A 115,343-nucleotide genomic window follows, 5' to 3' on the forward strand; every position below is an offset into this window, starting at 1 on the left:
CCCTTTGAATTCGTGCATTGGGCCTGGGCCCTGTTTTCTTTTTAACCACTATATATGGGTTGATTCTTTGATGAGTATAACAGGATATAGTGTTCTGTGAATAAGAACGCAACTATTGACAGACGCTTCCAGGCAAAGAAAATCAATCAAAACCGGCTTGAAAAGGGGAAATTTTTTCTAAAACAGCGATTTGGATGAAAAGGTTCAAAACCACTACATGTTGTGGTTAAAAAACCGGTCAGGCCCTAAGCGATTAGAAAAGTCATACAAATTGTGACACCTGCACGTACCCGGTCTGAACGTGTCGCTAAAGTACTGATGTGGTGTCGAAAACTGCAGTGGCCCACAGGATGTGACAAAGACTAAAAACAAGGAAACAAAAATGAAAGGCCTGAAACCTACCTTGCTAGCGCTCTGCGTTGCGGGTGTTCCACCTGCAGCCATGGCCGAGATCCACAGTCTGGATGATTCAGCGATGGGCATGATCACCGGCCAGGCCGGTGTGACCATTGAGCTGGAAACCAAGCTGAACATCGATCGCTTCATCTATACCGATGAAGGGTCGCTGGAGGTCAATAATATCTTCGTGGGAGGTGCCAACCGAACCGACATGTTTTCCGAGATGAATCTGAACCTCAATGGTCAAGCCAATGACCGGCTGGATAACATCCGGATCAACATTGATATTGCCCGGGACGGTGACGCCATCATCAACCTCCTGCCGATCACTTTCAACGCCGTGGATTTTCGGATGAGCACGGGCGCCTGGAATCTGACCGGAACCGGAGGCAGTACGACCATTCTTGATAACTTCAATATGGACATGCTGATTGGCTCCGGCACCATCCGGATCGATACCGCGACGGACAAACTCAACCTGCTCACGGATATCGCGATTGACGACATGGATTTCGACGTGCCGTTTCTCGCAATGGGCATCCGGGATCTTGAGCTCACCGGGGCAGATTATGATCTGTCTGCACCGCAGCCGCTGAGGGTGTTTGCGAACGTGGAGCTGGATATCTACAAGGCCGCCAACGCAGCCGGTACAGAGGTGCTGGCTGTGGATATGGAAACGTTCGAGGCAGACATGAGAATTGGTGGGGTGCTGATTGGTGGCACATCCATCGGCTCGGTCGCGCTGGACAACCTGGCGATATCCAATACCGCCATGCGTATATACGGGCACTGAGTGTTTCCAGCAAAAAACGGGGCCGAACAAGGCCCCGTTTTCCGCTTCCCTGCATGCATCAGTCTAGCCCAATAGCAGGCTGTCGTCGTCCACTTCCAGCCCGCGCTGTTTCTCGAACAGGCCGAGCAGGTCTTTCACCTCAAGGCCTTCGCGGTCTCGTCCTTCGATATCAAACACGACCTGGCCCTGGTGCAGCATCACGGTGCGACTGCCAACTTCCAGTGCCTGTTTCATGCTGTGGGTCACCATCAGGGCGGTGAGTTCCTGTTCCTCGATGATCTTTGTAGTGAGTTCCAGTACGAAAGCAGCGGTTTTCGGATCCAGAGCCGCGGTGTGTTCGTCCAGCAGCAGAATGCTGGAGGGGGTCAGGCTGGCCATCAGCAGGCTCACGGCCTGGCGCTGGCCGCCGGAGAGCAGGCCCATTTTGTCGCCAAGGCGTTTCTCCAGGCCCAGATTGAGGGACGAGAGGCTGTCCCGGAACTGTTCCATGTACTGCTTTTTCACTGCGGTGGTCAGGCCCCGGGGCTGGCCCCGTTTGATGGCGAGGGCCAGATTTTCCTCAATAGTGAGGCCTTCACAGGTGCCGGCCAGTGGGTCCTGAAATACCCGGGCAACGCGGCCAGCCCGTTTATGGGTGGGCAGTTTGGTCACGTCCAGGTTGTCCACGATGATCTGGCCACTGTCGACCAGCACTTCGCCGGCCAGGGCATTCAGAAAGGTGGATTTGCCCGCGCCGTTGCTGCCAATCACGGTTACAAATTCGCCCTGGTTAACCGTCAGGCTCATGCCCCGGAGCGCGGGGTTTTCCAGCGGTGTGCCTTTGCCAAAGGTCAGCCGGAGATCGGTTGCACTGATCATGTTGCCTCCTCAGGCCTTGTCGCGCGTGAATTTGCTAACCACGGAATTGCGCACGCCCGGCAATACGATGGCCAGGGTCACAAGCACGGCGGTAATCAGGTTCAGATCCTGGGCCTGCAGCCCCAGCATGTCGGCGTTCAGTGCGAAGGCGATGGCCAGGCGGTAAATAATGGCACCCGCCACGCAGGCAATCAGCGCCCGAAGCACCGAGGAGGGGGTAATAACCGCTTCGCCACCAATCAGGGAGGCCAGGCCGATTACGATCACGCCCACGCCCATGGTGACGTCCGCTGCGCCCTGGCTCTGGGCGAACAGGGCGCCGGCGAGGCCCACCAGGCCGTTGGAAAGTGCCACGCCGAGGATGATCATGGCACCGGTAGCAATGCCCTGGGCTCTTGCCATGCGCGCGTTGGCGCCGGTGGCGCGCATGGCCAGACCGGTTTCTGATTTCATGAACCGCCACAGCAGCACCAGGGAAATGGCGATCACGATGATAAACAGCACCACCGGTACCTGATGGTAGGCCAGCCCCAGGTCATACCAGGGTGTGAGTACGGTTTCTTCGGTAAGCAGCGCCACGTTCGGGCGGCCCATGATGCGCAGGTTTACGGAGTAAAGCGCGATCATGGTGAGGATGGAGGCCAGCAGGTTCAGGATTTTCAGCTTTACGTTCAGGATGGCGGTTACTGCGCCGGCCGCCATGCCGGCCAATACGGCGGCGCCAGTGGCCAGCCAGGGGTTTACGCCGTCGATTATCAGGATCGCAGCCACTGCGGCGCCCAGCGGAAAGCTGCCGTCCACTGTGAGGTCGGGAAAATCCAGAACTCGGAAGGAAATGTAGACGCCAAAGGCCACGAGGCCGTATATCAGGCCGGTTTCGATGGCGCCGTAAAGGGCAATGTCACTCAGCATGGTCGGGTATCACCATTAATGAAAACGGGCGGCCCCTTGTGAGGGCCGCCCGTGGGGTTCAGGGGTTACTTGGCGCTGTCGATGACTTTTTCGGCTTCAGCAACCAGCGTATCGGACAGGGTGATGCCCATGCGCCTGGCCGCTGTCGGGTTAACGAACAGGTCCAGTTTTTCCATGGTTTCTACCGGCATGCCGCCGGGTTTTTTGCCGTCCAGTACCCGGGCGACCATCATGCCGGTTTGGCGACCGTGATCGTAGTAGTCAAACCCGAGGGCAGCGACAGCTCCGCGCTGAACGGTGGCGGTGTCAGCGGCGAAAACCGGGATGTCCGCCCGTTCGCCGACGGCAATCACGGCTTCTGCCGCGCTGATCACGGTGTTATCGGTAGTCAGGTAAATGGCATCGGCCTTGCCCACCAGGGAGCGGGCGGCGCCCAGCACCTCGGAGGTTTTGGTGGCGGCGGCTCTCTCCAGAGTCAGCCCCCGGGCTTTCAACCGCTCTTCCAGCAGGTTAACCAGAGACACGGCGTTGGCTTCGCCCGGGTTATAGACGGTGCCGATACGTCTGGCATCTGGCATCACACGCAGGAGCATATCCAGGTGTTTGTCGATGGGCAGCATGTCGCTCACGCCGCTGATGTTGGCGCCGGGGGCTTCCAGACTACTGACCAGCTTGGCGCCGACCGGATCGGTAACCGCCGAGAACACCACTGAGGTGTTGCGAGCCGCCGCGGCCACGGTTTGCGCCGAGGGGGTTGCGATGGCAACGATCACATCGGGTTGTTCTCCGATGAACTTGCGGGCAATCTGGGAGGCAATGGCGGCATTGCCCTGAGCGCTCTCGTGCATGATGGTGAGATTTTCACCTTCCTTATAGCCACGCTCTGCGAGTTCGTCTTTCACGCCCTGGTAGACGGCGTCCAGCGCCGGGTGCTCCACAATCTGTGTGATGGCGACAATGCGGGGTTCCTGTGCCTGAACGAGGGTTGCCATTGCCAGCAGGGTGGCACCAAACAGGGTGCGCAGGGTTCTCTTGGCCATATGCCCATCTCCGGGTAGGTTAACTGGTATGTTGCACTTCAAAAAGGAGTGGAAGTTTACCACAGGCACAGGGTTTGAGGGCTACTGAACTTGCGGTAAACCGGCTCCCGGCTTGACGTAAATAGGTGCAGTTGAAAATAATTTCGCTTGTTTCACGTTTTGACGCCGCAGGTTATGTTGAAATACCCTACGAAAGTCTAATAATAAGTCATCAATAACTCGAATAATGAACTACAAGGAAGGTCCATGGACACAACAAACAAGCTTCCCCTGGATATGGTCTGCCACTGGGAAAAATCCAAGACCAACTCGCTGTATATGACGCAGCCCATCGGGAACGGCAAAGTGGTGGAGTATACCTGGGGCCGGGCAGTGGATGAGGCAAGGCGCATGGCGTCTTACCTGAAATCCCTGAACCTCCCGGAGAAGAGCCGCATCGGTCTGATCTCCAAGAACTGCGCCCACTGGATTATGACCGACTGGGCTATCTGGATGGCCGGCCATATTTCGGTGCCGCTGTATCCCACCCTGAACGCAGATACCGTGAACTACATACTGAACCATGCGGAGTGCGACGTTCTTTTTGTCGGCAAGCTGGATGACTGGGACATGATGAAGCCGGGTGTGCCGGAATCCGTGCGCTGCATTTCTTTCCCGCTGAGCCCGCCCAACGATTTTGAAACCTGGGACGACATCGTTGCCAAGTACCCGCCCCTCGAGGAGGGCGTGCACCGCGATGCGGATGAGCTGGCCACTATCGTGTATACCTCCGGAAGCACCGGCAAGCCCAAGGGCGTGATGCTCAGTTTTGGCAACATGGCCTTTGCTGCGGAAGGCGGCATGGAGGTGCTGGGTGTCGGCTCCGAGGAGCGCATGTTGTCTTACCTGCCTCTTGCTCACGTATTCGAACGGACCTTTGTGGAGCTGGCTTCTCTTTATGCCGGCTTCCAGCTCTTTTTTGCCGAGTCGTTGGAGACGTTCGTGCAGGATCTGCGGCGTGCGCAGCCAACGCTCTTCCTGTCTGTGCCGCGGCTGTGGGTAAAGTTCCAGCATGGTGTGCTCCAGAAGCTGCCGAAGAAGAAGCTGGACCGGTTGCTCAAGATTCCGGTGGTGAACAAGCTGATCAAGAAGAAGATCCTGAAGGGCCTTGGCCTGGACAAAGTCAAGTTGGCGGGAAGCGGGTCTGCACCGCTCGCCAGCGATGTGCTGGAATGGTATCGCAATCTGGGCCTGGAACTGCTGGAAGGCTACGGCATGTCTGAGAATTTTGCCTACTCGCACATGAGCAAACCTGGCCGCTCCCGGATCGGTTACGTCGGTGAATCCCTGCCCGGTGTCGAGACCAGGATCAGCCCAGAAGGCGAGATTCAGATCAATAGCCCGGCAACCATGATGGGTTACTACAAGGATGAGGAGAAGACCCGCGAAGCCTTCACTGAGGACGGTTTCCTGAAAACCGGTGACAAGGGTGAGATTGACGAGATGGGCCGCCTGAAGATTACTGGCCGTATCAAGGAAATCTTCAAGACCAGCAAGGGCAAGTATATTGCTCCGGCACCCATCGAGAACCGGCTGATGTCGCACGATGCCATTGAGATGGTGTGTGTCTCCGGCGCCAATCAGACCCAGCCACATGCGCTGGTTATGCTGTCCGAGGAGTCCCGGCCGAAGATGGCTGATGAAGCCTTCCGCAAGGAAATCGAGAAAAGCTTCAGGCAGCTGATCGCCGATGTGAACAAAACGGTGGATCCCCATGAGCAACTGGCTTTCATCACCGTTGTCAGCGAAGAGTGGTCCATCGAAAACAGCTTCCTGACACCGACCATGAAGCTCAAACGTAATGTAGTTGAAGATGCCTACCAGGAAAAAGTGGACAACTGGTATGCGCAGCGCCAGCCCGTTATCTGGCAGTAAACATCTGCGGTTGTTTTTCGGACTGTAATCAGGCCCGGCTTTGCCGGGCCTTTTTCATAGTGGAAAAACCGACGTTAGTCGCATAGGGAAAAGGAATAAGCCGGCCTAAACTGGAACGATATCAGGAGGATGTTATGAGCCAGTTGTCTCTTTTCCAGAAACGTATCCACGACGAGATTCCTCTGTCTCGGGCGCTGGGGATTAAACTGCATTCGTGGGACGGCCATTCTCTGCTGCTTAGCGCGCCTTTGGAACCCAACCGCAACCATCAGGGCACCGGGTTCGGCGGCAGTATCTATTGCGCCGCGGTCACCGCCGCCTGGAGCCTGACAGAACTTGCACTTTGGGATCTGGGGTTGCGAGGGAATGTGGTGGTCCAGAGCGGAAACATTGATTACCTGGAGCCGGTCAGTTCGGATTTTTACGTAATCTGTCGCCTGCCCGGTGATGAGGTGCCCGGGCGTTTCCGAAAAAGCCTGGCGCGGCACGGCAAGGGCCGGCTGGACCTCACGGCCGAGGTGTTCTGTGGCGAACCCAGGGCCATGCCGGAGGTTGAACCCGTGGCGGTCTTCCAGGGACGGTTTGTGGTGCAGGATGTGGAGTCACGGATGAATTCCTGATGCCCTGAACCTTCAGGGCCCGGCTTTCAGGCAATCGAGCGGGTGTTGGAGATTGACCGGCTCATCAGAATAATCGGGATGATGCCCGCCAGAACAATGATCAGGGCGGGCAGGGCGCTGTGGTACAGGCGCTCATCAGAGGCAAACTGGTACACGTAGGTGGCCAGGGTCTCAAAGTTGAACGGCCTGAGAATCAGGGTGGCCGGCAACTCCTTCATACAGTCCACGAAAACCACCAGCGCAGCCGTCAGCAATGTTCCCCTCAGCATGGGCAGGTGAACCTTTACCAGGGTTTTACCGGGGCTGTGGCCCAGTGAGCGGGAAGCCATGTCCATACTGGGTGTGATCTTCTGCAATGCACTTTCCACGCTGCCTGCGGAAACCGCCAGGAACCGCACGGTATAGGCAAACACCAGGGCAAAGGCCGATCCGCTGAGCAACAGCCCGGTGCTGATGCCGAAGAAATCCCGCATCAGGCTATCCAGCCAGTTGTCGAACCCGGCCAGGGGCACAATCACACCCACCGCCAGTACCGCACCGGGCATGGCGTAGCCCAGGCTGGAGAGACGCATCAGTATCTGCATGCCCCGGGTATTGTGCAGGCGGCGGCTGTAGGCAAGGGTAATGCCGATCAGCAGGGTTGTCAGCGCAGCAGTGCCAGACAGAAACAGGCTGTTAAAAGTGTTGCGGATAAAGTCCGGGTTCCAGCTTTCACCAAAGTATTCCCAGGCGTAGAGACCGAGGGTGGCACCGGGAATCACAAACCCGAACAGCACAGGCAACGCGCACACGGCCACGCAGATCATCTGGCGCGGGAGCGACATGGTGAAACGGTGGATCGGTTCCCGGTTGTCCCGGGCGGCGTATTGCTGTTGGCGCCTGCGGGAATAGCGTTCGAGGGTTACCAGAATCACCACGAAGATGAGCATGGTGGTGGCAATCTGGGCGGCGCCGCCGAGGTTGCCGAGATTCATCCAGGTATCGAACAGGCCGGCGGTGAGGGTTTGTACCGCGAAGAAATCGACGGTGCCGAAATCGTTCAGGGTTTCCATGAGTACCAGGGAGAGCCCTACGGCAACTGCCGGGCGAGCTATGGGCAGGACTACCTTGAAGAAGGTGCTCAGGGCCGAGTGGCCAAGGCTGCGGCTGACAGCAAACAGGGAGGGTGACTGCTCCAGGAACGCAGCCCGGGCCAGCAAATACACATAGGGGTAGAGCACCAGGCCAAGCATGAGCGTGGCGCCTTCCAGGCTGCGGATTTCCGGGAACCAGTAATCGGAGGCGTTTTCCCAGCCAAACCAATCCCTCAGGGCACCCTGGATCGGGCCGGCATAATCCAGCAGGCTGGTGTACACATAGGCGATAACATAGGCCGGTACCGCGAAAGGCAGAAGCATGGCCCACTCGAAGAACTTGCGGCCAGGAAACTCGCACATGGTCACGGCCCAGGCGGAGGCCAGGCCAATGGCCAGGGTGATTGCGCCCACGCCTGCCATCAGTTGGATGGTGGTGATCAGATAGCGGGGCAGTGTGGTTTCAATAAGGTGTGGCCAGATATTCTCTTCGGGAGAAAGCGCGAGAAAGATAACCGAGAGGACCGGCAAGGCAACAATGGCGGTGGTCAGCAAGGCGCTGATAAGCCATTTGCGAGAGGTGCGCTTTGCCAGCAGGGGCTGGGATAGCCCGGGGTTAACGCTGGTTGCGGCCTCGCTCATAGCTGTCCTGTGTGTGAATGGGTGTGCTGTCCGTTTGAGGGGTGCAGATTGTAGACACCTGGCCTGATGCCTGCAATGACTGGTGTCATGGTTGGCCCCGGAAAGAATGGGGGAAAGCAGGGCGAGGGTGGCGGAACCACCCCCTCGCCCGCCATAAAGAGGCTTATTCGCCGTCGTAATCGACGCGGTCAACCAGTTTGACTGCGGCTTCGCGGTTTTTGGCGATTTCCTGCAGTGAGAGGCTGTCCGGGTTGCTCTCACCCCACTCGGCCACCAGCCCGGTAGGCTTTACTTTCGGGTTAGCCGGGTATTCGGTGTTGGCCTCTGCATAGATGCGCTGGGCTTCCGGTGACGACAGGAATTCCATCAACTTGATCGCGTTTTCGCGGTTGGGCGCGCTCCTGGTCAGAGAGATGCCACTGATGTTTACGTGGGTACCGCGGCCTTCGGCGTTCGGGAACACCAGGCGCACCTGCTCTGCGATCGGACGCTGATTCTCATCCTGCAGCATGTTGCCGTAGTAATAGCTGTTGCCGATGGAAACATCGCAAACGCCTTCGGCAATGGCCTTGATCTGGTCGCGGTCGCCACCCTGGGGTCTGCGAGCCAGGTTGTCTTTCACGCCAGCGAGCCACTTCTCGGTTTCCGCTTCACCGTGGTGTGCGATCATGGCAGAGATCAGCGCAATGTTGTACGGGTGCTTGCCGCTGCGGGTGCAGATGCGGTTGTCCCATTTGTCGTCTGCCAGTTGTTCGTAGGTAGTGATTTCACCTTCTTTAACCCGCTCTTTGGACACGAAGATCAGGCGGCCGCGGGTAGTCAGGGCGAACCACTTGCCATCCGGATGGCGCAGGTTTTCAGGAATGTTGTCTTCCAGTACCTCGTTGTCGACACTCTGAACCAGATCCCGCTCGACCAGTTCGTTGAGGCGGGAAATATCGACAGTCATTACCACGTCAGCCGGGCTGTTGCGGCCTTCACGCTCAAGGCGCTCGGCCAGGCCCTGTTTGGCAAATACCACATTGCTCTCGATGCCGGTTTCCTTTTCAAACGCACTCAGTAGCGGTTTAAGCAAATAGGCCTGGCGGTATGAATAGATGTTTACTTCGCCGTCAGCAGAGGCGGACATCGGCATGGCAGTGAGGGCGATTGCGGCGGTTGCAGCCAGTTTCATTCGCATAGTCGCATCCTTTTGGGGTGGTGCTGAATGTTCGGCCCATGGCTGAGATCCACAGGTTTTTAAAAACGTCAACCATTCTCATTTGTATTAAGTGTGTAGTCAATATCTCCTTTGGCATATTTTCCTGAAAATGGTGTTATGCTTCGGAAGACTATAAAAACTATGCAAAAAGTAGTGGAAACCGCAGATGGCTGGGAACGATCGAAGAGAGCATATGCGCACTGCCATGAGTGCGAAGGTAAAGCTGGTCCATGGGGAGCTTGGGGGCTTCATATTCTCAACCCGAGATATTTCCGATGGCGGCGTATTTGTCGTCGTCGACACGGAGCCTTTTGCACCGCGGATCGGCGACAAGGTGACCGTGCAGGTGCAGGGCCTGCCTGTGCCGGCTCCGGTGCTGGAGATGGTGGTGGTGCGCAAAACCAATGACGGATACGGCCTTCAGTTTGATCAAAATGGTGACTGATAGGCGGATTTCCGAGGCCCGTTGTGGATAATGAGCGGGCCAACGAATTTGCTGTCAGGGAATGCGCCAGCCAGATGATCTTTTCAGTCTTCTTCAGAGCTTACAAGCCAGTTATCGCAATTCTCATCGCGGCATCCATGCCGGGGTGTGCCAGCTATTATTCGCATTTTGCGATGTTTCCTGCGGAGAATTCCTCCGGCGAATCCAGACAGGTACGGCTGTCCTGGCAGAGTGCTGAGTATCCTGGCTGGTGGTTTGCCCGCAACGAGGCTACGTCGGTAAAGGTTGAGACCCAGTGCAGCGACCGGGTCTGGCGTGTGCGGGATGGCGACGATGCGGATGCCGGTTCCTGCAGCACCGGCATCCGGGCCTGCGGGGAGAGCGGCATGGACCTCGTTGCCAGGACAGGAAAACCTGCCACGGAATCCACCCGGTGCATGGCGATCAAGGCGGAGGATCCCGGTGCCCGTATCCCGGATGTTGGCGGAAAACTGGAATTGCTGGTTTCCTGCACGCCGGCCGTTGTTACTGAAGGTTCTGGTGACGAGTCGCGTAACCTGGATTACATCCGGGCGTCGTCGGTGCCCTACACCGTCTACGTACGCAAGGCGCCCCGTGGCGCCATGCACGCACGGCCGCCAGAGTTCGACGAAATGGCATGTGACGCTGAGTGACACTTTCTGACGTTGATGTGTGACCATCATCACATTGCTACATTTTGTTTCCTCGTGAACATTATCGTTACGCTTTGTCTCATTTGAGTTGCCTGGCGATACGATATTGTAATTGTGTCTTCCCGCGGTTCAGTCAGAATGGTAACCATCGACAAGTTGGTTTGTGAGGTGGGCCGTGGGTGTCCAACAGAAAAAAGTGGCAGTACATGATCTGGAAGTGGGCATGTTCGTGTCTGATCTGGACAGGCCCTGGCACCAGACTCCTTTCCCGATTCAGGGTTTCCATATCCGTTCCCAGGATGATATCCGTGCGCTGGTTTCCCACTGCAAGTGGGTAATGGTGGATATTGCAGAAGCCAGGGAATCCAAAGAAGTCAAACTCGGTAACAAGCCGGTGTTTGGCAAGAGCTCCAATAGGCGTGGTGGTGGGCGTGAACAACTGCAGTTGCCACCGTTGAGCATCCGGGAGCCGGTTACTTACGATACGGACACCAGCCTCAAGAAGGAAATAAAGACATCAAAGCGGCTGCTTGATGATGTTGAAGTTGCGCTGGCCGGCCTGTTTGAGGCACTTCGCTCAGGAGACGTGGCTGATCTGAAGACCATTGCAACCATCACCAGCAAGATGGTGAGCAGTGTGATTCGTCAGCCGGATGCCCTGTTGTGGCTCAGTCGCACCCGCGCACACGACAGTTATCTGTACCGGCATGCTCTGAACGCTGCGGTGTGGGCACTGGTGTGTGGGCGTCACCTGGGGTTGAACGAAGGTCTTCTGAACCATCTTGGTCTGGGCTGTTTGCTGTCCCAGGTTGGCAAAACGGCACTGCCGGCAGACATGCTGGCCCGGGAAGGGCAGTTAAGCGCTGAGGAATATATTACCTTTCGGGGTTACGTGAACCTTGGAGTTCGTATGCTGGATGGCAGCGGGCTGTCCCGGGCCGTTCTGAGTGTTGTTCAGGGCCACCGGGAGCGTCATAACGGGTCAGGTTTCCCTGAAGGCGTTCGGGGTGATCGCATTCCGCTGCTGGCGAAGGTTGCGGGGATTGCGGAGTTTTTTGAATCATTGATTGGGCCAAGAGATCACGCCGAGCCAATGACACCCGCCAAGGCGGTGACTTTGCTGTACGAGATGCGCAACATCGAGTTCCAGGAAGATCTGGTGGAGAGCTTCATCCAGGCTATCGGTATATACCCCACGGGCAGCCTGGTGGAGCTGACAGACGGCCAGCGGGGGATTGTTGTTTCCCATTCTCCCGAGCGCAGGCTCTGGCCTCAGGTGATGGTGATGACCGACAACACCGCCAGGCCCCTTAAAACCGCCAAAATTATCGATCTTGCCCGGTACAACGAAGGAAAAGAGGCGGCAGAAACGATCCGGGTCCGGGGTTGCCTACCCCATGGCACCGAAGGGCTGGACCCCTCGCGCTACGACGTGACGGGAGTGGAATCCCGCTGGAATCTCTCCAGGCTGATCAGCGGATAATCACTCGCAGCTGCTTGCGAACCCACCGATAAGTGTTCTCCGGGCGGAAACTCAGCAGCAGTTCTGACTCTCCGCCCGTGGGGCCCGCCACAAAGTACTCCACCTCGGCGCTCTGCCAGTCTGTTGAATGCACCTGAATATCCTGAGGGCGGGTGCTTATCGCTTCCAGCTCAGCCAGTGCCAGGCCCCCGCCAATCCGGCGCACAGCCACCTGTTTGATGGCGGTATCGCTGGCCGGATAGCTGGCAACATCGTCATCCAGGTAGTAACGCTTGGCAACGGCCGTGCTGATGCCCTTCAGTTCCCGCGTGAGGTAAGTCTGGGCGTCTTCGGTACTGGTGTCCTCCATCGAGCGTACCGAATTGTCGATTCGCTCTTTCTTGGCTTGCAGATCTTCCTTGTACTCGACATCCGGATCGCGCTCATCGGCGTCTTCCGGCCTGGGTGGCGCGTTGTCGATCTCAGCCTGGGAGGGTGGCTCCTCGCACCGCTCGTCATCTTCCGGATAGAAGCAAATCGCCGCCAGAAGCTGGTTGGCCGGGGAGAGCGAGGGGGTTGTGGCAGTGAATTCCGATTCGCTCGCGGTAAAGTCGATGGGCCCGGTCAGATTCGGCAGCGCAGCATTCAACTGGCTGATGACCCGCTTACGGAGTTCGATGCCTTCGCCCTCCGGGATGTTCTCGCTCCAGTTCAGCAGCATCAGGAATCGGGTCAGATTCATCAGGGTAGTGTTTTCCAGCACCTGTTGCTCGGTAAGGGTGTGCGTTGTCAGGCCTTCTTCATCCACCATGGGCGTTTGCAGGGTGGTACGTGTGGTCTCAAAGAATTCGAGGAGGGTGACGTATTGCTGTGCAGGAACCCCACTGCTCAGTGGCAGGTCGCCAACCCGGAATTCCAGGGTTTCGCCGGGATAGTAGCGGAATTCCCCCGCGGCGTTGGTGGTACCGGCCTGGCTGGCTGTCTGGTAGCTGAGACCACTGAAACCATTGAAGTTTAGCCGGCCTGCGTTGGTGTCATCGCCAGAGCCGCTATCGTCATCAAGGCAGCCGGTGAATGCAAGTGCGCTCAGAAGCGCGAGTGACAATCGGATGCGGTGAACGGATCTCATGGTTTGTCGTATATTCCCTTCAATTCAGCGCGCCTGCACTCGCGGTGCGGCAGCCCCTTTTGTAAATTATTGTAACCGCATTATAGGGGCGGGGACTGCCTCATATCGGGATTCCTGTCGCAGTTTCCGGTTTTGGCCGGTGAACACTTTCAGGCCGTCAAAGGCCTTGAAATAAGCGGCTTTGTCACAATAAACAACAATCTGAATTCTGGCGGGCGGGCGCGGGCCGTTTCCTGCCGTTTTTTTACCGAATCGGGATCGTTTATGTCCAATGCACTGGAAATTGAGGGCCTCACCAAAACTTACGGTGACGGTTTCGAGGCCCTCAAGGGGATTGATCTGCACGTAGCCGAGGGGGATTTCTTCGCCCTGCTCGGGCCCAACGGAGCAGGCAAATCAACCACACTGGGTATCGTCTGTTCATTAGTAAACAAGACAGCCGGCAAGGTGCGGGTTTTCGGGTACGACATCGACACCCACCTTTCCGATGCCAAGCTGAACCTCGGGGTTGTGCCCCAGGAGTTCAACTTCAACCAGTTCGAGAAAGTGTTCGATATCGTTACCACCCAGGCGGGCTATTACGGGATTCCGCTGAAGCAGGCGTCGGTTTCCGCAGAAAAGTATCTGAAAAAGCTTGGTCTCTGGGGCAAGCGTAACACCCCGGCCCGGATGCTGTCCGGGGGGATGAAGCGCCGGTTGATGATTGCCCGGGCCCTGGTTCACGAACCGAAACTGCTGATCCTGGACGAGCCGACTGCCGGTGTGGATATCGAGCTGCGCCGCTCGATGTGGACCTTCCTTGAGGAAATGAACCGCCAGGGCACCACTATTATCCTGACCACTCATTACCTTGAGGAGGCGGAGGCGCTCTGCCGCAACATTGCCATTATCGACCACGGCAAGATCCTCAAGCACACCAGCAAAAAGGCGCTGCTTCAGCAGCTTAGCCTGGAGACATTCGTGCTGGATACCGAAACACCTCTGGATGCCGCGCCCGAGCTGGGCGATTTCCACACCCGGCTGGACGGGGAAGGGGCCCTGGAGGTTGAGGTCCAGAAAGGCCAGGGGCTGAACCAGGTGTTTGTGCAGCTGGATCAGATGGGCATCAAGGTGATCAGCATGAGAACCAAGGCCAACCGACTGGAAGAGCTGTTTATTCGCATGGTGGAGCAGAACGCCGTCGATTCCCGCAAGAGTGTGGAGGGTGCAGCATGACACCACAGGCCTTGTTCACGGCATTCGGCACTATCGTTATCCGGGAGGTTCGCCGGTTTACCCGGATCTGGCCTCAGACACTGCTGCCGCCGGCAGTCACCATGACGCTCTATTTCATTATTTTCGGCAATCTGATCGGCTCCCGTATCGGCCAGATGGGCGGGTTCGATTACATGTCCTTTATCGTGCCGGGCCTTATCATGATGGCGGTAATCACCAGTTCCTACGCGAACGTGGTGTCGTCTTTTTTTTCGATGAAATTCCAGCGCAGTATCGAGGAGTTGCTGGTTTCACCGGTGCCGAACTGGGTCATCCTGGCCGGTTATGTGACCGGGGGCATGGCCCGGGGGCTGGGGATCGGCCTTATTGTTACCCTGCTGTCCCTGGTATTTACCCAGCTTTCGATACACAACCTGCCAATGATGATTCTGACGGTGTTTCTGACCTCGGCCCTGTTTGCCCTGGGCGGATTCATCAACGCCATGCTGGCGACCAAGTTTGATGATATTTCCATTGTCCCAACCTTCATACTGACGCCGCTGACCTATCTGGGCGGGGTGTTCTACAGCATCGATCTGTTGCCGGGGTTCTGGCAGGGCGTATCCTTGATCAATCCGATCCTGTACATGGTAAACGGCTTCCGTTACGGGATTCTGGGTGTGTCAGACGTTAATCCGTTCATTTCTCTTGGTATGATTCTGGTTTTCATCACCGTGCTGGCAGTCATTGCATTGAAAATGCTGGAGCGGGGCAAAGGCATTCGCTACTGATTTCGGGAACACCTATGGCACTTAATGATGCACCGCTTGGCAAAACAAGTGACTACCCGGACAGCTACAACCCTGGCCTGCTGTTCCCCGTGGCGAGAGAGGAAAACCGTCGCCGCCTTGGCCTGGACGATGGCCGCTGGCCCTGGTTTGGGGAAGACCTGTGGCAGGCCTGGGAGATTTCCTGGCTGAGGCCGGGCGGCGTGCCTGAGGTGGCGTGGGCAGAGATTGTCTTTCCTGCTGCGTCGCCCTCAATTATTGAGTCCAAGTCGCTTAAGCTCTACCTGAACTCGTTGAATCAGGCTGTCTATTCAACCGGGGACCAGATGGCGGAGACGATCACCCAGGATCTCTCCAGTGCCTGTGGTGGCGCGGTGCAGGTGAGGCTTTTGAGCGTTGATGAGTCGGGCAAAGCGGTTGGCCGCCCCGGGGGATTTGAGCTGATCGATGATGAACCGGTGAGCGATGTGGTTTATGACTATGCACCGGACTCACTTTCCGCCGGCGACGGAATAGTGACAGAGCACCTCTGTTCCCATCTGCTGAAGAGCAATTGCCCGGTGACAGGGCAACCGGACTGGGCAACCCTGCTGATCCGTTACACCGGCCCGAAAATCGACCGGGCCGGGTTGCTGCGGTATGTGGTGAGTTTTCGGCAGAAGCAGGATTTCCACGAACACTGCGTGGAAACCGTGTTTACGGATTTGATGGGCCGCTGCAAGCCGGAGTCGCTCACAGTCTGCGCCCGATACACCCGAAGGGGCGGGCTGGATATCAATCCCTGGAGAAGTACCGAAACCGGCCAGGGTGCCGGGCCGCGGCTGATCCGTCAGTAACCAGGGTGAAATGAGGCACCGGCGGCGCCTCAGGAGACGTCTTCTTCCCGCCTGAGGCGGTCCGCGGCATCTTCCAGCGCGGTGAGAATGGCCTGCCGTTCCTTTTCGGTGATCTTGTCCGAATCCAGATACATGGCAAAGCCGCTGTGTTCGTGTTCCATGAAGCTGCGGTTTGGCCCCATATCCCGCCGGAAATCCACCACCTCGTAAATCGGCACCGGTTTGCCGAATCCTTTCACGGTTATTTCACCTTTGTCCCGGCACATGATCTTGTTCTTGATCAGCGAAAAGGTCTCGTAGGACACCAGGATCTCACCGGGTTCCGCCAGGGATTCAAGGCGGCTGGCCAGATTCACTTCCTTGCCGATGATGGTGTAATCCATCCGGTTTTCAGCACCGAAGTTACCCACTGTAGTGTAACCGGTGCTGATCCCCATACGGATTTCCAGGGGGGTCTTGATGCCCTGGCTTCGCCACTTCTGGCGCATGATCTTCATGTGCTTGCGCATTTCAATGGCCATGGACACGCAGGCAAAGGCGTCTTCCCGCTGGCCCCGGCTGGTGGGGTCGCCGAAGAATACCATGATAGAGTCGCCCACGAATTTGTCGATGGTGCCGCCATATTTGAGGGCCACTTCAGACATTTCATTAAAGTAGTGATTCAACAGCTCGGTCAGCGCCTCCGGCTCCATCTCTTCGGAGAGTTCGGTGAAGCCTTTGATGTCTGAAAAGAATACCGCCAGTTTCTTGCGCTGGGTTTCCAGCCGTACATCCCGCTCCCCGGTAAAGATGGATTGCCACACCTGGGGTGAGAGGTACTTGGACAGCTTGTGGGACAAGGCAATTGACTGTTCCCGCTGATTTTGGATCTGGGTCTTGGCCAGCATCAGTGCCCGGGCCTGCTGGTGAGAGTAATAGGCGGTAACGCAGATATACAGCCCGGTGGAAAGAATCGACACCATGCTGGTCAAAAGCGGCGCGTGGGGGCCGTCGGCCAGGCCGAGGATGGCAACAGCAATCGCAATTGCCGCGGCCATGAAACCGGTGCCGATCAGCCACTGCCGGATGCCGCCAACAATCAGGCAACTGAACATCAGCATCAGGGCCACGGACAGGGAGGGTATGACAATCAGGCCGATGAAACCGATGAACCCGCCGCCAATCACACAATCCACAATGAGCATTTTCTGACGGATGCGTGCGGAATGTCTCAGGAAGGTTCTACGGGTGAGTATATGGGCTATGTGTGGCCATGTGAGAGCACCTGCTACCAGCCACAGTAACGGCTGCGGAAAGGCACCCTGGAGAACACCGGTTACGATAATTGCCGCCGTAGACGTGTACGCCAGTATTCGGCCGTTGTAATCCGGCATTGGCGGTATGGCTATCGGACTGCCGGGGCCTTCAGCAGCCATCGACTTGACAGCGGAGGTGCTGGCATTGCGCAGATCGGCCGGTACGCTCATCATTTCAGAAACGGATCCTGCCAATGAGCATGTCCCGGAACATGACCCAGTCACCCATCAGGCTGTACAGTGGGTACTTGAAGGTTGCAGGGCGGTTTTTCTCGAACTTGAAATGGCCGACCCAGGCAAACCCATAGCCGATGACCGGCAGGGTCAGAAGCCACGCAAGTTTTCCGGAGGTGATCGCCCAGACAGCGACCAGAAAAACCAGAAGACTACCGACAAAGTGCAGCCTGCGACAGATTACATCGCTGTGTTCTTCAAGGTAGTAAGGATAGAATTCGGAAAAGCTGTTGAAGGTTCGCTGGTTGCTCATTGTGTTGCTTCTCACCGTTGCAGGACTGCGGCATTTTATAATTGTTGGCAGCGCCGACTACGACTAAAGATTAACAGCATTACGTACAACCCACAATTCACAGCCAGCAATTGTGCCCGTGCCCATTTTCACACAGTCATAAAATAGCGAGACGATATGACAGCAGTTACTGATTTCCTGCTTAACCGGTCCTCCGAACCCAGGCTGGAGGCGCCCGCGCCGGACAGGGAAACCCTGAACAAGGCCTTTGCCTGCGCCGCTCGCGCTCCGGATCATGCCTTGTTGCGGCCATGGCGTTATCTGGTCGTAGAAGGTGAGGGGCTGGAGGCCCTCGGGGAACTGTTTGCCTCCACCTGTGCCAACAACAGTGACGAGCGGGAAATCGAAAAGCTCCGGCGCGCCCCTCTGCGGGCACCCATGGTCATTATTGGTATTGCCTCGCCGAGCCCCCACCCCAAAGTTCCGGAAGTGGAGCAGGTGATGTCTGCGGCTGCTGGCATGAGCTTTCTCGGGCTGGCCCTTCAGGATGCCGGTTATGGTGTGATGTGGCGCACCGGTGCTGTCGCCTATCATTCAGCCGTGCACAAAGGGCTGGGGCTGGATGACCACGAGCAGATTGTCGGCTTTCTTTATACGGGGAGTGTCTCCGCTGTAAAGCCTGCCGTTCTCCGGCCCGGGGTTGACGAGTTTGTCCGTCACTGGCCTTAACGGGTAACTGTCGCTTCCCCCGGCGTGGGCGGGGGAAGCGGTTTGCCGCTTTCGAGGACTTTCTTTCCCTTTATCCGCTCCCGCTTTCTCTCAACAGCCCAGCTAATCCCGCCAATACTGGGGTTATGCGCTATTTAGGGCGCCTTTTTAGAGCGCCTTTCGAATTCTGGCATCTACCTTGCTTTAGTTCTGTCAGAGAGCACAGCCGGCAAAATCAGGTCGGCGTACTGGTGCAGTTTTCGGGAGGCAACATGGCAATTTCGTTCGATAAGGCTCTGGGCATTCATCAGCACGCGGTGGAAGCGCGGGTCAAGCGTGCCGAAGTTCTGGCAAACAATCTGGCCAATGCTGACACCCCGGGTTTCAAGGCCCGTGATGTGGATTTCCAGGCGATGATGCAGAAGGCCCAGGAGTCCGTCAGCGGCTTCCAGATGGCGAAAACGAACGAGGCCCACATGGATACCTCCCGGTCTGCCTCAGACAGCGACCTTTTGTACCGGATGCCACATCAGCCGTCGGTCGACGGCAATACTGTGGATGCCCAGCAGGAGCAGTCGCGCTTCATGCGTAACGCCATGGACTTCCAGGCCAGTTTCCAGTTCCTGAACAGCAAGTTCAGCGGTTTGACCAAAGCCCTGAAGGGCGAATAAGCCGCAGTCACAGGGTTAGCGAAGGAGAATTATCATGTCACTGGGCAGCATTTTTGATATCGCCGGTTCCGGCATGACAGCGCAATCGCTGCGGCTGAATACAACCGCGTCCAACATTGCCAATGCCGAAACAGCCAGCTCCAGTACCGGTGAAACCTACCGGGCCAGAAAGCCGGTGTTCTCAGCCGTTCAGCAATCACTCCTGAACCCGGGGCAGGGTGGCATGCCGATGGCTGCCGATGAAGGTCCCGGTGCCGGCGTCAGGGTTGAAGGCATTGTTGAGAGTGATGCGGAGTTACAGATGCGCTACGAGCCCCACCATCCGGCGGCCAATGAAGACGGTTATGTCTTCTATCCCAACGTGAACGTGGTTGAGGAGATGGCTGACATGATGTCGTCGTCCAGAAGTTTCCAGATGAATGTGGATGTCATGAACACAGCCAAGTCCATGATGCAGCGCATTCTGACCCTTGGTCAGCAGTAATACGGTGAGGAGCACAACATGACTGCAGTAAATGCAACAGACGCGTCGGATGTTCTGAGCCAGTACCAGCTGAAGCAACAGGATGGCGGCCAGGGCACCAGTGAGCTTGGCCGGAATGAGTTCATGGAACTGATGCTGGCACAGCTGAAAAACCAGAACCCGCTGGAACCCCAGGACAACGGTGAATTCATCTCCCAACTGGCCCAGTTCAGCTCGCTGGAGGAGATGCAGAACCTCTCCGGTACGGTTGAGGATGTGGCGGGCCAGTTCCGTTCCACCCAGGCGCTGCAGGCCTCTGCCATGGTCGGCAAAACCGTGCTTGCCCCTTCCCAGATCGGGATTCTGGGTGCGGACGGTGAGATCAGTGGCACCGTTGAAGTGCCGGCATCGACCGGCGGGCTTCGGCTTTCGATTCAGGGTCAGAATGGTGAACGGGTTCGCCAGATTGACATGGGTAGTAGTCCGGCGGGGGTGACATCGTTCCGCTGGGATGGCCAGGACGGCAACGGCAATCCCTTGCCGCCGGGACCCTACCAGATTGTAGCCGAGGCTTCCTACCCGGATGGGCCGCAGCAGTTGGGTACGATGGTAAGTGCCAATGTTGACAGCGTGTCCCTGGGCCAGGGTGGCTCCATTACCCTGAATCTTGCAGGTATGGGCTCCATCGCCCTGTCTGATGTAAAACAAATTAACTGATACCGGTGAAACACCAAGGGGTGAACCATGGGATTTAATACGGGTTTGAGTGGTCTTCGCGCGGCATCGGTAGATCTGGACGTCACCGGTAACAATATTGCCAACGCCAGTACCGTGGGGTTCAAAGGCAGCAAGGCCCAGTTCGGCGATCTTTATGCCAGTGGTTTCCTGAGCGCAGGCACCAATCCGATCGGGGACGGTGTCCGGGTTCAGGGCGTGAAGCAGTCGTTCGGTCAGGGCAATATCAGCTTCACCGATAGCGGCCTGGATATGGCGATTGACGGTGATGGCTTCTTTATTCTGAACAATGGCGGCGAAGTGCGATACTCCCGGGCCGGCCAGTTCGGAGTAGACAAAGACGGCTTTGTGGTCAACAACCAGGGCATGAAGGTGCAGGGTTATACCGCTGATGGTGATGGCAACCTGTCCGGTGTGCGTGGTGACCTGCAGATTGAGACCGCCAACCTGGCTCCGCGCAGGACCACGAACCTGCAGACCGATGTGAATCTGGATTCCCGTGAATCCGTGCTGGAACGCAGGGTGAGAGACCTTTCCCTGCAGACCGGTGACTTTACGGCGGGTGAAACGCTGACTTTTTCCTATTCTGACGGTTCAGCCGATGAGACTGTTGTGATCCCCAGCCCGATAAACTCCGCGGGCCAGATTGCCGATGCGATCTCCGCAGCCTCCGGCGTGAGTGCTTCCGGTATCACAACAGCTGAAATAGACTCTACGGCCAATGGCGTCTCGACCGGTGATACTCTCAGTAATACGATTGCGTCTCGCAACCTGGAGCTCTCAATCAATGGTCAGCCCCTGAATGTAAGCGCTGTGACGACACTGGATGAGCTGGCGAACGTTATTTCCAGCTTCGGCAATAACTCAATCTCAGCCAATGTGGATGGCGACAACCTTTTAGTCCGGGACAGTTCGGGTGAACCGCTTGAGGTTCAGTGGGGAGACGGTAGTAGTACGAACCCGATTGAGAACACCGTTGGAGAGATCGCGGTAAGCACAAATCGCAGTGTGGATACTGTGGCCTCTGACGCCGTGGGTTCTCAGTTCGTGGCGACATATAACAACACGCAGCCCACGCGCATCAACGCTTTCAACCCCATTGATCAGCGTACTTACAACCACGCCACATCAACCACCATCTACGACAGTCTGGGCAACGCCCATGAGATGACTCAGTTCTATGTCAAAGAGCCATCGCCCGGGAATGGTGTTGGCCAGAGTCAGTGGTCTGTTTACCTTCAGGTAGACGGCGAGCCGGTAGGTGGCACGGATCAGACTCCTTACACTGCAATATTCGATCAGGACGGTGTCCTGGCTTCCATCAACGGTAATCCCAGTGGTGAGATTATCGTGGCTGACTGGATTCCCAAGGATCCCAGCGGTGACCCTAATGGGGCGGACGGTCCTCCGGCAGATCCCACCTCGGTCGTGAGCCCGATTCCGGAGCCACCCACCAGCTCCGCGTTCGTTCTGAATCTGAGCGATGCCACCCAATACGGCGCGGCATTCGGTGTCAATGACCAGCAGCAGAATGGTTATACCACGGGTCGCCTGTCCGGGCTGGATGTGTCGGATGATGGTGTCATATTCGCCCGGTATACCAACGGGCAATCCAATGCGCTTGGTCAGGTGGCGCTCGCCACATTCAGCAACACCGATGGCCTGTCTCCGGTGGGTGATACCTCCTGGGTCGAAACCTTTGAATCAGGGCAGCCTGTCATTGGCGCGCCGGACACCGGTACCCTCGGTTCGATTGCGTCAAGCTCCGTCGAGGAATCCAACGTGGACCTGTCTGCTGAATTGGTGAACCTGATTATTGCACAACGCAACTATCAGGCGAACGCCAAGACCATTGAAACCTCCGATGCGGTCACCCAGACCATCATCAACCTTCGTTAAGTTCGTGAGCTAGCGAACATGGCATGACTCCTGCAGGGAGACTGGAAACAGTCAAAATTCCGGCAGGAGTTTTCCCATGGACAAAGCCCTCTACATCGGTATGTCTGGCGCCAAGCAGAACATGCTGGCCCAGCAAGCCCATGCCAACAACCTGGCGAATGTCAGCACCACCGGCTTCAAGAAGGACTTCGCCCAGGCCCGTAGCATGCCTGTCTTCGGGGAACACCATCCCACCCGGGCCTATGCCATGACGGAGCGACCCGGCACGGACCTTTCCGCAGGCGCCCTGATGGACACCGGCCGCAAACTGGATGTGGCGGTTGAAGGTGAAGGGTGGCTTGCCATCCAGAACGATCAGGGCGAAGAGGTGTTTACCCGCAGCGGCAGTCTTCAGGTTGATGTGAATGGTCTGGTGCGCCTGGCCAATGGTGAACTTGTGCTTGGCAATGGTGGACCGGTTGCGCTGCCGCCTTTCGACAACGTGCAAATCGGCACTGACGGCACGATTTCTGTTGTTCCTGTTGGCGGCCCGCCGAATCAGCTGGTCGAGGTGGATCGTCTGAAGCTGGTCAACCCGCCACCGGAAGCTCTGGAGAAGGGGCTAGACGGGCATATGCGCCGAAAACCGGACCAGGCAATCGATGGCCCTGAGCCCCCGGATGCAAATCTCAGAGTGGTCTCGGGGTTTCTTGAGAGCTCCAACGTGAATGCGGTGGAAGAGATGATTTCCAATCTGCAGCTTTCCCGGCAATACGAAATGCAGGTGAAGGTAATGACCACCGCCAACGAGAATTCCGAAGCAACGGCACGGCTGTTGCAGAACCTTTAAGTAACAACCGAACACATTGGCCTGGCGGGCCTGAAGCGGCAAAAACTGGCCGCCTGATTGCCCCCCCCGGTATGGAGTAAGCAGCATGAATCCAGCACTTTGGGTCAGCAAGACCGGCTTGAGCGCGCAGGACACCAACATGTCCACCATTTCCAACAACCTGGCCAACGTCAACACCACCGGCTTCAAACGGGACAAGGCGGTCTTCCAGGACCTCCTGTACCAGATCAACCGACAGCCCGGTGGCCTGACTACCCAGAACTCCGAACTGCCTTCCGGCCTGCAATTGGGTACGGGTGTCCGGGTTGTGGGCACGGTCAAGCAGTTCTCCCAGGGCAACCTCCAGATTACCGAGCAGCCGCTGGACATGGCCATTAATGGCCGGGGTTTTCTGCAGATTCTGCTGCCGGATGGCCAGATTGCCTACACCCGGGACGGTCAGTTCCAGTTGAACTCCAACGGTGATGTGGTGAATCCGGACGGGTACCCCCTGGAGCCGGCCATCAATATTCCCGATAACGCCACCAATATCACCATTGGCAAGGACGGCACGGTAACGGCGGTAACGGACGACCAGGCGGCGCCGGTAAACCTTGGCCAGATCACCCTGGTGGATTTCATCAATCCCCAGGGCCTTCAGGCCATCGGAAACAACCTGTTCAAGGAAACCATTGCCAGCGGGAACCCCGTTGAGGGGGAGGCGGGTCTGCTCGGGCTTGGCACCATCGAACAGGGTTCTGTGGAGGCCTCCAACGTTGAGGTTGTGGAAGAACTGGTGAACATGATTACCACCCAGCGCGCCTATGAAATGAACTCGAAGGTGGTCTCCACGACGGACCAGATGCTCCAGTTCATTACCAACAACATTGGCTAATGCCGCCAGAGGTGACGTCATGAATCCGATGACATCCAGCCGGATAACCCGGGGAGCCAGTACCCTGGTGACCTTGGTGGTGCTGATCCTGCTACAGGGTTGCACGGCCATGAGCCGGCCCCGGGCGATGCCGGATGATCCCGAGTTTGCACCGGTACGCCCTGAGGCCATGACACAGAGAGACAGGGCGTCTGGTTCGATTTACCAGGTTTCCCGAAATTATAACTTTTACGGGGATACCATCGCGCTCAATGTGGGTGATGTACTGACAGTGAATCTCCAGGAATCCACCCGTGCCAGCAAGAATGCCGAAACCAGCATCACCAAGGACAACGAAATCACGCTGCCGGAGCCGAACATTCTGGGTAAGAACAACTTCGGGATCGCCACCTCACTGAACAACGAGCGCGATTTTGAAGGCACGGCTGAGGCTGATCAGAGCAACAGTCTTGCTGGCAGCATCACCGTCACGGTCACAGAGGTGCTGCCCAACGGCGTGCTGCGGATCCGGGGTGAGAAATGGCTGTCGCTGACCAATGGCGACGAGTACATCCGCCTGACCGGGCTGGTTCGCCCCCGGGATATCCAGCCGGACAACGCTGTTGCCTCAAACCGTATTGCCGATGCGCGTATTGCCTATGGCGGTACCGGTGATTTCGACCAGGCAAACCAGATGGGCTGGCTTGCCCGCTTCTTTAACAGTGAGTGGTGGCCGCTATGAGCATGCGGCGTTTTCTTGCCTGGGTACTTGTTCTGGCGGCGGTCGCGGCACCGGTGATGGCGGACCGGCTGAAGGACCTGTCCCGCATCAAAGGGGTAAGGAACAACCAGCTGGTGGGCTACGGACTGGTGGTTGGCCTTGACGGGACCGGCGACAAGGCACCGTTCACCAATCAGACCTTCCGGAACATGATGAACCAGTTCGGTATCACTCTGTCTGAAGGCGTGAACCCGAAACTCACCAATGTCGCCGCCGTAACCGTGAGTGCCACATTGCCACCGTTTGCCAAGGCCGGGCAGGAGATTGATATCACGGTTTCCTCCATCGGCAACGCCGACAGCCTGCGCGGCGGTACCCTGCTGATGACCCCGCTGAAGGGCGCTGACAACAACGTCTACGCCATGGCTCAGGGCAGTCTGGTGGTTGGCGGTTTTGGTGCCCAGGGGCAGGATGGCTCCAGAATTACCGTGAACGTACCGAGCGTCGGCCGGATTCCCAACGGTGCCACCATCGAGCGGGAAGTGGTCTCGCCTTTTAGTCAGGGCGACACCATTACCTTCCACCTTCTGCGCCCAGATTTCACTACGGCCCGCCGTGTGGTCGAAGCTGTGAATGCACGCCTCGGCCCGGACATGGCGTACGCTCACGATGCGACATCGGTTTCCGTGCGTGCGCCGCGGGATCCGTCCCAGCGGGTAAGCTTTCTTTCGATACTTGAGAACGTTGAGGTCGCCCCGGCCCAGGACGCCGCCAAAGTGGTGATCAACAGCCGCACTGGCACCATCGTGGTCGGGCAGAATGTCAAAGTCAGCCCGGCAGCGGTGACCCACGGCAACCTGACGGTGACCATTCAGGAAAATCCCGCAGTGAAACAGCCTAATCCGTTTGCCGGCGGTGACACCGCCCTCGAGCCGGATAGCCAGATTGCAATCACCGAGGAGCCGGCCAGGATGTTCAAGTTTGGTCCGGCTGTCACCCTGAACGAGATTGTTCAGGCGGTGAACCAGGTGGGTGCCGCTCCGGGGGACGTTATGGCGGTACTTGAAGCTCTTAAACAGGCCGGTGCGCTGCGTGCCGAGCTGATTGTTATCTAGGTGGCATGATGCAGGACTATTCGCTTCAGCAGGCCCGGGTGTATACCGATTTCAGCGGCCTGAACGCGCTGAAAACGCAGGCCCGAACCGACAAAAGGGCGGCGCTGGAAGAAGTTGCACGCCAGTTCGAGAGCCTGTTCCTTTCTGAGATGCTGAAGTCCATGCGCAAGGCCGGTGACGTGCTTTCCGAAGGTAATTATCTGAAAAGCAATCAGTCGGATCTGTATCGCGACATGTTCGATAACCAGATGAGTCTGACCATGGCCGGTGGGCAGGGAACCGGTCTCGCCGAGGCGCTGGTCCGGCAACTGAGCCGACAAATTCCCGGCCTGGACAGTGAAGGCGATAAGCTGGCTGGCCACAAGGCTTCTCTCGCGGATTATGACCGGAGTTTGCCGGCGCTTTCGGCAAGCTTGCCCGGGCAGGTTCAGAAAGTCGCCTCGGTGGCACAAGAGTCTGCCGTGGCCCCGGGAAAAAACGTGTCCGAATTGCCGGACCGGTTCGACTCACCGGAGCATTTCGTGAGTGCCTTGCTTCCGGTAGCGAAGCGAATCAGCCGGGATACCGGCATCGACCCGAAACTGATGGTGGCCCAGGCGGCCCTGGAAACCGGCTGGGGCCGGCATATGATCCGGGGAGAGCAGGGCGAGCCAAGCTTTAACCTCTTTGGTATCAAAGCGGATGGCCGGTGGAAGGGCGATGCCGTTTCCCTCACCACCACGGAATACCGCGAGGGTCTGCCCATGAAAGAGCAGGCCAGTTTCCGGGCCTACCGGGATTACGAATCCAGCTTCCGGGACTATGTTTCGTTCCTCGAATCCAACCCCCGTTACCGGGAAGTGCTGTCGGCGGCGGACAAGCCTGAAGTGTTTGCGGAGAAACTTCAGGAGGCCGGCTACGCAACCGACCCGAACTATGGCAGCAAAATCCGCCAGATCATGAACCGTGATTCACTGATGACACTGTCCATGGGCAGTGACGGGATGAAGGAGTAAACGTTATGGCAGGGCTGATAGGCATTGGTCTGACCGGCATCCTCAGTAATCAGGCGGCACTGAATACCACGGGTAACAACATCACAAATGCCAACACACCTGGCTACAGCAGACAGGAAGTCCAGTTTGAAACCCAGAAAGGACAGCGTACCGGAGCCGGAACCATTGGTAGTGGCGTTAACGTCGCCAATATCCGCCGCCTTGCCAATGAGTATCTGGTTCAGCAGGTGCGGGAAGACAGCACCCTTTATGGTGAACAGGAAGCTCTCAATTCAGAGCTTTCCCGGCTTGATAACCTGCTTGGGGGCGAGTCCACCGGTCTGAACACAGCCCTGAATAACTTTTTTGCCAGTCTCCAGAATGCCGCCGAGGACCCGACGTCTTTGCCTCAGCGCCAACTGGTGCTGAGCGAGGCCCAGCAGGTCGTTAACCGGTTCCAGGCGCTGAACCAGGAGTTCATCCAGCAGCGGGAATCCATCAAGACTCAGATGCAGCAGGGTGTAAAGGATGCCAATACCCTGATCAGGAGCATCGCAGAACTGAACCTGGCGATATCCGAGTCCCCGGGCATCGCCCAGGGCAGGATGCCCAATGAGTTGCTGGACAAGCGCGACGAAAAACTGCGCCAGCTTTCGGAACTGGTGAATATCAAGGTGACGCCCACAGATGGCAGCCAGGTGAACGTATCGCTCTCGAACGGTCTTTCCCTGGTGGTTGGCAGCAACGCGGCAACCTTCGGAACCCGGGAAAATGCCGAGGATCCGACGCGTCTGGAGTTTACGCTCAGTAATGGCGGGCGCACCTTGAACGTCGACGAACAGATTGCCGGGGGTAAGCTCGGAGGTCTCCTGCGGTTTGATAACGAGGGGCTCAAGCCGGCATTTGATGAGCTGGGCCGGATTGCCATTGCACTGTCGGATACCATGAACCAACAGCATGAAATTGGCATGGATCTGGAGGGCGACCTGGGGGGGCTGTTCTTCACCGATATCAACTCAATTGAAGCCCAGCGTGGCAGAGTGGTGCCCAATGGCAACAATCAGGTGTCCGGCGCTGGCCAGCTGGCGGTGGAAATAACCGACAGTTCCGCGCTGCCAGCCGGCCGATGGACATTACAGTTCAGCGGTGACGGCCGGAGCTATGAGCTGATCAATCAGGAAACCGGCAAGACCGAAAACCAGGGACGTTTGCCGGATCCGGTGCAGTCCGAAATCAGTATGCCCGGGTTCAACATCCGGGTGGAGGGCGGTACCTTCAGCGCCGGTGACAAATACCTGATCCAGCCCGGCCGGAATGCGGCCGAAAGTATTGGCCTGGAAGTGAGACGCGAGGAAGACTTGGCGCTTGCCAGCCCGATTCGGGCGAGGGAAGGGGGGTATAACCCCGATACAACTGAGACTCGGGAAAATAACCTGGGCACCGGGCAGATTAATCAGGGGAAGATGCTGAACGTCCGTAATCCTAATACCAATGGATTGCTTGAGGGGTTCAGGAATAGCGGCGAGCTGGCTAATGGGCCAATGAAAATCGCGTTCGAAAATAATGGTACGGACATCGTGTACCGGGTTTACGATGGGTCTGACACGGAAATCAGTGCCTCTGATTACCCAACAGGGGTGCCTTATGATCCTCAGAAGATCAATCTGGTTTTTGGCGGTGACACGTCAGACGGTGCTCTTTACCAGGGCTATCAGTTCGAGATGACGGGTGAGCCCGCCAATGGCGATGTTTTTACTGTTGAATACAACGACAATGGCATATCCGACAATCGCAACGCCGAGCTACTTGCGGCTTTGGGTACCCAGAACACCATGAATGGTGGCACCCAGAATTTTACCGAGGGTTATGCCGGTCTGGTGGAAGACATCGGGGTAAAAACCCGTCAGAGCCAGTTGGATGTGGATGCCGGCAAAACCCTGCTGGAGCAGTCAACCAACCAGCGGGAATCGGTGTCCGGAGTCAACCTGGACGAGGAAGCCGGCCGGCTCATTCAATACCAGGCCGCATACAATGCCTCAGCCCAGGTGATGTCGGTGGCTCAGGACCTGTTCAATACCCTGTTACAGAGTTTCCGGTAACGGTTGAGGTGATGTGACATGATCAGAATTTCATCACAACAGATTTTTTCCGGCGGCATCAACCGCCTTCAGGAGCTCAATACCAGCCTGAATAACACCCAGCAGCAAATCTCCACTGGCAAACGGGTGAATAAGCCCTCAGATGATCCGGTGGCGGCCGCCCGTATTCTAAAACTGGATCAGGAATTGTCGCGGGTCGAGACCTATCAGCGCAACGCCACTTTGGCTGACAACCGCCTGAAGCAGGAAGAGAGTGCGTTGGCCAGCTCGATTGACGTGATCCAGCGCATCCGCGAACTGACGGTGCAGGCGGGCAATGGGTCGTTGTCAGCCGATGACAGGCGTTCCATTTCCTCAGAGCTGGAGGAGCGTCTGGGGCAGTTGGCAAACATCGCCAATACCCGGGATGCTTCGGGTGAATACATCTTCAGTGGATTTCAGGGCCAGACACCTGCTTTCGCAAAGGATGGCGCAGGTGACTGGACATATCAGGGTGATGAAGGTCAGCGGGTACTGGAAATTGATGATGGCGTAACCGTGCCGATCAGTGATCACGGTAAGGGTATTTTTGTAGACGTGCCCAAGGCGGTCTCAGTAACGGCAAAGTCTAATGGTGCAACCCCTCCTACTCCTCCTGGTTATATTTCGGGGCTTGAGGTTGTGGCGCCGAAAGATCTAAGGGATGCCTTTGGCAGCGATGTGCCAGATGACCTTGAAGTTAGTGTCGATGATGATGGCTCCGGCGTATTAGAAATTACGGTCACAGATCCGAGAACAGGTAACACTATTCAAACTGAGCCTCTGAATCCCGTAGTCGGAGAAGAGTTTCAAGTGGCGGGTATAAAGCTCACCATCAATGATTCGCAAGATCAGGACTCGTTCACCCTGGGGATTAACGATAGGCAATCCGTCTTCGGCACCATAAAAAACCTGATTGACGGGCTTGAGGGCATTGCCAAAGGTTCCCCCCGTGGTGATGCCGAATACGATGCCCTGATCGCCGAGTCGCTGACCAACCTCGACAACGCCCAGGAAAGTATCATCCTGAAGCAGACCGAGCTGGGCGGCCGGATGAACGCCGTGGAGTCTACCAAGACCTTTCTTGAGGATTCGTCCGTCTATACCAACGAAATCCGGTCCCAACTGCAGGATGTGGACTACGCCGAAGCAATCAGTAACCTGAGTTTCCAGAGCTTCGTGCTTCAGGCGGCCCAGCAGTCCTTTGCGCAGGTTTCGCAGCTGTCTCTGTTTGATCGGTTGTAAATATCTGAAGCTGTGGACAGTTGTGTCTGCTGGCTTATTGCTTTCGCGATTAAGCTCAGTATAATCCCCCACACTCTCCGATGGCGGCGTGGTGAAATTGGTAGACACGACGGATTCAAAATCCGTTGGGGTAAAACCCGTGGCGGTTCGAGTCCGCCCGCCGCTACCATCTTTTTTTCCTTCGGCGTCGTTAACAGTCCATTCCATGAATGTCTCCGATTTTCATTTTGACCTGCCGGACGAACTGATCGCCCGCTATCCGCTCAAAGAACGCAGTGCGTCCCGCTTGCTCTGTCTGGATGGTCTTTCCGGCAAGCTCGATCACCGGATCTTCAGCGACCTTCCCGAACTGCTTCAGCCCGGCGACCTGCTGGTGTTCAACAACACCCGGGTGATTCCTGCGCGCCTGTTTGGCAAAAAGGAAACGGGCGGGCAGGTAGAGGTGCTGGTTGAGCGGATAACCGGAGAGCACGAAATTATTGCCCATGTCCGGGCTTCAAAGGCGCTGAAAGAGGGGCAGAACGTCATCCTTGAAGATGGTACATATTTAAGGATGTCCGGCCGGGACGAGACACTGTTTCATTTGGTGTGTGAATCTGAAGAACCCATACTGGATATACTTGAGCGCATTGGTCACATGCCGTTGCCGCCCTATATTGATCGCTCAGACGAATCCACTGACCGGGACCGGTACCAGACGGTGTACGCCCGGGAAGCCGGTGCTGTGGCTGCGCCCACCGCCGGCCTGCATTTCGACGAGGCACTGCTGGAAAAACTGGCCGCCTGCGGCATTGAAAGTACCTTTGTCACGCTGCACGTTGGCGCAGGCACCTTCCAGCCGGTGCGGGTAGACAAGATAGAAGACCATGCAATGCACAGCGAGATTGTGCACGTTCCCCGGGAAGCGGTTGATGCTGTCGAGCGAACCCGAGCCCGGGGAGGGCGCGTGGTCGCCGTGGGTACGACATCTGTTCGCTCTCTTGAATCGGCAAGCCGTGGTGGTCGTCTCACGGCATTCACCGGCGAGACAAATATTTTTATATACCCGGGGTACCGTTTTCAGGCAGTTGATGCCCTGGTGACCAACTTCCATTTGCCGGAATCCACGCTGATCATGCTGGTCAGTGCCTTTGCCGGTTACGGCAATGTGATGGGCGCCTACAAGGAGGCGGTCGGGGAACGCTACCGTTTCTTCAGCTACGGCGACGCCATGCTCATTACCGGCCAGGAACCCAGTCGCGGTATGTTGCTGGGCCCAGCCGTGGAATCCATAGATACCGGTATTGGTAACGCCGGGGAGGCTTTGTGACACAGACCTGTTTCATGTCGTTCGAGAAGCTGGGTGAGGATGGCCGTGCTCGCCGCGGCAGGCTGACCTTTCCGCGGGGCACGGTTGAAACGCCTGCCTTCATGCCGGTGGGGACCTACGGCACTGTCAAGGGCATGCTACCGCGGGACATCCATGAAATTGGTGCAGAAATTATTCTGGGCAATACCTTTCACCTGATGCTGCGTCCGGGTACGGAGGTGGTCAGGGCCCATGGGGATCTGCACGATTTCACCCAGTGGCAGGGACCAATCCTGACCGACTCCGGTGGCTTCCAGGTATTCAGCCTGGGGGAAATGCGCAAGATTACGGAAGAGGGCGTCACTTTCCGCTCACCGGTTGACGGCTCTCCTGTAGAGTTGTCTCCGGAGATCGCCATTCAGGTTCAGTGTGACCTGGGCTCGGACATCGTCATGATTTTTGATGAGTGTACCCCTTACCCTGCGACAGAGTGCCAGGCCAGGGATTCCATGGAGCTGTCCCTGCGTTGGGCTCAGCGCAGCAAGGATGCCCACGAAGGTAATCCGGCGGCACTGTTCGGTATTGTTCAGGGCGGTATGTATGAGAACCTGCGGGACCGTTCCCTGGAAGGACTGACAGACATTGGCTTTGATGGCTATGCCATTGGTGGTCTTTCCGTTGGCGAGCCAAAGGAAGACATGATCAGGATTCTGGACCATCTGCCGCCCAAAATGCCGGAAGGCAAGCCCAGATACCTGATGGGCGTTGGTCGGCCTGAGGATATCGTTGAGGCAGTGCGGCGCGGAGTCGATATGTTTGACTGCGTAATGCCGACCCGGAATGCCAGAAATGGCTACCTCTTTACCTCCACCGGCATCGTCAAGATCCGCAATGCCAGGCACCGTCATGACACCGCGCCGCTCGATGAGCGTTGTGACTGTTACACCTGCCAGAATTTTTCGAGAAGTTATCTGCATCATCTGGATAAATGTGGAGAAATGCTGGGCGCTCAACTGAACACGATTCATAACCTGCGGTTCTACCAGAACCTGATGGCCGGATTGCGTGGGGCCATTGAAGCAGGTACATTGTCGGACTTTGTAACCGACTTCTATGCTCAGCGCGGAGAGACAGCTCCGCCATTGGGCAATGTTTGATCTATTCGCTTAACCAACGGAGATATTCAATGAAATCAATTAAAATGCTCGTTGCCGGCCTGATGGCTCTGATGCCTGCGCTGGCCATGGCTCAGGACCCGGGTGCGCCGGGGATGGGCGTTATGGGTCAGGTAATCTTTTTCGGCGGCTTCATCCTGATTTTCTACTTCCTGATCTGGCGTCCGCAGTCCAAGCGTGCGAAAGAGCACAAGGCGTTGATGTCTGGCCTGAACAAGGGTGACGAAGTCGTGACCTCCGGTGGTGTTGCCGGCAAGATCACCAAGGTAACGGACGATTTCATCGTTGTTGAAATTGCCGACAATGTCGAAATCAAGGTCCAGAAAGTCGCTGTTGCCGCAGCCCTGCCCAAGGGCACGCTCAAGGACATCTGAGCGAGGGCCATTTGGCCGGCCATCCATGGTGGCCGGACTGAATCCTCCTGGCTGAAACACCAAGGCCGGCCTGTTGGCCGGCTACAAGGGATCCCATGCTGAACAAGTATCCGCTTTGGAAAAACCTGGTTATCCTGGTCGCGCTTGTGATCGGGTTTATCTACGCTTTACCCAACCTCTTTCCCGACGACTACGCCATCCAGATTACCGGCGCACGCAGCAGCACCGAAGTGAATGCCGGTGTGCTCGACAGGGCCGTTAATGTCCTCGAGAGCCAGGGAATTGAGGTGAAAAGCAGTACTCTTCAGGATCGGGATGCTCTGATCCGCCTGACCAGTTCTGATGACCAACTGCGGGCCCGCCCCCTTGTGCAGGCCGCCCTGAGTAATGAGTATCTGGTTGCCCTGAATATGGCAGCGTCCACACCCGATTGGCTGAGAAGCCTAGGTGCAGGTCCGATGAAGCTTGGTCTTGATCTGCGTGGCGGCGTGCACTTCCTCCTTGAAGTGGATATGGAAACGGCGGTAAGCCAGCGCCTTGAGGCCATGTCCGGCCAGATCAAGCGGGAATTGCGGGAAGCGCGCATTCGTTATCGCGGCGGTGATCTCGAGAACGATCGCAAGATTGTTCTCACCTTCCGGGATGAAGCTTCCCGTGCGGAAGCCTTCGATCTGGTACGCGATCAGTACAATGAGTTTCTGCTGGATGAACAAACCGAGGGGGATGAATTCCTGCTGGAGCTGAGGCTGTCCGAAGCTGAGGTCCAGGCCATCCAGGATTACGCTCTGGAGCAAAACCTCACAACGATCCGGAATCGGGTTAACGAACTGGGCGTGGCCGAGCCGCTGGTTCAGCAGCAAGGCAATGATCGAATCATTGTCGAGCTTCCGGGCGTGCAGGATACCGCCCAGGCCAAGCGGGTTCTCGGTGCCACGGCGAACCTCGAATTCCGGATGGAAGCCCGTCCGGATGCGCCGGCCAGTGAAACGGAACAGTTCAGTTTCCGGGACCAGCCCCAGCGAACCGCACGACTTGAGCGGGACGTTATTGCCACTGGTAATAACGTGGCCAACGCCCAGCAGGCCTTCGATGAAAACGGTCAGCCCCAGGTTAATATCACCATGGATTCGGTAGGTGGCGACCTGATGAATCGGGCCACGCGCAACGCGATCGGCCGCAGGATGGCGGTACTCTTTATCGAGTATCGGACAGAGACCGGAACCCGCATGGTCGACGGTGAACCAAAAGAATTTGAAGAGCGCGTTGTGGAGAAGGGCATTATCAGCCTTGCCACTGTGCAATCCGCTCTGGGCAGCAGCTTCCGTATCACCGGGCTGGATTCGATCCCGGAGGCTGCGGAACTGGCGCTTCTGTTGCGTGCCGGTGCGCTTGCCGCTCCCATGTATTTCGTTCAGGAACGCACCATAGGGCCAAGCCTCGGGCAGAAAAATATTGACGCCGGGATGATGTCCGTTTTACTCGGCTTTGGCCTGGTCATGCTTTACATGCTGGCCTACTACCGGGGCTTTGGCATGATCGCGAATACATCACTGGCCCTCAACCTGATGTTGCTGATCGCGTCCATGTCCATTCTGTCAGCCACCCTCACCTTGCCGGGTATTGCCGGTATCGTTCTTACGGTCGGTATGGCCGTGGATGCCAATGTGCTTATCTTTGAGCGGATAAAGGAAGAGCTGAAGGCCGGCGCTCCGCCCCAGACCGCGATCAACGCCGGTTACTCCCGGGCGTTCGTGTCTATATTTGATGCCAATATCACTACGCTGTTGGTGGCCGTTATCCTCTTTGCCATGGGCTCCGGACCGGTCAAAGGCTTCGCGATAACACTGTGTATCGGTATCCTGACGTCAATGTTCTCTGGCCTGATGGTCAGCCGCAGCATTGTTAACCTGGTTTATGGTGGCCGAAGGGTCGAGAACCTGTCGATCGGAGGAAAGCTCGCCAATGTCTGAAGATCAGAAGCAACCGTTTGATTTTATGGGGCTTCGGAAGATTGCTTCCGTCGTCTCGATCGCACTTATCCTGGTGTCCGTTGCCCTGCTGGCCACCCGTGGATTGAACTTTGGCATGGATTTCACTGGCGGCACATCGGTCGAGTTCGAGTATGCCGAGGCGCCGCAGCTCGATGAAATACGCTCCAGGCTGGACGCCGCGGGTTATGAACAGTTTTCCGTGCAGAATTTCGGCGCGGACACCATTGTTCTGGTACGGATGGCCGAGGCCGGCAACGATAAGCTTGCCCCTGAAGTTACCCGCACGCTCGAAGCCGGCGGAGTTGAGCTTGAACTGATCAGTTCCGAGTTCGTTGGTTCTCAGGTGGGCAAACAGCTCAAAGAGGACAGCGGTCTGGGGTTGCTGATCGCGCTGGCGGTGGTGCTGATTTATGTGGGCATGCGCTTTCAGTTCAAGTTCGGTATCGCATCGGTCGTGCCGCTGGCTCACGATGTCATTATTGTACTTGGTGTGTTCGCACTGTTTCAGTGGACGTTTGATCTTACCGTTCTGGCGGCACTTTTGGCGGTCATCGGTTACTCTCTGAACGACACCATTGTTGTCGCTGACCGTATTCGTGAGAACTTCCGGAAGATACGGGTTGGTGAGCCCTGGGATGTTATCAACCAGTCCATTCACCAGACCATTAGCCGGACAATCAATACCTCCGGGACTACCCTGGTGGTTCTGCTTGCGCTGTACTTTTGGGGCGGTGAGGCGATCAATAACTTCGCGCTTGCCCTGATTATCGGGGTGGTGGTTGGTACCTACTCGTCGATCTATGTGTCTGCAAACCTCCTGATGGTGATGGGTGTTTCCCGTGAAGATCTGATCATACCGCCGAAAGAAGGTGCTGCGGATGCGGACGAGGAAGAGCAGCCGCCGGAGTGGCTGAACCGGATGTAGGATAGGAGCTTCTGCGCCCTTAGTAGACACAGACACAAAAAAACCGCCACATAACGTTGGCGGTTTTTTTGTGTCCGGAAGAGTCTGAAGTCTTAGCGGGGTAAACGCCCCCGGAAGGGATGAAGCACCTTTAGGATTTCGCGGAACAGTTTCGGATTGGCTACCACCAGTTGGCGTGCGTTGCCGGTGGATGGGTTGCCCGAAAAATCGCCAGTCAGTGCGCCGGATTCCATCGCCAGTGTGACACCGAGATCGAGTTCCGCGGCTTCCGGACGGAAAATGATTGCGGCGTCCATAAGCCCGGCAGATACACGGGCGATATCGAGTACCACGCAGCCGGAGGTGCGGAACATGCCGGAGTCCCGCGCGAGAACCGCGGCCATTTCACCCCAGAGCAGAGGATCTTCGCTCTTGCGTGCCTGGTCGAGCAGGTTGGTGGCGATGGCTGCATTTCCCGCTTGCCTGATTTCCGACGCGCGTACGCGACGGCTGTTCAGGGCAGCGCCATGGCCCCGGCTGGCAGAGTATTCCTCGCCGGTGACGGGGTTCACCAGAAGCAGGTTTTCAACACGGTTATTCTTTTTCTGGGCAAGGGCCAGGGCAAATTCAGGGATGCCCCTGAGGAAGTTTTCACGGCCCAGAACCGGGAAAATATGCCAGCTTTTCTCGCTGGTGCCGGCATTCGCTTCATTCAGAGGGGCGATGCTGTGGTCCTTGTAGGCCTTTTCGAGTTGCTCGGCAAAATTGTCGTATATTGACTGCTCAACCCGCTCCAGCTGGAGACGGCGTTCTGAGTCGTCTTTGCCGGTGGGTTCCTGGCGCTCGAAATGGGCTTTCAGATAATCGGACCCCTGACGCGCGACGCGCAGGGCCATTTTAATCGCTGGTTGCATCTGAGTGTTCATTATCCGGGTGTGTGGAGGCCGGGTATGATAGCAAAAGATCACCCCGCTTGTATGTTTTTTGACTCAGCAATAGCACGGATAACCAGAGGTTGCGGGTTCTCCGGAGGGGCAGGGTGCCGGTGGTTTCTGATATCATTGCCGCCCTGATCAACAACCTTGGGCCCGATTACAATGCACAAAAGCGCACTTCCACAGGAAGGGACGGAGACATTTCAGGATCAGATCCGGATTGTTCTGGTGGAGACCTCCCATTCGGGCAACATTGGTGCTGTGGCCCGGGCCATGAAGAATATGGGATTGGGTAATCTCTGGCTGGTTAATCCGTGCACTTTTCCGGATGAGACCTCCTATGCCCGTGCAGCGGGCGCATCCGATGTTCTCGATCGTGCGCAGGTGGTTTCCTCGCTGGATGAGGCGCTGGCGGATTGTGTTCTGGTGATGGGTACAAGCGCCCGGGGAAGAAAGGTGCCCTGGCCGGTCTGCGCGCCGCCAGAGGCAGCCGCTGCCGCCGCCGGACATGCGGAAGACGGGCCGGTTGCCCTGGTGTTCGGCCGGGAGAACCATGGCCTGAGCAACGACGAGTTGCAGCGCTGCCATTATCACATTCACATACCCTCCAATCCGGATTACAGCTCCCTGAATCTGGCGATGGCGGTGCAGGTGATGTGCTATGAATTGCGGATGTATTACCTGCGCAGCCTTGAAGGTGGGGAGGGGGGCCCATATCTGAAGTCGATGACCCGGCCCGGGGATGAGGGTTGGGATGTGCCGCCGGCCAGAGTTGAGGATGTGGAAGGGTTTTTCGGGCACCTGGAGCAGATGCTGATTGATGTGGATTTTCATCGACGCGAGAATCCCAGGCAACTGATGACACGCTTGCGGCGACTGTTTCAGCGAGCCAGACTTGATCAGATGGAAATCAATATTCTCCGGGGCATTCTCACTGCCGTACAGAAGGCAGCGGGCGCCCGGGGCAACAGTAAACCAGCTGAGGCCGGTAGCACGGCGACGGAACAGGACAATGGCCATGTTTGAGCGTTTGCGGGAAGATATTAACAGCGTGTTCCATCGGGATCCTGCCGCCAGGAACACCTTTGAGGTGCTGACCAACTATCCGGGGTTGCATGCGCTGCTCTTCCATCGGTTTTGCCACTGGTTGTGGGGGCTCGGTCTGAAGTGGCTGGCGCGTACGATTTCGACCATAGCCCGATGGCTGACCGGCATTGAAATCCATCCCGGAGCAACGATCGGACGCCGCTTTTTTATCGACCATGGCATGGGTGTGGTGATTGGCGAAACTACCGTGATAGGCGACGACGTAACGCTCTACCAGGGCGTTACGCTCGGAGGAACCAGCTGGAACAAGGGTAAGCGTCATCCTACCATTGGCAACAGCGTGGTGGTTGGCGCCGGAGCCAAGATCCTCGGGCCCTTCGAAGTGGGTGAGGGGGCCAAAATCGGCTCCAATTCGGTGGTTACCAAGGCGGTCCCTGCCGGGGCAACGGTTGTTGGTATTCCCGGCCGCGTTATTGTTAAAAGCTACAACGAGGACGATGTTCGCCGCAAGGAAATGGAAGAGCGCATGGGGTTCGATGCCTACGGGGTTACCGAAGAGATGCCGGATCCGGTCGCCCGGGCCATGCGGTCGCTGCTCGACCACATGCACGCGGTGGATGACCGTATCGAGAACATGTGCAAGGCCCTCCGCAAGGTGAACAGCGAATACCAGAATGGGGAGCTGCCACCGCTGCATGAAGAGGACTTTGACTGCGTTCGCGATGAAGGTGACACCCGGAGCTGAATACTTGACTGGATTAGTGGGTCAATTCATACTCGTCCCTGCGTTTCGAGATTCATTCCCGTCACGGGGCTGACATTATGAAGTTGACCACCAAAGGCCGCTATGCCGTCACGGCAATGCTTGATCTGGCTCTGCATGGAGACCAGGGGCCGGTGAGTCTCGCCGACATTTCGGCCCGTCAGGAAATCTCTCTGTCCTACCTGGAACAGCTTTTCTCCCGTCTCCGCCGCCAGAAACTGGTTACCAGCATTCGTGGTCCTGGTGGAGGCTATCGGCTCAGCCGTCCGGCGGCTGATGTCTATATTGCCGAGGTTGTCGATGCCGTCAGTGAGTCACTGGATACCACACGGTGCGGCAACAAGGGCGATTGCCAGAACGGCGAGAAGTGCCTGACCCACCATCTCTGGTCTGATCTGAGTGATCAGATTCATCAGTTTCTCAGCGAGATCAGTCTCGGAGACCTGATGAGAAAACATGAAATCCGCCAGGTTGCGGACCGGCAGAACCGCCGTCAGTCTGACAGCAGCTCTGAAACGATCAATACCGAACGCCTGTCTGACCAGGCGCCGGCCTGACACCAACAAACTCCTGGAAGCCATGAAAAAGCCCGTATATCTGGACTACGCGGCCACGACGCCCGTTGATCCTTCTGTCGCCGATGAAATGCTGAAGTACCTGACGCCGGATGGTGTGTTTGGCAATCCCGCTTCGCGCTCCCACGCCTTTGGCTGGCAAGCGGAAGCGGCGGTCGAGTCGTCGCGCAAGCAGGTTGCCAGCCTGATTCACGCCGATCCCCGGGAAATCGTCTGGACCTCCGGCGCCACGGAATCGGATAACCTGGCAATCAAGGGGGCTGTTGCTGGTCGCCAGGATGCCCACATCGTAACGTCGAAAATCGAGCACAAGGCGGTTCTCGATACCTGCAAGTGGCTGGAGCAGCATGGCACAGACGTGACCTGGCTGGATCCCGCGCCGGATGGCACCATCAGCTGTCAGCAGGTGGTGGATGCGCTCAGGGACAATACCGTGCTGGTCAGCCTCATGCTGGTGAATAACGAACTGGGAACTATCACGGACATCGCGGCTATCGGCTCCGAGTTACGGCAGCGGGGCGTGCTGTTTCATGTCGATGCTGCTCAGGCGGCCGGCAAAATGGCGGTCGATGTTACGTCGATGCCCGTCGACCTGCTGGCACTCTCCGGGCACAAGGTGTACGGGCCCAAGGGGGTGGGCGCCCTTTATGTCAGGCGCTCTCCCAATGTTCGCATCGAGGCCCAGATCCATGGCGGCGGCCATGAGCGGGGGATGCGCTCCGGAACCCTGCCAACTCATCAGATTGTCGGAATGGGGAAGGCGTTTTCGATTGCCCAGTCCGGGCTTGAGGATGAAGTCCGAAAGCTGGAAACACTGCGCGAATCATTCCTGGCAGGTCTGGGGCCCCTAGAGGGTGTCAGTTTGAATGGGAGCGAGTCCCGGCGTGTGCCCGGCATTGTGAACCTGTCGTTCGACGGTGTTGAGGCGGAATCCCTGATGCTGGGGCTGCGGGATCTGGCGGTTTCCTCCGGATCGGCCTGTGCTTCGGCCACAATAGAACCCTCCTATGTGCTTCGTGGCATTGGCCTGAACGATGAGCAGGCCCATCGCGCACTGCGTTTTTCCTTTGGCCGCTTTACAACGGAAGAGGACGTCGCTTTTGCCAGCTCGCAAATTGTTGATGTTGTTAGCCGCCTCCGTGCAGTGCGGTAGGAAGTTTGCCCCGGACTGCGTATAATCGCAGGCCAGAATTTTTACCATAAACAAACTGGAGAAAGACCATGGCAACTGAGCGCACGCTCTCCATTATCAAGCCCGATGCGGTAGCAAAAAACGTGATCGGCGAAATTTACAGCCGTTTTGAAAAAGCCGGCCTGAGCATTGTTGCTGCCAAGATGATGCACCTGACCCAGGAGCAGGCAGAAGGGTTCTACGCAGAGCACAAAGAGCGCCCGTTCTTTAACGATCTGGTTGCCTTCATGACCTCTGGCCCGGTTGTTGTGCAGGCCCTGGAGGGCGAAGGCGCCGTCCTGAAGAACCGTGATCTGATGGGTGCGACCAACCCGAAGGAAGCTGAAGCTGGTACCATCCGTGCCGATTTCGCATCTTCCATCGATGCCAATGCCGTTCACGGCTCTGATTCCGCGGCTTCTGCCGAGCGCGAAATCGCTTATTTCTTTAATGACAACGAAATCTGCCCGCGGGGCTGATTAGTTGATCGGAGGCGACCGGGTGGTCGTCTCCGAATGGGTTATCTGATCGAGGTTATGAAATGACAGCGGCCGCTGAAAAAACCAATCTTCTGGGGATGCCGAAAGCAAAACTCGAAGCTTTCTTTGAATCCTTGGGGGAGAAGCGCTTTCGTGCCACTCAGGTTTTACAGTGGATTCATCAGCGTGGCGCTGATGACTTCGATCAAATGACCAATATGAGTAAGGCGTTACGGGAAAAGCTGAAAGAAGTCGCAGAAATCCGTGGCCCCGAAGTGGTTTACGACGAGACGTCCAAAGACGGCACCCGCAAGTGGGTGATGCGTATGGACAACGGCAACAGTGTTGAGACCGTTCTGATACCGGACGGGGAGCGTGGCACGCTTTGCGTTTCTTCCCAGATCGGTTGCAGTCTGGACTGTACTTTCTGTTCCACCGGCAAGCGAGGCTTTAACCGTAACCTCACGGCGGCGGAAGTCATTGGCCAGGTGTGGGTGGCCCGGAAAGCCTTCATGCCGTTTGAACCAGGCCCGGACCGGCCGATCACCAACGTTGTGATGATGGGCATGGGGGAACCTCTGCTCAACTTCGACAATGTTGTCGATGCCATGAACCTGATGATGGAAGATCTGGCCTATGGGATTTCCAAGCGTCGGGTAACCCTCAGTACCTCTGGCCTTGTTCCCGCGCTGGACCGCCTGTCGGAAGTTACCGATGTTTCACTGGCCATTTCGTTGCACGCCCCGAATGATGAACTGCGTAACAAGCTGGTTCCATTGAACAAAAAGTACCCGATTGCTGAGTTGCTGGCTGCCACCAAGCGGTACTTTGCCCGGTTACCGGACAAACGCAAGGTGACCATTGAGTACACTGTGATTGAGGGAATGAACGATCAGCCGGAACATGCGCGGGAGCTTGCGGTGTTGTTACGGGATCTGCCATGCAAGATCAATCTGATACCATTTAACCCGTTTCCGGAGAGTGATTTCCGCCGGCCGAGCATGAACGCCACCCGTCGGTTCCAGGCCGTTCTCAATGAGGCCGGCTATATCGCGACAATCAGAACCACCCGCGGTGATGACATCGATGCCGCATGTGGACAGCTTGTGGGAAGGGTTGAAGACAGAACACGCCGGAGCCAGCGGTACATCCAGGCTCAGCAGGTTAATTCCTGAGCCGGGAACCTGAAACAGCCCAATTGAGGAAGGGGAGACTGTGACAAACAAACCAGCAAACCGACGTTTCTCAGTGTTGGCCGTTATGCTGTGCACCCTGCTTGTCACAGGCTGTGTCACTACCACTGACAGTCGGTTCTCCCGGGAAGCAGATCGCCAGAAAGCTGTTGATAATTATGTAAAGCTTGCCACCGCCTACATCGGGCAAGGCAATCTTGAACGGGCCCGCCATCACCTCGACCGGGCCCTCAAGCTTGATGCGGACGACGCCAGCGCAAGGGCCGCGATGGGGCTCATATACAACGCTGAGGGCGAGCCCGAGCTGGCAGAACGGAATTTCAAAAAGTCCATCTCCGAGGATCCGGGGTACACACGCGCACGGGTCTATTATGGTGCTTTTCTCTTTGCTCAGGGGCGGATGGACGACGCCAGGGATCAGTTTCGCGCAGCTTCAAGGGATACCGGGTATGGCGATCGGGGCTCGGTGTTTTTTAACCTGGGTATGACTCAGGAGAGACTTGGTGAACTGGAAGCAGCGACTACTTCTTACCGGCGGGCGGTGGAGTTAATGAGAGGCGATGCACGTCCGCTTTTGGCGCTTGCCCGGGTGTCTGTCGAGGTGGGCAACTATGAAAGCGCCGCCGGATATTACTCAAGGCTGACGTCCATGATGCAGCGGAACCCACGCCTCGTCCATTCCGCAGAGAGTCTTTTCACCGGAATCCGCATTGCCCGTTATTTCAACAACGGTGACCAGGAAGGGAGTCTGGCGCTTCAGCTCAGAAACAATTTTCCGGAGTCAGTGGAATATCAACAATATAAGGTGCTGATTTCTAATGGCAACTGATGAGAATTCACAGCCAGCGATGAAAGAGCCCGTCGGGCGGCAGCTTCAGAAAGCAAGAGAAGCGTCCGGTTTAAGTGTCAGCGATGTGGCCGGGGCGCAGCATCTGCGACCGTCGGTGATCCAGGCTATCGAGTCCGGGGATTACAGCCAGATTGACAGTGAACTCTTTCTCAAAGGGTATGCCAGGACCTATGCAAAGCAGGTAGGGCTGGATGCCGACGCAGTGATAGCAGATCTTGACCAGGAACTGGAGCCGATCCGTCAGCAGCGTGAGCAGGAGCACGAGGCCAACCCGCTGGTGGACATTGAACGCCGCAGGCGCAGAAAACGTCAGCTCGCCAAGACCCTCTTTTTCCTGGTGATTCTGGGTATCGCCGGTTATCTGGCGTTTGCTTTCCTGATGCCGGAACCTGAAGCGGGCGGGGTACAGTCAGGGGCATCCGAAGCCGTCCAGGGCCAGGGCGAAAACGCCGAGGTGCCGGCGCTGGCAGAATCGACCGATGCCAATTCGGAAGTTCCCGCTGCAGATCAGGACGAAGTGCCGGCAGGCCCGGATTCCGGAGAAAGTATCGCCTCAGGGCAGTCAGTGTTGCCGGGCTCTGTTGCGGAACCAGGCGAACCGGGCACTTCAGAGGATCCGGATGTTGAGAATCTGGTCGCTGAGGACAGGTCCTCCGGGCCTCTGACGGAACAGATTCCGACGGTTGTAGAGACTCCGGATCCGGTTCTGGAAAACCGCTCCGGACTGGCGGAGGCCACTGACATTGTCCGGCTTCAGATCAGTTTCATCGATGACTGCTGGGTTCAGGTAAGTGATGCGACCGGGAACCTGCTGGTGAATTCCCTTCTGCGTGACGGAGACGAGATTGACGTTTCCGGTCAGGCACCGCTCAGGGTTGTCATCGGTGCCGTTGATGCCGTTGGATCCATCCGTTTCCAGGGTGAACCGCTGGATCTGGGTGACTATCGTGCCGTCAACAACCGGTCAGAGTTTTCCCTGACAATCTGAAATTTGATCACATTTTCCATATCGGTCAGTAAGACATGAAACAGGATTCCCCGATTATCAGACGCAAATCCCGCCAGATCATGGTGGGCAATGTTCCTGTGGGTGGTGATGCCCCGATAGCGGTGCAGAGCATGACCAACACCAACACCTGTGATGTCGAGGCCACGGTTGGCCAGATCCGGGCGTTGCAGGAGGCCGGTGCAGATATTGTAAGGGTCTCGGTGCCGTCCATGGACGCCGCTGAGGCGTTCGGCAAGATTCGTGAGCAGGTATCGCTGCCATTGGTGGCCGACATCCACTTCGATTACAAGATCGCGTTGCGAGTTGCGGAGCTTGGCGTGGATTGCCTGCGTATCAACCCGGGCAATATCGGTCGTGATGATCGTGTCAGTGCAGTTATCAGCGCGGCCCGGGACGGAAATATTCCGATCCGTATCGGTGTGAACGCCGGCTCCCTTGAGAAATCCCTTCAGCGCAAATACGGAGAGCCGACGCCCGACGCCCTGGTGGAATCCGCCATGCGCCACATTGATATCCTGGATCGTCACGATTTCCAGGATTACAAGGTCAGCCTGAAAGCGTCGGAAGTGTTCATGACGGTGGCGGCTTACCGCAAGATCGCGTCCCAGATTGAGCAGCCACTTCATCTGGGCATCACCGAGGCAGGCGGTTTCCGTTCAGGAACGGTAAAATCCTCCATCGGCCTCGGTATGCTGCTGATGGATGGCATCGGCGACACCATCCGCGTGTCACTGGCGGCTGACCCGGTTCAGGAAATCAAGGTTGGTTTTGATATTCTCAAAAGCCTCCGTCTGCGTAGCCGGGGCATCAACTTTATTGCCTGTCCCAGTTGTTCCCGCCAGAACTTTGATGTGATTCAGACCATGAACGATCTGGAGGCGCGACTTGAGGATGTAAACACGTCACTGGATGTGGCAATTATCGGCTGTATTGTTAACGGCCCCGGAGAGGCCAAGGTAGCCGATATCGGCCTGACCGGCGGCAGCCCGAAAAACCTGTTTTACATGGCGGGCAAGCCCAGCCAGAAGCTGGAGAACGCCACACTGACTGACGATCTGGAACGTCTGATTCGTGAAGAAGTGGCACGTCGCAAGGAGCAGGAAGAGTCGATTATTGCCCGTTCCGACCACTGATCCGTTTCCGTTTTCAGGCACCACCATCCAGACAGAGTTAAGGGTTTAAATTGGCTAAGATTCAGGCGGTTCGCGGGATGAACGATATCCTGCCGGAACAGACACCCGTATGGCAGTTTGTGGAATCCACGGTACGTAAGGTGTTGGCCCAGTATGGCTATCAGGAAATCCGCATGCCTATCGTTGAGCAGACGGACCTGTTCAAGCGATCGATCGGTGAAGTGACGGACATTGTCGAAAAGGAAATGTACACCTTTGAGGACCGCAACGGGGATAGTCTGACTTTGCGCCCCGAGGGCACAGCCGGTTGTGTGCGGGCGGCGGAAGAACATGGTCTGCTGTTTAACCAGACCCGGCGGCTCTGGTACACCGGCCCCATGTTCCGGCACGAGCGGCCACAGAAAGGCCGGTATCGCCAGTTCCACCAGATTGGCGTGGAATGCTTTGGTATGAGCGGTCCGGATATTGATGCCGAGTTGCTGATTCTGACGGCCAGGCTGTGGAAAGAACTGGGTCTTGCCGGGCACACCCGCCTCGAGATCAATTCCATTGGCACTTCCGAATCCCGCAGGGTCTATCGTTCGGCACTGGTGGACTACCTTGGTCAGTTCAAGGCTGAACTGGATGCGGACAGCCAGCGGCGGCTGGACACCAATCCGCTGCGTATTCTCGACAGCAAGGATCCGGCCACCCGCAAGATCCTTGAAGGTGCGCCAAGCCTGGACGATTTCCTGGATGACGAATCCCGGGATCACTTTGAGCGCCTGAAAGCGTTACTGGGTGCAGCGGGTGTCCGCTATTCCGTTAATCCTGCGCTGGTTCGGGGCCTCGATTACTATGGCAAGACAGTGTTCGAATGGATTACCGACAGCCTTGGCGCCCAGGGCACCGTGTGTGCCGGGGGCCGGTATGATGGTCTGGTTGAGCAGCTTGGCGGAAAAGCAACCGTTGCGGTTGGCTTTGCAATGGGCCTCGAGCGGCTTATTCTCCTCCTTGAAACGCTGGATCTGGTTCCCGGTTACGTGAACAGCGACGCGGATGTCTACGTTACGGCAATGGGTGACGGGGTGCTGGCGCCGGCATTGGCGCTCGCTGAAAATCTGCGAGCGGCGTTGCCAGACAGGGTGATTGTTTCCCATTGCGGCGGCGGCAGCTTCAAGAGCCAGATGAAAAAAGCCGATCGCAGTGGTGCGAAATACACGGTGATTCTCGGGGAGAACGAGATTGCCAACGGCACCGCCGGGCTGAAGCCCATGCGGGCCGATGAACCCCAGACCGAGATTGCCCAGGACGAACTTGCCTCAGCACTGGCGAAGGCCCTGGCCAACTGAATCTGATAAAAAATCCACGATATAAAAGCAAAAAATACGACTACAGGAGTCCCCATGGCTGAGATGCGCACCGAAGAAGAACAGATCCAGGCGATCAAGGACTGGTGGAAGAGAAATGGCAGCTCACTGCTTCTCGGTATCGGTGCCGCACTGGCCATCGTGTTTGGCTGGCAGGCCTGGCAAAACTACCAGGCGCAGCAACGGACCGAAGCGGCTAACCAGTTTGCCAACCTCCTCAATGCCTTCAGCAACCAGGCCGATGAAACCAGCGGTGAAACTGTTGCCTTCGTGGCAAAAACACTGCGGGAAGACTACTCGGATAGCGCCTATGCGGTATATGGCAATCTGATTCTTGCCCGCCAGCAGCTGATGGAAGCAGCGGATGCTCAGGCGGCCATAGATTCTCTCAAATGGGCACTGGAGAAGACCGGCGAAAACAAGGCTCTGGCGTTGGTTGTCCGGAATCGTCTTGCCCGGGCCCAGTTTTCTGCCGGCCAGTACGATGAAGCCCTTTCAACAATTGATGCCGCAGGCAGTGCCGACGCTTTCGACGCCATGTATTCCGAACTTCGCGGTGATATTCTTCTGGCGCAGGGCAACCGCGAGGGGGCTCGAGAGGCCTATCTTGCTGCCCGCGAACAGAACCAGCAGGGACGGAGCGGTGTATTGGAAATGAAACTGGCTGACCTTGGTGTCGGGGAGGACGCCTGATGCCGGATTTTCGCAACAGGTTGTTGAGTCGCGCACTGCTCATTGGGCTGATGATTTTCGCCGGGCTGTCCGGTTGCAGCACCACCGATACCTTTGAGCAGCCCGTTCCGGTGCCCGACATTGAAGCGTCCGCCGAGTTTAAAAAGGTTTGGAGCATGTCGGTCGGGGACGGACATGATGGCGATTTTCTCTACCTTGCGCCCCTCAACGCGGGTGACAGGATTTTCGCCGCCGCGGCAGACGGCGAGCTTTACGCTGTTGACCCCGAATCCGGCAGCGTAATCTGGGAAACCGAGTTTGATGATCGGGTTTTTTCCGGCCTCGGGGGCGACGGTGAACACCTTTACCTCACCACTCAGAATGCTGAACTGGTTGCGCTTTCCCGAGAGGATGGCTCTGAAGTCTGGCGGCAGTCACTGCCGACTGAAGTGCTCTCTGCACCCCAGTCAAACGGTTCACTGGTGGTTGCCCAGACAATTAGTGGCCAGGTGCTGGGTTTCAATGCCGCGGATGGGGAAAAGCGCTGGCAGTATGATGGCTCGGTTCCCGTGCTTTCGATCAGGGCGGCCGCAGCACCCCTGGTGGGTGGTGATGTCGTCATCGCTTCATTTGCCAACGGCAAGCTGATGGCGCTGGCTGCGGACTCGGGCCAGCCTCTGTGGCAATATGAGGTCGGTCAGCCGAAGGGGCGTACCGAGCTTGAGCGACTGGTTGATGTAGCGGGCCAGCCATTAGTGATCGAAACAGCCGTGTTGGTGGTAGGCTACCAGGGTAAGCTTGCGCTGGTTGATATCCGCACAGGGCAGGAAATCTGGAGCCGCGAAGCATCCAGCCTATACTCGCCCATGATAGCCGGGGGTGACATATACCTCGCATCGGCAAATGGCGAACTGGTTGCCCTTCGCGGCTCTGACCGGAAGGAACTCTGGATGCAGGATCGTCTGGCGTGGCGCCAGCTGACTCAGCCAATGGTCTACGAAGGCTATCTGGTGGTCGGTGACTATGAAGGCTATCTGCACGTCCTCGATCGTGAAGACGGCAGCCTGGTCGGGCAGCTTGAGTTCGATGATGAGGGTATCCGCGTACCGGCCCAGCGGCTAGCCAATGGTAACCTGCTGGTTTTTGGCAACAGCGGAAAGATGGCCGTATTCCAGGTTCAGCCGCAGGATTAATTACCCATTATGACCCCAGTAATTGCCCTTGTCGGACGTCCCAACGTTGGCAAATCGACTTTGTTCAACCAGATGACCCGCTCCAGGGATGCCCTGGTTGCGGACTTCCCCGGCCTCACCCGGGACCGCAAATACGGTGAGGGCAGCTACGAGGGCCAGCGTTTCATTGTGATTGATACCGGCGGTCTCACGGGAGACGAGCAGGGTCTTGATCTCGAGATGGCACGGCAGTCCATGCAGGCCGTGGAAGAGGCCGACATTGTTCTGTTTCTGGTGGATGGCCGTGCCGGGCTGACAGCGGGCGATGAACTCATTGCAGATCATATGCGCCGTTCTGGTAAGCAGGCTCACCTGGTCGTGAACAAGACCGATGGTCAGAACCCGGACATTGCGGCAGCCGATTTTTACAGCCTGGGCTTCGCATCCACCTTCCTGATAGCTGCCTCCCATAACCGGGGTATCCGGTCAATGCTGGAGATTCTCTTGCCCTCCGAGGAAGATCGGGCAGAAGAGGACCGGGCAGATCGATATCCGGGTATTCGCATTGGCGTGGTGGGGCGCCCGAATGTGGGCAAGTCGACCCTTGTGAACCGCATGCTTGGCGAGGATCGGGTGGTCGTTTTCGACATGCCGGGCACAACCCGTGACAGCGTGTACGTCCCCTACGAGCGCCAGGGCAAACAGTACACGCTGATTGACACCGCCGGTGTTCGCCGTCGCAAGAATGTCAGCGAAGTGGTCGAGAAGTTTTCAATTATCAAAACGCTGCAAGCGATTGATGATGCCCACGTAGTGATTCTGGTGATTGATGCCCGGCAGGGACTGGTGGATCAGGATTTGCACCTGATCGGCTTTGTTCTGGATGCGGGCCGCTCACTGGTCATCGCTGTGAACAAATGGGACGGTATGGACCCCGAAGACCGGGCCAGGGTGAAGGAGCAGGTTAAGCGCCGCCTCGATTTTCTCGATTACGCCGACAAGCACTATATCTCCGCGCTTCACGGATCCGGCGTTGGCGTTATGTATGAATCGGTCGAGGCCTGCTACGACTCTGCCATGGCCAAGTGGCCGACCAATCGCCTGACCGCACTATTGCAGGACGCCGTTGCCCAGCATCAGCCACCGATGGTGCAGGGGCGGCGAATCAAACTCCGTTACGCCCACCAGGGTGGCTCGAATCCGCCGGTCGTTGTTGTTCATGGCAATCAGGTGGACGCGCTGCCAGGCGCTTACAAGCGGTATCTGGAAAACACCTTCCGCAAGGTGCTGAACGTTACCGGATCGCCCATCCGGTTTCAATTCCGGGCCGGGGAAAACCCGTTTGCCAGCAAGGTTGATCGGCTGACGCCGCGCCAGAAGGTGAAAAAGGATAACGACCAGAAACAGGGGCCCAGCCCGAAGAAAAAGCGCCAGAAGAGTCTCAAGCGCTGATTCCGGGGTATAGCCTCAGCTTCCGTTGAGCCCCGCGTTTTCAACCTGTTTTGCCTGGACCGCAGTGAGTGCGATGGTAAAGACGATGTCTTCGACCAGCGCACCCCTGGAGAGATCGTTGACCGGTTTCCGGAGGCCCTGCAGCATCGGGCCGATACTGACGACATTGGCGCTGCGCTGAACCGCTTTATAGGTGGTGTTCCCGGTGTTCAGATCCGGGAATACAAACACCGTGGCCTTGCCCGCCACTTTGCTGTCAGGTGCTTTGCTTCTGGCGACACTCTCTATCGCTGCGGCGTCGTACTGCAAGGGTCCGTCAATCAGCAGATCCGGCCTGCGCTGGCGGGCAATCCGGGTGGCTTCTCTTACCTTGTCGACGTCCTGACCGCTTCCTGATTCACCGGTACTGTAGCTGATCATCGCAACCAGAGGCTCAATGCCGAAGGCTTCGGCGGATTCGGCGCTCTGGATGGCAATATCTGCCAACTCCTCGGCGTTCGGGTCCGGGTTGATGGCGCAGTCCCCGTAAACCACCACCTGTTGCGGAAGCAACATGAAAAACACGGATGACACGACTTTCGCGTGGTCGTGGGTCTTGATCAGCTGCAGGGCAGGGCGAACGGTGTTGGCGGTGGTGTGAATGGCGCCTGACACCAACCCATCGGCTTCATCCAGAGCCACCATCATGGTGCCCAGGACAACGTTGTCCTCGAGCATGGCTTCGGCCATGTCCGGGGTAAGGCCCTTGTGTTTGCGCAGTTCCACCATCGGCCCGATATAGCGCTCACGTACTTCGGAAGGATTGATGATCTCGATATCTTCCGGCAGCTCCTGATCCTGGGAAGCGGCAACCCGACGAATCTCGGACGCGTTCCCAATCAGGGCACACCGGGCCAGCTTGCGCTGGTGACAGATGATGGCCGCCTGAACGGTTCGTGGTTCGCTGCCCTCCGGCAGGACAATTCGTTTATTGGCAGCGCGGGCGCGTTCTGAAAGCTGATACCGGAAAGCCGGGGGAGAAAGCCGGCTCTGGCGTTCGACCTTGAGGTGCTGCTGCAGCCAGTCTGTGTCTATTCGGGTCGCAACCGCTTCCATGGCCTTTTCGATGCGGTCCGGATCATCGATGGGGATAGCGGAAGACAGGTTAGCCAGCATGTGGGCTGTCTCGTAGGTGTTGGCATCGGAACCGAGAACCGGCAGGCCGGTATCCAGGGCCCGGTGGCACAGATCTATCACCCGTTGGTCCGGCATGAATCCGCCGGTGAGCATCAATCCCGCCAGTGGAACACCATTTAGCGCGGCAACTGCTGTTGTGACCACAATGTCTTCACGGTCTCCCGGCGTTACCATTAACGTGCCTGGCCTCAGTGTTTCTGTCATGTTCCGGATGCTTCTTGCACACACCGAAACCTTCTGAACCCGCCGGGAGTGCATCTGGCCTTCGTTCAGCACGGGTAGCCCGAGCTCCCGGGCGATATCGGACACTCGTGGCGCGAGAAGCTCCGGCTGCCAGGGTATCTCCGCGATCAGTCGAAACCGGCCTTCGAGGAACACCTTACAGCTGGCCCGGTAATCGATGGCCGTCGTGCATGGGTGACTGGTATTGGAACGGGGTTCAAGGCCGGACTGCTCCGGCTCGCCGACCTTGTTCAGGATCACCCCGATGACATCGGGATCGCTCGGGCTGGCGAAGAGGCGTGCGGCGAAGTCCAGCTCCTCATCCATCTGGCGTGCGTCAAGGGTTTTCGTGGTGCTGACAAGGATGACGTCTGAGCCCAGATTCCGGGCAACCTCCACATTGAGCCGTGCGATATAGGCCTCACTGCGATCGGGTACCAGCCCTTCGATAATCACCACATCCACCTTTTTGGCGACCTTCTGGTACTCGCCCACCACTGTCTCGAGCAGGAAATCGGATTTGCCCCGGTTGAGCAGTTGCTGGGCTTGCTTTAAAGGAATCGGGTCCGGTGGATTCAGGTGACTGCTGGTCCGGACAAAGGCCGTCGATGAATCCTGGCCGTCGTTATGCATGGATTCAGCACGGTGGACGGACTGGCAGAAGGGTTTATAGAAACCGACACTCACGCCAACCCGTTCAAGGGCGCGTAACAGCCCGAGGCAAACGGAGGTCAGGCCGGACTCCATGGAGGTTGGTGCAACAAAGAGACTTTTTGCCATTATCGTGTTCCTGGTAACGCGTGGTGGTCAGGCCGGATCTGCCGCGCCGGCAAGCCGTGAGGCCTCCCGCGCAATAACCAGCTCCTCGTTGGTGGGAATCACCAGAACCGGGAACCGGGAACCGGCACTTTCAATCCGGCCGTCGCTGAATTCACCATGGTGTTTGTTAAGATCCTCGCTGAGCTCAAAACCCATGAGGTGCAAATGGCTGATGGTGTCCTGCCTCACCCGGGCACTGTTCTCGCCGATGCCGCCCGTGAAAACCAGGGCGTCCAGTTGCCTGAGCGATGCCATCATGGCACCAATGTATCTGGCCAGACGGAAGCAGAAAACATCAATCGCTGTTTTAGAGGGTTCATGGCCGTGGTCGGCGAGCTCGCATAATGAGCGCATATCATTGGTCTGCCCGGACAGGCCCAGCAGGCCGCTTTCCTGGTTCAAAACCCGATGAACCTCGTCGCCGGGAATGCCCTTACTACCGAGAAAATCAAACAGGCCCGGGTCGATATCTCCGCTCCGGGTGCCCATCACCAGGCCTTCCAGAGGTGTCAACCCCATGCTGGTATCCACGCTGATGCCGTCGCGGATGGCGGCAATGCTGCAACCGTTGCCCAGATGAGCAGAAATGATGGACGTGGTTGCCGGTGTCCTGCCCAACAAGCGGGCGGCTTCGACGGCCATAAAGGCGTGGCTGGTGCCGTGAAATCCGTAGCGGCGTACGCCCCAGTCCTGATACCAGGCTTTCGGAAGGGCGTACAGGAACGCATGTCTTGGCAGGGTCTGGTGAAAGGCGGTGTCGAAAACCGCCGCCTGGGGGACACCGGGAAACAGCGCGAGGGTTGCCCGGATACCCGAAAGATTGACCGGGTTGTGCAGGGGAGCCAGTCCGGCGCACTCTTCAATGGCGCTGACAACGTCCTCGTCGATAAGGACCGCTTCGCGAAAGGTTTCTCCACCATGAACCACCCGATGGCCGATGGCCGCGGGCACGGATGTTATCAACTGACGGTCCCGGAATGCACTGACCATTGCCTCAAGTGCCGCATCATGCGATGTGCCCGGCTTCAGGGGAATGGTGTCCTTATCGCCAGCAATGCGTGCAAAGGCATCGTTCTGATTAAGACGCTCTGCCAGAGCCGACGCCAGTTTACGGTGTTGGCCGTCAAACAGTGCAAGTTTCAGCGATGAGCTGCCGCAATTGACGACAAGTATGGTGTCTTCCATGGAGTTGAGGTTCCGGCGGTTTTTAATCTATACCCGATGATTGTTGGTGAGCCAGGCGTCAAACTCCGGGGCTGGCAGGGGGCGGCTGTAGAAATACCCCTGGGAGAAGTCGCAGTTTTCCTTTTTCAGGAAATGGGTCTGTGCTTCTTCTTCCACCCCTTCAGCGATGACCCGCAGGCCCAGGCTATGGGCCATGTTGATGATCGCCCGGACAAGGGAGGCATCGTCAGGCTCCTTCATGACATCCTGGACAAAGGATTTGTCAATTTTCAGGGTATCAAACGGATAGCTTTTCAGATAGCTGAGCGCGGAGTAGCCGGTACCAAAATCGTCGACCGACAAGCGAATGCCGGCTTTGTCGAGCTGGCGCAGGATTTCCGCTGTCTCGATGGAGTTGTCCAGGATCAGGCGTTCGGTAATTTCCAGTTCCAGCTGTTCCGGCGCCAGGCCGCTGGCTGAGAGCGCATGCATTACGGTCTCGGTAAATCCGGGATCCCGGAACTGGCGGGGGGAGACATTGACGGAGATACCGATGTCCTTACCGGTAGACTGTTTCCAACCCATTGCCGCCCGGCAGGCCTCCTCGAGAACCCACTCGCCGATGGGCGTGATCAGGCCGGTTTCCTCCGCCAACGGGATGAAACGATCCGGCATCACCATGCCCATGGCGGGATTATTCCAGCGCAGCAGCGCTTCGACAGCAAAAAGGTTGCCGGAATTCGTATTCACGATGGGCTGGAAGTAGAGCTCGAATTCCTTTAGCTCCAGGGCACGCCGCATACTGGATTCCATCTTCAGACGCTCGTGGGACACCTCGGTCATTTCCGGGGCAAAATGGGCGTAGGAGCTCTTGCCCTTGTGCTTGGCCTGGTACATGGCGGCATCGGCGTGCTGAAGCAGGGTGCCACTGTTGTCGGAGTCTGTCGGGAAGATCGCAATCCCGATACTCGTAGTTACGAATACTTCCTGACCATTCAGTATGTAGGGTGGTGCGAACGTCTTGAGAATACGTTCTGCAACCTGAGATGAGGCCTCCGGGCCGGTCAAACCAGGCAGTATGACAAGAAACTCATCGCCACCGAGTCGGGCAACCGTACTGGTGCCCCGCAGGCAGCTGGAGATCCGGCGTGCCGCTTCAATCAGTAGATTGTCGCCGGCGTCGTGGCCAAGGGTGTCGTTGATGTGCTTGAAGTTGTCCAGGTCCAGGAACATCACACCCACCAGGGTGCTCTCGCGTCGAGCCTGGGCCAGCGCCAGCTTCAGGCGATCCAGGGCCAGCATCCGGTTGGGCAGGCCGGTCAGGATGTCGTAGTTGGCCTGGCGCAGCAGTTGCTGCTCATACCGTTTTCTGATGCTGATGTCTTCGCCGAGGATCAGGTAGCCGGTCGTGCCGCCTGACTCATCCTTGATGGGGGTAACAATCAGCTGTTCCCAGAATCGTTCGCCGTTGCGCCGAACGCTGTTTATTTCCCCCTGCCACACTCCGACACGTTGCACCTGCAGTCGAATGGACTGCCACAGGTGCCGGTTTTGCCGGTTTTCAATATCGTTCTCACCCAGTGCGCCGGGATGCTTGCCGAGAATGGATCGGGCTTCGTAACCGGTCAGTTGGGTGAATTTCTGGTTGGCAAATTCAATACGCCACTGCCGGTCACAGATCAGAACGGAGGAAGGGCTTTGTTCAATGGCCTTGGAAAATTTTCGGATTTCAGCCGCATCTTTTTGCTGCCGTTCCATATCCACGTTGAGACGTTCGCGCATCTGATTGATGGCATCGGTAACCCGCCCGAGCTCATCATGACGGTTTGCTGGGGTGTTCGGCCGGTCAAGAGTGAGAGGTTTCGAGGTGGTTTTCAGTGAAAAGTCGCGGGCATAGTTGGCCATCGTTGTCAGGTGGCGTACCACGAAATGCTGGAAGATCCAGATAATCAGTATGGAAACAAAGAAGGTTTTCAGGAACTGAGTGAACAGGATGACCCCTACTTTGCGCTGCAGCTCATCGTAGACCGGGTCAAGGCCCGCTGTGACGGTAAGCTCGCCCAGTTTGAACATTTCATCGCCCTGGTGAGCCAGGCTGAAACTGTGGGACGTGGTTTTTGCTCCCCGGGGAATGTCACCCATTATCAGCTCGGAATCCGGTTCGATCCGCAGTCGCAGGTGGATCACGTAGGGGAGGCTGAGAATGCCTTCCATCTGGGTCTGCAGCAGTTTTTGGTCCAGGGCCCACAGACTCCGCGCCAGGCTGGATGCATAACCGGATTCGATGATTTGCATACGGTTGTCAATCTGGGAAAGTTCCTTGCGGTAATCGGAATAGATCTGCAGGGCTGAAGCGACCAGGGTGAAGGCGGAGCTGAACAAAAGAATCCAGGCCAGCAGCCTGAAGGACAGGGGAGAGCCTGTGCGAAAACGTTGGAGACGCGTCGACAGTTTTGGCATGTCGTAAACTTCAGCCACCCAAACCGGTTAGGAGATCGGAGAATTACCTTTGATTGCGACTATAGCAGCAGTTTCTTTCGAATGCCTTGCAAATGCAGGAAAAATGGGGAGAAATTTGTTGTGATTCAGTACTAAAGCGTACACAACCTGAAAGTACTCTGTTGACCTGGATCAATAACATGCAGGCGTACCGGGCGTAATCTGAGTTTAATCAAGTTTACTGCAGGAAGGAGAAGAAAAATGTATATGGACGCCGTTGTTATCGCAGGTATTGCGACTGTATTGCTGGTGGTTGGGTTTTTCGTTGGTGTTGGCATCTTCGTGATGAGGGATCAGAAGGCGCACGGACATGAGGGCAGAAAAGAAGGCGAGCACGGCCAGAAACCGGTTTGACCTTGCCGGGCAAGTAAGAGCTGCCGGAGCATCAGGTTAGGAAAATTGGCGTCCCCTAGGGGGTTCGAACCCCTGTTGCCGCCGTGAAAGGGCGGAGTCCTAGGCCACTAGACGAAGGGGACGCAACGTTTTCAATACCTTGCCTCGTCGAGGTGGCGCGTATATTAAGTAAGGCTCCGGGGAGTGTCAACGCCTTTTTTTGAAAAGTTACGGGCGTTGACTGGTGAAATGCCCCAGCTGAAGGCCGCGGCCGGCAGCTGTGAGGCGTCGGTCCATACGCGGGCTACTGTCACCTTGCCGCCCCCGGATTAACGGAATGGGCCAGCGCCTTCTCCAGTTCGGGATACTGGAACTGGAATCCTGCCTTGGTGAGTCTTGCCGGAATGGCCTGCTGGCCGGTCAGGAGGAGACGCGCCATTTCCCCCAGTGCGACCTTGAGCACCGGTGCCGGTGCGGGCAACAGAGCGGGGCGGTGCAGAACCTTGCCGAGGCAACGGGTGAATTCGGCGTTGGTCACCGGGTTGGGGCTGACCACGTTGAACGGTCCTGAAGCGCTGGTGTTCTCGACCATCCAGATCAGGGCTTCGACAACGTCGTCCCGGTGGACCCATGGCATATACTGCGTGCCACTGCCCAGCCGGCCACCGAGGCCAAGTTTGAAGGGCAGAATCATGCGCTCCAGAAAGCCGCCTCCGGGGCCGGCCACGACACCTGTTCGCGACAGGCACACTCTTACGCCGTTGTCGGCAAGGCGGAGCGCGGCATTTTCCCAGTCCCGGCAAAGGCGGTGGGTAAACTCATCATGTGGGTTGGTCTCTTCCGTTACCATGGCCGGGCCCTGGTCTCCATAAAAACCGACCGCCGAGCCCGAGACCATGACCTCGGGAGCCTGTTTCCAGCTGCGTATCACGTCAACGAGTGTTTCGGTGACATTGATCCGGCTGTCCCGGAGTTGCTGTTTGCGAGCTTTGGACCAGCGTTTGTCAGCAATGCCTTCACCAGCCAGGTTGATGACGGAATCGAACCCGGGGTGGGAACGGAGTTGTTGCAAATCACGGACGGCTTCAACCCGGCCGCAGCAGGCCTTGACGGTTTCTGACGGTTGCCGGCTGAAAACGGTCAGTTCATGGCCGCGCGCCAGCAGTTCACGGCACAGTACGTGCCCGATAAATCCGGTACCGCCGGTAATCAGAATCCTCTTTGTCATGATGTTCCCTCCCGTCGCGGTCTGGTCGACACGCGTGCTTTCCAAGCGTCCGGTTCAGGACGGTGTCTGTTCCAGTTCAAGCATAACAGCATCCCGGATGGCCTGTCCGAGAAGTGGATTTTCGCCGATCGGCGGCGCCAGGTGGATGTTGGTGCCATGGGCGCGCTCGAGTTCTTCGATCATCGCGGGAACATCCTTGCGCAGATGGCGCCCGGCCGCCAGGAACAGGGGAACGATGGTAAAGCTTTTGGCCCCTTCCGCGACTCCTTCTGCAATGACAGTGTCCATGGATGGATCGGCCAGTTCCATGTAGGCAATCCGGGCATTATCGACAGCCTTGAGTGTGGGTCCGGCAAGCTGTTCGAAGGTTTCACACCAGCGCTTGTCACTGCTTCCGTGTGCCAACAGAATAATGCGGGGGCTGTTCATTGCCTCTCCTGAGTGGTCAGTTTGATGGGGCCTGTCGTAAGTCCGGAGCGTCAGCCCCGGAAGCGGGTATAACAGAATCTAAAGTAACAGGGTGACACAGAATGTTCGATTGGAAAGAGATTCTGGATTTCTGGTTTGGTGAACTGGATGAGCACGGGTTGCCAGACAGTGACCACAGAAACAAATGGTTCCGGTCAGACCGTAGGTTCGATCAGGAGATCCGCCGCCGCTTTCTTTCCCTGGTGCTGTTCGCTTCGGAGCAGGGGCTGGAGCATTGGCGGCGGGAAGCCGGTGGCATACTGGCAGAGATTCTGCTGCTTGATCAGTTTTCCAGAAACATCTTCCGGGGCGGCGCTATGGCATTTGATCAGGATCGGCAGGCCCGGAAACTCTGCAGGCAGGCCATGCGGAAGGGGCAGGATATGCTGCTTCCTCCGGTTCAGAGGGCTTTCCTATATATGCCCCTGCAGCACTCCGAGCGTAAGGAAGACCAGGACACATCTGTGGAATGCTACGAGCAGCTTGCCCGGAGTACCCAGGGGCTCCTGGCAGATTTTATGGGTAGCTTTCTTCAGTCCGCCCGGGATCACCGCGACATTACCATCAGGTTTGGCCGTTTCCCACACCGGAACAAGGCTCTGGGGCGTGCGTCTACGGCAGAAGAAGAGGTTTACTTACAGATTGGCCGGCGATTTGGCCAATAGAGCTGCTTTTTGTCAGCCCTGATTGGCCAGATGACGGAATTGGCGGCTTCCTTAAGGTTTTGTATGAAAAATGTACATTCTGACGGGGTTGGCTATTTTGCCTGATAGAATACGCAACACTTACTTTGAACCGGGTGCGCGGCGTTTCGCCGCCACCTGCACGTATTCTATCGGGGATTTGTGATGGTGAACTCGCGGCGTTCCCTGCCCGCCGGGCTTTTTGCGGCCGTATGGGCTGTGCTTCCTGTTTCATCGTTTGCTGCTTCTCTCGACGATAAGCTGCTGGACCAATTGAGTGGCGCAGCCCCAAAGCTCGACAGGACTGTGCTCAAGACGGCGTTTAAGGCATCACGCTGTGCTGTTTCCAGTGGTGTCGAGATGCCACAGCGGCTGGCGGTTATCGATTTTTCGTTACCCTCCAGTGAAGAGCGGTTGTGGATTTTTGATCTGGAGAAAGGCGAGCTGCTGCTCCGGGATCTTGTGGCCCATGGTAAGAATTCCGGGAATTTCGAGCCGACCGAGTTCTCCAACGTCGAAGGCAGCCATCAGTCCAGTATCGGTCTCTTTCAGGCGCGAGAGTCCTACTACGGAAAACATGGATATGCCGTCCGGCTTGATGGACTTGAACCTGGCATCAACGATCACGCCCGGCAGCGCGCGATTGTAATTCACGGTGCGGACTATGTGAGTGACAGCTGGGTCAGCAAATACGGCCGGATAGGCCGAAGCCACGGTTGCCCTGCGGTGGACAATCAGGCCATCCGCCAGGTGGTTGATAATCTCAAGGGTGGTCAGCTTGTTTTCAAGTACTATCCCGATCAGGAGTGGCTGCACAGTTCAGGTTTCCTCAAGTGCGACAACACAACTCTGGCGGGAAAAAACCTGGAAAAAAGTGGTTGACGGCGCCGGTTGGATCCGTAGAATACGCCTCCGTTGTCGGTAACAGCCGATCAGCATTGCGGGAATAGCTCAGTTGGTAGAGCACAACCTTGCCAAGGTTGGGGTCGCGAGTTCGAATCTCGTTTCCCGCTCCAGATTCAGAAAACCCGGTCTTGAAAAAGGCCGGGTTTTTTCGTATTCAACCACCACAAACCCGGCGCCATGGCTCGTGGTCAGGTATACTCGGCAGCCTGTTTCATATCCTGATTCTGTGGGGGAGGCATGTCCGCCATGAAGGTACATTCACTGTTTATATACCCCGTCAAGTCCCTGTCCGGCATTGAGGTAAGCAGCTTTGACACTGATGATTTCGGCCCGGTCGCCGACAGACGCTGGATGATTGTCGACGATGACCGCCGTTTTGTGACCCAGAGGGAGCATCCGGAGCTGGCGCTGGTTGCTACCGCGCTGGAGGGTGGCAATGTGGTTGTCGACATTCCGGGTGAGGGTGCGTTTCCCCTGATGGCTATTGATGAGACAGATGCGGCCGGCGCAGAGGTTCGGGTCCTGGTCTGGCGTGACTGGGTCAAGGCCGTTATGGGACAGCCTGAAGCCGGCGAGGCGTTAAGCCGGTTCTGCGGCAAGTCTCTCCGGTTTGTCTATATGCCGGACAGTTCATTTCGCCGTGTTGATGCCGGACGGGTGGATGAATACCGGCGTGTAGGCTTTGCTGACGGTTTTCCGTTCCTGATTACCAATACCGCTTCGCTGATGGAGCTGAACGGGCGCCTCGATGCTCCGGTAGAGATGCGCAGGTTCCGGCCCAACATCGTGGTGGAGGGTGCGCAGCCCTGGGATGAGGACAGCTGGCAGCAGCTGACCATTGGCAACAACCGTCTGAGTGTTGTGAAGCCCTGTTCCCGCTGTGTGGTGACCACCGTGGATCCCGCAACGGGCAAAAAGGACGCCGCCTTGCAGCCGCTCAGAACCCTGTCAGGCTATCGCAGGACGCCGGACGGCGTGATCTTCGGCCAGAACGCCATTCATGAATCACCGGGAAGTATCCGGGTTGGTGATCCTGTTACCATCAACAAATCGGAGTCAAAATAAACGTGCCTTTGTTAACGCTGGACTCAGTCTCCCTGGCTTTTGGAATGCACCCGCTGCTGGACCAGGCATCGCTGGTAATCGACGCCGGAGAGCGTGTGTGCCTGTTGGGACGCAATGGCGAAGGCAAGTCGACCCTGCTCAGGATTGTCACTGGGGAAGTGGTGCCTGATGGCGGGGTGGTGCGCCTGGACGACGGCGCAGTGCTTGCAGTGCTGCCGCAGAACCTGCCATCGGAGGATTCCCGCACAGCCTATGAAGTGGTTGCCGGTGCGTTTCCGGAAACCGGAACCTTGCTGGCGGAATTCCATCAGCTTTCCCAGCATGCGGATGAGTCCAGCCTGGACCGCCTGATGAAAGTCCAGGAGCGTCTGGAAGCCCTGGATGGCTGGCGGCTGGATCAGAAGGTAACCACCATTCTCGGTCAGTACGGTGTCGATCCCGATCAGACACTGAACACGCTGTCCGGCGGCTGGCAACGCCGTGTGTTGCTGGCAAAAGCCCTGGTTGCGGATCCGGACATCCTGTTGCTGGATGAACCCACCAACCACCTCGATGTGCCTGCCATCGCCTGGCTGGAAGAGGCTCTGGGCCAGTTCCGTGGCGCCATGCTGTTTGTCAGCCACGACCGGGCGTTTATCCGGCGCATGGCCACCCGGATTGTTGAGCTGGATCGGGGCAGGCTCGTGAGCTTTGCCGCCACCTATGACCGCTACCTTGAACTGAAGGAAAAAGCGCTGGAAGAGGAAGAGCGTCAGAACGCGCTGTTCGACAAGCGGCTTAAGCAGGAAGAAGCCTGGATTCGCCAGGGTATCAAGGCACGCAGAACTCGCAACATGGGCCGGGTGCGCGCCCTCCGGGCCATGCGCGAGGAACACCGGCAACGGAGAGTCCGTGGCGGTACCGCAAGCTTCGCGGTGGAGGATGCAGCCCGTTCCGGCAAACTGGTTGTTGAAACCCGGGATGCAGGCTTCGCCTATCCTGATGGTACGCCGGTGATCAGCGATATGAACCTGACTATCCTCAGGGGTGACAAGATCGGCCTTGTGGGGGAAAACGGAACCGGCAAAACGACTTTGGTTCGGCTTTTGCTCGGAGACCTGGAACCAACTGAAGGGTCGGTGCGTCTGGGTACCAATCTGCAAGTGGCCTATTTCGATCAGCTTCGCGGGGAGCTGGATCTGACCCGGAATGCCCTGGATAACCTTTCCGAGGGTCGGGAATTCATTGATATTAACGGTCAGAGCAAGCACGTGCTTGGTTATTTGCAGGAGTTCCTGTTCACACCGGAGCGGGCCAGGTCACCGGTCAGTGTGTTCTCTGGTGGTGAACGTGCGAGGCTGCTTCTTGCCAAGCTGTTCAGCAAGCCAGCGAACATTCTGGTGCTTGATGAACCGACCAACGATCTGGATGTGGAAACCCTGGAACTGCTGGAAGAACAGTTGGCGGAATTTGCCGGAACAGTGATCGTGATCAGTCACGACCGGGAGTTTCTTGATAATGTGATCACTGAAACGGTTTTCCTGGATGGATCGGGCAAAGTGCGGGAGTTTGTCGGTGGTTACACCGACTGGCGCCGGCAGGGCGGGCGTTTCCCCTCGGAAGCGACGGGTAATAGGCCGGACAAACAGGACAAAGCCAGAAAATCCGGTAAGGAAACCGCCAAAGAACGTGAACAAAAGGTGCCAGGAAGCGCAAGACAGGCAGCGCCCTCGGAAAAGAGCAAGCCTGTCAAGCTGAGCTATAAACTCAAACTGGAGCTCGAACAGCTGCCCGGGCAGATCGGGGCGCTGGAGCAGGAAGTCGCCGGCCTGAAGGAAAAGATTTCCTCGGCTGATTTTTACTCAGGCCCACCGAACGAAGTCTCGGCCACTCTGGAAGCATTGACGGAAAAGGAAAACCGTCTGGAGAAGGTTATCGAGCGGTGGATGGAGCTGGAAGAACAGGCAAGCCAATGAATATCAATTACGATTTCAGGTTTCAGGACGGGCGTACCGTCGAGTTTACAGTCACTGATCGACCGTCACCGGCGTCCGGGCCTTTGCCCTCGTGGACCAAACTCGGGCATTGTCAGTGCAGTAACTGCCCGTTGAAGGCTTCAGATACGCCTTATTGCCCTGCAGCCACTGAAATGCTGCCTGTTGTCGAAGCATTTCAGGCGGAAGATGCCTACCAGAAGGTTGAGGTGAAGGTTACTGATGAGCGGCGCAGCTACCTGAAACAGACTGCCCTGGAAGAAGCCCTCAGGTCTTTGCTCGGGCTGAAAATGGCAACCAGCGGGTGCCCGGTACTGTCAGAGCTCAAGCCGATGGCTGTGCACCACCTGCCTTTTGCCAATACCGATGAATTTATTATGCGCAGTGTGTCCCATTATCTGCTGCAGCAGTACTTCGCCAAGCGCAATCACCAGGCGCCGGACTGGGATCTGACGGGGCTTGTTGAAAGGAACCAGAGGTTGCAGCTGGTCAATCAGGCCCTTTGGCAGCGTATTCATTCGGTCTGCAAGGGCGACAGTAATCTGAAAGCGTTACTGAACTTCTTTTCGATGGCGTCGAGCGTCAGCTTCTCCCTGGAAAGCCAGCTTCGGAAGCTCGAGGCAAAAATGGGCGGGGAAGGGGGGTAGCAGTCCCGGGCGACAGACCGGGCCCGGGACAACGCCCGGGCTTTCGGTTCCGGAACCCTTAGTGAATCCTGATGGCCAGAACGTCGCACTCAGTACCGTGCAGAACACCGTTGGCAGTTGAGCCCAACAAAAGCTGGAAGCCCTTTCGCCCATGGCTGCCAACAATCACGAGGTCCACGTCCTGCTCTTTGGCAAGCCTGTGAATTTCTGATTCCGGGCGCCCGACCGTAACTACCTGGTTTGTCCTGGAAACTCCGTATTGGTCACCGTAGGTGCCCAGTTGCTCACGGGCGGCTTTGTCGAGCTGATCCTGAAGTTCGGTCAGGTCCATCGGTATATCACCGCCATAGGCGTAGCCAACGGGCTCAACCACATGAACCAGCATCAGCTCCGCCCCATGGGCCTCGCTCATGGCTTTCGCCTTGTTGAGCACCTGTGGGGCTTCTTCCGTCAGGTCAATGGCAACAAGCATTTTCTTGTAGGCGGACATGGCATCGCTCCTTCGCGCGCGGGGTGATATTGTCTTGAGGATAGTACTTTAAATCTAATCGGAAAAGTGTAGCGGGAAACTGACAGGTATCAATAAAGACGGCGGAAAAGCGCTTTTCTGGCAGGCAATTAGGCCCGCCAGAAAAAGAGGAGAGGGTCAGACGTTGCCTTGTAAGAGCTCTATGATGTTGGCCAGCCCCTTCAGGATACCCTTGGAATACCGGTCGATCACGAAGCCCACATTCTTCTCGTTATAGTTGATATAAGAGCCGCGGATAAACTGCCACTTGGATGAGATGCTGTTAAGTGCCGCGTTTAATTCCGGCGAGCCCTGGCCCTGCATAACAGATTCCAGCAATGCATCCAGTTCCCTGGCTTGCTCGTCGAGCGGTGTTTCGGTAGAGGAGCCCTGGAAGGTCTGGGAAACCGAGGAGTTGGTGCGTACCGAATACTTGGCCATCATCTGGGCCATTTTTACAGCGGCAGAACGCGCCGCCTCGACCCGGGGGCTTGTAGCCGTCTGGGAGCTTTCCTGGGCTACCCGATATAACCCGGTCGCCTTCTCGTTCATGGTGAGGGCCTGGTTCGCCATATCGGAAACCAGCCGCAAGTCCGGATAGCCCTGGTTACGCACATCATTGATGTTGCTGCGCATCAGGTTCTTGAACTTGTCGAACTCCTGGTTCAGCCCTTCAATATCTTCGGCAGACAGCACCCCGGAATTACTGCCGGCGATAGAATTCATGGAGTCGTTGGCTGAGTTGATGCCCTGCACAATCTCGTTCAGGGTATCGGTATCGCCGGTTCCACTGAAACGGTAGTAGGCGTCCAGGGCCATGTAATTGCTGACCCGGAAATTATGGAGGTCGGAGAGGAATCCGTCGGCGCCATCCTGGGCGCGGGCACCCAGGGAAGTCAGTGCAAGGAGAATAAGCGCGGCTACAAGAGAGCGTATCCGCAGGTTAGCGTCTTTCATCGGATGGGTCTCCGTACATGCTGTTTTATTATTGTGGACCAAAGTCGTAGATCGAAGGTAAAGTAACTGCGCCGGCCAATCAAGCAGTTTTGGCGGCCTCGGTGTCTGTAAATGTAAACAACTTTGAAATTTGCGTGATGAAGTTCCGGTTTTTTCTTAGAAGTGGCTTCCAGTTAACTGAATCATAACAATTCTGCTGCGTTTTTCTTCGGCTGCCTCCAGCTTTTCGGGGACTTTTGCAGCCCGTCCGAAAGAAACAAATTGACAAACGCGCCGTTTTTTTTCATCGTGTGCCCTCACGATTCAAACGACTGTATGAATTTTTTGAATCGAATGACCGGGCAGTGACCGAAATCTCGCTGCACAAACAGCCGGCCGCGCTGGCGAACTGACAGCGCCACCTGGCTGGAAGCAGTTCCAAACACAGACTGGAGATCAGTTGATGATTTACGAAGGTAAAGCCATCACGGTTAAAGAGATCGAAGGCGGGATCGCTCAGTTGAACTTCGACTTGCAGGGCGAGTCCGTAAACAAGTTCAACCGTCTCACTATTGAAGAGCTCCGCGCCGCGACTGACGCATTGAAAGTGAAAAAGAACCTGAAGGGTCTGGTGGTTACCAGCTCCAAGGACAGCTTCATTGTTGGTGCCGACATTACCGAATTCACCGAGCTGTTTGCCGGTTCGGAAGAGGATCTGGTAGCCAACAACCTCAAGGCCAATGAAGTCTTCAGCGCCGTTGAAGACCTGCCGTTCCCGACCGTTACCGCTATAAATGGTATGGCCCTGGGTGGCGGTTTCGAGATGTGCCTTGCGACCGACTATCGGGTTATGGACAAGACGGCCAGGGTTGGTCTTCCGGAAGTGAAGCTGGGGATCTTCCCGGGCTTCGGCGGTACTGTGCGTCTGTCCCGTCTGGTGGGTGTCGACAACGCGGTTGAGTGGATCAGTGGCGGCACTGAGAACCGCGCGGATGCGGCACTGAAGGTTGGTGCCGTTGACGCCGTGGTTGAGTCCGACAAGCTGGTCGAAGCCGCCGTTGCCATCATTAGCCAGTGCAACGAAGGCAAGCTGGACAACGAAGCCCGTCGTGAAGAGAAGAAGGGCAAGATCAAACTCAATGCCATGGAAAGCATGATGGCATTCGAGATATCCAAGGCGTTTGTTGCCGGCAAGGCTGGCAAGAACTACCCGGCGCCCGTTGAAGCCATCAAGGTGATGCAGAAACACGCCGGCATGACCCGCGACAAGGCGATCGAAGTGGAAGCCAAAGGCTTCGCCAAGATGGCCAAAACCAACGTTGCGGCTTGCCTGGTTGGCCTGTTCCTGAACGATCAGGAGCTCAAGAAGAAGGCCAAGGCCTGGGAGAAGGAAGCCAATGACGTGAACCTGGCTGCCGTCCTCGGCGCCGGCATCATGGGTGGTGGTGTCGCATTCCAGTCTGCCCTGAAGGGCACCCCGATCATCATGAAGGACATCAACCAGGACGGTATCGCACTGGGTCTGAAGGAAGCCAAGAAGCTTCTGGTCAAGCGGGTTGAAAAAGGCAAGATGAAACCTGACCAGATGGCCGATGTACTCAACAGCATCACGCCAACCCTGAACTATGGTGATTTCAAGAACGTAGACCTGGTTGTTGAGGCTGTTGTCGAGAACCCGAAAGTAAAAGATGCTGTTCTGCGTGAGACCGAAGATGCGGTTCGCGACGACGCCATCCTGACCTCGAACACCTCTACCATTTCCATCGACCTGCTGGCCAAGAACCTGAAGCGGCCGGAAAACTTCTGTGGCATGCACTTCTTCAACCCGGTACACATGATGCCGCTGGTTGAGGTTATTCGCGGCGAGAAGACCAGTGATCGCGCCATCGCGACCACCGTGGCCTACGCCAAAGCCATGGGCAAGACTCCGATCGTTGTTAATGATTGCCCGGGCTTCCTGGTTAACCGCGTTCTGTTCCCGTACTTCGGTGGCTTTATTGGCCTGGTGCGTGACGGTGCTGACTTCCAGCATGTTGACAAGGTGATGGAAAAGTTCGGCTGGCCGATGGGTCCTGCGTACCTGTTGGACGTTGTTGGCATGGATACCGGCAAGCACGCCGGCGAAGTGATGGCCGAAGGCTTCCCGGACCGGATGAAGCACGAAGGCACAACCGCCATTGACGTGATGTTCGACAACAACCGTTACGGACAGAAGAACGAGAAGGGCTTCTACAAGTACGAACTGGACCGCAAGGGCAAGCAGAAGAAGGTCGTCGACGAAGAGACCTACAAGCTGCTCGAGCCGGTTGTTCAGGGTAAAAACGAGTTCAGTGAGGAAGATATCATCGCCCGCATGATGATTCCTCTGTGCATGGAAACCGTTCGCTGCCTGGAAGACGGCATTGTCGAAGATCCGGCAGATGCTGATATGGGCCTGATTTTCGGTATCGGCTTCCCGCCGTTCCGTGGTGGTGCCCTGCGCTACATCGATGACATGGGTGTAGACAAGTTCGTCGAACTGGCAGACAAGTTTGCAGATCTCGGTCCTCTGTATCATCCGACTGAGAAACTGCGTGAAATGGCCAAAACTGGCAAAAAGTTCTTTGGCTAACCCTGATTCCGAACGGAGAAAGATCTATGAGCCTTAATCCGAGAGACGTTGTCGTCGTCGATTGCGTGCGGACTCCGATGGGTCGTGCCAAAAACGGCTGTTTCCGGAACGTGCGCGCAGAAACCCTGTCCGCCGCTCTGATTGAAGCGCTGTTTGAGCGCAACCCGAAGCTCGACCCGAAAGAAGTTGAAGATGTGATCTGGGGCTGTGTGAACCAGACCAAGGAACAGGGCTTCAACGTGGCGCGCCAGATTTCCCTGCTGACCCGCATTCCCCACGAGTCCGCGGCCCAGACCGTGAATCGTCTGTGTGGTTCTGCCATGAGCGCGATCCATACCGCTGCCCAGGCCATCATGACCGGCAACGGCGATGTGTTCGTTGTTGGTGGTGTCGAGCACATGGGGCACGTACCCATGACCGAAGGTTTCGACCACAACCCGGCGGCGTCCAAATACTCCGCCAAGGCGTCCAACATGATGGGCCTGACCGCGGAGATGTTGGCAAAGATGCACGGCATCACCCGTGAGCAGCAGGATGAGTTCGGCGCCCGGTCTCACCGCCTGGCCCACGAAGCGACCGTAGAAGGCCGCTTCAAGAACGAAATCGTGCCCATTCAGGGTCACGACGAAAATGGTTTTGTGAAGCTGATCGAAGAAGACGAGACCATTCGTCCGGAAACAACTGCCGAGTCGCTTGGCCAGTTGAAGCCGGCTTTCGACCCGAAGAACGGCACGGTGACTGCCGGTACTTCTTCCCAGTTGACCGACGGCGCTGCCGCCATGGTTCTCATGTCGGCAGAACGTGCTGAAGCCCTGGGCCTGAAACCGGTTGCCAGAATCCGCGGCATGGCCGTTGCCGGTTGTGATCCCGCAATCATGGGCTACGGCCCGGTTCCGGCTACCAAGAAGGCGCTCAAGCGTGCAGGCCTGAAGGTTGAGGATATCGACTTCTGGGAACTGAACGAAGCCTTCGCTGGTCAGTCCCTGCCGGTGCTGAAAGACCTGAAGCTGCTGGGTGTCATGGAGGAGAAAGTGAACCTGAACGGCGGTGCGATTGCCCTGGGCCATCCGCTGGGCTGCTCTGGTGCACGTATCTCCACAACCCTGCTGAACGTCATGCAGGCCAAAGGCGGTAAGCTTGGTGTATCCACCATGTGTATCGGCCTTGGTCAGGGCATTGCGACTGTGTGGGAGCGGCTCTGATTCGGTAAGCTGAATTGGAAACAAGCTCTCAGGAGGCCCGGCAAATGCCGGGCTTTCCTGTCTCTGACCGTGTAAAAAAGCCGGTCATAAACAGAAGAATGGGTTGTCTTGCTTTTCTTGACCCTGTAAAACAATGCACCTATACCAATGTGGCGGCTATTGAGTGTTTTCTAGCCGACTGATTTTACAGCGAGTTTACGGTTTGCTGATTTTTTAACCGATTATCGCCAAGGACACAGATCTCTGATATGGGTAAAAGTCTCGTTATTGTCGAGTCGCCAGCGAAAGCGAAGACCATCAACAAATACCTGGGCTCCGACTTCATCGTCAAGTCGAGCGTCGGGCATATTCGTGATCTCCCCGTCAGTGGTAGCGGGTCGCAGTCCGATCCCAAGGAGCGGGCCAGACAGGCTGCGGCCACCCGGAAGATGAGCCCGGACGAGAAGGCCACGCACAAGAAGCGTAAGGCCCGGGAACAGCTGGTCGCGCGGATGGGTGTGGATCCGGATCAGGACTGGAGTGCCCGTTATGAGATTCTTCCCGGCAAGGAAAAGGTGGTCAGCGAACTCAAGCGCCTGGCGAAGTCTGCAGACCATATCTATCTGGCAACGGATTTGGACCGTGAAGGGGAGGCCATCGCCTGGCACTTGCAGGAAGCGATTGGTGGTGAGCCGGAAAAATACCGGCGCGTGGTGTTCAATGAGATCACCAAGCGCGCCATTCAGGAAGCGTTCAAGGACCCCGGCAATCTCGACACAAACCGTGTGAATGCCCAGCAGGCAAGGCGGTTCCTGGACCGTGTCGTGGGCTATATGGTATCTCCGCTGTTGTGGGCCAAGATTGCCCGTGGCTTGTCGGCGGGCCGGGTTCAGTCGGTCGCAGTGCGGATGATTGCGGAGCGGGAACGGGAGATCCGGAAATTTGTACCGGAGGAGTTCTGGCAGCTCCATGCCGACCTCGCGTCCGAAAGAGCTGACCAACCGGTTCGGTTTGAAGTAACCCGCTATGATGACAAGCCCTACCGGCCCGTTAACGAGCAACAAAGCACCGAGCACGTTAATCGCCTGAAGGCCGGCGACTTCAAGGTTGCCAGGCGCGAGGACAAACCGACCCGGTCCCGGCCGTCGGCACCCTTTATTACCTCTACGCTGCAGCAGGCTGCAAGCAACCGCATGGGGTTCAGTGTCAAGAAAACGATGATGCTGGCACAGCGCTTGTACGAAGCTGGCTTCATTACCTACATGCGTACCGACTCCACCAACCTGAGTCAGGACGCGGTCAACGGTTGCCGGGATTTCATTCAAAAGCAGTTCGGGGGCAAGTACCTGCCAGAGAAGCCGCGGGTTTACGGCAGCAAGGAGGGTGCCCAGGAGGCCCACGAGGCGATTCGCCCAACCGAAGTCAGTCGTCGCCCGGCGGATATCAGCGGCCTTGAGAAGGATGCAGAGAAGCTTTACGACCTGATCTGGCGACAGTTTATTGCCTGCCAGATGTCGGATGCCGAGTTCCTGAGTACATCCATTGTGGTGGCGAATGGAGATTACGAGCTGCGTACCCGTGGCCGGATCATCAGGTTTGACGGTTTTCTCAAGGCGGCCCCCCAGGCTGCCAAAAAAGACGAGGACGTCTCGTTGCCGGATATTCAGGTGGACGACGTTCTGGATCTGAAAAAACTGGACCCGAGCCAGCACTTTACCAAGCCTGCACCCAGGTACACGGAAGCCAGTCTGGTTAAAGAGCTTGAAAAGCAGGGTATTGGCCGTCCTTCGACTTATGCCTCCATCATTTCCACCATCCAGGATCGTGGCTATGTGCGGTTACAGAACCGCCGGTTCTATGCCGAAAAGATGGGCGAAATCGTTACCGAGCGACTGTCGGAGTCGTTCCCGAACCTGATGGATTTCGACTTCACCGCGAAGATGGAGGACGAGCTGGATGAGATTGCCGAAGGTGAGGTCCAGTGGAAAAAGGTACTGAATGATTTTTACGGCCGTTTCCGGCAACAGCTGGAAAAGGCCGAAAGTGCGGAAGATGGCGGCATGCGCGCCAACACGCCTACAGAAACCGATATTCCATGCCCCAGCTGTGGTCGCAACATGCAGATCCGGGTCGCCAGCACGGGCGTGTTCCTGGGCTGTTCTGGGTATTCATTGCCTCCGAAAGAGCGTTGTAAAACCACCATTAACCTGGTTTCAGGTGATGAAGTGGTCAGTGCGGATGATGATGTCGAGGGTGAAGGTGAAACCCGCCTGCTTCGGAAGAAACGGCGTTGTCCGAAATGCGGTACTGCCATGGACAGCTACCTCATTGACGAAACCCGAAAATTGCACGTGTGTGGTAACAACCCGGATTGTTCAGGCTACGAAGTGGAAAAGGGCACCTTCCGCATTAAGGGTTACGACGGTCCGACACTCGAGTGCGACAAGTGCGGTTCCGAAATGCAGCTTAAAACAGGCCGGTTCGGCAAGTATTTTGGCTGCACCAACACTGAGTGCAAGAATACTCGTAAGCTACTGAAAAGCGGGGAGCCGGCACCGCCCAAGATGGATCCGGTGCCGATGCCGGAGTTGCAGTGCCAGAAGGTGGATGACACTTATGTACTCCGGGATGGCGCCTCAGGCTTGTTCCTCGCGGCCAGCAAATTCCCGAAAAACCGGGAAACCCGGCCGCCGCTGGTGATGGAGATCAAACCGCACCGGAAGGAGATCGACCCGAAATACGACTACCTGATGGATGCGCCCGAGCATGATCCGGAAGGCAATCCGACGGTGATCCGCTACAGCCGAAAGACCAGGGAGCAGTACGTCATGTCCGAGAAGGACGGCAAGGCGACGGGCTGGTCTGCGTGGTATGTAAACGGGAAATGGCAGCCGCAGGACAAGAAAAAGTAGTTCGGTTGAACATGGGGTCAGATGAAACGGGGTCAGATGAAACTTTCATCTGACCCCGTTTCATCTGACCCCGTTTTCAGCCTTTACCGGAACTTCCTCAACCTCTGAATGAGCGACGACGTATCCCAGCGTTTGCCGCCCATCGACTGTACATCGGCGTAGAACTGATCCACCAGAGCGGTCACCGGCAGCGACGCGTTCACCTTGCGCGCCTCCTCCAGACAGATCCCCAGATCCTTCCGCATCCAGTCCACCGCGAAGCCATGCTCAAACTCCCCGGCAATCATGGTGCCGGAGCGGTTTTCCATTTGCCAGGATTGGGCGGCGCCTTTGGAAATGACGTTCACCACTTTGGCGACATCCAGTTCCGCCTGTTCGGCAAAATGCAGTGCCTCTGACAGGCCCTGTACCAGGCCGGCAATGGCAATCTGGTTCACCATCTTGGTTTTCTGGCCGCTGCCGGCAGGGCCCATCAGGTTGAGCGCACGGGCGTAGTGTTTCATGACGGGTTCGGCTTTGGCGTAGTCTGCTTCGGAACCGCCGCACATGATGGTCAGTTTGCCGTTTTCAGCGCCCTGCTGGCCACCGGAAACCGGCGCATCGACAAAACCCATCCCGTTGCGGCGGGCGGCCTCGGCGAGGTGTTCGGCAATGCTGGCGGAGGCCGTGGTGTGGTCGACCAGGACAGCGCCCTCGGGGGCATTGGCAAGAATGCCTTCATCGCCTTCGTACACGGCCTTCAGGTCGGTATCGGCGCCAACGCAGGTCAGGACGATATCCGCGCCTTTAACCGCCTCAGCAATGGTGGCGCAGCTGGTTCCGGGGTAATCATTGGCCCATTGCCCGGATTTGGCGGATGTCCGGTTCCAGACCCTGACGGTGAGCCCGGCTTTGGCCAGGTGACCCGCCATCGGATACCCCATGACCCCCAGGCCGATAAATGCTGCTGTAGACATTGCTTTCTCCTCCTGTGTTTTTGTCGGGTTAACTTATCATAGAAGAGTGGGGCAGGCGGTGAAATCGGGATAGGGGGGAGCCACTAGACTCCGCCCCTCCCACACCACCCGGCAAGCGGGTCCGCACCGGGCGGTTCGAGACGTTGAGGTATCACGAGAGACGCGGCACGCCCAACCGATCAAAGTAGGCAATCGTCAGCACGTTGTGAATGGCAGACCGACTGTTATGCCACCAGCGACGGCTCAGGGCCGCCACTGATTCCGCAACCCAGGGACTCGCGCCAAGGCGCAGCAGTTCCCGGTAAATGGTCCTGCCCCGCTTCCACTGTTTGAGATGCAAGGCTCTTAGGGCGACGGCGTAACCACTCATCCAGCGACCGCCAGATGCGTGGCGTTTGCGCCAGCCGGAAGTACCCTTTCCATCCCAACAGGTAGCTACGGAGTTGCTCTACCACCTGCTCAATACTGCGCCCTCCGTTGCGTCGGGTCAGTTGCCTGATCCTCCACTTGAACGCCTGTAACGCCTTGGCTGATACCGCGCGCCGGACGTCTCCGTCCCTCGTCTGCCATAAGGCATAGCCGAGGAACTTTCGACCGAACGCACTGGCGACTGCGCTTTTGGATTCGTTGATCGTCAAGCGCAATTTGCCGTAACAGCGACGCAACAGTCGCATCACTCGCTCACCGGCTTTCTGACTGCGTACGTAGACGTTGCAGTCATCGGCATAGCGGGCGAAGCAGTGGCCCCGGCGCTCCAGTTCCCGATCCACCTCGTCCAGCAGACGTTCGCCAATAAAGGCGACAGAGGCCCGCCTTGCGGCGTGCCTTCGTGTCGCTCAATGACGACTCCGCCATCCATAATGCCCGCATTCAGATACGCCCGAACCAGCCGGATGACTCCGGTGTCGTTCACACGCGGTTTCAGACGGTCGATCAGGATGTCGTGGTTGACCCGGTCGAAGAAACTTCGACAGGTCGACGTCCACCACGATGTGGTGGCCCTGCTGGGCATAGCGGTGTGCAGCCAAAACCGCATCCTGAGCCCGACGGCCCGGGCGGAAGCCGTGGCTGTGCTCGCTGAAGGTTGGATCGATCAGAGGTTGCAGCACTTGCAACAGTGCCTGTTGAATCAGACGGTCTGGTCACGGTGGGATACCCAGTTCCCGTTCACTTCCGTCCGGTTTCGGGATGCCTACCCGACGGACAGGCTGAGGCGATAGCGACCTTCCAGCAATTGTTGCCGGAGATCCGGCCAGGCCCATTGCAGGTGTTCGGCTGTCTGGGCAATGTCCAGACCCGTCGATACCCGCCGCTCCCTTGTTGCCTTCACGCGCTTCCATGCCCGTTGCATATTCTCTCGTGCGAATACCTGCTCAAGCAGGCCTCGCCCTGCGCCCTCCGGTTCTCGTCGCGGGAGTCCTGTTTCATCGCTGGTCACATCTGGCAAGGCTTCACCTTCCCGCTCCGTAACCCGCCCCGCTGGCGCGGGCATCTGATGCCGTACAATGCTCATCGACAAGGCGTTTGACGCTCCTTCTCGTTCGGCCCTTCGTTCCATTCCGGGAAACTACTATGGCCTCTGCTGACTTCTCGCTCCGTGTTGCCACGTTGCCCTTTCAGGCATAAGGCGAGATATCCCCGGGTAAGAACACACTCCTTCACCGCACAACCGCCGGATTTACGCCGCATCGCCTTGGCCACAAGAGCTTCGCGGCTTCTAGCCCGCTCGCCCTGCTCGGCAGCGCCTTATATCCGATTCTTGTTCATCGGCTCACGGTTTACGCTCCACGCTTCCTCTCCACAGTTGGTCGCCCTTCCGCAGTTGCGCTTCACTTCGTTCGCTGTGGCCAGCTTACGGGAGGACTTGCACCTCCAGGAGTGCGCCCATGCCGGGCGCACTAAAAAAGGCCGCTGAATCAGCGGCCTTTGCATGGCGAATCCGGTGGGCCGGATTTATGTTTTCGGGTAGTCCCGCTTGTCTGAGCCGGTATACAGCTGGCGCGGACGGCCGATGCGGTAATCGCCGCTGACCATCTCGTTCCAGTGCGAGAACCAGCCGATGGTCCGCGACATGGCAAAGATAACGGTGAACATGGATGTGGGGATGCCAATAGCCTTGAGAATCAGGCCGGAGTAGAAGTCCACGTTCGGGTAAAGTTTGCGCTGGACGAAATACTCGTCTTCCAGCGCAATTTTCTCGAGGCGCCGGGCGATCTTCAGCTGCGGATCGTTCTCCAGGCCCAGTTCGGTCAGGACTTCGCGAGCGGTTTCGGCCATGACCTTGGCGCGCGGGTCGAAGTTCTTGTAAACGCGGTGACCGAAGCCCATCAGCCGGAACGGGTCGTCCTTGTCCTTGGCTTTGGCAATGAACTTCTCGATATTGGATTCGTCGCCGATTTCCGCCAGCATGTCCAGAACGGCTTCGTTAGCGCCGCCGTGAGCCGGCCCCCAGAGGGCTGCAATGCCGGACGCAATGCAGGCGTAGGGGTTGGCGCCGGTAGATCCGGCAAGGCGTACGGTGGACGTGGACGCGTTCTGCTCGTGATCCGCGTGCAGGATGAAGATCTTGTCCATGGCCTTGGACAGGATCGGATTTGGCTTGTACTCCGCGCAGGGCACGCCAAACATCATCTGCAGGAAGTTCTCGGAGTAGGACAGATCATTGCGCGGATACATGAATGGCTGGCCGAGGCTGTACTTGTAGCACCAGGCAGCGATGGTCGGCATTTTCGCGATCAGGCGATGGGCCGTAATCTGGCGCTGTTTCTCGTCGGTCACATCCATCTGGTCGTGGTAGAACGCCGACAATGCACCCACAACACCACACATGATGGCCATCGGGTGCGCGTCACGGCGGAAACCCTGGAAGAAGTTCCGCATCTGGTCGTGCAGCATGGTGTGGTTCTTGATGGTGTCGTGGAACTGCTTGTTCTCTTCGGCGCTGGGCAGCTCGCCATGGAGCAGGAGGTAGCAGACCTCAAGGTAGTCCGAGTGCTCGGCCAGCTGTTCAATCGGGTAGCCGCGGTGCAGGAGAACACCGTTTTCACCGTCAATGTAAGTAATGGCCGATTCGCAGGCTGCTGTGGATACGAATCCCGGATCGTATGTGAAAACGCCTTCCTGGACTAGGCCTCGTACGTCGATAACGTCAGGGCCGACGGTGCCGGAATAAACCGGTAGCTCAATGGACTTGTCCCCCACCGAGAGCGTGGCTTTCCTGTCGGTCATGGTGCTCTCCTATTTATCAGCTTTGACAGCTTTATCTACATTTATAGATGCGCTAGAAGGCGCGTATTATCGCAAAACTGGCGGCAAAATATAGGGCGTTGGCTTTTTTTGTCAATGGAAGAGTCAGGAAAAGCCGGAATTTGACGGCGGATGTAAATGAGGGATATCCCGAATAGCAGCGGATCCGGGCAGGAAAAAAATTTGTCAATCATCCATAAGGCTTGCTTAACCCCCTGAAATACCCGGCCTGTGCGACGTTGCAGGTTTGTAATTGCTTAGGGTACTCCTTATAATCCCTAGCCCGGAATCGGGGATAAATCTTTTTACGGTGCCTGTAATTGGCGGGTTGCCGGCGAGACTTCCTCCCTCCTGAGCCAATCGTGTGCCGGTTTCGTATCTGCACGCTGATCCTTACATACCAACCATCCGCACCCGGTTTTCCGGTCCCGCGGATCCAAGAGAGAGTGTGAGAGCGCTGTGAATAGCAAACGACCAGTAAATCTCGATCTCAGCAAGTTTCATTTTCCGCTGCCAGCCATTACGTCCATATTGCACCGCATCACCGGCATCATCATTTTTGTTGGTGTTGCGTTCATGCTATACGGACTCCAGCTTTCCCTGTCCGGGGAAGAGGGCTTCAGCCGCGTAAGTGAACTGCTGGACAGCTTCCTTGCCAGGCTGATCACCTGGGGCATCTTGTCTGCTCTGTTGTACCACCTGGTTGCAGGTATCAAGCACCTGTTCATGGATATGGGCATTGGTGAAGAGCTCGAGAGCGGCCGCCTCGCCTCGAAGATCACGATTGTGGTTTCCGTTATTCTCATCGTTCTGGCAGGAGTCTGGGTATGGTAAACAGCGTCACGAACCTGGGTCGCAGTGGTGTTTTCGACTGGCTGATCCAGCGGGTAACTGCCTACGTACTTGCTTTGTATACAATTTTCCTGTTCGGCTTTCTGCTGACCTCTGATGTCAACTACGACACCTGGTCGGCCCTGTTTGATCAGACCTGGTTCCGTATCTTTACCCTGCTGGCACTGCTTTCTATCGGTGCGCACGCTTGGGTAGGTCTCTGGACGGTAACCACTGACTACATCAAGGCCGTGGGCCCGAGGTTTATAGTGCAGGCAGCTTGTGGTCTGACCATGTTTGTATATGTGGTCTGGGGCATTCAGATTCTTTGGGGGCTTTAATTGATGGCTAATATCAAGACCATGTCTTACGACGCGATCGTTATCGGTGGTGGCGGTTCTGGAATGCGTGCTGCGCTGCAGCTGACAGAGTCTGGTGTCAATACTGCATGTATTACCAAGGTATTCCCGACCCGCTCGCACACGGTGTCTGCCCAGGGCGGGATTACCTGCGCGATCGCAAGTGCCGATCCCAACGACGACTGGCGCTGGCACATGTATGACACGGTGAAAGGTTCGGACTACATCGCCGACCAGGACGCCGTTGAATATATGTGCTCGGTCGGCCCTCAGGCCGTCTTTGAGCTGGAGCACATGGGGCTGCCGTTCTCCCGTACCGAACAGGGTCGTATCTATCAGCGTCCGTTTGGTGGCCAGTCCAAGGGTCCGGATAACCCGACTCAGGCGGCGCGTACCTGTGCCGCGGCCGACCGTACCGGTCATGCGCTTCTGCACACTCTCTATCAAGCCAACATCAAGGGTGGGACCACCTTCCTTAATGAGTGGTATGCGGTAGATCTCGTCAAGAACAGCAAGGATGAGGTTGTTGGTGTTGTTGCCATTGAGGTTGAAACCGGTGAAGTGGTTTACATCAAGTCCAAGGCGACGGTTCTGGCGACAGGCGGTGCAGGCCGTATTTACGCATCGACAACGAATGCCCTGATTAATACTGGTGATGGAGCCGGCATGGCGCTGCGCGCCGGTTTCCCGATGCAGGATATGGAGATGTGGCAGTTCCACCCGACTGGTATCTACGGTGCCGGTACGCTGGTAACGGAAGGTTGTCGGGGTGAGGGCGGTTACCTGATCAACGCTGAAGGTGAACGCTTCATGGAGCGCTATGCTCCGAACGCAAAAGATCTGGCGGGCCGTGATGTTGTCGCCCGGGCGATGGTCATCGAGATTCTGGAGGGGCGCGGTTGTGGACCCGAGAAGGACCACGTTCTGCTGAAGCTGGACCATCTGGGTGAAGAAACCCTGAATCTGCGTCTGCCAGGCATCTGCGAGCTGTCCCGTACCTTTGCCCATGTGGATCCGGTGAAAGAGCCGATTCCGGTGGTTCCGACCTGTCACTACATGATGGGCGGCATCCCGACCAACGTCGGTGGTCAGGCCCTGACTCAGGACGAAAATGGTAATGACAAGGCAATTCCCGGGCTGTTCGCGTGTGGTGAGGCGGCCTGTGTATCGGTACACGGTGCCAACCGTTTGGGCGGTAACTCCCTTCTGGATCTGGTTGTGTTTGGTCGCGCAGCTGGTCTGCACATCGAAGAGCAGCTGCGTGGCGGATTCGAGGTAGACGGCGCCAGCGAGGAGGACATCAAGCGTGCCATGGCTCGCCTCGACCGTCTGAGCAATGCCTCTGAGGGTGAAAGTGTGGCCGAGGTTCGCAAGGATCTCCAGAACTGCATGCAGCTGTATTTTGGTGTATTCCGTGACGGTAAGAGCATGGAAGAGGGTCTGAAAAAGCTGGAAGCCATCGGTGAGCGTGTTCGTAACACCAGACTGGCAGATACCAGCAACGCCTTTAACACTGCCCGCATTGAAGCGCTGGAGTTGGACAACCTGTACGAAGTGGCTTTGGCTACCGCCATTTCAGCCATTGAGCGTAAGGAAAGCCGGGGTGCCCATGCCCGGAATGACTTCACCGAACGTGACGATGAAAACTGGCTGAAGCACTCCATGTACTTCCCGCTGGACAAGCGTGTTGGTAAGCGTGATGTGAATTTTGCGCCGAAGACCGTAGACACGTTTGAGCCGAAGATCCGGACTTACTAAGGGGGACGTTGAAAATGTTAGTAAGCCTTTATCGTTATAACCCGGAAACCGACAATGCGCCTTATATGCAGGACGTGGATGTCGAGATTCCGGCAGGTAAGGATCTGATGGTCCTCGATGTTCTGAACCTCATCAAGGAGCGTGATCCCTCGATGGCCTACCGCCGTTCCTGCCGTGAAGGCGTTTGTGGCTCGGATGGCATGAACATGAACGGCAGGAACGGCCTGGCCTGCATCACGCCCGTTTCCCAGGTTGTGAAGAATGACAAGCTGGTGCTACGGCCGCTGCCGGGTCTGCCTGTCATTCGTGATCTGGTGGTCGATATGAGCCTCTTCTACAAGCAGTACGAAAAGGTCATGCCGTACCTGGTGAACGACAAGCCGGCGCCAGCCATCGAACGCCTTCAGTCTCCCGAGGACCGGGAAAAGCTGGACGGCCTGTACGAGTGTATTCTCTGTGCCTGCTGTTCCACAGCCTGCCCGTCGTTCTGGTGGAATCCGGACAAGTTTATCGGCCCGGCAGGGCTGCTGCAGGCTTACCGCTTCCTCGCAGATAGCCGCGACACCGCTCAGGCAGAGCGTCTTGCCAATCTGGATGACCCGTTCAGTGTTTTCCGCTGCCGGGGCATCATGAACTGTGTCAGTGTCTGCCCGAAGGGCCTGAACCCCACAAGGGCTATCGGCCACATTCGGAATCTTCTGCTGCAACGGGCCACTTAAGCGGCAGGAGTTCAGACAGACGCTATACTGTTCTGACAAGGTTAGTACCCGGAAGGCCCCGCAATTTGCGGGGCCTTCAACCAAAGGCTTATAGTCAAAAGTCTTACCCGGGTGCACACTACGCAAGCCGTGGCGGGAACTTATCAAGTTTTCACCCCGCTTTGCTGAGTACAAAAACCACCGGGGAACGGAAAACATCCATGTCGGGTGTGGTGGCCAAAGTCGATCCCGTAAAAACCCGTATTGACTGAGAATTACCCCTGGCCGACCATACCGGGCTCCCCGCACCAGCCCAAGGTGAGCTATTCAAGATGCACGAAAGCATAATGGAGCAGTTATGGCAGACTTCCCACCTGCAGGGTGGTAATCTCGCCTATGTTGAACAGCTTTTTGAAACCTACCTGACAGACCCCAATGCCGTTCCTGAAGAATGGCGAAGCTATTTTGACAAGCTTCCCAGTGTCGATGGCTATCAGGGCCGTGACATTGCGCACTCTTCCATCCGCGAACAGTTTGAACACATCTCTCGCAATCAGCGCTTTCTCACCAGCGGCGGTGTTCCCGCCAGTGCTACGTCCGACGCAGACAAAAAGCAGATTCGTGTTCTCCAGCTGATCAACGCCTTCCGTTTCCGTGGTCATCAGGAAGCAAAGCTGGATCCGCTCGGCGTATGGCAGCGTCCTCAGGTAGAGGATCTGGATCCGTCGTTTCACGAACTTTCGGATTCCGATAACGATCTCGAATTCCATACCGGCTCCCTGAATCTTGGCTCCGAGACCATGAAGCTCGGAGACATCGTTAAGGGGCTGCGTCAGACTTATTGCGAGAGTATCGGCGCGGAATACATGCACGTCGTCGATACCCGCATCAAGCGTTGGTTTCAGCAGCGTATGGAACCGGTTCGCTCACGGCCGGAGTACGAGGCGAAGACCCGCAAGCATATCCTGGAGCGCCTGACCGCCGCCGAGGGTCTGGAGAAATACCTGGGCTCCCGTTATCCGGGCGTGAAGCGTTTTGGCCTTGAAGGTGGCGAGAGTCTGATTCCCTGCCTGGATGAGCTGATCCAGCGTGCAGGCTCATACGGCGCCAAAGAGATTGTTCTTGGTATGGCACACCGTGGCCGCCTGAACGTTCTGGTGAACACCCTCGGCAAAAACCCGAAAGAACTGTTCGACGAGTTTGAAGGCAAGAAGCTGGCTGCTTCCGGTTCCGGTGACGTGAAATACCATCAGGGCTTCTCATCCAACGTGATGACCCCCGGCGGTGAGGTTCACCTTGCCATGGCCTTTAACCCGTCTCACCTGGAGATCGTGTCTCCGGTGGTTGAAGGTTCTGTTCGCGCCCGCCAGACCCGTCGCAATGACAATGAAGGCAGCAAGGTCGTTCCGATCATCATGCACGGCGATGCGGCCTTTGCCGGTCAGGGCGTGGTGATGGAGACTTTCCAGATGTCCCAGACCCGTGGTTTCGGTGTTGGCGGCACCATCCATATCGTCATCAACAACCAGGTCGGCTTCACCACCAGCAAGCAGGAAGACGCGCGGTCTACGGAATACTGTACCGACGTCGCCAAGATGATCCAGGCACCGATCCTGCACGTGAATGCGGACGATCCTGAAGCGGTTATGTTCGTTACCCAGATGGCCATGGATTACCGCAACGAGTTCAAAAACGACGTGGTTATTGATCTGGTGTGCTACCGCCGCCGCGGTCATAACGAAGCGGATGAGCCTGCAGCGACCCAGCCGGTCATGTATGGGAAGATCCGCAAGCTGAAAACGACCCGCAACCTCTATGCTGACCAGCTGATGGAGGCTGGTGTGATCAGCGAGAACGAAGCCAAGCAGATGGAGAACGACTACCGTGATGCGCTGGATAACGGCGAGCACGTGGTCAAGTCGCTGGTCAAGGAGCCCAACAAGGAGCTCTATGTCGACTGGACGCCGTACCTCGGTCACGAGTGGACCGCCAAGTGCAAATCCAGTGTGGCCCTGAAGACGATCCAGAAGCTCGGTAAGAAGCTGACCTCGGTTCCGGAGGGGTTCAGTATCCAGCGTCAGGTTTCCAAGATTGTTTCAGATCGCGAGAAGATGACGGCAGGTGCCTTGCCCATTAACTGGGGTTATGGCGAGGTTATGGCTTATGCAACGCTGATAAACGAGGGCCATCCGATTCGTATTACGGGTCAGGACGTCGGCCGGGGTACGTTCTCCCATCGTCACGCGGTGTTGCATAATCAGAAAGATGGTTCAACGCACATTGCGCTTGAGCAACTGTCCGAAGACCAGCCGAAGTTCGAGCTCTACGACTCACTGCTCTCTGAAGAAGCCGTCATGGCGTTCGAGTACGGCTATTCAACCACCGCGCCGGACGGCCTTGTGGTCTGGGAAGCGCAATTTGGTGACTTTGCCAACGGCGCCCAGGTGGTGATCGACCAGTTCCTGACCAGTGGTGAGCACAAGTGGGGGCGCCTCTGTGGTTTGACCCTGCTGCTGCCGCACGGCTACGAAGGTCAGGGGCCAGAGCACAGTTCGGCACGTCTTGAGCGGTTCCTGCAGCTGTCTGCCGAACACAACATCCAGGTATGTGTGCCGACAACGCCGTCCCAGGTGTTCCACATGCTTCGTCGTCAGGTCAAGCGCCCACTGCGCAAGCCATTGGTCGCAATTACGCCGAAGAGCCTGTTGCGGCACAAGGAAGCTACGTCTGATCTGGATGATCTGACCAGCGGCACCTTCCAGACGGTACTTCCCGAGAAGGAGCCGTCGGACCCGAAGAAAGTGACGCGCCTGATCATGTGCAGCGGCAAGGTGTATTTCGATCTCCTGGAGAAAAAGAAAGCCGCCGAGCGCGACGACGTCGCCATCGTTCGCATCGAGCAGCTCTATCCGTTCCCGGGTGATGATCTTGATGAACTCCTGAGCCATTACAGCAAGCTCAAGCACGTTGTCTGGTGCCAGGAAGAGCCGATGAACCAGGGTGCCTGGTACTGCAGCCAGCATCACATGCGTAATGCCCTGCATCGCAAGAATCCCAAGCTGTACCTTCAGTATGCCGGTCGTGATGCTTCCGCTGCGCCTGCCTGTGGGCATATGTCTGCGCACATTGAAGAGCAGAAGAAACTGGTTAACGACGCGTTTGAAATTTGACGAGCTACCGAACTAAGGATCTGTAATGTCAACTGAGATTAAAGCCCCCGTTTTCCCGGAGTCGGTCGCAGAGGGTACTGTCGCGACCTGGCACAAGCAGCCGGGTGAAGCCTGTTCACGCGACGAGCTGATTGTCGATATCGAAACCGACAAGGTCGTTCTTGAAGTTGTAGCGCCTGCTGATGGCGTTATTGAAGAAATTCTCAAGAACGAAGGCGATACCGTTGAAAGCGGTGAAGTCGTCGGCAAGTTCAAGGCAGGCGCAGTGGGCGAATCCAAGCCTGCGGAAAGCAAGAAAGAAGAGAGCAGGGAAGAGGCTCCGAAGGAAGAGGCCAAGAGCGATGCCGCTTCCGGCGATGCCATCCTGAGCCCGGCGGCCCGTAAGCTGGCCGAAGAAAACAACGTTGACCCGAACGCGGTCAAGGGTACCGGCAAAGATGGCCGTGTAACCAAGGAAGACGTTCAGAGCCACGTGGAAAGCGCGAAGTCTTCCAGCGGTGCAGCAGTGCCCAAGCCGGCTGCCGATATGCCAGAGGTGAGTGTGTCCTCCGGCGAACGGCCGGAGAAGCGTGTCCCGATGACCCGCCTGCGTGCCAGCATCGCCAAGCGACTGGTTAACGCGCAGCAGAGCGCTGCCATGCTGACAACCTTCAACGAAGTCAACATGGCACCGATCATGGAGCTGCGCAAGCAATACCAGGACAGCTTCGTCAAACGCCACGGTATCAAGCTGGGCTTCATGTCCTTCTTTACCAAGGCGGCGACCGAAGCCCTGAAGCGCTTCCCTGCGGTAAACGCGTCTATTGACGGTAACGACATGGTTTACCACGGTTATCAGGATATTGGTGTGGCGGTATCCACCGATCGTGGTCTCGTCGTTCCGGTACTTCGCGATTCCGACGCCATGGGTCTGGCCGACATCGAGAAAAAGATTGTCGAGTACGGCACCAAGGCCAAAGAGGGCAAGCTTGCCATTGAGGATATGACTGGCGGAACCTTCACCATTACTAACGGTGGTATTTTCGGTTCCCTGATTTCCACGCCAATCCTGAATCCGCCGCAAACCGCTATTCTGGGTATGCACAAGATTCAGGAGCGTCCGATGGCAGTAAACGGGAAGGTGGAAATCCAGCCAATGATGTATCTGGCGCTTTCCTACGACCACCGTATGATTGATGGCAAGGAAGCAGTTCAGTTCCTTGTTGCGATCAAGGAAATGCTTGAAGACCCGGCACGTATTCTGCTGGACGTCTGAGCCGACACTTAACGAATCGGAAAACGGGATTAATTATGTCTGATAAGTACGACGTCATTGTCATTGGTGCAGGCCCGGGGGGCTACGTGGCCGCCATCAAAGCGGCGCAGCTCGGTCTCAAGACCGCGTGTGTTGAATCCTGGACCGCAGAAGACGGCAAAGCGCAGGTGCTTGGCGGCACCTGTCTGAATGTTGGTTGCATTCCCTCCAAGGCGCTGCTGGAGATTTCTCACAAGTTTGAGGAGGCCAACCACGACTACGAGATGCAGGGCATCATCGCGAAGGATGTCAAAATGGACATCTCGAAGATGATGGAGCGCAAGAGTGGCATCGTTAAGCAGCTGACCGGCGGGATCGCGGGTCTGTTCAAGTCCAACGGTGTGACATCCATCCACGGTCACGGCAAACTGCTGGCAAACCGAAAGGTGGAAGTAACCGACAAAGACGGCAAGGCCAAGACCTACGAAGCCGAAAACGTGATTCTGGCGACCGGCTCCAAGCCGATCCAGATTCCGCCTGCGCCATTTGATGGCGACTACATCGTCGATTCTGAGGGTGCTCTGGAGTTCAGCGAAGTACCCAAGCGTCTTGGTGTTATCGGCGCCGGTGTTATCGGCCTCGAGCTCGGCAGTGTATGGGCCCGTCTGGGTTCTGAAGTAACCGTCCTGGAAGCCCAGGACACCTTCCTGCCGGTGGTGGACCAGCAGGTTGCGAAGGACGCAATGAAGCAGTTCCAGAAACAGGGGCTGAACATTGTCATGGGCGCGCGAATGACTGGCGCGGAAGTGAAGCGCAAGCTGGTGAACGTGACCTATGAGGATTCCAAGGGCAAGCACGAAGCCAAGTTCGATAAGCTGATTGTTGCCGTTGGTCGTCGTCCTTACACCGACAACCTGCTGTCTGAGGATGCCGGTGTCCAGATGGACGAGCGTGGCTTTATCTTCGTGGATGATAACTGCAAAACCGAAGCGCCGGGTGTCTGGGCTATAGGTGACGTGGTTCGTGGCCCGATGCTGGCTCACAAGGCTTCTGAAGAAGGCATTATGGTTGCCGAGCGTATTGCCGGGCACAAGCCTCAGGTCAATTACGACTGCATCCCGAACGTGATCTACACCGCGCCGGAAGTGGCCTGGGTCGGCAAGACTGAAGAGCAGCTCAAGGCCGAAGGTGAGGAATACAACGTGGGTACCTTCCCGTTTGCCGCCAATGGCCGTGCCATGGCTGCAAACTCGGCATCCGGCCTGGTCAAGATCATTGCTGATGCGAAAACCGACCGTATCGTCGGGTTCCATGTGGTTGGTCCCCAGGCTTCAGAGATCGTTGCCCAGGGCGTAATCGCCATGGAATTCGGTTCCAGTGCCGAAGATCTGGCCCTGACCTGCTTCGCACATCCGACTCTGTCCGAGTCCGTGCATGAGGCAGCTCTGGCCGTCGGTGGTGGCGCGATTCATATTGCCAACCGCCGCAAGAAGAAGTAACGCAAACCAGGAATTTTTTAATTCGGGACATTAACTATGAATTTGCATGAATATCAGGGCAAGCAGCTTTTCGCTGAATATGGCCTGCCAGTATCCAAGGGCATTGCCTGTGATACTCCGAAAGAAGCAGTCGACGCAGCCGGTGAAATCGGCGGTGACGCATGGGTGGTCAAGGCTCAGGTGCACGCGGGTGGCCGTGGTAAGGCTGGCGGTGTCAAGCTGGTCAAGAGCAAAGACGAGATCCGTGAGTTTGCCGAGAACTGGCTGGGCAAGAAGCTGGTAACCTATCAGACTGACGAAAATGGCCAGCCGGTCAGCAAGATTCTGGTTGAATCCCTCACTGACATCGACCAGGAACTGTACCTCGGAGCCGTTGTAGACCGTGGCACCCGCCGTATCGTGTTCATGGCCTCCACCGAAGGCGGTGTTGAGATCGAGAAGGTTGCCGAGGAAACCCCCGAGAAGATCCTGAAAGCGGAAATCGATCCGCTGGTCGGCGCGCAGCCTTACCAGGGCCGCGAACTGGCGTTCAAGCTGGGTCTCGAAGGCAAGCAGATCGGACAGTTCACCAAGATTTTCCTGGGTCTGGCCAAGCTGTTTGAAGAGTGCGATCTGGCACTGGTTGAGATCAACCCGCTGGTGATCACGCCGGCCGGTGATCTGCACTGCCTGGACGCCAAGATCGGTGTCGACGGTAACGCGTTGTACCGTCAAAAGAAAATCCACGAGATGCACGATCCTTCCCAGGAAGATTCCCGTGAAGCGGAAGCGGCCAAGTGGGAACTCAACTACGTAGCCCTGGAAGGCAACATCGGTTGTATGGTTAACGGTGCCGGCCTGGCCATGGGTACCATGGACATCATCAAGCTGTCCGGTGGCCAGCCTGCCAACTTCCTGGATGTTGGGGGCGGTGCGACCAAAGAGCGCGTTTCCGAAGCGTTCAAGATCATCCTGTCTGACGACAATGTCCAGGCGGTTCTGGTCAACATCTTCGGTGGTATCGTTCGCTGCGACATGATCGCAGAGGGCATTATCGGTGCCGTCAAGGAAGTGGGCGTTAAGGTTCCTGTGGTGGTTCGCCTTGAAGGCAATAACGCCGAAGTAGGCATCAAGGTACTCGCCGAAAGCGGCCTGAATATCATTGCCGCCACCAGTCTGTCGAATGCGGCAGAGCAAGTCGTTAAAGCCGCAGGGGGTAAATAATGAGCATCCTGATCAACAAAGACACCAAGGTTATCTGTCAGGGCTTTACCGGCGCGCAGGGCACCTTCCACTCAGAGCAGGCGATTGCCTACGGCACAAAGATGGTTGGCGGTGTAAGCCCCGGCAAGGGCGGCACTGAGCATCTGGGACTGCCGGTGTTCAACACCGTGCGTGACGCGGTTGAGAAAACCGGTGCCGAAGCGACCGTTATCTACGTTCCGGCGCCGTTCTGTAAAGACGCCATCATCGAAGCGGCCGATGCCGGTATTCAGCTGATCGTCTGTATCACTGAAGGCATCCCGACCATCGATATGCTGTACGCCAAGGAATATGTGGATCGCAAGGGCGTTCGCATGATTGGTCCCAACTGCCCGGGGGTTATCACTCCGGACGAGTGCAAGATCGGCATCATGCCTGGCCACATCCACAAGAAGGGCAAGGTTGGTATCGTGTCCCGTTCAGGCACCCTGACGTACGAAGCGGTCAAGCAGACCACGGACTTCGGTTACGGTCAGTCCACCTGTATCGGTATCGGTGGTGACCCGATCCCCGGCTCCAACTTCATCGACATCCTGGCGCTGCTTCAGGAAGATCCTGAAACCGAAGCCATTGTGATGATCGGCGAGATCGGCGGTACCGCCGAGGAAGAAGCGGCGGCCTACATCAAGCAGAACGTCACCAAGCCGGTGGTCTCCTACATCGCGGGTGTTACTGCGCCTCCGGGCAAGCGCATGGGCCACGCTGGCGCCATCATCTCCGGTGGTAAGGGTACGGCAGACGAGAAGTTTGCAGCCCTGGAAGACGCCGGTGTGCGCACTGTCCGCAGCCTGGCCGAGATCGGCAAGGCCCTGAAGGAAGTGACTGGCTGGTAAGCTGGCCTTCTTTCAGTAAAAACCCCCGTTTCTGCCCTGCAGAGCGGGGGTTTTTTATTTATAATGCCGGGTCGCCTGAACTATGATGGCGGTTCCGATACCAAATAAGGAGTTCGTGCTTTGAGTTCTGTAGATTCCCAGCAAAGGGTTTTGTCCGGCATGCGTCCGACCGGCAAGCTTCACCTTGGCCACTATCATGGTGTGCTGAAAAACTGGGTGAAACTCCAGCACGAATTCGAGTGCTTCTTTTTTGTGGCAGACTGGCATGCGCTTACCACGAACTACGACGATCCCTCGGGGATTGAGCAGAGTGTGTGGGATATGGTTATTGATTGGCTGGCGGCCGGTGTGAACCCTGGTTCCTCCACCATGTTCATTCAGTCCCAGGTGCCCGAGCATGCTGAATTGCATCTGCTGTTGTCCATGATCACGCCTCTTGGCTGGCTGGAACGTATCCCGACCTTCAAGGACCAGCAGGAGAAGTTGCGGGAAAAAGATCTGGCTACCTACGGTTTCCTGGGTTATCCGCTGCTGCAAAGTGCCGATATCCTGGTGTACCGGGCAGGCAAGGTGCCGGTGGGTGCTGATCAGGTGTCCCATGTTGAGATTACCCGTGAGATTGCCCGTCGGTTCAATCATATCTACGGCCGTGAGCCAGGGTTTGAGGAACAGGCGGAAGGCGCCATCGTCAAGATGGGCAAGAAGAACGCCAAACTGTATCGCGCCCTCAAGAAACGCTATCAGGAAGAGGGCGATATGGAAGCGCTGGAAACCGCCCGCGCTCTGCTGAAAGAGCAGCAGAACATCTCCCTGGGCGATCGTGAGCGCCTGTATGGCTACATCGAAGGTGGTGGCAAGGTGATTCTGCCCGAACCGCAGCCGTTGCTGACGCCAGAATCCAGGTTGCCCGGGCTGGACGGGCAGAAAATGTCCAAGTCCTACAACAACTACATTGGCCTGCGCGAAGAGCCGGACAGTGTTGCCCGGAAGGTCCGCACCATGCAGACGGATCCTCAGCGGGTTCGTCGCACCGACCCGGGCGAGCCCGAGAAGTGCCCTGTCTGGGGTATGCACAAGATCTATTCGGACGCCGACACCCAGGAATGGGTCCAGAATGGCTGCCGGAGCGCCGGTATTGGCTGCCTTGACTGCAAGAAGCCCGTGATCGACGCCATTGTCGAGGAGCAGCGGCCTTTGCACGAGCGTGCGCGTGAGTATGAGGGCAACCCGGATCTGGTCCATTCGATTCTGCAGGAAGGCCGTGAGCACGCCCGTGATGCCGCCCGGGATACCCTTGAGGAAGTCCGGGCGGCCATGGGGCTTCATCACCGCTGAATCCGTACAGGCCGGCCATCCGGTGCTGCACGATGCAGTCCCGGTCCGGAGGGAGAGGTTATGACGGAAGAATCCACTAATCCGGTAACGCCAGAAGGGCAGGAAGCGACACCCGATCCGTCGCCGCTGGCCCGGGTTTCCGGCAAACCGGTGGTGGATCTTCCCAGGGATCTCTACATTCCGCCAGATGCCCTGGCGGTTTTCCTGGAGGCCTTTGAGGGGCCCCTGGATCTTCTGCTTTATCTCATCCGCCGCCAGAACATGAACATTCTGGATATCGACGTCAGCGAGATCACCCGGCAGTACATGGACTACATCGGCGCCGTGGAAGCCATGCGCTTCGAGTTGGCGGCAGAGTACCTGGTGATGGCAGCAACCCTGGCAGAGATCAAGTCCAGAATGCTTCTCCCCAGGCAGGAGAGCGACGATGACGAGGAGGTCGATCCGAGGGCCGAGCTGATTCGCCGGCTGCAGCAGTATGAGCGGTTCAAGCAGGCGGCCGAGGATATTGACGCGTTGCCCCGTCTGGAACGGGATTCCTTTGCCGCCTCTGCGGCTTTGCCGGGAATGCCCTCAAGTCAGCCCCATCCGGATGTGGATCTGAGGGAAATGCTGCTCGCCCTGCAGGGTGTACTGAGGCGGGCGGACCTGTTTACCAGCCACCATGTGGAACGGGAGCGGCTGTCGACCCGCGAGCGTATGTCCGCCATTCTGTCTGCTTTGCAGGATGACCACTTTGTGACGTTCGAAAGCCTGTTCACCGCGGAAGAGGGACGCCTTGGTGTTGTTGTGACGTTCCTGGCCACGCTTGAGCTGGTGAAAGAGCAATTGATTGAGGTTGTGCAGGCCGAGGTCCTGGGGCCGATTCATGTACGCGCCCGGGCGGTCAGTTAGCGTCCTGTTCAAGGCCGAAAGCACGGAAACACGGATAATCATCATGAACGAAGAACATCTGCTGAGAATCCAGGCGATTGCCGAAGCCGCCCTGCTGGCGGCCGGCAAGCCGTTGTCTCTTGACCAGTTGCGGGAGTTGTTTCCTGAACAGGAGCGGCCGGCCCGGCAGGTTATGGAGCACGTCATGGTGCTGCTGGAAAGTGCCTGCGAGGGCCGTGGGTTCGAGCTGAAAAGGGTGGCCAGCGGTTACCGTCTTCAGGTCCGGCAGGAGTATGCACCCTGGGTTGGCCGCCTGTTCGAGGAGAAGCCCCAGCGTTATTCCCGGGCATTGCTGGAAACCCTCGCGCTGATCGCCTATCGGCAACCGGTTACCCGGGGCGAAATTGAAGATATTCGGGGTGTTACGGTAAGCAGCAATATCATTCGTACCCTGCTTGAGCGAGAGTGGGTGCGCGTTGTCGGCCATCGTGATGTTCCCGGCCGGCCGGCCATGTACGCGACCACCAGGCAGTTTCTGGACTATTTCAACCTGACGGGGCTGGATCAGATGCCGCCTCTGTCTGACGTCCGGGATCTCGAAGAAATTGGCCGGGAAATCGAAAAGAACATGCAGGCGGAGATCGAATTTGAGTCGCCCGCCGCGGAGAACGATGACGAGTCTCCGGGTCAGACACTTCACTGATGCCATTCGGGTATCAGTCAGAGACTAAGGATTGATTTCATGGCGGCAGAGCGCCCCGAAAAACCCGCCAGAGCGGCGAAAAACCCAGCTAAACACGCAAAAGACAAGGTTACCCATGAGGGCCCCGAACGCATCCAGAAGCTGCTTGCCAGGGCGGGTATCGGTTCACGCCGGGAAATTGAAGGCTGGATGGAAGCCGGCCGCCTGACGGTAAACGGCCTGGCCGTTGCTCCGGGCCAGAAAGCCACCGTGGAAGACCGTTTTGAACTTGACGGCAAACGTCTCGAGGTTTCCGGCGCCTCGGAAGTGCTGCGTCGTGTGCTGATCTACAACAAGCCCGAAGGCGAAGTAACTACCCGAAAGGATCCGGAGGGCAGGCCGACGGTATTTGATCGCCTGCCAAGGCTGAAGGAACACCGCTGGATTTCCATCGGCCGGCTCGACATCAACACCACCGGTCTGGTGCTTTTCACCACAGACGGAGAGCTTGCTAACCGGCTAATGCATCCCTCCAGCCAGATTGACCGGGAATATGCGGTGCGTATCTTCGGGGAAGTGGACGATGCCATGATTGAGCGCCTGCTTCAGGGTGTTTTGCTCGAAGACGGTATGGCTAAGTTCACCGACCTTTCGCCGGCGGGTGGCAGTGGCATGAATCGCTGGTTCCACGTTACCTTGCTGGAAGGTCGTAACCGGGAAGTCCGTCGTCTCTGGGAATCCCAGGGCGTTCGGGTCAGCCGACTGAAGCGGGTGCGCTACGGACCGGTTTTCCTGCCCAGTCGCCTGACAGTGGGTAAGTGGGAGGAACTCGACCAGAGGGCTGTGGATACCCTCAGCCGCAGCGTCGGGCTCGATACCGTTGATATCCCACAGAAGACGCCGGATGAGAAGGCGGCCCATGATCGCTCGCGCCGGAAGAGTCCGGGGCGATCCGGCAAGAAGACGTCAGGCAACAAATGGGCGGTCAGTGATACCAGGCCGGCCAAACCTGCCGGCCGAGCCTCAAAATCCGATCGGCCGCGGAGCAAAACGCCCCGGAGCTGAGGCTCAGGAAATGGTGGCAAACACCCGGGTGCAGTTCCGGCCCTGGTGTTTGGCGCGGTAAAGGGCCTCGTCGGCCCGCGCCAGCCACTCCTGGGCCGATTCTTTGGGCAGGAAGGTGGCCACCCCGCAGCTGGTTGTTACCCGAAGTTCTTTTTCGCCCCCATCAATCCGAATCGCCGCAATTGCCTCGCGAACCCGTTCGGCTACGTCTTTGGCATCCTGCTCAGCAGTGTGAGGCAGGAGAATGGCAAACTCCTCGCCGCCAAACCGGTAGACGCTGTCGGACGTTCGCACGGCCTTTTCAAGTTCTGCGGCAGTAATCTGGAGAAGATGGTCGCCGACCACATGCCCGTGGGTGTCGTTGACGGCCTTGAAATGGTCCAGATCGCACAGGATGAGTGAGTAGGGCTCACTATGCCGTTCGGATAACAGGCTGGCACGCCGCAAGGCGTCGTCCATTGCACGCTTGTTGGGGATGCCGGTCAGTGAATCAGTCAGGGAGGCCTGTTCTATGGCAATGTACTGGCAAGCATTCCGAATCGGGCAGATGGCGGCACTGAGAATCATCTCGACACCCTCAAGCTCCTGTTCGGAGAACCTCTGCCGGCGGTGCAATACCAGAGTTCCGTAATTCGTTCCCTCAAGTCCCAAACGGTATTCGCAACGGTGGGGGCCGCCCATGCCGGTGGCGTAAATGAAATCCTGGTTTCCGATTCTGTGACGGTAATTGAGCGTGTCGAAGGGCACAATCGCGCCCAGCTCGTCGGCCAGAATCGCAAGCTGCTGTTCCAGGGAAAGTGTGGTAGACAGGCGACGGGTCAGCCTGGTGAGGACATCCGGGGTACTATTCCAATCCTGATGAGCCTGGCGCAGCGCAGCCAGTTTCTGGGGCTGAGAACCCGACTTGTGGATTGACGGTATGTTTTTCACTACAGCTCACTCTGTCGCAGAAGTTTACAGTGTTCTAATTTTCTGCAGAAACCATTCCGGAAGGATAAAAAAGTAACAAAAACAGTTAGTAAGGATGGTGTCCAAGAATTGGGGCCAGGTAGTGGAGCTTAATACACACGCCGTCGTCAAAAAACCGGCAGCGTTTTGCCGCTGCTTCTTCAACGCCTTAGCAAAATATCAGACAAGGGGATGGGGCTGAATAGTGCGTGTGGTAAACTTCTGCGCTTGTAATTGAGCTGTCTGCAGAAGTGAGCGACCAACTTTATGAGGTTTCAGGCCCCGGAAAGTCTATCCGAACAAATTGCCCAGCATCTCGGGCAGCGGATTATCACGCGAGATCTCAAACCCGGAGAGCGCATTCAGGAACTGAAAGTGGCGGGGGAGCTGAATGTCAGTCGTGGTTCGGTCCGCGAGGCGTTGCTCATTCTCGAAAGACGCCACCTGATAGAGATCTTCCCCCGCCGGGGAGCGGTGGTCTCAAGCCTGACCCCCGAAAGCGTTAACAGCCTGTACGATATCTACATTGATTTGTTGTGCATGCTCGGGCGCAAGGTCCTGGAGCGCTGGTCCGGTAAGGAGCTTGGCGGGGTAATGGGGCAGGTGCGCGAACTGCAGGCGGTAATTGACGCCCTGAATGCCACCAGGGCAGATGCGGCCGAGCAGGTGATTGACGCCGGCTTCGGTGTGATGCGCTATGCCTATGGTCTGGTTGAGAACCCGTTTCTTGAGGAAACCCTCGAGAATTTCCGTCCCGCCATCAGTCGCACCTATTTTGTGGCACTCGAACATTTCCGGGATGAAACCGGGGAAACGGCGACCTTCTTCCGGCAACTGGAAGACGCCGCGGTCAGCGACGATGCCGAGCGCTTACAGGCAGTTATCCAGGCATTCGGAGAACATCAGCGACAGCAGGTCCTGACCATTCTCCGACAGGAGGAGAGCGCCTGATATGCGTCTGAAGTCCATCAAACTGTCCGGTTTCAAATCGTTCGTCGATCCGACGACCGTGCCGTTTCCATCGAATATGACCGCCGTCGTCGGGCCTAACGGGTGCGGTAAATCCAACATTATTGACGCGGTCCGTTGGGTGATGGGCGAAAGCTCCGCGAAATACCTGCGCGGCGAGTCCATGACCGACGTGATCTTCAATGGTTCAAGCGCCCGGAAGCCGGTGGGTCAGGCGTCCATTGAGCTGGTGTTTGATAACAGCGACGGCTCCGCCCCCGGTGAATTTGTCCGGTTCAACGAAATTTCAGTTCGCCGCCGGGTGTCCCGTGAAGGCCAGTCCGAATATTTTCTGAACGGTTCCAAGTGTCGGCGCCGGGACATCACTGACCTGTTCCTCGGTACCGGCCTCGGGCCCCGCAGTTATGCCATCATTGAGCAGGGCATGATTTCCCGGCTGATTGAGGCAAAGCCCGAAGAGCTCCGAATCTACATTGAGGAAGCCGCCGGCATCTCCAAGTACAAGGAGCGTCGCCGGGAAACGGAAAACCGGATACGCAGGACCCAGGAGAATCTGGAGCGCCTGACGGATCTGCGTGAAGAACTTGGGCGCCAGCTCCAGCATCTTGAACGCCAGGCAGCTGCAGCGGAAAAGTACAAGGCCTACAAACAGGAAGAGCGCCAGAAAAAGGCCGAGCTGGCAGTTCTCCGCTGGCAATCCCTGGACAACGACCTCCAGACCTGGCGGGGTAAAATCCGCGACACCGAACTCGAGTTGGAGAAGTATCTGACCGAGCGGGTCAGCCTGGAAACGTCGCTGGAATCCCTGCGAGACAGCCACCAGGATCGCACCGAACACTTCAATCGCGCCCAGGCCCGTTATTATGAGGCTGGCGCCGATATTGCCCGTATTGAACAAAGTCTCGAGCACCAAAGGGAGCGCAGCCGCCAGATGGCCACGGAGCTTGATCAGGCCCTGGCGAACCAGCGCGAACTGGCCCGGGAACTGGAACAGGACCAGGACAAGCTGGCCGGTATCCAGGAAGAGCTGGACATGGTGGAGCCTGAACAGGAGGCGCTCACCATACGCTCCGAGGAATCCGGCGAGAAATTGCAGCAGGCCGAAGATGCCATGGGCGACTGGCAGCACAAATGGGAAGATTTCAGCGCTCGCTCCTCGGATGCCCGCCGCCAGGCCGAACTCGCCCAGTCCCGGATCCGGTCCCTCGAGGATGCCATTGAGCAATTGCTGAATCGCCAGCGCAAACTCCAGGATGAACGGGAAGTGCTGGAAGGCCAGATGGACCGGGCTGAGCTGGAAGAATTGCTGGAACAGCAGGAAACCCTGGAGCTGCAACGGGAAGAGGCTGCCGAACGGATCGCCGGAATTCAGGATGAGCTCTATGAAGCCCGCCAGAGCCAGCGTGATGCCGAGCAATCCGTGTCTGAAGAGCGCCAGCGGGTCCAGAGCCTGCGGGCGTCACTGGAATCGCAGCAGGCGCTGCTGGATGAGCAGATGGGGTCCCAGGACGATGTCCTGCAAACCTGGCTGTCAGAGAATTCGTTGAGCGATATGCCCCGTGTTGCCAGCCAGTTGCAGATTGATGATGGCTGGGAGTTTGCGGTTGAGCAGGTGATCGGGCGGTTTACCCAGGGCTTGTGCCTTCCGGGCATCGATCAGCTCTCACTGGCCATGAAGGACGCGCCCAAGGGCCTGGCTCTGGTTGATTCCGGAGTTCCTGCCGGCGACATGACCGCCGGGCTGGCGGAAAAAGTGTCCGGAGTTCCGGCCGTTGCTGCTTTGCTTCGGGGTATTGATGCGATAGAGACTCTCTCCGATGCCATGGGCATGCGATCCGGACTGCAGGATGGCCAGAGTGTGATCACTCCAGAGGGGGTCTGGGTGTCCCGGGACTGGGTACTGATGCCGGATTCAGACGCCGGCCAGGTCGGTGCTATCGAAAGGCAGAAGAAAGTCACGGAACTGACCTCGCAACTGGCGGAGGCCGAGGAAACCCTGGAATCCGCCTGTGAGCACATGGACAGCCTCCAGGAGCGTGCCGAGCGGTCCGAATCGGCCCGGGACGAAGCCCAGGCCCGTCTGAGCGAGGCCGACCGGGAACTGAGTGCCCTGTCATCCCGGGTCAGTGGTCTGCGTGCCCGCGCCGAACAGATTGACGCCCGGCTGCAGCGAATCCGGGAAGATGTCTCGGATATTGCCGGGAATCTTGAAGGCCAGCAGGAGTGCCTGCAGGACGCCCGTGAGGAGTGGCAGCAGGCCCTGGCTTCCACCGAAGACAGCGACGAAGAGAAAGAACGACTGCTTGAGCAGCGGGACAGCCTCCGCGAGAACCTTGACCGTCTTCGTCAGGAAGCCCGGCACGACAGGGATCATGCCCACCAGTTGCAACTCCAGTTGCAGTCACTGCACAGCCAGCGCGAAGGCCTGCGGCAGACCATCGACCGGATGCAGATGCAGAAGGAACGCATTGATGAGCACCTGGAGATTCTGCGGGAATCCCGGGAGAGTGCCGAGGAGCCGATCGAGGATCTGCAGATGCAGCTCGAAGGCCTGCTGGACCGGCGTCTGGCAGAGGAAGAAAAGCTCGGCGCGGCCCGCGACGCGCTTGAGGAGATAGACCGGGAAGTGCGGGAAAAGGAGCAGGGCCGAAGCGGCACCGATCACCGAATCCAGGATGTCCGGTCCCGGCTGGAGAAGCTGAAAATGGAATCCCAGGCCCTCGAAATCCGTTCCGGCAACCACATCGACCAGCTCAGGGAGCTGGATGTTAAGCTGCAGGATATCCTGCAGCAGTTGCCGGAGGGAGCCAGCGAGGAAGACTGGGCGGAGGAGCTCGAACGGATCGGTAACCGGATACAGCGCCTTGGTGCCATCAACCTCGCGGCCATCGAGGAGTACCAGGTCCAGAGCGAACGGAAAAGCTACCTGGATTCCCAGCACGAAGACCTGATGGAAGCGCTGGAAACGCTGGACACCGCCATCCGCAAGATTGACCGGGAGACCCGGCAACGCTTCAAGGAAACCTTTGATCAGGTCAATGGCGGGCTCCAGGCTCTGTTCCCGAAGGTCTTCGGTGGCGGTAACGCCTATCTCGAGCTCACCGGCGAGGATCTGCTGGAGACCGGCGTGGCGATCATGGCACGCCCTCCGGGCAAGAAGAACAGCACCATCCATCTGTTATCCGGTGGCGAAAAGGCACTGACGGCCATCGCCCTGGTGTTCTCCATTTTCCAGCTGAACCCGGCGCCTTTCTGTATGCTGGATGAAGTGGACGCTCCGCTGGATGATGCCAACGTTGGTCGCTATGCCAATATGGTTAAAGAGATGTCGAAACAGGTCCAGTTCATCTACATTACCCACAACAAGATTGCCATGGAAATGGCAGACCAGCTGATGGGTGTGACCATGCATGAGCCGGGCTGTTCGCGGCTGGTATCCGTGGATGTGGACGAGGCCGCAGCCCTGGCGGAGGCCTGAGGCCGGCTGGCTACAAAACCGGCGAGCATGACAAAACGGCCATCTGGCCCGGGTGTGCGTTGTATTCATTACGGGCTTTTCTTAGAGTAACAATGTTACGGGATCTGCAAACAGGACAGCAGCACTATGTCACTTAGGGAATGGTTAATTGCCATCGGTACCCTGGTTATCATCGGCATTGTTATTGACGGAGTCCGCCGCATGCGGCGTGCCCGAAAGGAATCCATGGCGATTTCATCGGGGATGGGCGCAGATGAGCTCAAGGACTCGCCACTGGATGACGAATTCAATCCCGAGTTGCCAAACGGCGGCGCACGGACCATCTCCCGGGATACGCTTGAAGAGCGTGGCTACGTCAAACGTGAGAAATCGAGCCGATTCGGTTCCCCCAAGCCCAAACCGACCCGTCCCGTCACAGCGGCCAGTAACAAATCTCCAGAGCAGGGTGCTGCCCCTGAATCCGGACACGATTTGTCCGACACCGATCTGGACTATGGTCTGTCCAGCCACGAGCCCTTCGACCACGAGTCCGCCGGGATGGAGCCGGATTCCGGCTGGGGTGCCACGGAGGATGAGATTGAGCCGGATGATGAAGTAGTCGGAGAGCCACGGGTAATCCGGTCGGAACAGCTTTCCGAGCCGGACACGGCCGCCGGTGAGCCCGAAGCCGGACATGACGACACCGGAGCGGTACCGCCGACCGTCACCACGGAAGTGGAAGAAGACACGGCCCGGCGCGAGCCTTCCCGCCCCGACAGTGGCCAGCCTTTGGCGGGAGCCAATCGCCCGGAGGCCCGGGAAGTGGTGGTTATCAATGTGCTTGCCCGTAACGGCGAAGAGTTTAAGGGGCCGGCTCTGAAAAAGCTGTTTGAAGCCTGCGGCCTTGAGCATGGCGACATGGACATTTACCACCGTCATGAACAGTCAGATACCACCAGCCCGGTCCAGTTCAGTGTTGCCAATGCCGTGGAGCCCGGCACGTTCAAACCTCGGGACATGCCGGCACTGGCGACCCCGGGCATCAGTTTCTTCATGAGTATGCCAGGGCCCTCCAACGCGTTGCAGGCCTTTGATTTTATGCTTGAGACCGCCCAATGCGTGGTTCGGAACCTGGGGGGAGAACTGAAGGATGAGCGCCGGAGTGTCATGACCCCGCAAACCATAGAGCACTGCCGCCAACGGATCCGGGAGTTTGAGCGCAAACAGCGCTCCCAACGGACCTGAAGCCAGGCGAAACAAGACTGAGTAATGCCCGGTTTGATCCGGGCATTTTTTTGACAGACGAGAGTGCCAGTCCATGAGCAAAGCCACGCCCGAGACCATCCAGCGTGTTGAAGAACTCCGTTCGGTTATCGACGACCACAATTACCATTACTACGTCCTCGACGATCCCCGTATTCCGGATGCGGAGTACGACCGTCTGTTCCGGGAATTGCAGAGGCTGGAATCGGATTACCCGGAGCTGGCATCGGACAATTCACCAACCCGCCGGGTTGGCAGTGCCGTGGAAACCAGTTTCGAGGAAGTGGTTCACCGGTTGCCCATGCTGTCTCTGGACAACGCGTTCAGTGACGATGAACTCCGGGATTTTGACCGGCGCGTGCGGGATCGGCTGGGCGTCAGCGAGGAAGTGGAATACGTCTGTGAGCCCAAGCTGGACGGGCTGGCAGTCAGCCTGCATTACGAAAATGGCTCGCTGACAACCGCCGCAACCCGTGGCGACGGCTATTCCGGTGAAGATATCACCGCCAACATCCGGACCATTCCGTCGGTTCCGCTCAAACTGCGTGGTGACGATGTGCCAGAGCTTGTCGAGGTGCGGGGCGAAGTCTACATGCCCAGGGAGGGCTTTGAGCAGCTCAATCGCCGGCTTGCCGACCGCGGCGAGAAAACCTTTGTAAATCCCCGAAACGCGGCGGCTGGTAGCCTGAGACAGAAAAAATCCACGGTCACCGCCAAGCGTCCTCTGGAAATGTGCGCCTACAGTGTGGCAGTTACGGATGAAAGCCTGCTTCCGGAGACCCAGTGGGATGGTCTTCAGCGGGTCCGCAGCTGGGGGTTCCGGATCAATCCGGAGATGCGCAAGGCGCGGGGTGTGGATGAGTGTCTTGAGGCCTATAACGAACTGATGGCAAAACGGGACACCTTGCCCTACGAAATTGATGGCATTGTGTTCAAGGTCAACCGCCTGGATCAGCAGAAAGCGCTGGGATTTGTGTCCCGGGCGCCGCGCTGGGCCATCGCCCAAAAATTCCCGGCCCAGGAAGAGCTGACCGTCGTTGAGGACGTTGAATTCCAGGTTGGCCGGACCGGCGCGGTAACCCCTGTGGCGCGGCTGAAGCCGGTATTTGTAGGCGGTGTCACAGTGAGCAATGCCACCCTGCATAACATGGACGAAATCCGCCGTCTCGATGTTCACATTGGCGACACCGTGTTTATCCGCAGGGCTGGTGACGTTATTCCTCAAGTGGTCAAGGTCGTTACGGAAAAGAGGCCGGTAAACGCCCGGCAGGTTGAGCTGCCGGCAACGTGTCCGGTTTGTGATTCCGATGTTATCCAGATTGAAGGGGAGGCCGTGGCCCGTTGCTCCGGCGGCCTGTTCTGCCCGGCCCAGCGCAAAGAGGCGATCCGGCACTACGCCTCCCGCAAGGCCCTCGATATCGAAGGGTTAGGGGACAAGTGGATCGATATTCTGGTCGATCGGGGCATGGTTGAGACCGTTGCGGACCTGTATCGCCTGACCGCCGACGATCTGATGCGCCTGGAACGGATGGGCGAGAAATCTGCCTCGAATCTTGTGGATGCCATCGACCGCGCCAGAAACCCAGTACTCTGGCGGTTCCTCTACGCGCTCGGAATCCGGGAGGTCGGAGAGGCTACGGCAAAAGCCCTGGCTTCCCATTTTGGAACCCTGGAAGCCATTGCCGCCGCAGACGAGGAAACCCTGCAAACGGTCCCGGATGTCGGTCCCATTGTGGCGGGGCATATCCGGAGTTTCTTTGATCAGACCCACAACCGGGAGACGCTGGATGCGCTCCGGGAAGCGGGCGTTAACTGGCAGGAAGAACCGATACAACAGGGCGATCAGCCCCTCAAGGGCCAGACCTGGGTGCTGACGGGAACGCTCTCGGAAATGACCCGGGATGAGGCCAGGGAAAGACTGGAGTCCCTTGGCGCCAGGGTGGCCGGAAGCGTATCCAGGAAAACGGCTTGCGTTGTGGCCGGTGAAGCCGCCGGCTCCAAACTGGCCAGGGCCGAGCAACTGGAAGTGCCGGTCCTGGATGAAGCGGGTTTGCTGGCGTTGTTGAAAGAACATGGCCTGGAGCCGGGCTGACTGAATCTGAGAACTCGCGCAGATCCCCTGCAGATCAAATTGGCTACCATGGTGTTGTTCTGTAACGGTGTGTAAATCGCCCGGTGTTTCCATCGGGCGTCGCAGCCATAACAACAACGGTTTAAACGGATTTTTTCATGGGCGCCGATTTTTACTCCCGCATTCATCCCGTCGTTCGCATTGCCATTCTTGGTCTGTTTTTTTGGGGGCTCTCCGCCTGCAAAACCGAGAAAGACGCCGATCAACCCACGGTTCTGGGTGTGCCCCCGGTGTCTGCCTATCTGGGAGTGGAGTATTCCTACAACTTCGGCGCCTACGGGGGAGAGGGTATACTTGATTACTCCCTGACCAACGCGCCTTCCTGGCTGGCCCTGGAAGACATCAGCAACAAGGCCCGGCAGGGTATTATCCTGCGGGGCGTTCCGGGTTTAACGGGGGGCAACCGGGGTGAGGCGGATCTTGGCAAGACCGAAGGCATCAATCTGGTGACAACAGACGGGCAGATGTCAGGCGTTCAGCCCTTTGGGGTTGATGTCAAGTACAACGTGATGTCCCTGGAATCTGAGCCCTTTACCGAAGGTGAAAGCCCTGAAATCCCGGGAAGCAACCGGGAACAGTGTGCCTTGCCGGACCTGGAAACAGAGGGCGAACACAGTTTTACGGTCAACCTGTATAACGATGATGGTTCTGTGTCCGGCACCCGCGAGCTGACTCTGCCAACACGCAGGGTCTTCGTGAAGGTGAATCTGGACCAACCTTCCGTGACCCGGGTTGCAGTTGCCTTTGAGTTACAGTCGGATTACGACGCGACCAGTTGCGATGCCGGCTTTTCGCCCCCGCACCAGAATTGCGAGCAGAGTAATTCCAATGTGGGCGATGCCACTCCGGGCAAGGATATTGTCGGGCTTGGAAGCAACAGCCCCATGCCGCGGGACGAGTCCGGAGAAAATGAGCTCAGCTACATCGACTATGAACTGGATGAAGAGGGTTTCTTTACCCGTGGCGTCATCACGCTCGAGCCCGGCATTACCGAGTGTTATCTTCCCCTGGAGGTTGTTGAAGACAGCTTTCCCGAACCTGCAGAGTCACTCAGGCTGGCATTGACCGAGGTGCGCTCTGGTCTGGCGGGCCTGGGCAGTGGCAACGGCGGCGTGGTTTCCAATCTGTCAATTCAGGACAACGAGCCGGTTCTTTCGATTGAGACCGTCAAAGGTGGCTCCCGGGATACCCTTAATGTTGGCGATGTGCGGGAGTACCTGGCCAGACTCCCGGGTGAGCGTGACCGGGATATCTTCGCCAAACTGACCCACACCGAAGGCTCGACAGCCCGGCTTGGTACCGAATTTGTGATTGAGCGCCTGGAAGACGGTAACTGGGTTGAAAACGATGAACTGGTTTTTCCGAACGGGACGGACGAGGTGCCGTTCCGGATCCGCGTTCCTGCAGCCGGCTATACGAATCCCGCGTTCAGTGACCGGTTCATACTGCTGGGAGTCAACCAGGACTTTCAGGCTGGCAGAGAGGATTATGCCCGGGGTGAAAGCGACAACCTGATCCGGGTCAGTCTCAACGAACTGACAACACCGCTCGCTCTGAATGGGGCTGACGGGTTTGTGGCCACTGATATGGCCGTGGGACACGAGGGCCGAGTGTTTGTTTCCGGTTATGATGGTCAGGACAACGATCGGGTGCAGGTAAGGATTTTTGACCAGCGGGGTAACCTGCTGCAGCAAGTGGCGGTGTCTGCCGCCGGCGACAGCCTGGTGACACCGAATCCTGTGATCAACGTCGTTCAGCGTAAGGTTTCCCAGGGCAACATCAAAGTCGACCGTTTCGAGTTCGTTGTTTCCTACAGTACCGACCAGCCGGTTGCAGGGACAAACGCGCTCGGGGCAGAGGACATCGTGACATCTCTTTACTGGTTTGACGTTGCCAGCAACGGTGGTGAGTATGTCTCGTCCTGGAGCATCCGCACAGGCACCGCTGCAGAAGATCAGGTCCGGTGGGCCGGAATCAGCAGGGACGCCGGTTATGTGTTGCTGGCGGGCGAAACCAATGGCGTTTTCGATGGCCAGCAGGGATTGGGGGGCCGGGACAGTTTCCTCCAGAGGATCGACACCGAGCTTGACGGCAACAGCCAGCTTCCTGCTGTGGCCTGGACCCGCCAGGCCGGATCCGCAGCCGACGACAGTGTTGCCGGGGGCAGCGCCGATTCAGTGATGCCGCTGCTGTTCGGCTCCGCTGCCGGGTCGGTGGAAGGAGCTCCGGTTATCGGAGGTATTGATGCCTTCTTCTACAATACCTTCGGTGCGAACGCTGAACTCAATGTGTACCAGGTTGGCACAGAAGGCGACGAGGTCGTCTCCGGCGGGCTGTTTTTTGCCGGCGCTCTGTGGCTGATCGGCAGCAGTGATGGTCTTTACTCGGTTCTGGAACGGGAAGAAGAGGATCCCGTTCTTGAGAGGGATCCACTGTCCAGCACGGCCGGTTTCCTTCTTGGCTACTCCTCCACCGGCACCCCGGGCAGGGTGTTTTCCCTCAATGATGAGAATGATCAGGCGAACGTGCGGCTTTCGGGGCTTACCGGGTTTGATGGCGACATCGTCGTTGCCGGTTCCACCGATGGCGATTTTGCCAACGATGGTGTTGTTTCCGGCACAACTCAGGGCATTTTGGCCCGGGTATCGCTGGTTCCGGAGGCAGGCAGCGACACCGAAGACACTACCTTCAGGAATAACTGGCGTTACCAGCTTGATGGGGATAACTCGGAAATTCTGGATCTGGAGAATTTCCGGGACGACGAGGTGGTTGCCCTGTCCCGGGTGGGGAGCGACTGGTTCGTGTTGTTGTTCAGCCCTGAAGGCGAACTCCTGACACCGCTGAACTAGCCGGGCAGGAACTAGACGATTCCCTCGTGCCGGCCTGCGTTGGCGTACAGGCGAAGGTAGTCGGTGCTGGTGACTATACCGGCGGCGGCGCCCTTGGCGTTGACGACCAGAGCGGCATTCAGTTGGTGGGCGAGCATCAGCCTCGCAAGCTGATGGGCGTCTGTCTCCGGTGACGCGGTGAGGAAAGCAGGAAGTTCGATATACAGCAGGCTCTCGCTCATGGCATTGGCTTCCTGTTCGCGGAGCCAGCCAAGCAGCCAGCGAAGATCCACAAGGCCTGCAATGTTGTCTCCCGACGTAATCACCAGGTGACTGACCTGGTGCTCGTCCATCACTGATAACGCCTCGGAAATGGTTGCAGTAGCGGGCACCGAATAGAGCGCAGGAGAAGAAATCCTCGATACCGGAAGGTAAGGGCGGTCTTCCCGTTGCTCTCCGGCGGCAGCGCCATATTCCTCAAGGGCTCTGTGCCGGCCTGCATTGGCGGCGAGCTGAAACTCCGAATCTGTTGGTTCACTTCGGCCTGGATTCGTAGCCTGGGTTTCTGCCAGCTCGGTGACATCGCCCACGCGCCGGGCCCGGAATGCTTCCGGTAGCCGGGTTCCGAGCGGCCGGCCGGGTTCGCTGACAAAAATGGACATGTGGTTCTCCCTGACAACACCTTATCATCATCGGTTATCGGCAGTCAGACCGAAATCTCCAGACCAGGTTTATTACGAAATCACCACGTCCGTCTGGTACAGGCGTCGGGTTTCCAGGCGCCGCGCGAGCTTTGCCGACAGACACGCGGGCTGCCCCGTCAGTCGGTCGGCCAGGTATTCGGCCAGTAAGGGGGCGTAGGTCAAACCCTTGCTGCCAAGGCCTGTCAACAAAAACAGGTCCTCAAGTTCATCGTCCTGTCCATTAAAAACCGGGCCGGCCACAGGCTGATAATCGTGGGTTGTGCTGCGAAAGGCTACCCGGCCATCCAGGTTGGAGGTGTCCAGTTTTTCAGCATCTTTTCGCTTCAGAACGGCCGGCAACATCGCCGTGAGTTCACGGATATTTTCCTGATGGCTCTCGCTCGTGGTTAAAGGGTTTGCATCATGCAGATCAAAGGTGGCTCCGGTTACTGCGATTTGCCCCAAGGCAGGGTTCATATACCGGTTGCCACAAATGACCACCCGCGGATTCCGGAGGCCAGTCTTCGGCAGGTGTGTTACCTGGCCCCGGATGCTTTTAAGTCGGAATTTCCCCTTGACCGGAATGAGTCCGGCACTGAGGTGTCCGGCGCAGATCACTACGCGGTCGGCAACGATGGTCGTTCCGTCGGCACCCGAGATGTGCCATTTCCCACTGCAGGGCAGCAACCGGTCTACATTGACACCCCACGCGTGGGTTATCATCGGATGGTCGGCCAGCGCCTGGCACAGCCTCTTTGGCTCTAGCCAGCCATTGCCGGGGAACCAGAGGCCTCCAGATTCCGTAGGCACACCGGAAAGCTCGCTGGCTTGCTCTCTGTTCACCGGATACAGAACCTCCCGTGGGTAGAGATTGCGCCGTAGGAACCGATGCTGCCGGTCTGCTTCCTGGGCTGTCTGAGCGAGCTGGAGCAGGCCAGTCGGATGCCAGTATTCTCCGCGCCAGGTTTCGTAGAACCGCTGGGCAAAGGTCAGCGCCTGCAATGCCAGTTCGGTCTGATCATTGAATTCGACACCAAGCTTCACGTACATGGCGCCCTGAACATTGCCCGAGGCTTCGGTGCCGGGCCCGTTGGCGGAATCAATCAGGGTAACCGGGACCCCCCGTTCGGCCAGGTTTCTTGCCAGGGTGCACCCCGCAATACCCGCTCCGATGATTGCAATGGAACCGGGCCGGTTTGCTTCCGTTTGTCCGTCTGCCGGTAACACGCCCCGGAGCATATCCCGCTTGCGGCCAAAGCCGGGCGTCTTCCGCACGTCGAATCCGGCCGCTGCCAGGGCGCGCCGAACCCTGCCAACGGAGGTAAAGGTCGCCAGGGTGGTGCCGGGCTTGCTGTGGGCGCGGACCTGGTCGATCGTCTCGTCCAGCCACATGGATGGATTGCGGGCAGGGGCAAAGCCGTCCATGAACCAGGCGTCGGCAAGAAAATCGAGAGATTGCCAGGCGTCGGCGATATCGCCGAAACAGAGGGTGAGGCGGACCCGCCCCTGTGCCAGTACCAGGCGGTGGACGCCCCGGACCAGCGGCGGGTATTTTCGAATGAGCTCCCGAGCCAGGGGGTGCAACTCCGGCCACAGTGCCAGCGCGCGGGTGAGATCCTCCCGGATCAGGGGGAATCGCTCAACGGATACAAAGTGGAGGGTTGCCTGATGCGCCGGGCCGTGGTTTTGCCAGGCCTGCCACGCTGCCAGAAAATTCAGGCCGGTCCCGAACCCGTTCTCCGCGATAACAAAGTGGCCGCCCTGGGCGACACTGGCAAACCGCTCCGGCAAATTGTTGTGCCGAAGAAACACATGGCGCGTTTCCTCCAGCCCGTTGTCACGGTTGAAGTAGACATCACCAAACCGGACAGACTCTGGCACACCCTCGCGCCAGGCCAGCTCTGCGGGCTCGATTCCGGGAGGCAGCATTGGTGAGCGCATGGTGTCAGTCTGCAGTATCCAGCACGGTTACCTTCTTAATGATCACGGCTTCAACCGGAACATCGGCCATGCCCCGCTTCCGGGTTGTCTGCTTGCGGGCGATAGCATCAACGGCACCCATGCCCTCGGTCACCTTGCCGAAGACGGCATAGCCAGGGCCACGGACGCCGGCATTGAGGAAATCGTTGTCTGACAGATTGATGAAGAACTGTGAGGTGGCGGAATCCGGAGAGCTGGTCCGGGCCATGGCAATGGTTCCACGGAGGTTGGGAAGTGTGGATCTGGCTTCGTTCTTGATGGGGGCGCGGGTCGGTTTGCGGGAGAGGTCATCGGTAAACCCGCCACCTTGGATCATGAAGCCGGGAATGACCCGATGAAAGATGGTGTCGTCGAAGAATCCGGCCCGTGCGTACTCCAGAAAGTTGGCAACGGTTGCAGGGGCAACATCCGGGCGGAGCTGCAGTTCAAGGGCACCTTCACTGGTCACCATCCGGACTTTCGGAAGCGGTTCATCGGCTGGTTGGCCACTGCTCTGGGCCAGAGCAGTGCCAGCGGGCAAAAGCAAAGAGAGAAGTATCAACAGTACGGGAGTCACACTTTTCAAGGGTTTTACCAGATTTGTCATTTTCGGCCGCTCTCTGTGTTATTCGCAGGGGCTTTTCCTGCGACAATTCAGTGAATTCTGTTTTCCGGTGCGTGATCTTAGCAGAACGTGATTGTAAAACGGGGACTGTATCCACGCACATTTGATTGTGATCAGCTAACCTTTTCGGATGCAGGAATGAGTGCATCACATTCGCCGGGCAGGGTTGTACGGTTTTCACTGTTGAATAAGGAGAAACTGGGTGAGAATCCGCCAGGGATTTGAAGAAAAGTCACGCCTTGGGCGATTACTTGTCAATCGCGGGTATCTGTCTGAAGGCCAGCTGGATGAAGGCCTGAGAATTCAGCGCGAAACCGGCCAACGCCTCGGTGAAGTGCTCATTCAGGCCGGTTGGATCACGGATAAGGAACTTCACCGGGTTCTCAAGCACCAGTCCCGCTATCGTAACGCGGCGGCCCTGGTGACCATGGTTACGCTTCCGTTCCAGCCGCTGGTGACGTTTGCGGCCAGTAACAGTGCAGATACCTCCCAGTCGGCGTTGGAAGCCGGCGAACTCTATGAGAGAGGGAATCTTGCGCCGCTGACCGAGACCGAGCTGGCGGCCGTATCGGGGCAGGGTGATCCGACCCTGCTAGACCGGATCGGACTGGTCGGGGCGATGGCAGAGAATCCGGCCGGTGGCGACAGCCAGGGAGGAAGCCCGGCGGCTGACGTTATTGAGGGGATGAAACTGACGGCAAATATCTTCGTGCCGGTTCTGAACTTCCTGGATTCAGACCTTACCATTTCCGGCGTTCACTACCGGGAGGGTGAGCCCCGTTACGCGGTTCGGGAAGACGGGGCGCTGATGCTGGCCTTTCCGGAACGTATTGAAGAAATCCGCATGGACAATATCCGTGTTACCGGAGGCCAGGGCGCGTCAATGGGCAACGTGACCATTCAGGATATCCGGTTCCACCCGGACTCCCGGATGACCATTTACACCCGATAGAAACGGTTATGGGCCAAGGCCAGCGCGGTTTTCAGGCGCTTGCGAGCACTGTCCGGCTTGAAACTGTCGTGTGCTCACCACGTGCTCCGTAGAGCTTCTGCTGGCTATTGGCGCCCCGGAAAATGTCGGCCAGCCGGGTCAGGCGTTTTTGCAGATGGGTGATCACCCGACCGTTGTTCTGGTTCAGGGTCTGACAGGCTCGCAGTTTCTGGTCCGCTTCCTGCCAGAGCTGATAAAGCTCAGAAAGGCCCGCACTGCGAATAAAGCGGGAGGGCTCTCCGCTCTCGAGGCGATAGCCCATCTGAACCAGCGTCCGGATTTTCTGCTTTGCCCGCTCACGAATGGCCCCGAGAAGATCGTTTTTCTCTCTGGTCAATTCGTTTAGAGCCTGGAGATCGGAGGTGGCAAGGCAGGTTTTTTCCCTGCCGAGAATGTCAGCGAGTGTGTCCAGCTGGCTGACATCCTGGGATAGAAGAGCCTTCAGATCATCGATTGCTGCCATGATTTACTCACCCGAAAATGCTTTCATCCATCTCAAGCATTTTCTGGGCCAGTTTTTCGGCGTCAATTTTGTAGGTCCCGTTTTCGAGAGCGGAACGGATCTGCTCAATACGGTCATCATCCATCTCAGGATAATCACCCAGCTTCTGTTCCAGCTGTTTGAGATTCCTGGCCTGACTGCTCAGGCTCACGTTTTCACCCCGGGCTCCCCGGGTCTGAGTTTTTGCCTGCTCGTTGGTCGCCGGCTGGCTGCTCTGAGCGCCAGCGCCCTTGTCGGCCGTGGTTCTCTGGGTGTTGACCTGGCCGGGGCCAATTCCATTGAAGTCAACTGACATATCGATACCTGCTTGCCTGATGCGCCACACGTTTGCGGCGCTTACTCGAGTTTATGTCTTCTTAACGGCGGAACCGCAGAAACCTTTAGAAACTTTTTGCCTTCCGGATTAACATATTTTTACCCGGTAAATTTTTTCACCCCCAACCACTACTGCTCCCGCTACTACTGTCACCGGGCCTGGCAGAATCTTGCCGTGCCGGCAAAGTGCTGCCGAAGCGCGGCTACATCTGGATCTCAACACGGCCGGGGGCAACAACGTTCGCCTTTACCGTACGTGAGGAGCTCAGATTCTCGACCAGAACTTGCTCTCCTATGCCTGCGTTGGCCAGAGCCTTACCTCGGGAACGCACTGAAAATCCGCCGGTTTTCGCAGTAATGATAACATGATCCCCACGCTCTACCGCATCCGGCGCAGAGAGTATATCCGGAGTGATCAAAGAGCCGGCATTTATGGATCGCCGAACCTCCATTCCGACCGCTTGTGCGGTCTCGGTTATCGCTCCGCGCCTTGAGGCATTGATCTCCACGGACTGATGCGTCACCAGATCCGGGGTAATCCGCTCACCGCGAGTCAGGGGGCGGGTTGCAATCAGGGCGGGCCCACGGATTGAGATGGAGGCCGTAACGAACATTCGCCAGGGGCGGCTTCCCTCACAGGCTACCAGCAGGGACGGGCTTGTACTCTTCCAGGGGTCGCCGCTGAACCCGACACTCAGGGGGCGTTCGCACCCGGCGAGGGTGAGGCGGCTATCGATGGACCCTGGTTCAAAGGAAACCGTATAGCCCGCACTGGCCTGTTCGTTGGCAAAGTCGTCCAGAAACGCCAGGGTGGCCTGCCGGATCTGTTTGGCAGTGGTTTGGGCCAGCAATGGGCCGCTCAGGCTGGACATTAGCAGGAGTAGGGCAAAATTGGTGATGCGCATACGTATGAGTTTGTCCTATGCTTGTCAATATCAGGGCAGAAAAACCCGAACAATGCTAAGGGTTCCGGGAAAATGGCCGTTAAGTTGGCTGACCCGCCGCTGAGATGACGGTTTCCCGTCGATCAGGCGATTATTCGGCGATATATTCAGTGAACAGCAAGATATATGCCGGCGGAAAGCCGGCCAGCCAGGAGAAACAAAATGGCAGGGGTATTGGACAGCGTAAACCAGCGCACGCAGCTGGTAGGGCAGAATCGCCTTGAGCTCCTTCTTTTCCGCTTGAGAGGGCGTCAGATTTACGGCATTAACGTTTTCAAGGTGAAGGAGGTTTTGCAATGTCCCAGGCTGTCATCTATTCCCAACAGCCGGAACGTCGTCAGGGGGGTCGCCCATATCCGGGGCGAAACCATTCCGATTATTGATCTGAGCATGTCCATTGGATTGCCCGGAATTCCACAGGAAGAGCTGGCGACCAGTTTTGTCATCATTACCGAGTACAACCGTAAAACCCAGGGCTTCCTCGTTACTGGTGTCGACCGGATCATGAACATGAACTGGGAAGATATTCTGCCACCGCCCAGGGGTGCCGGAAGGGATGTTTACCTTACCGCTGTCACCAAGATCGATGATAAGCTGGTAGAAATCATTGATGTAGAGAAGATTCTTGCAGAAGTTTCTCCGCTCGGTGAGGATGTTACCGAAGCCGTGCTGAGCAAGAGTGCCGATCGGGTGCCCGGCCACCTGCCCGTCCTGGTGGTGGATGATTCGTCCGTGGCCCGTCGCCAGATAGAGCGTTGCCTGACGGCTATCGGAATGGAAGTCGTCACCAGGAATGACGGCAAACAGGCTTATCAATACCTGAAGGAAGTGACTGCCGACGGTTCGCGGGCAAAGGATCATTTCTCCCTGATCATTTCCGACGTTGAAATGCCAGAGATGGACGGCTATACGCTGGTGACGAAGCTTAAGGGTGATCCGGCCCTCGCCGACATGTTTATCATGCTGCACACCTCTCTCAGTGGGGTCTTTAATCAGGCCATGGTCAAGAAGGTCGGTGCCGACGACTTCATGGCAAAGTTCAGTCCGGACGAACTCGCCGAGCGGGTAATGGAAATCATCGACCAGGGTTGATGAAGCTGCTCAGAGATTCACTCAGAACAGAGATCCAATGAAAGCGGATATAACGCCACAGGAATATGAAGCCTTCAAGTCGTTCCTGCAGGATGCCTGTGGGATTTTGCTGGGAGAGAACAAGCAGTACCTGGTGAAAAGCCGGTTACGCCGGATTCTCGAGGAGAACAGCCTGAACTCGCTCGGTGAGCTCCTTGATCGTCTCAAGCGGCCAGGCCGGGGTGGTTTGCGTGAAGTTGTTATTGACGCCATGACCACCAATGAAACCCTGTGGTTCCGTGATAACCATCCGTTCCGGATCCTTCAGGAGAAACTGCTTCCCGAATTTGCCGAGCGCAATTCCAGCCAGCCGCTTCGAATCTGGTCTGCCGCTTGTTCAACCGGGCAGGAACCTTACTCGATTGCGATGATTGTGGAGGAGTTCCGAAGGCTCCGGCCAGGCAAATTGCGTGATGTAAGAATCACCGCAACGGATATTTCCAAAAGCGTGCTTGAGGTTGCCCGTAAGGGCGAATACGAGATGATCGCCATTGGTCGCGGGTTATCACCGGAGCGGCAGAAGCAGTTCTTTACGCCGTCCCTGAACGGTGGCTGGCAAATCAAGCCGCAGATCAAGACCATGGTAGAGTTCAAGGAGCTGAACCTGCTGGAGCGATACATGCTCGGCAAATTCGATATTGTGATGTGTCGCAACGTTCTGATTTATTTCTCAGCGGAATCAAAGAAAGACATCCTGACCAGGATGCATGCCACCCTTAATCCGGGAGGTTATCTGGTTCTTGGTGCCTCTGAATCTCTTAACGGTTTGCCCCACCTTTACGAGATGGTCCAGTGCCACCCCGGAATTATCTACAGGAAAAAATAAACCATGCCCATGAATGTCTGGGTGCTGGTTGCGGCTCAGGCGCTGGCGATGTGCACAGCGCCCTTCATTGTTTTCATTGGCAGCATCCAGGGCCGTATGCTTGCACCCGCAGCGGAATACGCCACACTTCCTGTCGGTCTTGTTGTCGTCGGGACAGTACTGGCCATCAAGCCTGCCACCTGGCTGATGGAACGATTCGGCCGCAAGCGGGTGATGCTGCTGGGCGCAACCATGGGGATGCTGGCCGGATTGCTCGGTGCACTGGCATCCTGGCTCGGATTGTTTTCGCTTTTGTGCCTGGCGACGGTTGTTGGTGGCACCGGATTGGCGGTAGTTCATCAATACCGTTTCGCAGCCATGGAGTCTGTGCCTCCGGGGCTGGCAGGTTCTGCCGCAGCCCGGGTGCTGCTTGGCGGGTTGGTTGCTGCCTGGCTAGGGCCCGAAGTCGCCGCTATTGGCAGTGGGTCGGCTGAGCAGTATCCGTTTCTGATCAGTTGGGTTGGTCTGACGGTTGTGCAGAGCGCGGCCTTGCTTATACTGGGCGCCGGTTACCGGGCAAAAGGTGAACTGGTACGGGAAACACATCCTGGCGGTGGCCGCCCTTTGCGTGAGATTCTTTCCAATCCACTGGTATGGGCCTCGATCAGCGCTGCTGCTATTGGTTATGCGGTGATGAGCTTCATCATGACGGCCACACCGCTGAGCATGACCGAGATGGCCGGGCATAATCTCAACGACGCCAAGCGTGTTATCCAGCTCCATATCATGGCCATGTACTTTCCCTCGCTCATCAGCGGCTGGCTGACCCGTGTTGTGAGTATACCTCTGATGATGGCGGCAGGGCTTCTCGCTTATCTGGGTTGCATCGTGCTCGCTGCCGGCGGCATCAGTTTCCATCATTATCTTGGGGCCCTGTTGTTGCTGGGTGTGGGCTGGAACTTCCTCTTTGTAGGTGGCACAACGCTACTTCCCAGGGGGTACCAGGATGCAGAGCGTTTCAGGGTTCAGGGGTTGAACGACATCATGGTGTTCGGTTCCCAGGCCACTGCTGCACTCTCTGCCGGTGCCATCCTGAGCTGGCTGGGCTGGGGCGGGCTTGTTATGGTCGCCCTGCCATTTCTTATCCTCCACGGAATCCTTATGACCCTGTGGCTCATCCGTGAGCGTACACCTGAAGCCGCGGTTAACGGGAGAAACTGATGCTTATCGATTTCGAGGGGATGGACCCGAAAGACGCCTATCACATCCTGACCCAGACCGTGATTCCACGCCCCGTCGCCTGGGTGTTGAGTGAGAACCCGGATGGTGATTACAATCTTGCGCCATTTTCCTTTTTTACGCCCATCACCAGCAATCCGCCGTTGCTGATGATTTCGGTCGGCAAAAAACCCACGGATAGGGCCTCAAAGGATACCCGGGTCAATATTGAAAAACGAAAGCATTTCGTGGTTCATATTGCCCACCGGGAGCTTGCGGCGGCAGTAACCGAGTCATCCAGAACCTTGCCCCATGGCGACTCCGAGCTGAACAATCTCGACCTCGAGTTGACGGACTTCGATGGGAGCAGGCTGCCGCGCCTCAAGGACTGCCACGTCGCTTTTGCCTGTGAGCTGTATGACATCAAGGAAATCGGTGCCGGCCCGCAATCGCTGGTGTTCGGCAAGGTAAATCGGGTGTGGGTAAGCGACGATGCGGTCCGTTACGACGACAAGAGCCGGCTCACGTTTGACGGTTCTGCAATTGATCCGCTTGGTCGCCTTGGCGGCAGCGAATACGTCACCTTCGGTGAAGTACTGAAGGTTCCGAGGCCTTCCTGAATTCTGGCGAGGGGCGTCGCAATGGGACAGCTTAATCTAAGGCATCTCTATTATTTCTGGGTGATCAGTCGCGAGGGCTCCATTGCCCGGGCCAGCGAGGTTCTGGAGCTGGCGCCACAGACCCTTAGCGGTCAGCTTGCGACGTTCGAAGCCTCCGTTGGTGGCCGTTTGTTTTCACGGGAACGGCGACAACTGATTCTGACTGATCTGGGGCGATTAATCCTTGGTTATGCCGATGACATTTTTGCGCTTACCGGCGAGCTCACTGAAACCCTGCGGCTCGATCCTTCCGAGCGCCCCCTCACGCTTCGTGCCGGCATTTCCGCATCGATTCACAAGCTGATTGCCTATTATCTCCTGCAACCGGCGATGGCTGTTGAGCGGTCGATTCAACTGGAATGCCAGACAGGGCGCACTGAGGACCTGGTCCTTAGTCTCAAGCGCAAGGAGCTTGATCTGGTCCTTACAGACCGCATGCCAAAGCTTCAGGAGGAGGGCAATCTCACCGTCCATCCGTTGGCGGGCTCAAGCATGAGCCTGTTTGCGGCGCCGGCATTGGCGGGCCGGTTAAAAGACGGGTTCCCGGAATCCCTCAATGGTCAGCCGCTGCTGGCCAACGCCACCGATGCACCTTACTTCGAACGTCTCATGAACTGGTTTAGCCTCAATGGCGTGCGGATGAGGCTTGTTGCGCAGGTAGACGACAGCGCATTGATCAAAGTATTCGGAAGCCAGGGCTATGGCGTATTTGCGGCACCGACAGTCATTTGGGAGGAGGTCTGCCGACAGTATGAGGTTGAGGAAATCGCCTCAATTGATGACGTCGTGGATGAGCTTTTCGCAATTACCCGTGGCCGAAAAATTGCGCATGAGGGTGTTAGAGCTATCTGTGAGGCCCACTCCGACTTCCAGGGCCTGAAATGACCTCGAAAAAAGCGATGCAAAAACCTCAGGAAAGTTTATTTTATCGATCTCTGTTCCCGTCCACTATGAAATTGTGAAAGGCAGCAACCCGAAGAGGAGTAGCAGCTATGAAAACCATCCACAAATTCCGTCTGGAACCGGGCAAGGAGCCGACCACTCTCTCACTCCGGGAAGGTTATCGGGTGGTGCGCAGCGAGTACATCGTGCCCCACAAGGCCGTCTACCTCTGGGTGGAGCAGCCCTTGAATGTCACCACTCCGACCCTGGAACGGCGATTCCGCGTCGTGTACTCCGGTGAGCCTGTGCCGGATAGGTTTGAGTATGTCGACACTGCGCTGGATCCGTTTGGTCCCGAGGCATACCACGTGTTTGCGGTTCCGGCCGACGAGGATTCGGCAACATTCAGTCCTACGGGTGAAGGGGCAAGCAACGATGCCTTCACCAGGCGTAACTGGCAACCCACAGCGATCTCTTGACGATACCTGGGCTCCTTTCGGAGCCCTTTTTTAGTGCGCCCGGCATGGGCGCACTCCTGGAGGTGCAAGTCCTCCCGTAAGCTGGCCACAGCGAACGAAGTGAAGCGCAACTGCGGAAGGGCGACCAACTGTGGAGAGGAAGCGTGGAGCGTAAACCGTGAGCCGATGAACAAGAATCGGATATAAGGCGCTGCCGAGCAGGGCGAGCGGGCTAGAAGCCGCGAAGCTCTTGTGGCCAAGGCGATGCGGCGTAAATCCGGCGGTTGTGCGGTGAAGGAGTGTGTTCTTACCCGGGGATATCTCGCCTTATGCCTGAAAGGGCAACGTGGCAACACGGAGCGAGAAGTCAGCAGAGGCCATAGTAGTTTCCGGAATGGAACGAAGGGCCGAACGAGAAGGAGCGTCAAACGCCTTGTCGATGAGCATTGTACGGCATCAGATGCCCGCGCCAGCGGGGCGGGTTACGGAGCGGGAAGGTGAAGCCTTGCCAGATGTGACCAGCGATGAAACAGGACTCCGCGACGAGAACCGGAGGGCGCAGGGCGAGGCCTGCTTGAGCAGGTATTCGCACGAGAGAATATGCAACGGGCATGGAAGCGCGTGAAGGCCAACAAGGAGCGGCGGGTATCGACGGTCTGGACATTGCCCAGACAGCCGAACACCTGCAATGGGCCTGGCCGGATCTCCGGCAACAATTGCTGGAAGGTCGCTATCGGCCTCAGCCTGTCCGTCGGGTAGGCATCCCGAAACCGACGGAATGAACGGGAACTGGGTATCCCCACCGTGACCGACCGTTCTGATTCAACAGGCACTGTTGCAAGTGTCTGCAACCTCTGATCGATCCAACCTTCAGCGAGCACAGCCACGGCTTCCGCCGGGCCGTCGGGCTCAGGATGGCGGTTTTGGCTGCACACCGCTATGCCCAGCAGGGGCCACCACATCGTGGTGGACGTCGACCTGTCGAAGTTCTTCGACCGGGCGTCAACCACGACATCCTGATCGACCGTCTGAAACCGCGTAGTGAACGACACCGGAGTCATCCGGCTGGTTCGGGCGTATCTGAATGCGGGCATTATGGATGCGGAGTCGTCATTGAGCGACACGAAGGCACGCCGCAAGGCGGGCCTCTGTCGCCTTTATTGGCGAACGTCCTGCTGACGAGGTGGATCGGGAAACTGGAGCGCCGGGGCCACTGCTTCGCCCGCTATGCCGATGACTGCAACGTCTACGTACGCAGTCAGAAAGCCGCGTGAGCGAGTGATGCGACTGTTGCGTCGCTGTTACGGCAAATTGCGCTTGACGATCAACGAATCCAAAAGCGCAGTCGCCAGTGCGTTCGGTCGAAAGTTCCTCGGCTATGCCTTATGGCAGACGAGGGACGGAGACGTCCGGCGCGCGGTATCAGCCAAGGCGTTACAGGCGTTCAAGTGGAGGATCAGGCAACTGACCCGACGCAACGGAGGGCGCAGTATTGAGCAGGTGGTAGAGCAACTCCGTAGCTACCTGTTGGGATGGAAAGGGTACTTCCGGCTGGCGCAAACGCCACGCATCTGGCGGTCGCTGGATGAGTGGTTACGCCGTCGCCTAAGAGCCTTGCATCTCAAACAGTGGAAGCGGGGCAGGACCATTTACCGGGAACTGCTGCGCCTTGGCGCGAGTCCCTGGGTTGCGGAATCAGTGGCGGCCCTGAGCCGTCGCTGGTGGCATAACAGTCGGTCTGCCATTCACAACGTGCTGACGATTGCCTACTTTGATCGGTTGGGCGTGCCGCGTCTCTCGTGATACCTCAACGTCTCGAACCGCCCGGTGCGGACCCGCTTGCCGGGTGGTGTGGGAGGG

Annotated in this window: 101 protein-coding genes, 3 tRNA genes and 2 pseudogenes; 77 read left to right on the forward strand and 29 right to left on the reverse strand. The window is 57.3% G+C overall.

Going from position 1 to position 115,343, the window contains the following annotated elements; genetic code table 11:
• Nucleotides 1-382: 382 nt before the first annotated feature.
• Nucleotides 383-1,192 carry a DUF6160 family protein gene (locus D0851_RS00590; RefSeq protein WP_117616890.1) on the forward strand — a complete coding sequence of 270 codons (810 nt, stop codon included), beginning with the start codon at nt 383-385 and terminating at the stop codon, nt 1,190-1,192.
• 63 nt (nt 1,193-1,255) lie between these two features.
• Here D0851_RS00590 and D0851_RS00595 read toward each other — a convergent pair whose 3' ends face one another.
• From D0851_RS00595 to D0851_RS00605, 3 genes are all read right to left on the reverse strand, one after another.
• Nucleotides 1,256-2,050 carry an ABC transporter ATP-binding protein gene (locus D0851_RS00595; RefSeq protein ID WP_117616891.1) on the reverse strand — a complete coding sequence of 265 codons (795 nt, stop codon included), beginning with the start codon at nt 2,048-2,050 and terminating at the stop codon, nt 1,256-1,258.
• A 9-nt stretch (nt 2,051-2,059) separates the two neighbouring features.
• Nucleotides 2,060-2,962, reverse strand: coding sequence for an ABC transporter permease (locus tag D0851_RS00600; RefSeq protein WP_117616892.1), 903 nt, complete (start codon nt 2,960-2,962; stop codon nt 2,060-2,062).
• A gap of 65 nt (nt 2,963-3,027) precedes the next feature.
• Nucleotides 3,028-4,002 (reverse strand): ABC transporter substrate-binding protein, encoded by a 975-nt coding sequence (locus D0851_RS00605; protein WP_117616893.1) that lies wholly within the window; start codon nt 4,000-4,002, stop codon nt 3,028-3,030.
• Nucleotides 4,003-4,248: 246 nt separating this feature from the next.
• On the opposite strand from D0851_RS00605, the gene D0851_RS00610 reads away from it, so the two are divergent.
• Nucleotides 4,249-5,916 carry an AMP-binding protein gene (locus tag D0851_RS00610; protein ID WP_117616894.1) on the forward strand — a complete coding sequence of 556 codons (1,668 nt, stop codon included), beginning with the start codon at nt 4,249-4,251 and terminating at the stop codon, nt 5,914-5,916.
• A gap of 134 nt (nt 5,917-6,050) precedes the next feature.
• Nucleotides 6,051-6,536, forward strand: coding sequence for a thioesterase domain-containing protein (locus D0851_RS00615; RefSeq protein WP_117616895.1), 486 nt, complete (start codon nt 6,051-6,053; stop codon nt 6,534-6,536).
• Nucleotides 6,537-6,562: 26 nt separating this feature from the next.
• Here D0851_RS00615 and D0851_RS00620 read toward each other — a convergent pair whose 3' ends face one another.
• Both D0851_RS00620 and D0851_RS00625 read right to left on the reverse strand, forming a co-directional pair.
• The gene (locus D0851_RS00620; RefSeq protein WP_117616896.1) at nt 6,563-8,251 is read right to left on the reverse strand and encodes an ABC transporter permease; all 1,689 of its coding nucleotides are present in this window, start codon (nt 8,249-8,251) and stop codon (nt 6,563-6,565) included.
• Between the two features lie 163 nt (nt 8,252-8,414).
• Nucleotides 8,415-9,431, reverse strand: coding sequence for a Fe(3+) ABC transporter substrate-binding protein (locus tag D0851_RS00625; RefSeq protein ID WP_117616897.1), 1,017 nt, complete (start codon nt 9,429-9,431; stop codon nt 8,415-8,417).
• 187 nt (nt 9,432-9,618) lie between these two features.
• On the opposite strand from D0851_RS00625, the gene D0851_RS00630 reads away from it, so the two are divergent.
• The 3 genes from D0851_RS00630 to D0851_RS00640 all read left to right on the forward strand — a co-directional run bounded on the left by D0851_RS00630 (nt 9,619) and on the right by D0851_RS00640 (nt 12,054).
• Nucleotides 9,619-9,897, forward strand: a complete 279-nt coding sequence (locus D0851_RS00630) for a PilZ domain-containing protein (protein WP_117616898.1) — start codon at nt 9,619-9,621, stop codon at nt 9,895-9,897.
• Between the two features lie 23 nt (nt 9,898-9,920).
• The gene (locus tag D0851_RS00635) at nt 9,921-10,571 is read left to right on the forward strand and encodes a hypothetical protein (RefSeq protein WP_227539388.1); all 651 of its coding nucleotides are present in this window, start codon (nt 9,921-9,923) and stop codon (nt 10,569-10,571) included.
• Between the two features lie 175 nt (nt 10,572-10,746).
• A complete protein-coding gene (locus D0851_RS00640) occupies nt 10,747-12,054 on the forward strand; it encodes an HD-GYP domain-containing protein (RefSeq protein WP_117616899.1) in 1,308 nt (435 codons plus the stop codon).
• Here the strand turns inward: D0851_RS00640 and D0851_RS00645 are convergent.
• Nucleotides 12,044-13,162 carry an organic solvent ABC transporter permease gene (locus D0851_RS00645; protein ID WP_117616900.1) on the reverse strand — a complete coding sequence of 373 codons (1,119 nt, stop codon included), beginning with the start codon at nt 13,160-13,162 and terminating at the stop codon, nt 12,044-12,046. The genes D0851_RS00640 and D0851_RS00645 overlap by 11 nt on opposite strands.
• Before the next feature lie 264 nt (nt 13,163-13,426).
• On the opposite strand from D0851_RS00645, the gene D0851_RS00650 reads away from it, so the two are divergent.
• The 3 genes from D0851_RS00650 to queF are packed head-to-tail and all read left to right on the forward strand — an operon-like array spanning nt 13,427 to nt 15,980.
• Entirely contained in the window at nt 13,427-14,377 is a 951-nt protein-coding gene (locus D0851_RS00650; RefSeq protein ID WP_117620224.1) for an ABC transporter ATP-binding protein, read from the forward strand.
• Nucleotides 14,374-15,147: an ABC transporter permease gene (locus D0851_RS00655; protein WP_117616901.1), complete on the forward strand. Its 774-nt coding sequence runs from the start codon at nt 14,374-14,376 to the stop codon at nt 15,145-15,147. The genes D0851_RS00650 and D0851_RS00655 overlap by 4 nt, the downstream gene beginning before the upstream one ends.
• A 14-nt stretch (nt 15,148-15,161) precedes the next feature.
• Complete coding sequence (queF, locus tag D0851_RS00660; protein WP_117616902.1) at nt 15,162-15,980, forward strand: NADPH-dependent 7-cyano-7-deazaguanine reductase QueF; 819 nt, start codon at nt 15,162-15,164, stop codon at nt 15,978-15,980.
• Nucleotides 15,981-16,009: 29 nt separating this feature from the next.
• Here the strand turns inward: queF and D0851_RS00665 are convergent, their stop codons facing one another.
• Both D0851_RS00665 and D0851_RS00670 read right to left on the reverse strand, forming a co-directional pair.
• On the reverse strand, nt 16,010-17,449 hold the full coding sequence (locus D0851_RS00665) for an adenylate/guanylate cyclase domain-containing protein (RefSeq protein ID WP_117616903.1): 1,440 nt from the start codon (nt 17,447-17,449) through the stop codon (nt 16,010-16,012).
• Nucleotide 17,450: 1 nt separating this feature from the next.
• Nucleotides 17,451-17,762 (reverse strand): DUF962 domain-containing protein, encoded by a 312-nt coding sequence (locus tag D0851_RS00670; RefSeq protein WP_117616904.1) that lies wholly within the window; start codon nt 17,760-17,762, stop codon nt 17,451-17,453.
• Nucleotides 17,763-17,918: 156 nt separating this feature from the next.
• On the opposite strand from D0851_RS00670, the gene D0851_RS00675 reads away from it, so the two are divergent.
• From D0851_RS00675 to secF, 18 genes are all read left to right on the forward strand, one after another.
• Nucleotides 17,919-18,470, forward strand: coding sequence for a nitroreductase family protein (locus tag D0851_RS00675; RefSeq protein ID WP_117616905.1), 552 nt, complete (start codon nt 17,919-17,921; stop codon nt 18,468-18,470).
• 251 nt (nt 18,471-18,721) lie between these two features.
• A complete protein-coding gene (gene flgB, locus D0851_RS00680) occupies nt 18,722-19,120 on the forward strand; it encodes a flagellar basal body rod protein FlgB (RefSeq protein ID WP_117616906.1) in 399 nt (132 codons plus the stop codon).
• Nucleotides 19,121-19,154: 34 nt separating this feature from the next.
• Entirely contained in the window at nt 19,155-19,604 is a 450-nt protein-coding gene (gene flgC / locus D0851_RS00685) for a flagellar basal body rod protein FlgC (RefSeq protein ID WP_117616907.1), read from the forward strand.
• Nucleotides 19,605-19,622: 18 nt separating this feature from the next.
• Nucleotides 19,623-20,300 (forward strand): flagellar hook assembly protein FlgD, encoded by a 678-nt coding sequence (locus D0851_RS00690; protein WP_117616908.1) that lies wholly within the window; start codon nt 19,623-19,625, stop codon nt 20,298-20,300.
• A 27-nt stretch (nt 20,301-20,327) separates the two neighbouring features.
• Nucleotides 20,328-22,217, forward strand: coding sequence for a flagellar hook protein FlgE (locus D0851_RS00695; protein ID WP_117616909.1), 1,890 nt, complete (start codon nt 20,328-20,330; stop codon nt 22,215-22,217).
• 76 nt (nt 22,218-22,293) lie between these two features.
• The gene (locus D0851_RS00700; protein WP_117616910.1) at nt 22,294-23,046 is read left to right on the forward strand and encodes a flagellar basal body rod protein FlgF; all 753 of its coding nucleotides are present in this window, start codon (nt 22,294-22,296) and stop codon (nt 23,044-23,046) included.
• A gap of 85 nt (nt 23,047-23,131) precedes the next feature.
• Nucleotides 23,132-23,920, forward strand: coding sequence for a flagellar basal-body rod protein FlgG (flgG, locus tag D0851_RS00705; RefSeq protein WP_117616911.1), 789 nt, complete (start codon nt 23,132-23,134; stop codon nt 23,918-23,920).
• A 19-nt stretch (nt 23,921-23,939) separates the two neighbouring features.
• The gene (flgH, locus tag D0851_RS00710) at nt 23,940-24,641 is read left to right on the forward strand and encodes a flagellar basal body L-ring protein FlgH (protein WP_227539390.1); all 702 of its coding nucleotides are present in this window, start codon (nt 23,940-23,942) and stop codon (nt 24,639-24,641) included.
• Entirely contained in the window at nt 24,638-25,735 is a 1,098-nt protein-coding gene (locus D0851_RS00715; protein WP_117616912.1) for a flagellar basal body P-ring protein FlgI, read from the forward strand. Before flgH ends, D0851_RS00715 begins: the two co-directional genes overlap by 4 nt.
• An 8-nt stretch (nt 25,736-25,743) precedes the next feature.
• Nucleotides 25,744-26,730, forward strand: coding sequence for a flagellar assembly peptidoglycan hydrolase FlgJ (gene flgJ, locus D0851_RS00720; protein WP_117620226.1), 987 nt, complete (start codon nt 25,744-25,746; stop codon nt 26,728-26,730).
• A 5-nt stretch (nt 26,731-26,735) separates the two neighbouring features.
• Nucleotides 26,736-28,808, forward strand: coding sequence for a flagellar hook-associated protein FlgK (flgK, locus tag D0851_RS00725; RefSeq protein WP_117616913.1), 2,073 nt, complete (start codon nt 26,736-26,738; stop codon nt 28,806-28,808).
• 18 nt (nt 28,809-28,826) lie between these two features.
• On the forward strand, nt 28,827-30,071 hold the full coding sequence (gene flgL, locus D0851_RS00730) for a flagellar hook-associated protein FlgL (protein WP_117616914.1): 1,245 nt from the start codon (nt 28,827-28,829) through the stop codon (nt 30,069-30,071).
• An 82-nt stretch (nt 30,072-30,153) separates the two neighbouring features.
• A tRNA-Leu gene (locus tag D0851_RS00735) sits at nt 30,154-30,240 on the forward strand.
• 36 nt (nt 30,241-30,276) lie between these two features.
• Nucleotides 30,277-31,380 carry a tRNA preQ1(34) S-adenosylmethionine ribosyltransferase-isomerase QueA gene (queA, locus tag D0851_RS00740; protein WP_117616915.1) on the forward strand — a complete coding sequence of 368 codons (1,104 nt, stop codon included), beginning with the start codon at nt 30,277-30,279 and terminating at the stop codon, nt 31,378-31,380.
• A gap of 14 nt (nt 31,381-31,394) precedes the next feature.
• Nucleotides 31,395-32,516: a tRNA guanosine(34) transglycosylase Tgt gene (gene tgt / locus D0851_RS00745; RefSeq protein WP_117620227.1), complete on the forward strand. Its 1,122-nt coding sequence runs from the start codon at nt 31,395-31,397 to the stop codon at nt 32,514-32,516.
• 86 nt (nt 32,517-32,602) lie between these two features.
• Nucleotides 32,603-32,908: a preprotein translocase subunit YajC gene (gene yajC, locus D0851_RS00750; RefSeq protein ID WP_376788074.1), complete on the forward strand. Its 306-nt coding sequence runs from the start codon at nt 32,603-32,605 to the stop codon at nt 32,906-32,908.
• A 95-nt stretch (nt 32,909-33,003) separates the two neighbouring features.
• On the forward strand, nt 33,004-34,878 hold the full coding sequence (gene secD / locus D0851_RS00755) for a protein translocase subunit SecD (RefSeq protein WP_117616917.1): 1,875 nt from the start codon (nt 33,004-33,006) through the stop codon (nt 34,876-34,878).
• Nucleotides 34,871-35,824, forward strand: a complete 954-nt coding sequence (secF, locus tag D0851_RS00760) for a protein translocase subunit SecF (RefSeq protein WP_117616918.1) — start codon at nt 34,871-34,873, stop codon at nt 35,822-35,824. The genes secD and secF overlap by 8 nt, the downstream gene beginning before the upstream one ends.
• 92 nt (nt 35,825-35,916) lie before the next feature.
• Here secF and D0851_RS00765 read toward each other — a convergent pair whose 3' ends face one another.
• Nucleotides 35,917-36,717 (reverse strand): inositol monophosphatase family protein, encoded by an 801-nt coding sequence (locus D0851_RS00765; protein WP_117616919.1) that lies wholly within the window; start codon nt 36,715-36,717, stop codon nt 35,917-35,919.
• A 183-nt stretch (nt 36,718-36,900) separates the two neighbouring features.
• On the opposite strand from D0851_RS00765, the gene trmJ reads away from it, so the two are divergent.
• The 13 genes from trmJ to der all read left to right on the forward strand — a co-directional run bounded on the left by trmJ (nt 36,901) and on the right by der (nt 49,603).
• The gene (trmJ, locus tag D0851_RS00770; RefSeq protein WP_117616920.1) at nt 36,901-37,764 is read left to right on the forward strand and encodes a tRNA (cytosine(32)/uridine(32)-2'-O)-methyltransferase TrmJ; all 864 of its coding nucleotides are present in this window, start codon (nt 36,901-36,903) and stop codon (nt 37,762-37,764) included.
• Nucleotides 37,757-38,530, forward strand: coding sequence for a serine O-acetyltransferase (gene cysE / locus D0851_RS00775; protein WP_117620228.1), 774 nt, complete (start codon nt 37,757-37,759; stop codon nt 38,528-38,530). The genes trmJ and cysE overlap by 8 nt, the downstream gene beginning before the upstream one ends.
• A gap of 77 nt (nt 38,531-38,607) precedes the next feature.
• Nucleotides 38,608-39,105 (forward strand): Fe-S cluster assembly transcriptional regulator IscR, encoded by a 498-nt coding sequence (iscR, locus tag D0851_RS00780; protein WP_117616921.1) that lies wholly within the window; start codon nt 38,608-38,610, stop codon nt 39,103-39,105.
• Nucleotides 39,106-39,127: 22 nt separating this feature from the next.
• A complete protein-coding gene (locus tag D0851_RS00785) occupies nt 39,128-40,276 on the forward strand; it encodes an IscS subfamily cysteine desulfurase (protein ID WP_117616922.1) in 1,149 nt (382 codons plus the stop codon).
• A gap of 68 nt (nt 40,277-40,344) precedes the next feature.
• Nucleotides 40,345-40,773: a nucleoside-diphosphate kinase gene (gene ndk, locus D0851_RS00790; RefSeq protein ID WP_117616923.1), complete on the forward strand. Its 429-nt coding sequence runs from the start codon at nt 40,345-40,347 to the stop codon at nt 40,771-40,773.
• 62 nt (nt 40,774-40,835) lie between these two features.
• Nucleotides 40,836-41,948 (forward strand): 23S rRNA (adenine(2503)-C(2))-methyltransferase RlmN, encoded by a 1,113-nt coding sequence (gene rlmN / locus D0851_RS00795; protein WP_117616924.1) that lies wholly within the window; start codon nt 40,836-40,838, stop codon nt 41,946-41,948.
• 85 nt (nt 41,949-42,033) lie between these two features.
• Nucleotides 42,034-42,795, forward strand: a complete 762-nt coding sequence (gene pilW / locus D0851_RS00800; RefSeq protein ID WP_205422310.1) for a type IV pilus biogenesis/stability protein PilW — start codon at nt 42,034-42,036, stop codon at nt 42,793-42,795.
• Nucleotides 42,785-43,804: a RodZ domain-containing protein gene (locus tag D0851_RS00805; RefSeq protein ID WP_117616925.1), complete on the forward strand. Its 1,020-nt coding sequence runs from the start codon at nt 42,785-42,787 to the stop codon at nt 43,802-43,804. The genes pilW and D0851_RS00805 overlap by 11 nt, the downstream gene beginning before the upstream one ends.
• 35 nt (nt 43,805-43,839) lie before the next feature.
• Nucleotides 43,840-44,958 carry a flavodoxin-dependent (E)-4-hydroxy-3-methylbut-2-enyl-diphosphate synthase gene (ispG, locus tag D0851_RS00810; protein ID WP_117616926.1) on the forward strand — a complete coding sequence of 373 codons (1,119 nt, stop codon included), beginning with the start codon at nt 43,840-43,842 and terminating at the stop codon, nt 44,956-44,958.
• Nucleotides 44,959-45,008: 50 nt separating this feature from the next.
• Complete coding sequence (gene hisS, locus D0851_RS00815; RefSeq protein WP_117616927.1) at nt 45,009-46,289, forward strand: histidine--tRNA ligase; 1,281 nt, start codon at nt 45,009-45,011, stop codon at nt 46,287-46,289.
• Between the two features lie 54 nt (nt 46,290-46,343).
• Nucleotides 46,344-47,000 (forward strand): YfgM family protein, encoded by a 657-nt coding sequence (locus tag D0851_RS00820; protein ID WP_117616928.1) that lies wholly within the window; start codon nt 46,344-46,346, stop codon nt 46,998-47,000.
• Nucleotides 47,000-48,172 (forward strand): outer membrane protein assembly factor BamB, encoded by a 1,173-nt coding sequence (gene bamB, locus D0851_RS00825; protein ID WP_117616929.1) that lies wholly within the window; start codon nt 47,000-47,002, stop codon nt 48,170-48,172. Before D0851_RS00820 ends, bamB begins: the two co-directional genes overlap by 1 nt.
• Nucleotides 48,173-48,181: 9 nt before the next feature.
• Nucleotides 48,182-49,603: a ribosome biogenesis GTPase Der gene (der, locus tag D0851_RS00830; RefSeq protein WP_117616930.1), complete on the forward strand. Its 1,422-nt coding sequence runs from the start codon at nt 48,182-48,184 to the stop codon at nt 49,601-49,603.
• A 15-nt stretch (nt 49,604-49,618) separates the two neighbouring features.
• Here the strand turns inward: der and pta are convergent, their stop codons facing one another.
• Genes pta through D0851_RS00845 form a run of 3 tightly spaced genes read right to left on the reverse strand, consistent with a single transcriptional unit; the run spans nt 49,619 to nt 55,444 of the window.
• The gene (pta, locus tag D0851_RS00835; RefSeq protein WP_117616931.1) at nt 49,619-51,781 is read right to left on the reverse strand and encodes a phosphate acetyltransferase; all 2,163 of its coding nucleotides are present in this window, start codon (nt 51,779-51,781) and stop codon (nt 49,619-49,621) included.
• Between the two features lie 27 nt (nt 51,782-51,808).
• On the reverse strand, nt 51,809-53,005 hold the full coding sequence (locus tag D0851_RS00840) for an acetate/propionate family kinase (RefSeq protein WP_117616932.1): 1,197 nt from the start codon (nt 53,003-53,005) through the stop codon (nt 51,809-51,811).
• A gap of 27 nt (nt 53,006-53,032) precedes the next feature.
• A complete protein-coding gene (locus D0851_RS00845; RefSeq protein ID WP_117620230.1) occupies nt 53,033-55,444 on the reverse strand; it encodes an EAL domain-containing protein in 2,412 nt (803 codons plus the stop codon).
• Nucleotides 55,445-55,684: 240 nt separating this feature from the next.
• Here D0851_RS00845 and ccoM point away from each other — a divergent pair, with 240 nt between their 5' ends.
• A complete protein-coding gene (gene ccoM / locus D0851_RS20960; protein ID WP_162893654.1) occupies nt 55,685-55,837 on the forward strand; it encodes a cytochrome c oxidase subunit CcoM in 153 nt (50 codons plus the stop codon).
• Between the two features lie 46 nt (nt 55,838-55,883).
• Here ccoM and D0851_RS00850 read toward each other — a convergent pair.
• The 3 genes from D0851_RS00850 to D0851_RS00860 all read right to left on the reverse strand — a co-directional run bounded on the left by D0851_RS00850 (nt 55,884) and on the right by D0851_RS00860 (nt 57,473).
• A tRNA-Glu gene (locus D0851_RS00850) sits at nt 55,884-55,959 on the reverse strand.
• A gap of 167 nt (nt 55,960-56,126) precedes the next feature.
• Complete coding sequence (locus D0851_RS00855; protein WP_117616933.1) at nt 56,127-57,044, reverse strand: TIGR01777 family oxidoreductase; 918 nt, start codon at nt 57,042-57,044, stop codon at nt 56,127-56,129.
• 54 nt (nt 57,045-57,098) lie between these two features.
• Nucleotides 57,099-57,473 (reverse strand): sirohydrochlorin chelatase, encoded by a 375-nt coding sequence (locus D0851_RS00860; RefSeq protein WP_117616934.1) that lies wholly within the window; start codon nt 57,471-57,473, stop codon nt 57,099-57,101.
• 101 nt (nt 57,474-57,574) lie between these two features.
• On the opposite strand from D0851_RS00860, the gene D0851_RS00865 reads away from it, so the two are divergent.
• The 6 genes from D0851_RS00865 (at nt 57,575) to D0851_RS00890 (ending at nt 62,786) form a co-directional block, all read left to right on the forward strand.
• The gene (locus tag D0851_RS00865; RefSeq protein WP_117616935.1) at nt 57,575-58,177 is read left to right on the forward strand and encodes a DUF924 family protein; all 603 of its coding nucleotides are present in this window, start codon (nt 57,575-57,577) and stop codon (nt 58,175-58,177) included.
• A gap of 183 nt (nt 58,178-58,360) precedes the next feature.
• On the forward strand, nt 58,361-59,077 hold the full coding sequence (locus D0851_RS00870) for a murein L,D-transpeptidase catalytic domain family protein (protein ID WP_117616936.1): 717 nt from the start codon (nt 58,361-58,363) through the stop codon (nt 59,075-59,077).
• Nucleotides 59,078-59,135: 58 nt separating this feature from the next.
• Nucleotides 59,136-59,211: transfer RNA gene (locus D0851_RS00875), tRNA-Gly, on the forward strand.
• A gap of 136 nt (nt 59,212-59,347) precedes the next feature.
• Nucleotides 59,348-60,166, forward strand: coding sequence for an MOSC domain-containing protein (locus D0851_RS00880; protein WP_117616937.1), 819 nt, complete (start codon nt 59,348-59,350; stop codon nt 60,164-60,166).
• A gap of 2 nt (nt 60,167-60,168) precedes the next feature.
• Nucleotides 60,169-62,121, forward strand: a complete 1,953-nt coding sequence (locus D0851_RS00885) for an ATP-binding cassette domain-containing protein (RefSeq protein WP_117616938.1) — start codon at nt 60,169-60,171, stop codon at nt 62,119-62,121.
• A complete protein-coding gene (locus D0851_RS00890; RefSeq protein ID WP_117616939.1) occupies nt 62,118-62,786 on the forward strand; it encodes a DUF6901 family protein in 669 nt (222 codons plus the stop codon). Before D0851_RS00885 ends, D0851_RS00890 begins: the two co-directional genes overlap by 4 nt.
• Before the next feature lie 58 nt (nt 62,787-62,844).
• Here the strand turns inward: D0851_RS00890 and D0851_RS00895 are convergent, their stop codons facing one another.
• Nucleotides 62,845-63,276, reverse strand: a complete 432-nt coding sequence (locus tag D0851_RS00895) for a universal stress protein (RefSeq protein ID WP_117616940.1) — start codon at nt 63,274-63,276, stop codon at nt 62,845-62,847.
• A gap of 156 nt (nt 63,277-63,432) precedes the next feature.
• Nucleotides 63,433-64,251: a hypothetical protein gene (locus D0851_RS00900; RefSeq protein WP_117616941.1), complete on the reverse strand. Its 819-nt coding sequence runs from the start codon at nt 64,249-64,251 to the stop codon at nt 63,433-63,435.
• Between the two features lie 442 nt (nt 64,252-64,693).
• Between D0851_RS00900 and fadB the strand changes: the two genes are divergently transcribed.
• From fadB to topA, 3 genes are all read left to right on the forward strand, one after another.
• Nucleotides 64,694-66,841, forward strand: coding sequence for a fatty acid oxidation complex subunit alpha FadB (gene fadB, locus D0851_RS00905; protein WP_117616942.1), 2,148 nt, complete (start codon nt 64,694-64,696; stop codon nt 66,839-66,841).
• A gap of 26 nt (nt 66,842-66,867) precedes the next feature.
• Complete coding sequence (gene fadA, locus D0851_RS00910) at nt 66,868-68,043, forward strand: acetyl-CoA C-acyltransferase FadA (protein WP_117616943.1); 1,176 nt, start codon at nt 66,868-66,870, stop codon at nt 68,041-68,043.
• Between the two features lie 248 nt (nt 68,044-68,291).
• Nucleotides 68,292-70,934 (forward strand): type I DNA topoisomerase, encoded by a 2,643-nt coding sequence (topA, locus tag D0851_RS00915; protein ID WP_117616944.1) that lies wholly within the window; start codon nt 68,292-68,294, stop codon nt 70,932-70,934.
• An 83-nt stretch (nt 70,935-71,017) separates the two neighbouring features.
• On the opposite strand, the gene D0851_RS00920 is transcribed toward topA, so the two are convergent.
• The 3 genes and pseudogenes from D0851_RS00920 to D0851_RS20970 form a co-directional block, all read right to left on the reverse strand.
• Nucleotides 71,018-71,890, reverse strand: coding sequence for an NAD(P)-dependent oxidoreductase (locus tag D0851_RS00920; RefSeq protein ID WP_117616945.1), 873 nt, complete (start codon nt 71,888-71,890; stop codon nt 71,018-71,020).
• Between the two features lie 224 nt (nt 71,891-72,114).
• Complete coding sequence (locus D0851_RS20965; protein ID WP_413773559.1) at nt 72,115-72,534, reverse strand: group II intron maturase-specific domain-containing protein; 420 nt, start codon at nt 72,532-72,534, stop codon at nt 72,115-72,117.
• Nucleotides 72,523-72,926: pseudogene (locus D0851_RS20970) on the reverse strand (reverse transcriptase domain-containing protein); the annotation flags it as partial. The pseudogene D0851_RS20970 and the gene D0851_RS20965, both read right to left, overlap by 12 nt.
• Here D0851_RS20970 and D0851_RS20975 point away from each other — a divergent pair.
• Nucleotides 72,829-73,110, forward strand: coding sequence for a hypothetical protein (locus D0851_RS20975; protein WP_413773560.1), 282 nt, complete (start codon nt 72,829-72,831; stop codon nt 73,108-73,110). The pseudogene D0851_RS20970 and the gene D0851_RS20975 overlap by 98 nt on opposite strands.
• Here the strand turns inward: D0851_RS20975 and D0851_RS20980 are convergent.
• Entirely contained in the window at nt 73,083-73,409 is a 327-nt protein-coding gene (locus tag D0851_RS20980) for a hypothetical protein (protein WP_413773544.1), read from the reverse strand. The two genes, D0851_RS20975 and D0851_RS20980, sit on opposite strands and share 28 nt — an antisense overlap.
• 434 nt (nt 73,410-73,843) lie before the next feature.
• Nucleotides 73,844-75,118, reverse strand: a complete 1,275-nt coding sequence (gene gltA / locus D0851_RS00935) for a citrate synthase (protein WP_117616946.1) — start codon at nt 75,116-75,118, stop codon at nt 73,844-73,846.
• 477 nt (nt 75,119-75,595) lie between these two features.
• Here gltA and sdhC point away from each other — a divergent pair, with 477 nt between their 5' ends.
• The 13 genes from sdhC (at nt 75,596) to rluB (ending at nt 90,715) form a co-directional block, all read left to right on the forward strand.
• On the forward strand, nt 75,596-75,970 hold the full coding sequence (gene sdhC, locus D0851_RS00940) for a succinate dehydrogenase, cytochrome b556 subunit (protein ID WP_117616947.1): 375 nt from the start codon (nt 75,596-75,598) through the stop codon (nt 75,968-75,970).
• The gene (gene sdhD, locus D0851_RS00945; RefSeq protein ID WP_117616948.1) at nt 75,964-76,308 is read left to right on the forward strand and encodes a succinate dehydrogenase, hydrophobic membrane anchor protein; all 345 of its coding nucleotides are present in this window, start codon (nt 75,964-75,966) and stop codon (nt 76,306-76,308) included. The genes sdhC and sdhD overlap by 7 nt, the downstream gene beginning before the upstream one ends.
• Nucleotides 76,309-76,311: 3 nt before the next feature.
• The gene (sdhA, locus tag D0851_RS00950) at nt 76,312-78,084 is read left to right on the forward strand and encodes a succinate dehydrogenase flavoprotein subunit (RefSeq protein ID WP_117616949.1); all 1,773 of its coding nucleotides are present in this window, start codon (nt 76,312-76,314) and stop codon (nt 78,082-78,084) included.
• Between the two features lie 14 nt (nt 78,085-78,098).
• Nucleotides 78,099-78,803, forward strand: coding sequence for a succinate dehydrogenase iron-sulfur subunit (locus D0851_RS00955; RefSeq protein WP_117616950.1), 705 nt, complete (start codon nt 78,099-78,101; stop codon nt 78,801-78,803).
• Between the two features lie 311 nt (nt 78,804-79,114).
• Nucleotides 79,115-81,952 carry a 2-oxoglutarate dehydrogenase E1 component gene (locus tag D0851_RS00960; protein ID WP_117616951.1) on the forward strand — a complete coding sequence of 946 codons (2,838 nt, stop codon included), beginning with the start codon at nt 79,115-79,117 and terminating at the stop codon, nt 81,950-81,952.
• Nucleotides 81,953-81,977: 25 nt separating this feature from the next.
• Entirely contained in the window at nt 81,978-83,207 is a 1,230-nt protein-coding gene (gene odhB / locus D0851_RS00965) for a 2-oxoglutarate dehydrogenase complex dihydrolipoyllysine-residue succinyltransferase (RefSeq protein WP_117616952.1), read from the forward strand.
• A 35-nt stretch (nt 83,208-83,242) separates the two neighbouring features.
• Nucleotides 83,243-84,685 (forward strand): dihydrolipoyl dehydrogenase, encoded by a 1,443-nt coding sequence (gene lpdA, locus D0851_RS00970; RefSeq protein WP_117616953.1) that lies wholly within the window; start codon nt 83,243-83,245, stop codon nt 84,683-84,685.
• Between the two features lie 36 nt (nt 84,686-84,721).
• Nucleotides 84,722-85,888, forward strand: coding sequence for an ADP-forming succinate--CoA ligase subunit beta (sucC, locus tag D0851_RS00975; RefSeq protein ID WP_117616954.1), 1,167 nt, complete (start codon nt 84,722-84,724; stop codon nt 85,886-85,888).
• Nucleotides 85,888-86,760, forward strand: a complete 873-nt coding sequence (gene sucD, locus D0851_RS00980) for a succinate--CoA ligase subunit alpha (RefSeq protein WP_117616955.1) — start codon at nt 85,888-85,890, stop codon at nt 86,758-86,760. The genes sucC and sucD overlap by 1 nt, the downstream gene beginning before the upstream one ends.
• Nucleotides 86,761-86,880: 120 nt before the next feature.
• A complete protein-coding gene (locus D0851_RS00985; RefSeq protein ID WP_117616956.1) occupies nt 86,881-88,095 on the forward strand; it encodes a tryptophan--tRNA ligase in 1,215 nt (404 codons plus the stop codon).
• 60 nt (nt 88,096-88,155) lie between these two features.
• Nucleotides 88,156-88,989 carry a segregation and condensation protein A gene (locus tag D0851_RS00990; RefSeq protein ID WP_117616957.1) on the forward strand — a complete coding sequence of 278 codons (834 nt, stop codon included), beginning with the start codon at nt 88,156-88,158 and terminating at the stop codon, nt 88,987-88,989.
• Between the two features lie 43 nt (nt 88,990-89,032).
• Nucleotides 89,033-89,671 (forward strand): SMC-Scp complex subunit ScpB, encoded by a 639-nt coding sequence (gene scpB / locus D0851_RS00995; RefSeq protein WP_117620231.1) that lies wholly within the window; start codon nt 89,033-89,035, stop codon nt 89,669-89,671.
• A gap of 39 nt (nt 89,672-89,710) precedes the next feature.
• The gene (rluB, locus tag D0851_RS01000; protein ID WP_117616958.1) at nt 89,711-90,715 is read left to right on the forward strand and encodes a 23S rRNA pseudouridine(2605) synthase RluB; all 1,005 of its coding nucleotides are present in this window, start codon (nt 89,711-89,713) and stop codon (nt 90,713-90,715) included.
• 3 nt (nt 90,716-90,718) lie between these two features.
• On the opposite strand, the gene D0851_RS01005 is transcribed toward rluB, so the two are convergent.
• A complete protein-coding gene (locus tag D0851_RS01005) occupies nt 90,719-91,645 on the reverse strand; it encodes a GGDEF domain-containing protein (RefSeq protein WP_117616959.1) in 927 nt (308 codons plus the stop codon).
• 285 nt (nt 91,646-91,930) lie between these two features.
• Here D0851_RS01005 and D0851_RS01010 point away from each other — a divergent pair, with 285 nt between their 5' ends.
• The 5 genes from D0851_RS01010 (at nt 91,931) to D0851_RS01030 (ending at nt 102,332) form a co-directional block, all read left to right on the forward strand.
• Nucleotides 91,931-92,614: a GntR family transcriptional regulator gene (locus D0851_RS01010; RefSeq protein WP_117616960.1), complete on the forward strand. Its 684-nt coding sequence runs from the start codon at nt 91,931-91,933 to the stop codon at nt 92,612-92,614.
• A gap of 1 nt (nt 92,615) precedes the next feature.
• The gene (gene smc / locus D0851_RS01015; RefSeq protein WP_117616961.1) at nt 92,616-96,110 is read left to right on the forward strand and encodes a chromosome segregation protein SMC; all 3,495 of its coding nucleotides are present in this window, start codon (nt 92,616-92,618) and stop codon (nt 96,108-96,110) included.
• Nucleotides 96,111-96,236: 126 nt separating this feature from the next.
• On the forward strand, nt 96,237-97,334 hold the full coding sequence (gene zipA, locus D0851_RS01020) for a cell division protein ZipA (protein ID WP_117616962.1): 1,098 nt from the start codon (nt 96,237-96,239) through the stop codon (nt 97,332-97,334).
• A gap of 73 nt (nt 97,335-97,407) precedes the next feature.
• On the forward strand, nt 97,408-99,444 hold the full coding sequence (gene ligA / locus D0851_RS01025; protein ID WP_117616963.1) for an NAD-dependent DNA ligase LigA: 2,037 nt from the start codon (nt 97,408-97,410) through the stop codon (nt 99,442-99,444).
• Nucleotides 99,445-99,581: 137 nt separating this feature from the next.
• Nucleotides 99,582-102,332, forward strand: coding sequence for a hypothetical protein (locus tag D0851_RS01030; RefSeq protein WP_117616964.1), 2,751 nt, complete (start codon nt 99,582-99,584; stop codon nt 102,330-102,332).
• Nucleotides 102,333-102,343: 11 nt separating this feature from the next.
• Here D0851_RS01030 and D0851_RS01035 read toward each other — a convergent pair whose 3' ends face one another.
• From D0851_RS01035 to D0851_RS01045, 3 genes are all read right to left on the reverse strand, one after another.
• Complete coding sequence (locus D0851_RS01035; RefSeq protein ID WP_117616965.1) at nt 102,344-102,973, reverse strand: HPP family protein; 630 nt, start codon at nt 102,971-102,973, stop codon at nt 102,344-102,346.
• A 72-nt stretch (nt 102,974-103,045) separates the two neighbouring features.
• Nucleotides 103,046-104,935, reverse strand: coding sequence for a bifunctional tRNA (5-methylaminomethyl-2-thiouridine)(34)-methyltransferase MnmD/FAD-dependent 5-carboxymethylaminomethyl-2-thiouridine(34) oxidoreductase MnmC (mnmC, locus tag D0851_RS01040; protein ID WP_117616966.1), 1,890 nt, complete (start codon nt 104,933-104,935; stop codon nt 103,046-103,048).
• 4 nt (nt 104,936-104,939) lie between these two features.
• The gene (locus D0851_RS01045) at nt 104,940-105,560 is read right to left on the reverse strand and encodes a peptidylprolyl isomerase (RefSeq protein WP_117616967.1); all 621 of its coding nucleotides are present in this window, start codon (nt 105,558-105,560) and stop codon (nt 104,940-104,942) included.
• 220 nt (nt 105,561-105,780) lie between these two features.
• On the opposite strand from D0851_RS01045, the gene D0851_RS01050 reads away from it, so the two are divergent.
• Nucleotides 105,781-106,530, forward strand: a complete 750-nt coding sequence (locus D0851_RS01050) for a pilus assembly protein PilB (protein WP_117616968.1) — start codon at nt 105,781-105,783, stop codon at nt 106,528-106,530.
• Nucleotides 106,531-106,561: 31 nt separating this feature from the next.
• On the opposite strand, the gene D0851_RS01055 is transcribed toward D0851_RS01050, so the two are convergent.
• The 3 genes from D0851_RS01055 to flgA form a co-directional block, all read right to left on the reverse strand.
• A complete protein-coding gene (locus tag D0851_RS01055; protein WP_117616969.1) occupies nt 106,562-107,032 on the reverse strand; it encodes a flagella synthesis protein FlgN in 471 nt (156 codons plus the stop codon).
• Between the two features lie 7 nt (nt 107,033-107,039).
• Entirely contained in the window at nt 107,040-107,366 is a 327-nt protein-coding gene (flgM, locus tag D0851_RS01060; RefSeq protein ID WP_117616970.1) for a flagellar biosynthesis anti-sigma factor FlgM, read from the reverse strand.
• A 223-nt stretch (nt 107,367-107,589) separates the two neighbouring features.
• Nucleotides 107,590-108,291 (reverse strand): flagellar basal body P-ring formation chaperone FlgA, encoded by a 702-nt coding sequence (gene flgA, locus D0851_RS01065; protein ID WP_205422246.1) that lies wholly within the window; start codon nt 108,289-108,291, stop codon nt 107,590-107,592.
• A gap of 201 nt (nt 108,292-108,492) precedes the next feature.
• Between flgA and D0851_RS01070 the strand changes: the two genes are divergently transcribed.
• The 7 genes and pseudogenes from D0851_RS01070 (at nt 108,493) to ltrA (ending at nt 115,286) form a co-directional block, all read left to right on the forward strand.
• Complete coding sequence (locus D0851_RS01070) at nt 108,493-109,422, forward strand: chemotaxis protein CheV (protein ID WP_117616972.1); 930 nt, start codon at nt 108,493-108,495, stop codon at nt 109,420-109,422.
• Between the two features lie 37 nt (nt 109,423-109,459).
• Nucleotides 109,460-110,287 (forward strand): CheR family methyltransferase, encoded by an 828-nt coding sequence (locus D0851_RS01075; RefSeq protein ID WP_117616973.1) that lies wholly within the window; start codon nt 109,460-109,462, stop codon nt 110,285-110,287.
• 3 nt (nt 110,288-110,290) lie between these two features.
• Entirely contained in the window at nt 110,291-111,487 is a 1,197-nt protein-coding gene (locus tag D0851_RS01080) for an MFS transporter (protein ID WP_117616974.1), read from the forward strand.
• Nucleotides 111,487-112,104 carry a flavin reductase family protein gene (locus D0851_RS01085; protein ID WP_117616975.1) on the forward strand — a complete coding sequence of 206 codons (618 nt, stop codon included), beginning with the start codon at nt 111,487-111,489 and terminating at the stop codon, nt 112,102-112,104. The genes D0851_RS01080 and D0851_RS01085 overlap by 1 nt, the downstream gene beginning before the upstream one ends.
• Before the next feature lie 21 nt (nt 112,105-112,125).
• Nucleotides 112,126-113,028: a LysR family transcriptional regulator gene (locus D0851_RS01090; RefSeq protein WP_117616976.1), complete on the forward strand. Its 903-nt coding sequence runs from the start codon at nt 112,126-112,128 to the stop codon at nt 113,026-113,028.
• A 107-nt stretch (nt 113,029-113,135) separates the two neighbouring features.
• Nucleotides 113,136-113,504 (forward strand): hypothetical protein, encoded by a 369-nt coding sequence (locus tag D0851_RS01095; RefSeq protein ID WP_117616977.1) that lies wholly within the window; start codon nt 113,136-113,138, stop codon nt 113,502-113,504.
• A 412-nt stretch (nt 113,505-113,916) separates the two neighbouring features.
• A pseudogene (gene ltrA, locus D0851_RS20985) lies at nt 113,917-115,286 on the forward strand (group II intron reverse transcriptase/maturase).
• Nucleotides 115,287-115,343 lie beyond the last annotated feature (57 nt).

The sequence above is a fragment of the Marinobacter sp. Arc7-DN-1 genome (assembly GCF_003441595.1).
GTDB classification, from domain to species: Bacteria; Pseudomonadota; Gammaproteobacteria; order Pseudomonadales; family Oleiphilaceae; genus Marinobacter; species Marinobacter metalliresistant.

What these genes read in the sequence shown, in the direction of transcription:
- fadB (WP_117616942.1), top strand. Translation starts at nt 64,694, where the DNA reads ATGATTTACGAAGGTAAAGCCATCACGGTTAAAGAGATCGAAGGCGGG.
- yajC (WP_376788074.1), top strand. Translation starts at nt 32,603, where the DNA reads ATGGCTCAGGACCCGGGTGCGCCGGGGATGGGCGTTATGGGTCAGGTA.
- D0851_RS00900 (WP_117616941.1), bottom strand. Translation starts at nt 64,251, where the DNA reads ATGAAAGACGCTAACCTGCGGATACGCTCTCTTGTAGCCGCGCTTATT.
- flgL (WP_117616914.1), top strand. Translation starts at nt 28,827, where the DNA reads ATGATCAGAATTTCATCACAACAGATTTTTTCCGGCGGCATCAACCGC.
- D0851_RS00870 (WP_117616936.1), top strand. Translation starts at nt 58,361, where the DNA reads ATGGTGAACTCGCGGCGTTCCCTGCCCGCCGGGCTTTTTGCGGCCGTA.
- ligA (WP_117616963.1), top strand. Translation starts at nt 97,408, where the DNA reads ATGAGCAAAGCCACGCCCGAGACCATCCAGCGTGTTGAAGAACTCCGT.
- flgK (WP_117616913.1), top strand. Translation starts at nt 26,736, where the DNA reads ATGGCAGGGCTGATAGGCATTGGTCTGACCGGCATCCTCAGTAATCAG.
- flgH (WP_227539390.1), top strand. Translation starts at nt 23,940, where the DNA reads ATGAATCCGATGACATCCAGCCGGATAACCCGGGGAGCCAGTACCCTG.
- gltA (WP_117616946.1), bottom strand. Translation starts at nt 75,118, where the DNA reads ATGACCGACAGGAAAGCCACGCTCTCGGTGGGGGACAAGTCCATTGAG.
- D0851_RS00670 (WP_117616904.1), bottom strand. Translation starts at nt 17,762, where the DNA reads ATGAGCAACCAGCGAACCTTCAACAGCTTTTCCGAATTCTATCCTTAC.
- D0851_RS00615 (WP_117616895.1), top strand. Translation starts at nt 6,051, where the DNA reads ATGAGCCAGTTGTCTCTTTTCCAGAAACGTATCCACGACGAGATTCCT.
- tgt (WP_117620227.1), top strand. Translation starts at nt 31,395, where the DNA reads ATGTCGTTCGAGAAGCTGGGTGAGGATGGCCGTGCTCGCCGCGGCAGG.
- rlmN (WP_117616924.1), top strand. Translation starts at nt 40,836, where the DNA reads ATGACAGCGGCCGCTGAAAAAACCAATCTTCTGGGGATGCCGAAAGCA.
- lpdA (WP_117616953.1), top strand. Translation starts at nt 83,243, where the DNA reads ATGTCTGATAAGTACGACGTCATTGTCATTGGTGCAGGCCCGGGGGGC.
- flgG (WP_117616911.1), top strand. Translation starts at nt 23,132, where the DNA reads ATGAATCCAGCACTTTGGGTCAGCAAGACCGGCTTGAGCGCGCAGGAC.
- sdhA (WP_117616949.1), top strand. Translation starts at nt 76,312, where the DNA reads ATGGCTAATATCAAGACCATGTCTTACGACGCGATCGTTATCGGTGGT.
- D0851_RS01095 (WP_117616977.1), top strand. Translation starts at nt 113,136, where the DNA reads ATGAAAACCATCCACAAATTCCGTCTGGAACCGGGCAAGGAGCCGACC.
- queF (WP_117616902.1), top strand. Translation starts at nt 15,162, where the DNA reads ATGGCACTTAATGATGCACCGCTTGGCAAAACAAGTGACTACCCGGAC.
- topA (WP_117616944.1), top strand. Translation starts at nt 68,292, where the DNA reads ATGGGTAAAAGTCTCGTTATTGTCGAGTCGCCAGCGAAAGCGAAGACC.
- D0851_RS01045 (WP_117616967.1), bottom strand. Translation starts at nt 105,560, where the DNA reads ATGACAAATCTGGTAAAACCCTTGAAAAGTGTGACTCCCGTACTGTTG.
- D0851_RS00840 (WP_117616932.1), bottom strand. Translation starts at nt 53,005, where the DNA reads ATGGAAGACACCATACTTGTCGTCAATTGCGGCAGCTCATCGCTGAAA.
- D0851_RS01055 (WP_117616969.1), bottom strand. Translation starts at nt 107,032, where the DNA reads ATGGCAGCAATCGATGATCTGAAGGCTCTTCTATCCCAGGATGTCAGC.
- ispG (WP_117616926.1), top strand. Translation starts at nt 43,840, where the DNA reads ATGAAACAGGATTCCCCGATTATCAGACGCAAATCCCGCCAGATCATG.
- D0851_RS00715 (WP_117616912.1), top strand. Translation starts at nt 24,638, where the DNA reads ATGAGCATGCGGCGTTTTCTTGCCTGGGTACTTGTTCTGGCGGCGGTC.
- D0851_RS01075 (WP_117616973.1), top strand. Translation starts at nt 109,460, where the DNA reads ATGAAAGCGGATATAACGCCACAGGAATATGAAGCCTTCAAGTCGTTC.
- D0851_RS01080 (WP_117616974.1), top strand. Translation starts at nt 110,291, where the DNA reads ATGCCCATGAATGTCTGGGTGCTGGTTGCGGCTCAGGCGCTGGCGATG.
- D0851_RS00655 (WP_117616901.1), top strand. Translation starts at nt 14,374, where the DNA reads ATGACACCACAGGCCTTGTTCACGGCATTCGGCACTATCGTTATCCGG.
- D0851_RS00630 (WP_117616898.1), top strand. Translation starts at nt 9,619, where the DNA reads ATGGCTGGGAACGATCGAAGAGAGCATATGCGCACTGCCATGAGTGCG.
- D0851_RS00785 (WP_117616922.1), top strand. Translation starts at nt 39,128, where the DNA reads ATGAAAAAGCCCGTATATCTGGACTACGCGGCCACGACGCCCGTTGAT.
- pilW (WP_205422310.1), top strand. Translation starts at nt 42,034, where the DNA reads ATGCTGTGCACCCTGCTTGTCACAGGCTGTGTCACTACCACTGACAGT.
- D0851_RS00625 (WP_117616897.1), bottom strand. Translation starts at nt 9,431, where the DNA reads ATGCGAATGAAACTGGCTGCAACCGCCGCAATCGCCCTCACTGCCATG.
- sdhD (WP_117616948.1), top strand. Translation starts at nt 75,964, where the DNA reads ATGGTAAACAGCGTCACGAACCTGGGTCGCAGTGGTGTTTTCGACTGG.
- cysE (WP_117620228.1), top strand. Translation starts at nt 37,757, where the DNA reads ATGTTTGAGCGTTTGCGGGAAGATATTAACAGCGTGTTCCATCGGGAT.
- mnmC (WP_117616966.1), bottom strand. Translation starts at nt 104,935, where the DNA reads ATGCGCTCACCAATGCTGCCTCCCGGAATCGAGCCCGCAGAGCTGGCC.
- D0851_RS00845 (WP_117620230.1), bottom strand. Translation starts at nt 55,444, where the DNA reads ATGCCAAAACTGTCGACGCGTCTCCAACGTTTTCGCACAGGCTCTCCC.
- D0851_RS00890 (WP_117616939.1), top strand. Translation starts at nt 62,118, where the DNA reads ATGAATATCAATTACGATTTCAGGTTTCAGGACGGGCGTACCGTCGAG.
- D0851_RS00895 (WP_117616940.1), bottom strand. Translation starts at nt 63,276, where the DNA reads ATGTCCGCCTACAAGAAAATGCTTGTTGCCATTGACCTGACGGAAGAA.
- D0851_RS00590 (WP_117616890.1), top strand. Translation starts at nt 383, where the DNA reads ATGAAAGGCCTGAAACCTACCTTGCTAGCGCTCTGCGTTGCGGGTGTT.
- D0851_RS00695 (WP_117616909.1), top strand. Translation starts at nt 20,328, where the DNA reads ATGGGATTTAATACGGGTTTGAGTGGTCTTCGCGCGGCATCGGTAGAT.
- D0851_RS00855 (WP_117616933.1), bottom strand. Translation starts at nt 57,044, where the DNA reads ATGACAAAGAGGATTCTGATTACCGGCGGTACCGGATTTATCGGGCAC.
- D0851_RS00620 (WP_117616896.1), bottom strand. Translation starts at nt 8,251, where the DNA reads ATGAGCGAGGCCGCAACCAGCGTTAACCCCGGGCTATCCCAGCCCCTG.
- D0851_RS00610 (WP_117616894.1), top strand. Translation starts at nt 4,249, where the DNA reads ATGGACACAACAAACAAGCTTCCCCTGGATATGGTCTGCCACTGGGAA.
- zipA (WP_117616962.1), top strand. Translation starts at nt 96,237, where the DNA reads ATGTCACTTAGGGAATGGTTAATTGCCATCGGTACCCTGGTTATCATC.
- ndk (WP_117616923.1), top strand. Translation starts at nt 40,345, where the DNA reads ATGGCAACTGAGCGCACGCTCTCCATTATCAAGCCCGATGCGGTAGCA.
- D0851_RS00650 (WP_117620224.1), top strand. Translation starts at nt 13,427, where the DNA reads ATGTCCAATGCACTGGAAATTGAGGGCCTCACCAAAACTTACGGTGAC.
- flgJ (WP_117620226.1), top strand. Translation starts at nt 25,744, where the DNA reads ATGCAGGACTATTCGCTTCAGCAGGCCCGGGTGTATACCGATTTCAGC.
- D0851_RS20975 (WP_413773560.1), top strand. Translation starts at nt 72,829, where the DNA reads ATGTCGTGGTTGACCCGGTCGAAGAAACTTCGACAGGTCGACGTCCAC.
- flgB (WP_117616906.1), top strand. Translation starts at nt 18,722, where the DNA reads ATGGCAATTTCGTTCGATAAGGCTCTGGGCATTCATCAGCACGCGGTG.
- flgC (WP_117616907.1), top strand. Translation starts at nt 19,155, where the DNA reads ATGTCACTGGGCAGCATTTTTGATATCGCCGGTTCCGGCATGACAGCG.
- D0851_RS01070 (WP_117616972.1), top strand. Translation starts at nt 108,493, where the DNA reads ATGGCAGGGGTATTGGACAGCGTAAACCAGCGCACGCAGCTGGTAGGG.
- sucD (WP_117616955.1), top strand. Translation starts at nt 85,888, where the DNA reads ATGAGCATCCTGATCAACAAAGACACCAAGGTTATCTGTCAGGGCTTT.
- D0851_RS01085 (WP_117616975.1), top strand. Translation starts at nt 111,487, where the DNA reads ATGCTTATCGATTTCGAGGGGATGGACCCGAAAGACGCCTATCACATC.
- D0851_RS01030 (WP_117616964.1), top strand. Translation starts at nt 99,582, where the DNA reads ATGGGCGCCGATTTTTACTCCCGCATTCATCCCGTCGTTCGCATTGCC.
- sucC (WP_117616954.1), top strand. Translation starts at nt 84,722, where the DNA reads ATGAATTTGCATGAATATCAGGGCAAGCAGCTTTTCGCTGAATATGGC.
- D0851_RS00955 (WP_117616950.1), top strand. Translation starts at nt 78,099, where the DNA reads ATGTTAGTAAGCCTTTATCGTTATAACCCGGAAACCGACAATGCGCCT.
- D0851_RS00880 (WP_117616937.1), top strand. Translation starts at nt 59,348, where the DNA reads ATGAAGGTACATTCACTGTTTATATACCCCGTCAAGTCCCTGTCCGGC.
- D0851_RS00960 (WP_117616951.1), top strand. Translation starts at nt 79,115, where the DNA reads ATGCACGAAAGCATAATGGAGCAGTTATGGCAGACTTCCCACCTGCAG.
- der (WP_117616930.1), top strand. Translation starts at nt 48,182, where the DNA reads ATGACCCCAGTAATTGCCCTTGTCGGACGTCCCAACGTTGGCAAATCG.
- D0851_RS00665 (WP_117616903.1), bottom strand. Translation starts at nt 17,449, where the DNA reads ATGATGAGCGTACCGGCCGATCTGCGCAATGCCAGCACCTCCGCTGTC.
- secF (WP_117616918.1), top strand. Translation starts at nt 34,871, where the DNA reads ATGTCTGAAGATCAGAAGCAACCGTTTGATTTTATGGGGCTTCGGAAG.
- D0851_RS01035 (WP_117616965.1), bottom strand. Translation starts at nt 102,973, where the DNA reads ATGTCCATTTTTGTCAGCGAACCCGGCCGGCCGCTCGGAACCCGGCTA.
- pta (WP_117616931.1), bottom strand. Translation starts at nt 51,781, where the DNA reads ATGGCAAAAAGTCTCTTTGTTGCACCAACCTCCATGGAGTCCGGCCTG.
- rluB (WP_117616958.1), top strand. Translation starts at nt 89,711, where the DNA reads ATGGCGGCAGAGCGCCCCGAAAAACCCGCCAGAGCGGCGAAAAACCCA.
- odhB (WP_117616952.1), top strand. Translation starts at nt 81,978, where the DNA reads ATGTCAACTGAGATTAAAGCCCCCGTTTTCCCGGAGTCGGTCGCAGAG.
- iscR (WP_117616921.1), top strand. Translation starts at nt 38,608, where the DNA reads ATGAAGTTGACCACCAAAGGCCGCTATGCCGTCACGGCAATGCTTGAT.
- D0851_RS01010 (WP_117616960.1), top strand. Translation starts at nt 91,931, where the DNA reads ATGAGGTTTCAGGCCCCGGAAAGTCTATCCGAACAAATTGCCCAGCAT.
- trmJ (WP_117616920.1), top strand. Translation starts at nt 36,901, where the DNA reads ATGCACAAAAGCGCACTTCCACAGGAAGGGACGGAGACATTTCAGGAT.
- ccoM (WP_162893654.1), top strand. Translation starts at nt 55,685, where the DNA reads ATGTATATGGACGCCGTTGTTATCGCAGGTATTGCGACTGTATTGCTG.
- D0851_RS00645 (WP_117616900.1), bottom strand. Translation starts at nt 13,162, where the DNA reads ATGAGATCCGTTCACCGCATCCGATTGTCACTCGCGCTTCTGAGCGCA.
- D0851_RS00600 (WP_117616892.1), bottom strand. Translation starts at nt 2,962, where the DNA reads ATGCTGAGTGACATTGCCCTTTACGGCGCCATCGAAACCGGCCTGATA.
- D0851_RS00990 (WP_117616957.1), top strand. Translation starts at nt 88,156, where the DNA reads ATGACGGAAGAATCCACTAATCCGGTAACGCCAGAAGGGCAGGAAGCG.
- smc (WP_117616961.1), top strand. Translation starts at nt 92,616, where the DNA reads ATGCGTCTGAAGTCCATCAAACTGTCCGGTTTCAAATCGTTCGTCGAT.
- bamB (WP_117616929.1), top strand. Translation starts at nt 47,000, where the DNA reads ATGCCGGATTTTCGCAACAGGTTGTTGAGTCGCGCACTGCTCATTGGG.
- D0851_RS00675 (WP_117616905.1), top strand. Translation starts at nt 17,919, where the DNA reads ATGACAGCAGTTACTGATTTCCTGCTTAACCGGTCCTCCGAACCCAGG.
- D0851_RS00595 (WP_117616891.1), bottom strand. Translation starts at nt 2,050, where the DNA reads ATGATCAGTGCAACCGATCTCCGGCTGACCTTTGGCAAAGGCACACCG.
- flgA (WP_205422246.1), bottom strand. Translation starts at nt 108,291, where the DNA reads ATGCGCATCACCAATTTTGCCCTACTCCTGCTAATGTCCAGCCTGAGC.
- D0851_RS01090 (WP_117616976.1), top strand. Translation starts at nt 112,126, where the DNA reads ATGGGACAGCTTAATCTAAGGCATCTCTATTATTTCTGGGTGATCAGT.
- fadA (WP_117616943.1), top strand. Translation starts at nt 66,868, where the DNA reads ATGAGCCTTAATCCGAGAGACGTTGTCGTCGTCGATTGCGTGCGGACT.
- D0851_RS00690 (WP_117616908.1), top strand. Translation starts at nt 19,623, where the DNA reads ATGACTGCAGTAAATGCAACAGACGCGTCGGATGTTCTGAGCCAGTAC.
- D0851_RS00605 (WP_117616893.1), bottom strand. Translation starts at nt 4,002, where the DNA reads ATGGCCAAGAGAACCCTGCGCACCCTGTTTGGTGCCACCCTGCTGGCA.
- D0851_RS00765 (WP_117616919.1), bottom strand. Translation starts at nt 36,717, where the DNA reads ATGCAACCAGCGATTAAAATGGCCCTGCGCGTCGCGCGTCAGGGGTCC.
- scpB (WP_117620231.1), top strand. Translation starts at nt 89,033, where the DNA reads ATGAACGAAGAACATCTGCTGAGAATCCAGGCGATTGCCGAAGCCGCC.
- D0851_RS00700 (WP_117616910.1), top strand. Translation starts at nt 22,294, where the DNA reads ATGGACAAAGCCCTCTACATCGGTATGTCTGGCGCCAAGCAGAACATG.
- secD (WP_117616917.1), top strand. Translation starts at nt 33,004, where the DNA reads ATGCTGAACAAGTATCCGCTTTGGAAAAACCTGGTTATCCTGGTCGCG.
- D0851_RS00920 (WP_117616945.1), bottom strand. Translation starts at nt 71,890, where the DNA reads ATGTCTACAGCAGCATTTATCGGCCTGGGGGTCATGGGGTATCCGATG.
- D0851_RS00860 (WP_117616934.1), bottom strand. Translation starts at nt 57,473, where the DNA reads ATGAACAGCCCCCGCATTATTCTGTTGGCACACGGAAGCAGTGACAAG.
- D0851_RS00805 (WP_117616925.1), top strand. Translation starts at nt 42,785, where the DNA reads ATGGCAACTGATGAGAATTCACAGCCAGCGATGAAAGAGCCCGTCGGG.
- D0851_RS00820 (WP_117616928.1), top strand. Translation starts at nt 46,344, where the DNA reads ATGGCTGAGATGCGCACCGAAGAAGAACAGATCCAGGCGATCAAGGAC.
- D0851_RS00865 (WP_117616935.1), top strand. Translation starts at nt 57,575, where the DNA reads ATGTTCGATTGGAAAGAGATTCTGGATTTCTGGTTTGGTGAACTGGAT.
- queA (WP_117616915.1), top strand. Translation starts at nt 30,277, where the DNA reads ATGAATGTCTCCGATTTTCATTTTGACCTGCCGGACGAACTGATCGCC.
- flgM (WP_117616970.1), bottom strand. Translation starts at nt 107,366, where the DNA reads ATGTCAGTTGACTTCAATGGAATTGGCCCCGGCCAGGTCAACACCCAG.